The sequence below is a fragment of the Rhizobium herbae genome, assembly GCF_017873135.1.
Lineage (GTDB): Bacteria > Pseudomonadota > Alphaproteobacteria > Rhizobiales > Rhizobiaceae > Pararhizobium > Pararhizobium herbae.
In genome coordinates this window covers 387,577-502,919 of record NZ_JAGGJV010000004.1, presented here as the reverse complement: position 1 = coordinate 502,919, position 115,343 = coordinate 387,577, and the positions used below count along the sequence as shown (strand labels likewise).

Sequence of the window (115,343 nt, the reverse complement as noted above, 5' to 3'; positions counted from 1 at the left end):
GAAATTCTCCGTGCCGTTGTAGTTCCCCTCCTGGGTTGCGGTCAGAAGCGGGTGCAGCACCTTGATCGGCGCCTTGAACATTTCGACGAATTCGAGCAGCCCCTGCGTCGTGCGGTTCAATCCGCCGCTATAGGAATAGGCGTCGGGATCGGCTTGGCTGAAGTTTTCGAGCTGGCGGATATCGACCTTGCCCACCAGCGCCGAGACATCCTGGTTGTTTTCGTCACCCGGTTCTGTCTTGGCGATGCCGATCTGGCGCAGGCGCGACGGCATCAGCTTGACGACGCTGAATTTCGAGATGTCGCCGCCGACCTCGTCGAGCCGCTTGGTTGCCCAGGGCGATATCATGCCGGTAAGGCGCCGCCTGGCAATCCCGTACTTGTCTTCCAGAAGATCGGCCATGCGTTCGGGATGGAACAGGCCGAGAGGGGATTCGAAGACGGGGCTGATTTGGCCGCCGACCATCAGCGTATAGATCGGCCGTTGCTCCATCAGCTTCTTCAGCCGTTCGGCCAGAGACGATTTGCCCCCACCGACGGGTCCGAGCAGATAAAGGATCTGCTTGCGCTCCTCCAGGCCCTGGGCGGCATAGCGGAAATAGCCGACGATCCTCTCGATCGTATCTTCCATGCCGTAGAAATCGGCGAACGCCGGATAGATCTTGATGGTTCGGTTGGAGAAAATTCGGCCAAGGCGCTCGTCGGCATTCGTTTCGACGAAGTTGGGTTCTCCAATGGCGGCGACCATGCGCTCCTGCGCGGTGGCATACATGCTTTTATCATCGCGGCATGCGAGGAGATATTCCTGGAGACTAATCTCCTCTTGCGCTGTGCTGGTATAAATCTCCGAAAAGAGATCGAAGACATCGGACTGGGTCTTTTGCATCATGCTCTCCCGCGGCCGGTTCGTTGAGACGGGATCGCTGCCTGTCGGCTCGCTCAACGAGATTAACATTTATTGTCCCCAAAAGTTCCTTCAAATATTTGTCATTGCAGTGATAATTCAAACAGAGAGCGCCGCGTCGCTTGTGCGGTATCGGCGGATCCAAGATCCCGGTCGAACTGCGTGTGCCAAAGATTGCACAACCTCGCTCAGGCCCGAATCACCGCCTCTGGCGATCGCTCCATGCTCTTGAAACCTAGCGTAACACAATCCTGTCGAGGACAATGCCACCATCGAAAAGGTCCACAATTTCTGATGGGATGTGCGGCTTTTTTGCACAGCGCAGCGTGCCTGCGGAGCCTTGGAGACCATGGTTGGCGATGGAATTACTTTGCCGGATCACATTCGTGTGATGCGGCGTCTTAAGCGCGCCAGCGTCCGTCAGGAAGTTTTGACAACAGGGGCGTGGAGAAAACGCCGACGATCGTATCCGGCCAATGTTCACCCAACGCCGCCAACGGTTCCAGCCATCGGCGCGACTGCAGCATGGCAGCACCGACGGCCACGGGCTCGATGCCGGCAACAGCGAGGAGGGAAAGTCCGGCAACGATGGATGTACCGCTCGAAATCACGTCGTCGACGAGAACGACACGCCGGTTTTCCAGAAGCGGCAGCATACGCGGATCGATATAGAGCCGTTTCGTCTGATCCGGCGTGGTGATCGACGACATCGGCACCGACAGATCGGCTCGGTACCAGAATTTTTTCGACGTGCCGAGCGGAACATACCGGTCGTGGCCCATGGCGCGCGCAACGGCACTTGCAAGCGTCAGGCCAAGCGTTGGCATGCCGACGATCACATCGGGCTTGAAGGGAGCGAGCTTTTCGGCAAGCTGGGCAGCCAATGCGTCCTGCACGGCAAAGCTCGCCTGGTTGACGATCAACGACGCCAGCGCGTGTTCCCCGTCGGCCAGGGGCCGGATCGGTAGCCGCAACTGCCGAGCATCGCTCAATGTGGCGGGATAAAAATCCAGATGGCTTCCACGGCTATCGTATGTGCCTGCCGGATGGAGTTCCTGCCAGAAATCATGCGGCTGCATGGCGTCTTCCTCTTTCGGTCAGGCGGGAACGCCTTTGAGCTAAACGACGGAATAGTATTCGATTTTGTGTGGTTTTCCTCTATACCCGCAGAACGTCAAGGGAAAGCATGTCTGCCTTCGGGGCGGTTGGCACGTCCCTTTGGAGACAAGGAACGACTTGCCGATGCGCCTGCCCGCAATTCTCTTGGCCGACCTGCCTTTCCTCACCGCTCTGCGCCGTGACCTGCACGCCCATCCTGAACTCGGCTTCGAGGAAGAGCGCACCAGCGGCATCGTCGCAGACCTGCTGGAAGAGGCTGGAATTTCCGTGACGCGCGGACTGGCCGGTACCGGTCTGGTGGGCACATTGCAGGTCGGCGACGGCTTGCGCAGCATCGGCCTTCGCGCCGACATGGATGCGCTGGCGATGCCGGAAACGGCGGAGCGGCCCTACAAGTCCAGGATCGACGGCAAGATGCATGCCTGCGGCCATGACGGCCATGCGACCCTGCTGCTGGGCGCTGCACGGTATCTGGCCAGGACGCGCAACTTCTCCGGCACCGTGCACTTCATCTTCCAGCCGGCGGAAGAAGGACGCGGCGGCGCCAAACGCATGGTCGAGGAAGGTTTGTTCGAACGCTTTGCCTGCGATGCCGTCTATGGCCTGCACAACATGCCCGGCCTCGACACGGATGAAATGGCCGTCGTCGCGGGCCCACAGCTTGCCTCCTCCGACAGCTGGCGCGTTACATTTCGCGGTACCGGCACCCATGGCGCCAAGCCGCATCTGGGCAAGGATCCGATCACCGCGGCCGCAACCTTCCTCGCCTCGCTGCAGACCATCGTCGGGCGGGTGATTGATCCATTGCAACCGGCTGTGGTCAGCGCCTGTTCAGTGCAGGCTGGCAATCCGAAAGCCCTGAATGTCATCCCCGATATTGTCGAAATCGGCGGTACGGCGCGGGCCTATTCACCTGGCGTGCGCGATCAGCTGGAAACGGAAATCGGCCGTCTCGCGCAGGGCACGGCTGCGATGTACGGGATTTCCGTCGACTACGGTTTCGAGCGCCGCATTCCGCCAGTCGTCAATGATGCCGACGCGACCGCGCGTGCGTTGAAGGCCGCCAGTACGGTCTTTGGCAACAGGTTGCGTACCGTTTTTCCGCCATCCACGGCGGGCGATGATTTCGCCTTCTTCGCCGGCGAAGCACCGGGCTGCTATGTCTGGCTCGGCAACGGTCCCGCCGTCGATGGCGCGCTGCACCACAACACCGCCTATGATTTCAACGACGAGGCGATCGGCCCCGGTGTTGCCTTCTGGACGACGCTGGTGGAGCAGGAGCTGAAACCCGTCTGAGCCGTTTGGCGGACGATATCAGGCGCCGGACGGGATCGGGCTTTCCAGCAGCGTTCCGGTTTCGACATCTGCAATGCCTCTGTCCGTCTGGTGCGGCCCGGCATTGCAGGCAAGGGTTGCTCCGAAGCACGCCTTGAAGACGAGATAGGGCGGTTGCCATTCGACGATACGCTCCATGGCCACGCGAATGCCTGCGAAATCCCGCGTGATATCGTCCAACGACGCATCGGAGACCAGGCCAGAAAGGGGCAGTGGCAGGATTGCGTCGATCTCGCGGCCAGACGCAACCGCCATGCCGCCGCCGGCGGCGATCACCGCATTGGCGGCAATCGCCATGTCTTCCGGGTTGCTGCCGAACACTGTCAGGTTATGGCTATCATGGGAAACAGTGGTGGCAAAGGCGCCGTGCCAGTCACCCCAGCCCCGAAGAAACCCGACGCGCGGACGGCTGTCGCCGAGTCCATGACGATGCGCCACCGCGATCAGTGTGGTTTCTGCAGGTGGCACCACGAAGCCGTCCCGGACTTCTGCTGCCGCTTCGCCCCAGCGGGTAAAGCGTGGCTGATCGATCGTGGCGATCTGAACGGTCTTTTCAGCGGAAGCGACACGGAAATCATCGGCTGTCAGCGGTTCGATCTTCATCGAATGCCTGAGCGCAGATGTATCTGTGGGCGCGATCTCCTGCAGCATATGACCGTCCCCGGCCACCGGGACGCCGTTGGCTACGACGACGCGCGCCCGCAGGTCAGAAAGGCTATCGAACACGACAATATCCGCGCGCCGGCCGGCGGCAACCAGACCAAGATCCGACCGGCCCAACCGTTGCGCGGCATTGAGCGTTGCCGCCCGCAATGCCCATTCCGGCTTCAGCCCGTAACGCACAAGCCGCCGGACCACGTCGTCCAGGCCACCACCGGCAGCAAGATCGTCAGGAAAGACATCGTCGGTGCAGAGCGTCACCGTCTGAGGCAGATGGCCGAGCCGGTTCAGTTCGGCCACAAACTCCGGCAGCAGGTGGTCATGCGACCCGCGCAGCTCGATGGTCATGCCGGCGCGCAGCTTGGCCATCAGATCCTCGGCCGAGACAAGCTCGTGGTCGGAGGTCACGCCGGCAGCCATGAACGCCACGAGGTCGCCGTCCTTCAGGCCGCGCGCATGGCCGCAGACCAGCTTTTCCGAGGCAAGCCCCGCCTGGATGATGGCGCTCATGCGCGGATCGCGGTCGATCACGCCGCGCATGTTCATCACTTCGGCGACGCCGCCGATTTCCGGCCAGGACAGGAGATCGGCAATCACCTCGGCATCGAAATCGGCGCCGTTCAGTTCCAGGCCCGGCGCGGACGGCACGCAAGAAGGGGCAAGCAGGATGATGCGCAGCGGCAGCAGGCGGGCGGCATCGGCGGCAAACCGCACACCGGCGACGCCATGGACGTTGCCGAACTCGTGCGGATCCCAGACGATGGTCGTCACGCCGCGCGGCAACACGGCCTTGGCATAGTTGGCGGGCGTCACCATTGAACTCTCGACATGCATATGCGTGTCGATCAATCCCGGTGAGACAAAACCGCCGGAGGCATCGATGATCTCTGATGCATCGACTCTCTCCCCTGTGGGGTGAACGCTGGCGATCAACGGTCCGACAATGCCGATATCGGCGGCCCGCAGTTCGCCCGTCACCATGTCGACGAGCGTGCCGTTAACGATCAGAAGGTCGAAGGGGGCATCGCCCTTTGCCGCAGCAATTGCGCGGGTGCGCAGATTGACATTGTTGAGGTCGGTGGGTTCTCTTGTCGAAGGGTTCGTCATTTGCCCGCCTCCCAGCGCAGGGCATCCAGCACGATCGCCTTGATCGCCGAGGCGTCGCAATCGGCTGCGAATTCGGCATTGAAGGTGCCGTGGCTGGCACGGGTTTCCACCACCGTGCGGCCGCGTGTCAGGGAGCCGGCAAGCTCCATCTCGATCCTTGCTGGCTGGAAGGTGACGAGATCGGGGCGGACGAAGGCTGCGGCGGCCGATGGGTCGTAGATTGCCATCGCCGGCCGTCCGCGGCTGACGCCGATGTCGATGTAGCCGGCCAGCATATCGCCCAGCAACGCGGCGTTGGTTCCGCCTGCATGGCGGATCGGCCCGATATCCTCGGGCGCCGCCAGAACCTTGCGGCAGAAGTCGAGGTCGACCATGCGCAGCGGCAGGCCGTGGGACAGAACGATGGCAACGGCTTCCGGATCGGCAAGCGCGTTGAACTCGGCGGAGGCCGTGTGGTTGCCGCGCGACAGCCCGCCGCCCATCCAGGTCAGGTCATCGATCCGGGCGGCGAGATCTGGCCTTGCCAACGCGAGAGCCGCGATGTTGGTCAGCGGGCCGAGCGCCAGGATACGGCGCGGGGAGGGGCTGTTTTCCAGCCAGGCGCAAAGGGCCGAGAAGGCATCGTCGCTTGCCGGATCGTCCGCATCCGGTAGCCGCAACCCCGCCGTCGGAATGCCGGTCGCGCCGAGGATTGCCTGGGCGGTTGCCAGTGCGCCGAGGACGGGCTGGCTGCGCCCCGCATGCGTAGGGACAGTCCAGCCGAATGCCTTTGCCGCACCCGCCGCATTGCGGCGAACCTGGTCCATCGGCGTGTTGCCGAACACCAGCGATATGCCGTCGATGGCAATGCCCGCATGCATCACCACCAGAATGGCCGCGATGTCGTCAAATCCCATATCCGTATCGATCCAGACACCCATGGCGGCCTACCCGAACCGCTTGAGCGGTGCGGCGCTTCCGACCGGCAGGTCGAACGCGACATCGGTACCGAGGGCATGAGCCGGCAAGGCCGCGTCCACTTCGGCCTTGATGATACCCAGTGGCGTTTCCAGCACATATTCGCGCGTGCCGCCGGCAAAGGAAACGCCGCGCACGATCCCCTTCAAGGGGCCGGAGCCCAGAGAAATTGCGCGCGGGCGCCAGGCCAGTCCGGCTGCCTCGGGAAGTTTGCCCGAAAGAAAGACCTCGCCGGTGCCGGCAACAAGTTTGCCGTCGCGGATGGCGAAGATGTTTTCGAAGCCGACGAAATCGGCGACGAAGCTGGAGACCGGATGGTTGTAGATCTCCTCCGGCGTGCCGATCTGCTCGATGGCGCCGTTCTTCATCACGACGATCCGGTCAGCGAGCGCCAACGCCTCGACCTGATCGTGGGTGACGAAAATCATCGTCACGCCGCTTTCCTTCTGCACGCGCTGCAACTCCGTGCGCATTTCAAGCCGTAGGCGGGCATCGAGATTGGAGAGCGGTTCGTCGAGCAGAAGCACTTTGGGTTCCATCACCATGGAGCGGGCAAGCGCGACGCGCTGCTGCTGGCCGCCGGACAGTTCCGGCGTCTTGCGATCGGCGAAGGCTGCAAGGCCAACGGATTTGAGGCCTGATGCGACCTTTGCCTCCAGTTCCGCGCCGCGCATGCCCTTGAGCTTCAGGCCGAAGGCGACATTTTCGAACACCGTCAAATGCGGAAACAGCGCATAGGACTGGAACACCAGTCCGACCGCCCGCTTGTTGGCCGCGACGCGGGTGATGTCGGCGCCATCAAGGCGAATGCGTCCACCAACCGGCGTCATCAGGCCGGCAATCGAACGCATGGTCGTGGTCTTGCCGCAGCCGGAGGGGCCGAGCAGCGCCAGCAATTCGCCCTTGCGGATATCGAGATCGAGATCCTTGACGGCGACTGTATTGCCGTAGGCCAGCGAAAGTTTGTCGAGGGTGAGGAAGGATGTGTCAGACATAACGGGAGAACCCCAGAAAACGTTCGGCGGCAAAGACGATGCCGATGGACAGGAAAGCGAGCAGCGAAGACAGGGCGGCGATCGACGGATCGAAGACGATCTCCATGTAGCCGAGCATGTCGACCGGCAGGGTGCGCACGCCGGGCCCGGAGAGGAACAGCGAGACCGGCACCTGATTGAAGCTGGTGACGAAACCGAGAATGAAGGCCGACAGGATGCCGCCGCGAATATTGGGCAGCACCACCCGGAAGAAAGCCCCGAGCCGGGATGAGCCGAGCAGTACCGCCGCTTCCTCGATATCCGAGCGCAGGTTATTGAGGCTCGCCGAGACCACCCGCACCGCGTAGGGCAGCACCAGAGCCGTATGGGCGAGGAACAGCGCCAGCGTGATCGAAAGGCCGATGGGCACGACGAAATAGCGCAGCAGCGCCAGGCCGACGATGATGCCCGGCACGATGATCGGTGCGGAGACGATCGTGCGCACGGTTTCCGAAAACGGCAGCTTGTAGCGCGACATGGCATAGGCAGCGGGAATGCCGAGCAGAAGGGCCGCGAACGTGCCGCCGATCGCCAGGAACATAGACATGACGAAACTGTCGCGAAAGCTCTCGACGGTGAAGACCTTGAGGATCCATTTGAACGAGAAGCCCTGCGGCGGGAAGGCCAGCGTATCGCCGGCCGAAAACGAGGCGGCGACGATGATCAGGAACGGGCCGATCAGGAAGATCAACACCAGAAGCAAAGTGATCGGGGCAAACAGTCTCTGGGTCATCGCTTGTTCCTCGCCGTTGCGACCCGCTTCAGGAGAATATTGGCGGCGAAACTCATGACGATCAGGATGAAGGCGATGACGCTGGCCGACACGAAATTGTTGGCGACGGTGACTTGCTGGTAAAGCAGCGTCTCCAGCATCAGCACCTTCGATCCGCCAAGAATGGCCGGGGTGATATAGGCCGTCATCGAGCCGGTGAAGACCAGCGTTCCGCCGACCACCAGACCTTCACGGGTGAGTGGCAGAATGACCTTCCAGAACACCTGGAACCAGTTGGCGCCAAGGACGCGGGCGGCGGGCACGACATCCTTGGGCAGGTTTTCGAGCGCGCTTATGAGCGAGATCACCATCAGCGGCAGGAAGAGCTGCAGTAGGCCGATGAAGACGGCGGTTTCGCTGAACAGGATGCGGATAGGCTCGTCGCTGAGGCCAATCGCCATCAGCGCCTGGTTGACGATGCCGGTACGGCCGAGGATGACGATCCAGGCATAGGTGCGCGCCACCGGCGAAATCATCAGCGGCAGAACCACAAGTCCGATCATGCGTCCCTTGGCGCCCGGCGGCAGGCTGACGATGGCATAGGCCGTGGCATAGCCGATCACGGCCGCAGCGGCAGTCACGATCGCGCCGAGCTTCAGCGTCCGCAGGAAGACGGTCCGGTTCAGCGGCTGCGAAAAGAAGTCCGCATAGGCCGACAGGCTCCAGCTATCCGCCGAGCGAAACCCTTCCGACAGCAGCAGGATGACCGGCACGAGGAAGACCAGCCCGGCGAAAATCGCGGCCGGCAGGGCGAGCGCCAGTGCTTCTGCCCGGTTCTGGAACATGGTTGGTCGTCTCCAGCGGTGTTCAAATGTTTCAGTCGGGGCGCGGCAGCGAACAAAAATGGGCCGGCCGCGCCCCTTGCCTTGGGAGGCATTCGTATTGGCGGTTACTGGCCGACCTTGGCGTTCCACTCGGACAGCCAGGCATCGCGGTTATCCAGCGCGACCGCCGACGGAATCAGCTTGAGACTCTTGGCCGTCTCCTCGCCATAGGTGATGTTGCCGGCAACCGCGTCGGAAACCTTGGCTTCCTTGTTGGCCGGGCTGTCGACCAGCTTTTCGGCAAGCTTGGTCTGGATTTCGGTCGACAGCCAGAAGTCCATGAACTGGAGCGCCAGATCCTGGTTCTTCGATCCCTTGGTCAGGACCATGACGTTCATGCCGCCGGTCTGGCCTTCCTTCGGGGTCGCCCATCCGAGCGGCAGGTCGAGCTTGTTGAACGGCGCCCAGGAGAAGCGGCCGATCGGTGCCGCCCAGATTTCCTCCTGCTGCATCAGCTGAACGAGCTGCGAGGATTTGACGTAGAAGGTGACGATGTCGTCCTTCGCCGCACCGACCGCTTCGATCGCGCCCTTGAGGTCCGGTGTATCCTTGCCGAGCGCCTGGCCGAGCATGTAGAGCGCCGGCGGCCCCTGGTTGGTGGTGACATTCGGGAAGGCGACATGGCCGGCATATTCCGGCTTCATAAGATCGGCCCAGGACTCGATCTTCATCTTGTCGGTGCGGTAGACGATGGAGGTGGCATAGAAAGTGTAGCCGACGCTCATGCCGTCGCCGTTCGGGTCCTTGGCAATGTCGTAGAGCTTGTCGAAATTGGTGAGCTTGGACGTATCGATCTTCTCGATCAGACCGCTACGCGCAGCCGAAAGCGCGTCGGCCATGGAAACGACCGCCATGTCGATGACCGGATTGGCCTTGTTGGCCTCGATCTTGGCCAGACGCTCGACGCTGTTGCCGGTTTCCACCACCAGCTTGCAGCCGCATTTGGCTTCGAAGGGATCGTAGACGATCTCCTTGAACTCGTCCTGCGCGAAGGCATAGACGGAGATCGTCAGGGTCTTTTCCTGCGCATGGGCGGCACCCATGGTCAGCATCAGCGCGGCAGCCGATGAAAAGATCATTTTGTTCATATGCGTTCTCCTTCTGGGGGGGGGCTGGTGGTTTTCTTGATCATGCGCTGTCGATGGGTGCCGGTGGTCCCGATGTCTGCCGGACCACCAATTGCATGGGCACGCTGGATCGCTCGGCGGCGGCAACCGTGCCGGTCGCGGTCCGCGGTATGTCGGAACCGGATGCGGTATCGGCTTCAATGACGCGAACCAGCGCCGCGATGGCGATGTCGGCGATTTCAGCCATGTTCATCCGGACAGTGGTGAGGCTGGGGGTGATGACAGACGACCAGACGAGATCATCGAAACCGGTGACGCTGGCATCTTCGGGCACACCGATGCCGGCGCGTTGCAATTCGGTCAGCGCCCGAAGCGCGTGCAGATCGGAGACGGCTGCAAAGGCCGTAAAACCCTGGTCCAACTTTTGCTTTAGGCCGAGAAGACTTCCCTTGCCATGAACCTGCTCGTGCCTTTCAATCCACAGCACGTCCGCAATGCCGCCCTCGGGAAGCCGGGATTTCATGCCGCCGATGCGATCGTTCTGCACGTTCGACGCGGGGTTGTTGCCGATCAGCAGAAACTTGCGATGCCCAAGCGAGACCAGATGCTCGGCAATCGCCTGTCCGCCCTGCCAATGATCGGCGGAAACCGTATTGCCGGGGGTGGAGGGGCTGTCGATCACCGCGACCGGGCAACCGATATCCGCAATGCGGGTGCCAAGCCGCGGAACGATGACGATGCCGTCGACATTACGTTCGATCAGACGGTTGATGGCGTCGGTCTGGAGCGCAACATCGCCGCGCGAATCGGCGATCAGCACACCGTAACCGGCCTTGCTTGCCGCATGTTCGATCGCCTGGGCGATCTGCGGGAACAGCGGATTGGCGATGTCGGGGAGTACGAGGCCAAGAACGCCGGTACGGCCGGTGCGCAGCGCCCGCCCGGTTAGGCTTGGCGTATAGCCGAGTTCGGCGGCAGTCGCCCGGACCTTCTCGGCGAGCTCTGCCGAGACCCGGCCTTTTCCGGAAAGCGCATTGGAAACCGTCGCCGAAGACACGCCGAGGAGAGCGGCGATCTGGCTGAGATTCGATCCTGTGCGCGCTACGGCCATTCGATCCAACAGAGTTGATTAATCGATTAATCAACTCTGTTACCGCAATCTTATTGCGTTGTCGATACGGTTTCAGCGCTTTTCTGAAGCGGTGGATTGATCGGGAGGCTGGGTCTCAAACGTCCCAGACGGGGCACCAGTCGCCGTTCACCAGTCGCATGCCCTTTTCCAGACCTTCGATGCGTTTGATCTCGGCCGGTGTCAGCGCGATCTTGCGCGCCTCGAAATTCAGGATGATGCGATCCTTCCTGGACGAAGAAGGGATGACGATATGCCCCTTGGCCATCAGGAAGGCGAGTGCGATCTGCTCACCCGTCGCGCCATGCGCCTTGCCGATCTCTTCGAGAACCGGGTCGCCGACGACGGCGCCACGCGCCAGCGGGGAATAGGCGGTGACGGCGATGCCGAGCGTTTCGCAATGATCGATGATCGGCCGGTTCTGCATATAGACATGGCACTCCACCTGATTGGTGGTGATCGTGCGATCACCGAGCAGGCGGATGCTTTCGTCGATCAGCGCCCTGGTGAAATTCGAAACGCCGATCCGCTTGGCCAGGCCGATGTCGAAAGCCTCGGCGAACTGGCCGAGATAGTCCGCAAGCGGATATTTGTTGTGCGGCGATGGCCAGTGCAAAAGCAGCAGATCGACCTGATCCGTCTGCAGCTTTTCCAGGCTTTCCCGGACCGAAGGCATGATCGCGCCGGGTCCGTAGTTCTCTGGCTTCACCTTCGTGGTAATGAAGATGTCGCTGCGCGGCACGCCCGCATCCTTGATACCGCGGGCGACGCCCTCTTCATTGTTGTAGCCCTGGGCGGTGTCGATGTGCCGGCAGCCGGCCTCCAACGCCCAGATGACGCCCTGATAGGCTTCGTCCACGGAGCGGTTCCACGTGCCGTAACCCATCTGCGGGATGCCGGCGACCATTGGTTCTATCGTCATGTCGTCTTCCTTTTGAGATGGAGATCGCGGCCGTCCGCTACGGCTTCATGCCTCGCGGCTCGAACGCGCAATCAGATGCCGGACACGTATTTCCGCCAGTTGTGTTCTTCCTTGAAGCCGAGAACTTCCCGAATCTTCCGGTTCGAAAGAGGCGCTTCGAATTCGCCTAGCTCTCGGACGATTGGCGTGTTCGGAGCCCAGCGGCTGAGAAACTCGCGTGTCGGTTCGGTCGCGGTGATGGTGTCGTTGACGGCGTTGAAGACCTGGAAGCCAAGGCCATCTGTCTTAAGGCAAAGGTCGACGATCTGCCCGAGGTCGCGGGCATCGATGTAGCTCCAGGCGTTGCGCTTGCGCGATGCCGGATCGGCGAGGAAAGCCGGAAAACGGTCATACTCATGCGGTTCGATGACGTTGGCGATCCGCAAGGCGTAGATGTCGATCCCGCTGCGCATCGCAAACGCCCGCGCGGTCTTTTCGTTGACGACCTTGGACAGACCGTAGCTGTCCATTGGGTCGATATCGTAGTCCTCTTCCAACGGGAAGGAATGAAATTCCTTGTCGCCCTCGGCAAAGCAGACACCGTAGGTCGTTTCGCTGGATGCGATGATCACCTTGGGGATGCCAAGCTTCGCGGCGGCCTCGATGACGTTGTAGGTCGAGATCGCATTGACCGCGAAGGTCTGGTTGTCGGGCTTGAGGAAGAGGCTCGGAATTGCGGCGAAATGCACGACGGCGTCAACCTTAGCGGGTCCGCCTCCCGTCTGCAGATCCTCGCCGCCGAAATGCATCGACAAGGCATTGAAGGTCTGGCCACCATCGGTCAGATCCGTGATGAGCGTGCGGACGCCGGGGTAGTCCAGCGGCACGAGGTCAAGGTTCAGGACCTTGTGCCCCTTGTTCAGTAGATAGGGAACGGCGTGGCGGCCGGCCTTGCCGCTGCCGCCGGTAAAGATGACCCGTTTGCTCATTTGAATTCCGCTTCTTCTCGAACGACGCCCTGCTCCGGAGCGAGGGCCATGAAGGTTCGGAAGAAGCGGTACAATGCCGGGCAGCGATGAATCAATGGGTTGGAAATCACTGAACCGATGAACTCTGCTCATCGATCGGAGGTAAGCCCTAGAGTCCGTTGAGGTTTCGAATGATCTTGATCAGGGCCTCGACGCCGAAGGGAAGCTGACGTCGGCTGGAGTAATACATCGAAAGCGGCGGCCCCATCGACGCCCACTTCGGAAGAACCACTTCCAGGCGCCCAGCCGACAGGTAGGGGCTTGCAAGCCTTTCCAGGCAATAGGATATCCCGACACCTTCAAGTGCCGCATTGATGGCAAGGTCGGTTTCGCCAGAAATCAGCGCTCCGGGAACGTCGATCTCGCGCCGGTCGTCGCCGCGTTCGAACTCCCATTTGTAGATCTGTCCGCGGCCTGTACGGATGCGGATGCAGTGATGGGAATGCAGGTCCTCCGGCACCGCAGGGCGACCGTGGTTCTTGAGGTAGTCGGGTGCTGCGACCGCGACCCATTTCAAAGGATGCGTGAGAGGGATGGCGATCATGTCTTCCGGGATGGTGCCGCCGTACCGGATCCCGGCATCGAAGCCTTCCGCGGTGACATCGACAAACTGGTCGTCCACGGCGACCTCAAGCTCGACATTGGGGAAGCGCTGCTGGAAGATCGGAATGGCCGGCCTCAAAAGCAGAACGGCCGCATCCTTCAGAACATTGATGCGAATGCTGCCGGCTGCACCCTGATAGTGCCCGCTCAGGTCCTCCAAGCCGGAGTTTATGAGCTCGAGCCCTGCAGAAACCTTTTCGGCCAGCGCCGTTCCGGCGGCGGTTGGCGCAACGCTGCGGCTGGTTCGATTGAGCAGACGCACGCCCAGCCTTTGCTCAAGGGCTTTCATGCTGTGGCTGAGCGCCGAAGCCGTCACATCCAGATGATCCGCCGCCTTCCGGAAGCTGCGATACTGGACGATCGCGAGAAAGATCGACAGTTCATGAATTTCGTTGCGCTTGAACTGCATGTCGACCGCCCAGCCCTCAGTATTTTTTCTTCTGGCTGATCTTGTTGCCGCGCGGTCCCGTCTGCACCGGCGTGTTGCTGACGTTTTCGTCGAGCAGTTTGCGCCAGCGGGCCAGCCGGTCCGCGTCCAGGGTGCCGGCAGTCACCGCCGCCTGAACCGCGCAGCCCGGCTCATGGTCGTGGGTGCAATCGCGGAACCTGCAAAGAGGGGCAAGGTCGGTGATCTCGGAAAACAGGGTATCGATCCCATCCGATGCGTCGCTGACATGCAGTGTGCGCATCCCCGGCGTATCGATCACCCAGCCGCCGCCGGCGATGGCGTGCAGCGACCGTGACGTCGTGGTGTGGCGACCCTTGGCATCGCTTTCGCGGATCTCTCCGGTTTGCTGAGCGGCCTCGTGGCTGAGGCCCGCGAGCGTGTTTACCAGCGTCGACTTGCCGACGCCCGATGATCCGACCAGCGCCACCGTTTGCCCGGTGCCGCACCATGGGGTGAGCGCGCCTGCGGCATCGGCGGAGCGGCCATTCAGGGCCACGACCTCGAGGCCGCGCTGCAACCCCCGTGCTTCCTGCTCGAAGGCGCTGGCATCGTCGATCGTGTCGGCCTTGGTCAGCACGATCACCGGGTTCGTTCCGGCCTGATTGGCCAGCGCCAGATAGCGTTCCAGCCGGGCAGGGCTGAAATCGGCGTTGCAGGATGTGACGATGAACAGCGTATCGACATTGGCAGCGGCAAGCTGCTGGACGTGCCTGCCTTCGGTCCGGCGCTGCAACACAGTCCGGCGATCAAGGCGGCGGATGAGCAGATGGGTCCGGGGATCGGCAAGCACCCAGTCGCCGACCGCGAAGTCGGCGGTGTTTATCTTATGGGCAAGACCGAGCCTGACCGGGCCGGCAGCGGATATGCCGCTCAGGCGGGCGCGGTGAACCTCGGCAATGCGCCGTGGTATCAGGTCGGTTTCGTGCGGTTCGATCTGGGATGCAAAAAAATCGGACCATCCGAGGGACGCAAGAAACGCCGTGTCAGCGGATTCGGTCACACTGTCGCCCCGGGAAACGGCGTCGCATTCATTGACTGTCTCTTTCGCGTATTGAGCTGAAACGCTGATAGCAGAAGCATGCGGGTACTACCAAGCGAATCCGGGTGTTTTTGATTGCATCGGCTTCGCCATGGAATGATCGCTAGCACTCTAGGCCAGAGAGTGCTACTTATCATCGATGGGATGAGCCATCCGGCCGTGATCCCATCAAGGAATCCAAAACATGACAAGCACCAATTTTCGCCCGCTGCACGATCGTGTGGTCGTGCGCCGTATCGAGGCTGAAGCCAAGACCAAGGGCGGCATCATCATTCCGGATACCGCCAAGGAAAAGCCGCAGGAAGGCGAAATCGTCGCTGTCGGCACCGGTACCCGCGATGAGAGCGGCAAGATCATTGCGCTCGACGTCAAGTCTGGCGACCGCATCCTGTTCGGCAAATGGTCGGGCACCGAAGTCAAGCTCAACGGCGAAGACCTTCTGATCATGAAGGAAGCTGACATCATGGGCGTTATCGGCTGATAGCCGGTCGTTTCTTTCTATCCCTTTTGTGAAGACCATTGGGCGATGAGCCCGGGAGTTCTTTCTATGGCTGCCAAACAAATCAAATTCGGCCGCGATGCGCGCGAAAAGCTGCTGCGCGGCGTCGACATTCTCGCTGATGCCGTCAAGGTCACGCTCGGTCCAAAGGGCCGCAACGTCATCATCGACAAGTCCTATGGCGCACCGCGCATCACCAAGGACGGCGTGACTGTCGCCAAGGAAATCGAACTCGAAGACAAGTTCGAGAACATGGGCGCCCAGATGGTCCGCGAAGTCGCTTCGAAGACCAACGACATCGCCGGCGACGGCACGACCACTGCGACCGTTCTGGCCCAGGCGATCGTTCGCGAAGGTGCCAAGGCCGTTGCCGCCGGCATGAACCCCATGGACCTGAAGCGCGGCATCGATCTTGCCGTTGCCGAAGTCGTCAAGGACATCGTCGGCAAGGCCAAGAAGATCAGCACTTCGGATGAAGTGGCCCAGGTGGGCACGATCTCCGCCAACGGCGAAAAGGAAATCGGCCAGTACATCGCTGAAGCGATGCAGAAGGTCGGCAATGAAGGCGTCATCACGGTTGAAGAGGCCAAGACCGCCGACACCGAACTCGAAGTCGTCGAGGGCATGCAGTTCGACCGTGGATACCTCAGCCCCTATTTCGTGACCAACCCGGAAAAGATGGTTGCTGAACTCGAGGACGCCTATGTTCTCCTTCACGAGAAAAAGCTTTCCAATCTTCAGGCTCTTTTGCCTGTGCTGGAAGCCGTCGTTCAGACTGGCAAACCGATGCTGATCATCTCGGAAGACGTTGAAGGCGAAGCTCTTGCAACGCTCGTCGTCAACAAGCTGCGTGGCGGCCTGAAGATCGCTGCCGTCAAGGCGCCGGGCTTCGGCGATCGCCGCAAGGCCATGCTCGAAGACATCGCCATTTTGACGGCTGGCCAGGTCATTTCCGAAGATGTCGGAATCAAGCTGGAAAACGTCACGCTCGACATGCTCGGCCGCGTGAAAAAGGTGACGATCACCAAAGAGAACACCATCCTGGTTGATGGCGCCGGCAAGAAGGCCGAGATCGACGGCCGTGTGGCACAGATCAAGGCGCAGATCGAGGAAACCACGTCCGACTATGACAAGGAAAAGCTGCAGGAACGTCTTGCCAAGCTTTCCGGCGGCGTTGCCGTCATCCGCGTCGGCGGTGCAACCGAAATCGAAGTCAAGGAAAAGAAGGACCGTATCGACGACGCGCTCAACGCAACGCGCGCTGCTGTCGAAGAAGGCATCGTTCCCGGCGGCGGTACCGCGCTGCTGCGGGCCTCGATCGTTCTTGACATCAAGGGTGCCAACGACGACCAGACGGCCGGTATCAACATCGTCCGCAAGGCGCTTCAGTCGCTGGTTCGCCAGATTGCTGAAAACGCAGGCGACGAAGGCTCGATCGTGATCGGCAAGATCCTCGAGAGCAACACCGACAACTTCGGCTACAACGCCCAGACCGGCGAATATGGCGACATGATCGCCATGGGTATCGTCGATCCGGTCAAGGTTGTCCGGACGGCTCTCCAGAATGCGGCCTCCGTTGCCGGCCTGCTGGTCACCACCGAAGCCATGATTGCCGAACTGCCGAAGAAGGATGCCGCCGGCGGCGGTATGCCGGACATGGGCGGCATGATGTAGTCAGTTTCCATTCTGGAAACGTGTTAGACTTCATACAGTGAAGAGGGTTCCGCTCGATCGGAGCCCTCTTCACCACGCATTGGCGATATTCGCAAGTTCGTTAAACTTCGCACTGCTTGCCGATAGTTTTTTCTCCATTTCAGATCGATAGCCTATCCAAGGACAGAATATGATTAAGCTCGAACTCACACCGGTCCAGATCAGAGGGCTGAAGCTCGCCAAGGAAGGCAACCTTTTTCCGCAACCGGCGAAGAAATGGACCCACCTGAACGCGACGGTCACCTATGCAAAGACGGACAGATTTCAGGAACGGCCACAGAAAATCAGGTTCCTGACGACGGTGACCCTGAATGAACTCGAAGAGTTCGGGCTGCTGGGACGCAGCCACCTTGACGACGACGTATCGAACGATCCTCGCGAGATAACGATGGCTGGCAAGATGTGGCTGATGGCCAACAAATAGGTCCTGCGGATGCTATGGGCGCCGGCGATGACCTCGACCAAGTCCGCGTCAAAGGTCGGCTGCCCTTTCCGCCGCGCTATTTTCCAGCGAAATATGATCGAGTTTCCGGGCGGTCACCGTCTGGGCTCTCCTCCGGGAGCGTAAGCTGTCTTTTGCTCGAACCTGAATTTATGGCCGCACCGGCAACGGATCATGTGTTTGCTCGGATTGCTGGAGGCGAACTCGGTTTCGAAGCCGCTGGGCAGGTCGTCGATCTCAAATCCCCGTGTCTTGCGGCGGGGATCGTCGTCCTCGGACACCTCGGCGAAACCCGCGTGTCCGCATTGGCCGCATTCCAGCTTCCTTGAGTATCGGTCTCGCGCAGCCATTTTCACTCCTTCGAAAGAAGGAGGTCATATCAAAATTGCCGCTGGATGGAAGGGCTGTTGGGCCGTGTTTTGACCGCCGGCCCTTGCTTCGTCCTCGTCATGGCGTGCGCACGAACCCGCTCTGGATGGGTGGCGATGCATGAACGGAAGGGTGGCCTAACCCGCTACGGGGACGCGGCGAAGAAGGTCATGCGTGTCAAGGCAGTGTAGTTCGCCTCCGACATCATCAGTGCGACGAAAACCAGCACAAGGACCGGCGGCAGCAGCACGGCATAGACGAGCGCCAACCGTTCCCAGGCCATATGCATGAAGATCGCGATGATCAGCCCCGCCTTCAGGGCCATGAAAAGAAGGATGAGCGACCAGCGCAGATATCCCTGCAGGCCGGCATAATCGACGAAATAGGAGCAGGCGCTGAGGATGAAGAGAAAGCCCCAGACGACGAGATAGAGCTTGATCGGAGGCTGCTGGTGCTGCTCCTTCACCTGCATTTGGGCATGCGTTGCAACCTGTGTCATCACGTCACCTCACCACAGATAGAAAAATGCGAAGATGAAGACCCAGACCAGATCGACGAAGTGCCAGTAGAGGCCGGTGATCTCGACGACCTCGTAATTGCCTTTGCGGCTGGTGAAAAAGCCTCGCCTTTCGGTGTCGAAATCTCCGCGCCAGACCTTGCGCGCGACGATCAAAAGAAAGATCACGCCGATCGTCACATGGGTGCCGTGAAATCCGGTGATCATGAAAAAGGTCGAGCCGAACTGCGCCGCCCCCCAAGGGTTCTCCCAGGGGCGAACGCCTTCCGAAATCAGCTTCGACCATTCGAATGCCTGCATTCCGACGAAGGTTGCGCCAAGGACTGCCGTCAGGAGCATCATGATCGCCGTCGTGCGCCGGTCCCGGCGGTACCCGAAATTGACAGCCATCGCCATGGTGCCACTGCTTGAGATCAGGACGAAGGTCATGATGGCGATCAGGATCAACGGGATCTCATGCCCGCCGATGGTGAGCGCGAAAACCTCGCTGGGATTGGGCCAGGCGATGGTCGTCGACATGCGCGCCGTCATGTAGGCGACCAGAAAGCAGCCGAAGATGAAGGTGTCGCTGAGGAGGAAGATCCACATCATGGCCTTTCCCCAGGAGATGTTCTTGAACGCACGCTGATCGGAGGACAGGTCGGCTGCGACGCCGCGCAATCCCAAGGGGCGCTGGAGCGTTTCGCCGGTATGCGTCTCTATGGTTTGAGCCATCATCTCACTCCCTATGTGAGCAATTGCCGGCAAAGATCGGCGAAATCATTTGCCCAGCCGGCAAAGAGTGCAAACAGGATCAGCCAGACGATCAGCATGAAATGCCAATAGGTGGCGCAAAGGCCCACGCTCAGGCGCGTCCTGTCGGTCACCACGCCATTCCACGTTCTGGTCGTTGTCCGGCCAAGCGCGATCAGCCCTCCCACAATGTGGAGGCCGTGCATGCCGGTAATCACATAGAAGAAGCTGTTGGCCGGATTGTCGGCAAGCACATAGCCGGCCTGCGTCAGTTCCCGCCAGGCGAAGATTTGTCCGGTCAGGAAGAGTATCGCAGTTGCGAGTGCTGCAAGGAGACCGGTCCGCATGGTGGCGCCGTGGCCGCGTTGCGCTTCGGCCTTCGCCCATTGCATGGCGGCGCTGCTGACGATCAGCGATGCGGTGTTCAGCCAGAGCAGCCGTGGAATGGGTGTCGACCACCAGTCGGGCGTTCCGACGCGCATCATATAGGCGCTCACGAAGAGGCTGAACAGGGCACCGACGACCGCCAGAAAGACATAGAGGCCGATTCTCGCAGTCGGGATGGGAGAACGCTCGCCGCCGCCCGGATGTCCGACGTGTCCCACCTCCAGCCATGGCCTGGAGGTCAGCCGCTGCTGGCCCATCCACCAGATGACGATGGCGGCAATGCCGGCGAGGAATATCAGCATGACGCTCATGAGGCATGCTCCCGCGTTGGCATGCCGAGCCCCGGCTGGTTCTGGGGAATGAAGTCCTCGGCGGCACCCGGGACGCTGTAGTCATAGGCCCAGCGGTAGACGACCGGCAGTTCGTTGCCCCAGTTGCCATGGGCGGGCGGTGTCTGCGGCGTCTGCCATTCGAGCGTCGTCGCCCGCCAGGGATTGCCGCCGGAAGGCTTGCCCCTCTTCAGGCTCCAGGCGAGGTTGAAGAGAAAGAGGATCTGTGCGGCACCGACGATCAGCGCCATGACGGAGATGAACATGTTCAGCGTGTGGGCCGATTCCGGAATGAAGGCCGTTTCACCCAGTTCATGATAGCGGCGCGGTATGCCCAGCAGTCCGAGATAGTGCATCGGGAAGAAGATCAGGTAGGCGCCGAGGAACGTGACCCAGAAGTGGATCTGCCCCATCGCCTCGTTCAGCATGCGGCCGGTGATCTTCGGATACCAATGATAGATCGCGCCGAAAACGACCATGATGGGCGCCACGCCCATCACCATGTGGAAATGCGCGACGACGAACATCGTGTCGGACAGGGGAACATCGACCACGACATTGCCAAGGAACAGCCCGGTCAGCCCGCCATTGACGAAGGTGACGATGAAGGCAAGCGCAAAGAGCATCGGCAGCGTCAGGTGGATGTCGCCGCGCCACAGTGTCAGCACCCAGTTGTAGACCTTGATCGCGGTCGGAACCGCGATGATCAGCGTCGTGGTAGCGAAGAAAAACCCGAATTTCGGGTTCATGCCGCTGACATACATATGATGCGCCCAGACGACGAAGCTGAGCGCGCCGATGATGACGATCGCCCAGACCATCATGCGGTAGCCGAAGATGTTTTTTCGCGCATGGGTGCTGATCAGGTCGGACACGATGCCGAAGGCGGGAAGAGCGACGATGTAGACTTCCGGATGACCGAAGAACCAGAACAGGTGCTGGAACAGGATCGGACTGCCGCCGCTTTGCTGCAACTGTTGCCCCATCTCGACGATGGCGGGCATGAAGAAGCTGGTGCCGAGAAGCCTGTCGAACAGCATCATGACGCAGGCGACGAACAGGGCAGGGAAGGCGAGCAGCGCCATGACCGTTGCCGTAAAGATGCCCCAGATCGTCAGCGGCATGCGCATCAGCGTCATCCCGCGGGCGCGCGCCTGCAGCACGGTGACGACATAGTTCAGCCCGCCCATGGTGAAGCCGATGATGAACAGGATGAGCGAGAAAAGCATCACCAGGATGCCCCAGTCCTGGCCGCCCGGCGTGCCCGACAGGATGGCCTGCGGCGGATAGAGGGTCCAGCCGGCGCCCGTCGGACCGCCCGGCAGGAAGAAGCCGGAGACCAGGACGAGGACGGCAAGCAGGTAGAGCCAGTAGCTCAGCATGTTGGCATAGGGGAACACCATGTCCCGCGCGCCGATCATCAGGGGAATGAGGTAGTTGCCGAAGCCGCCGAGAAACAGCGCCGTCAGGAGATAGATCACCATGATCATGCCGTGCATGGTGATGAACTGGTAATAATGGTCGGCGTCGATGAAATCGAAGTAACCGGGAAAGCCGAGTTGCAGGCGCATCAGCCAGGAGAGCACCAGCGCCACCATGCCGATGGCGATCGCCGTCATCGAATACTGGATGGCGATGATCTTGGCATCCTGGCTGAAGACGTAGTGCGTCCACCAGCTTTTCGGATGATAGAGTTCGACGTCCTCGACTTCCGCCAGCGGAATGGCTTCGCTTGCGCCGGACCTGATATCGACCATCATTTCCCTCCCGGATCGTCTTTCGAGCGTCTCTTACTTTGTGGAGGAGGCGCTGGATGCAATTGCCGTCTGCTGCTGCTCTTTGCTTGCTGCGAGGAGTTGGGTGAAGGTCTGCTGTTCCTGCAGCCATGTCTGATAGTCCGCCTCGGTATCGACCACCACGGTGCCGCGCATTTGCGGGTGACCGGTGCCGCAGAGTTCGGCGCAGAGGACTTCGAAGCTTCCCGTTCGTGTCGGCGTAAACCAGAAATAGGTCACGCTGCCCGGAACCATGTCCATCTTTGCCCGGAATTCCGGGACGTAGAAATCGTGCAGCACGTCGATCGACCGCAACAGCATCTTGACGGGCTTGCCGACCGGCAGATGCAGTTCGCCGCCCTCTATGATGATATCGTCGAGGCCATTCGGATCGCTGGTGTTGACTCCCAGCGCGTTGCCGTCACCGATGGCCCGGCTCTCCGATGTGCCGAGCTTGGCATCGGCGCCTGGGAGCCGGAAGCTCCAGAGCCACTGCTGGCCGACGACCTCGACCTCGGTCGCGTCGGCGGGGACGGTGACGAACTGGTTCCACACGAAAAGGCCGGGGGCGAGCATGGCTGCGACGCCGACGGCCGTGACCGAGGCAAGCCACACTTCCAGTTTTTTGTTTTCCGGCTCATAGGCAGCCCGGTTTCCGGGGCGATGACGGAAGCGCAGCACGCAATAGGCAACGAACAAGACGACCGCGACGAAGACGAAACCGGTGATCCAGAACGTGATGGTGATGGTATTGTCGATATAGGACCAGTTGGACGCGATCGGCGTCCACCACCATGGGCTGAGCAGATGGAACACCACGGATCCGACTGCCAGAATAACGAGGATAAGCACTACAGCCATTTCCTGTCCCCTCCCTGCCTTGAACGGCTGTGGACATGAATGCGTAATCTGTAGAAAATGCCGGATCAGTATCTCACGAACAACAAATTCAGGCAATTAGCGCCGCGTGCAATATAATTGCGCGCATAAGGGTAGCTCTCACTGCGAGAATTGCTTCAGGTAGGCGATGAGATTGGTGATTTCGTCATCCTTCTTCATTCCGGCGAAGGCCATCTTCGTACCTTTCACTTTCGCCTTTGGATTGTGCAGATAGTCGCGCAATGCTGCCTCGTCCCAAACGAGTCCGCCTTCGCCGGCCTCCTTCATTGCCGATGAGTAGCTGAAGTCCGGATGCGTTCCGGCCTTTCTTCCAAACAGGTGGTTCAGGGAGGGTCCGACCTTGTTCTTGTCGGTGTCGGCCACATGGCAGATGGCGCACTTCTTGAATACGGTCGCGCCTGCCTCGGCATCGCCTTCCTGGGCAAGGGCTGCGAGCGGACAGAGAAGAGTGGCCAAAAAGCTGATCGTAAAAACGTGGTCTCGCATTGCAATCCTCCTCCAGGTTGCCCGAAACACCGGCCCGTGCGTCACGCTGCCGTGACGGTGTGGCCCGGATCGCCTATTCGCCCCCGGTGCAAGCGGAGGCCGATTGCGATCAGGAATAGGTATTCCTCCGTCCCGATAAGTCAATCGGTGCGAAAATTTAGCCCGGAACAGAAAACCGCTCTGCGGATGCCTCAGTCGGCTTCGAGCAAAAAGAAGGTCGTCGGACCGGAGATGGTGTCGTTGGAAATACGGAAACCGGCCGGCGATATCGTCTGGGCGGCGGTCACCGAGGCGACGCCATTGAGAGTGACCGGTGTCAATCGCCATCGAGCTTCCGCGAGCGTGAGCGACAGATCGACGTAACCCTTCCTGATGAGGACGGGAAGCCGGCCGAAATCGGCGATCACCTTTTCTTCGTCGTCGCTGAAGCGCATGCCCGTATTGTGCGCATCGGTCGCGTAAATGACGAGAAGTCTGCGGCTTTGCGCAATGGATGCGGCATTGTCCAGCACGGACACGGAGACCAATCCGTCGCCGTCCGAAGCCTCGACCTTCACCGTCCCCAGATTGACGGGCTCCCTGAGCGTGGAAAAAGCCACCGCCTCCGTCCGGGGAGTGGAGACGCGCAATTGCCCGCGCAGGCGATCGAGCAGCAGTTCGCCGGTGTCGCTTTCGTAGAGGCCTGTTCTCAGATCGGTCTGATTGTCCTTGGCCAGAGAACCGGCGGCCCTGGCGGCATCGAGGATGGTCTGCGGATCAACGGATGCTCGCGGCTGGCCAACAGTTAATCCGTCGTCGACCTCGCCTGCCTTTTCCATGCCGATCGCGCCGACAAGGGCAAGCTCGGTAAGCCGTTCCGGCTCGCGTGCCTGCATGTCGTCGTCAAGATCTTCGGTGCCCCGCACAAGGAATGGAATGGTCAGTTTCGAGGCCGAGACGTCGCCGCGGCGATAAAGAAGGGCCGCCAGTGTCTCGCCGGCGCGCGCGACCGGGTCGAGTGCAATGGCATAGGGCAGCATGGCCTTCTTGTGCGCATAGGGCTCGTTATATTTCAGGATGATAGGCCCGTGCCCGTGGCGGCACAGCACGTCCCATCCCTGCTGCGCGGCATAGGCCGGCATCACGAGCCCGGCCTCGTAGCGATAGCGGTTCCAGAAGAGATGGTCGTATTCGCTGACGACGAAAGGCTTGCCGAGCCAGCGGGCGGCGGCGATCAGGCGCATGTAGCCGGCGCCGTCGTCGATGGAGCTCTTTTGCGTCATCGTCGCGCCCGGCGCGTAGCTGCCAACCCAGTCCTGGTACGTGTTCATCGTGATCACCGGAAGGTCCTGCCGGCTGAGCGTCGTCTGGATCGTCGGCCAGTTGTTGAAGCTGCTGATCTCTCCCTTGTAGCCAAGTTCGCGCAGGGCTTTCGTCATCCGCGCCGCGGTGGTGGTTTCGACGGAAACGAAGAACGCCTGCAAGTCCTTGAGGCGCGGCGAATCCTCGTAGCGCGATTTCGGCAATTCGACGGATGCGTCTTCCAATCGTTCCCCGGCCGAGAGATCCGGCCATGCCTTGGAAAGCGCCGCCGTCGAGCCGTATTGCTTCTCAAGCCAGCGATTGAACGGCAGCTTCAAGCGCTCGTCGTAATGCGGCTTGCCCTCCCGCTCGCGGACGATGCTGTCGAACTCGATGTTGTTCTCATTGACGAGAATGACGAGTGCGAGCGCCTTGTCGTCGAGCGGGGCTGTGCCGGTGTAGGGATTGACCAATGTCAGGAAGCGGCGCTGGAACTCCAGCCAGTGGTCGAAGGCTTTGTCGTCGAAATAAAGGGCGAGCTTCAGATCGCTTGCCGGGTCCCAGCGGTCGTCATAACCGCCATAGGCGCCGCGCCAGGAAGAGAGGCCGTCCATGATCCAGTAGATGCCGTTGCGTTTCAGCGCGGCGAGCAGATAGTGGACACGGTCGAGGACTTCGGGGTCGAAATCGAAATCGCTGTTTCGGCCGAACATCAGGCTGGCATCGACAAAATGAAGCCGGGCGATGTTGTAGCCGTGTTTGGCAAGTTCGGCGGCATAGTGGTCGGCGTCGGCATGATCGGGATAGCCGCCGGAAGCCGGGCTCCAGGCGAGCGATGCGCACAGAAGCCGCACAGGTTTTTCCGGCTCATCGGCGCGGACAAGCCGGCCCTGTTTCCCAGTGACAAGCTGGCTACCGTCATCGATCGCAGGGTTGGGCAGGAAGGCCGAGAAGTCGAGGGGACTTGCCGTGCCAAGAACCATCGACGTTTCGCGCACCGGCAGCCATTCGTCCGCGGCCGCGACAGGCGACGGGACCGCCAGCAATGCGGCGAGACCCCATAGGATTGCTCGCCTCATTGCGCCGTTCCGACCGACCGGCTTTCGATCCAGGCATCGGGAGGCAGGCGGCGGCGGAAAAATCCGGCCGGCACGGCCGCCGCATGGAAACACCAGGCGACAACCGTGTAGAGGCCCATGGCAAGGCCGCCTTTCTTGACGCTGATCAGGAGAACGATCACGGCGGCAAGCGCGATCACCGCCGCGATACCCGAAACAATGCCGGGCGCCAGTAGCAGGATGGCGATGGACGCGGCCCACCAGCCATAGACGGCAGCCCAGAGTTTGAGTTCCGGCAGCTCGGCGATCAGCCGGCCGAAATAGGGTTTTCCGATCGATGCGCGCAGCAGTTCGCCGGTACCGAACAGATACATGCTGTTCCAGCGCCGGACCAGCAGCCTGTAGGAATTCGACGTATGCCCGAAGTGGCTGACGAAGCGCCGATCGAGGCGGTGAAGCTTCCAGCCGAGGCTTCGCAGCCGAACGCCCAGATCGAATTCCTCGTAGCCATGCAGATTGCGATCGGAGATATAGCCCGTCTTTTCGATGGCGCTGCGCCGGTAGAGGCCGCCGCCGTTCATCCGGTCGATGTCGCCCACGCGGTTCTCGGGCGCATTACGCTGTACCCGGCGGGCATATTCCAGATTGGAAGTCTGCATTTCCTCCACATGTCCCGTGACACCGGCGGCGTCCGGATTGTCGGCGAGGAAGCGTAGCGCATCGGACAGGAATTGCGGATCGAGGGTCATGTCGCCGTCAAGCAGGCAGATATGATCGAAGCTCGAATACTGGAAGCCGAGTTGCGGCCCGATGCCGCAACTGGCCTGAGCCGGTGGCGCGATTTGCACAACGATGACCGGATAGCCGGACGCGATCTCCACCGTGCGGTCCCTGGAGCCGCTGTCGGCGATGATGACTTCGCCGATGCCTCCGGGAAGTCCTGCAAGGGCACTTTCAATGGTTGCGGCTATGCGCTTTTCTTCATTCAAGGTCTTGATGATGATGGATACACCCAAAATGACCTCCTGGTTCGAATGAAGCATCGTCGGCGCGTTGTTGCACAGGGCTGTGACACCGCCCATGGTACTGCCCAATGACTTGAAATTTGGTTGATGAGACGGGATGGCCGGCACCTTCAGCGTTTCTGGCGCCGCAGAACGGATCGATAGACTTCCGCCGTGCGCTCGGTGATCTTCCTCCAGCTATATTCCGTCTGAATCTGCCGTATCAGCGCGTCCGTTCCGTTTTCGTGGAACGGAATGGAGAGCTTGCGTTCCAAAGCCGCCGCCAAGGCGTCGATATCTCCCATCGGGAAATAGTCGCTTGGGAGAAGCTTGAGTTCCCGATTGGCAACGATATCGCTTGCGAGAACCGGAAGACCGTAGCTGAGGGCTTCGAGGAGAGCGATCGGCATTCCTTCATGGCTCGAGGGGAGGACGAAGAGCGCCGCGTTGCTGTAGAGTTCCGCCAGCGAGGCGCCTGTCTGAAAACCGGTCATGACGACGGAGGGCGTTTCCGCCGCGAGAGCCTTCACGGAAGCCGAATATTCGGTCTCGTGATCGGCGCCGCCGACGAGGACCAGTTTTTCCGGCCGACCGGTTTTGGCGAAGGCGAGGATCAGGTCGTGCTGGCGTTTTTCCGGAACAAGCCGCGCCATCATGACGATATATTGGCGAGGCGTCAGCCCGAAGGCCTCGAGGGTCTCCGTTGAGGTGGTCTTCGGCTGCACCGAAACACCATTCGGCACGAAATCGACGGCGATATGATACTCTTCCCGCATCGCGCTGACGATTTCCTGCGAAATCGCGATACGCCCGTTGGACGTGTACATTCCGAATGCTTCACCCAGCTTGAGCATGCGCTTGGCAAACCGCCCCCATTTCTGGCGCTCGTAGTCATAGCCATGGTGGGTGACGATCACCTTGAGGCCGAAAAGGCGTGCCAGGGGAGCAACCAGTGCGGGCCCTACGGCGTGAATATGCAGGATATCGGGTCTGTGGCGTGCTGCGAACAGAACGCCGACGACACTATGTCCGATGGCTTCGAGGATCATTGTCTTCGGCGCCCAAAGCGGGATCACGCGAATGCCGTTCCAGGTGTTTTGCAAAGGATTTGCCAGATACCGGCGCCTCCCGATGACCTCCACGTCCCACCCCATATTAACCAGCTCGGTGCCGATCATCTCGATATGCTTCTCGACGCCACCCTGGACATTCGGGATGCCTCTGGTTCCAAGCATCATGACCCTCGGGCGAGCAAATCTTCTCTCGACGGTTGTATTCGACTCAAAAAGGGAGGTTTCGCTCAGCGGAGGAACCGGCACAACCGTGATGCGCCGTTTCTCGGACCCGTTTAAGACGTCAGCAGTCGTGTCAAAAGCTGCCGACGATGTCTCTACCGGTACACCCGCCGGTATGCCAGAATCCGTGATGAACACGCCTTCGCCGCTCTTTCGGGCGATGTTCTGAACGTCTGCCTGCCCATTTTGGGGCTGAAAGATTGCCGTCTTGGAAACGTGCGGCTTCTTGCTCATCATTCCACATCCCTGTTCCTCGGGATGTGTTTTAGATGCGAGCGGCTGAAATCAGGGAAAGATAACCGTTAAAATTGTATCGAACGGCCGAAATTGTGGGTTGTGCGGTCTAATTGTGTATCAATTTGATTGCGTCAGCTGCTGCGTGGAAACCGGCAGCGATGTGCCGAGACTGGAATAGAGTTCCGTCGTTCGCCGCAGATAGGCGGATGATGAGAACTCAACCGAAATCCATGCCCGCGCCTTGCTGCCCATGTCGCGCCTCGCTTGCGGGGAAAGCGCATCCATCGCGGCAAGGGCGGCGGCCAGCCCCTGCGCATCTCCGGGTGCTGCCATCAAACCGGTCTCTTCTTCAAGAATCATCTCCGGAATCCCGCCGATCCTTGCGCCTATAACCGGAGTTTCGAGAGCATAGGCTTCCAGAACGCTGATGGGTGCGTTCTCGTACCACTCGGATGGCAGGACGAGGGCTTTCGCCTCGCCGATCAGGCGATGCAGCGCTTTTCCGGAAAGATAGCCGGCAAAAACGACGTCCGCACCAAGCGTCTGCGCGAGCTCTTTCAACGCGGCTTCTTCCGGCCCTGTGCCTGCAATCACCAGCTTCTGTTTTGCGAGGGTCGCGGCCCGTATCAGCGTATCGATCCCCTTTTCAGGCGCAAGCCGGCCCGCGAAAGCGAAATAGTCCCCTTCGGTCCAGCCTGTATCGAACGCATGAACATCGACGAAATTCGGGATGTAGACCATCTTTTCGCGCGGCCAGCCCCACTCGGTGAGCTTGTCGATATAGAAGCGGCTGGGCACGACAAGCCGGTCGAGATTGTTGCGGTATAGCCCCAGGCTTCGGTGCAATGCGGTCTCGGCCAGGACGACCGCGCTCAGAACTGTGGAACCCTTGATGCAGCGGTGAACAAGGACATTGTGAATGTGACCACCCTTGCACGCCTCGCAGACCTTGGCATCGCGCAGCATCTTGTAGGAGGGACAGGCAAGCTTGAGGTCGTGGACTGTCATGACAGTCGGAATTCCGGCCGATTTCAACGTCGAGAAGATCGCCGGCGAGAGATGATGATAGACATTGTGCGCATGCGCGATCGTCGGGTTGATCCGTTCGATCAGCCGCTTGAGATTGCGCTGGGCCTCGAAGGAATAGATGATCTTCGCCACTTGTCTGATCTTGTTCAGCGTACCCGTCTCGTGGCCATATTCGATCTCGGAGACGAAATAGTCGGACCATGGGGAGGGCGGGTTCAGTTCGTGCTGCATGGCGAAGGGCACGACGTCCCATCCCGCCTGTTCAAACATGGCGATGTGGTCGAGAAACACCGCTTCTGCGCCGCCTCTCCGATAGAAATAGTTGTTGATCTTCAACAGCCTCGGCTTGGCGATTGTCTGGTCGATGACGGTCAAGGGCGTGCCTCCTGCCAGCCGAACCTGTCCAGCGCCTCGCAGACAGGCAGAATATCGCATTGGCGCTCAGTGGCATGTGAAACGAGCCGTTCGAGGGTTTCCGGCCGGCAGCCGTAGGGCGTCGGTGTGGAGCTGACGTCGTGGGTAAAGAAGATCAGCCAGCCGGGATTGATCGCCACATCGTCGATCCACCGCGTCAGGCCAAGCGCGCGATCCTCCGGCTGGTGGATTTCCACGGCTTTCAGCATGAATGGATCGACCGATCCCCGGTTGATCGCTTCGCCGGAGGCCCGGCATGTCGTGTAGCGTTTTTGAAGGACGTGCCGAAGCCGGGGCGATGCTGCATTGTAGGGGAAGGCGAAATTGGTGGCCCGGCGGGAAATGCCGGTGTCCGCCAGAAAGGTTTCATTTCGATCGAGATCACCGGCAAAGGCTCGGCTGGTCAGGCTGCCGATCTTGTGGTGGGAAAAGGTATGGCAACCGATTTCGTGCCCGCGTGCGAAAAGGTCACGGCAACCTTCCGCCGAAATCAGCCGGCGATCCGGTTCCACGCGGCTCTCCAGGCCGCCGGCGATATAGAAAGTGCCGCGCGCGCCGTATTTTTCCAGAATGGCTGCCCCATTTGTCCAGGCCGTATCCGGAACGTCGTCGAAGGTGAACGAGACGATCGGCCGTTCCGTCGGGATTGGCCGTCTTGTCCTGGCAAACCGCCATATCAGACGATTGTTCAGCCGGTCGGCGATATCGGTGACCTTGTCGAGAATGTCAGACATGGATTGCCGGCCTTTCAGCGGAAGCGGTGCTTTCCTCGGTCAGCGTCGCCGAGGACTGGAAGCGCAGGCCATAAAGACAATAGAGAAATGTGAACCAGAGCAGATTGCCACCTTCGAAGAAGAGGCTTTCGAGGCCGGCATTGAAAATGAGGTAAAGCCAGACGCGGATGAAAAGCCTGGTGAGGTGGGAGTGTTCAACTGCTGGTGGTAAGCGGGAGATGTCGCGCAACGGCAGAACCAGAACCCAGAGAAGCGTCATTGCCAGGCCGGGGATACCCGCCATCAAAGCGATGTCGAGATAGGAATTGTGCCCGTTGGCAGCCGTAACTGCCCAGGTTTCGACGCTGCCGCCGCTATAGACGAGTTCCTGGGTTTGCCAGAATGCCTTCATGCCGTATCCGGTGATCGGACTTTCCGCCAGTGCAGTGAACGCGAAGCGCCAGATGTCGGCGCGGTTGGTGAAGGTGGCGTCGATGCCCAACGACGTAACGAAATCGCCAAGGGGGCGAAAGACTGCCGAGCCGACGGCGAAGAGATTGAACAGGCCGACGCCGCCGATCACGATGGGGATGCGCAAAAACCTGACGCGTTCGAAAATCCAGGCAAGGATCAGGATGGCGGGCAGCATGGCGCTTGAGGTCTTGCCGCCGGTGTGCATCAGAAACACGACGGAGAGCACGATGATCGTAGTCCCGGCCAGACGCGACCAGACGCTCATCACGAAAAGACCGAAGAAAGCTGCAACCACCATTGCAGCGGCGGCGCTGTTCTTGTGCGGGAAATGGCCGCGCCACATTCCGGCATTCATCGGTTCGCGCAATTCCGACAGCTGGTGGATCGAAAGTTCGGGCTTGAACACGATGCCGTAATAGGCGGTCGCCAGCATGATCAGCGTGCCGATCGCCAGCATCTTGGCGAACTGCTTTTCCGAGGACGGCATCAGCAGATAGATGCTTGCATTGATGGTCGCCATGACCGTCAGGATGACGGCCTTGATCCCGAGCATCGGATGGCTGGAAATAAGCGAGACGAAGAGGAACCAGCCGAACATCGGAAGCAGCAGCGCCCGCGGCTGGAGAATGGTTCCGCGCAACGGATGGAGAATGCCGTAGCAAAGCGTGCCGGCGAAGAGGCTGAGGGACACGATCTGGTTCAGGCGGTTCGAATTGCCGGCCGAAGGATCGAGAGTGGCTTCGCCGGTGAGATCGACGAATGGCGTCAACGAAATCCAGAAAAACAGGAAAATCGCCATAAACAGGATGGCACCGGCACTGATGCCGCCGATCCCGATACTGCCGAAGTCCGGCAGTGTGCGACTTTCCGGCGACGCGGTTTTCATGGTCAGCCCGCGTGAGGCTGGTTTTGGCGCAGGACGCGAAGCGCGCCAAGGAGGAGGGCAAGCCCGACGCCGATTGCAATGCCTGCAAAGGCTCCCGCCATCAGTAGCAGCAGGGTTCGCGGTGGCCAGCTGCGCGACTTCGGCGGCATCGCACGCGAAATCACCCGGATGTTCGAGGTGTTGATCTGCTGCTGTTCGGTGATCTGCTGGGCGCGGGTCAGATGCGTTTCGTAAAGCGCTGCCTTGGCGCGTGCGTCGCGCTCCAGGTCACGCAGCTGGACCTGTGAATCATTGTCCATATAGACGGTCGACTGCTGCTCGGTCGCCTTGCCCTGCAGCGCGTCGAGCGTGGACTTGGCTTGTTTCATATCGCCTTGCGCCGTATCGGCGATGCGCTTGGCCTCGTTGGTGATCGATGCTTTCAGTGTTGAAAGGTCGGAATTGGCAGCCGTGATCCGCGGGTGGCGGGTGCCGTAGGTCAGTGTGAGGGAATTCAGCAGCAGGACGGCTGCGTCGTAATCCTGCCTGAGCGTCGTCATGACCGGGGAGGCGAAAACGGACGCGGAGCTGGCGCGTCCGGTCGAGATGGCCTCCTGCATCTGCTTGTATCGTGTTTCCAGCTCGATATAGCGCTGCTGGGCGGCCAGGACCTGCGTATTCAGTTCGGCCGCAAGCTGCGTGCTGACCAGTTCGCCGTTGTTCGACTGAAGCCCTTTTTGCCGCTTGAATTCCTCGACCTTTGCTTCCGCGTCGGTGACGTTGCGGCGAAGCTCTTCAAGACGCTGGTTGAGCGTCGTCGCGACCCTGCCGGCACTCTGCGCGGCGGATTCAAAGATTTCCGTCTCGAAAGCACTGACGATTGCGTCGGACAAGGTCACGGATTTCTCCGGATTGTCGGTATAGACGCCAAGGGCGACGACGAAAGAGCGCTCTTCGCGCCGCGCCTCGACGCGCTCTGCGAGAGCACGGATCGCGCTGAGCATCTTTCCCTGTTCCGATTCATCTTCGGTTGCACTCGAGAAGAGTTGCTTGATGCCATCCAGAATATCCGGTTTTACGAATTCCGGATCCTCGGTCAGTTTCATGCTGTCGATGACGCGGGTCAGCACATTGCGCGACGTGAGGATCCGCAGCTTGCTTTCAACTTCCAGCAATTGCGAATCGCGCAGTGGACTGGAGCCGAACACGTCATCGTTGACGACCTGAAGATTGGACGGATCGATCACGAGGTCGGTATAGACGGTGTAGCGCGGCTGGGCGACCATCGCATAGATAAAGGCGGCGGCCAGACACAGGACCGTAGCACCGACGATCCAGAGCAAACCATCCTTGAGCCACTGGAAAACGTCATCCGGCCCGATCGCACGGAGCGCTGCGGCATATCCCATCAATTGCCCCTTGACGGGAGTGGGCGTGGAACGTGTGTTGATTTGCTCGGCTATCACTTCCTGTTGCCGGCCCGGCGAAAATGCCGTGCGTGCAGTGTCGTCAGGCATTCGTGCCTGCTCCGACCGATGGAGGCTCTGATCGTCATCGTCGGATACGAGATCCAGCAGGGAGCCGCCACGCGGACGGGAGCGCAACGCCGTTTCCGGGCGCTTTATCGCTTGCCGCAGATCCGGCTCCTTCGGCGTATACATCCGTTCTGTCTCCGCGGCGTGCGCCAGTCCGTCAAGACTATCGCCGTCCTTTAGATGAACACCACGAATAGCCGATTATGGTAAACCGGGCGTTAAAATGCCCCAATACCGAGGTTCGGTGCCAAAGACAGAGCGTCAAAAATCGTGGAGAAGCCGGCTCCAGCTTTCCGATGCCAGGCCACCGGCATAAAACCCTTCGCCGATGGAAGCGTTCTTCAGATCGTCATGTCGCGTCACAAGGCAGAAATAGCCGGTGTGCTTGTGGACCAGGTGGCGCTGGTGCAGCACGGCGTGCATCAGGAAAGGCTGCGCCATTCCCTGTGCGCTGGCAAATCCGAGCGCGTCGAGATCGGCAAAAACCTGTGCGACAACGGCCGCTTCCCGGCGTTCTTGGCAGAGGATATTCAACACCACGGCGTTGCGGCCCTCTGCACCGAAATACAGGTAACAGCCGATGACCTTGCCCTGAGCATCGGCAATACTCCGGCACTTGAGTTCCCCAAGCGAGGTATTCAGCTTCGCCGCGGCGACCAGCCAATCGAATTCCGTCTTGGAAAATACCGGGTGAACCGAGAAGCGTTCCATCATGCCTTGAGCCTGTTCCATGAACTGGTTCAAGGAAATCGGCGAACTTGCAACCCCATCCTGCGGCGCGGCCGCGAAGGATGTTTTCATGCGGCGCACGAAGCGGTCCAAGGTTCGCGCTAGGCCTCGAAGCGGTAGCTTTGCGAGGAACCGAACTTTGCGACTTGCCACGTCGAGACAGGCCGCAGCCGGGCGGAAGGTCCGGTGCCACTCCAGGCTCTGGACAGGCAGGACAAGTCCGCCGCCCGCAACCCAATGGTCGGCGCTGACCGGCGATGCGTTGTCGGTGAAGCAGAAATCCTGTCGGGCAGCACGCAGCATTCGTGCGAGACGGGCCGCCCCGGCTGCCCCGGACTTCCCTTCGGCCATGAATGCGCAGAGAATCCGGGCAGTGACCGGACGGCCGTGAACCATGAATTCGAGTGGCATTGCCAGGATGGCGCTATCGATTGTTGATGTCTCGTTAAGGTGGACGAGGCTGCCAACTTCCGGCGAATAGAGTGGACTGCCGAAGAAAACCGTTTCAAGGTAGCCGGCGAGCTCGCTGTCGGTGTGCCGGTTTTGCTTGCGGAACGTTCGCGTGAAAAGGTCGGCGATAGCCGGCAGGTCGGACCGCTCCATCGCGCGGACCACGCCGGTGCTGGGCCGCGATCGGCTGCCCTCGACAGGCGTGCCCTCGACGGGCGGGCTGGAGAGCTCGGTCGGTTGTTTCAATACGCTTTCGGCAGCAGGTGTCATGGCACACTCTTCGTGTCCGGCTTTGTCACGCCAGTTCATCTACAGGTATCGTGCAGCATTGTCTAAACAACTTAATAACGTGTTTATGTATTCACGGCTTTAGTGGCATCGACTTCCTCGTCCTTTTTCGCGTATTGGAAGAATACGATCCAGGCGGCGGCGACCATTGCAGTCTCGATGATGTAAAAGGAAACGACCGTACCCATCGGCGGGGCATACCACGTTGCCCATGCGGCGAGTGCCGCGCCTAGAATACTTCCGAGACCCATGACGGTGGCGCGCGCAGCATGGTATCCGGCGGCGCCGAGTGCTTCGACGGCAATCGACCACATGCCGAGCGGCACTACCACCCAGCAGAGTTTTCTGACGAAGGAGACGAGCGTCAGATATTCGTGGCCAAAAAGGTAGGGGAGCAATGGGGCGAGTACGAATACGGTCGTGGCGGCCGCAAGGCTTATTCCGGTTGCGGCAAAAAGCACCTTGCGGATACGGTCCATGGCCTTGTGAAGGCCATTTGCCGCAGCCCGTGCCGAACCCGGATACATGAGCCGGTTCAAAGCCTCGACGGAGAGATAACTGCTTTCCAGAATCCGGCGCGCGACACTGTAGCTTGCGACGATTTCAGCTGTTGTGACGAGGCTCAGCGTCAGAAGGTCGGCATTCTGGCGGACGGCTCTCAAGATGAAGGGGATGCTGAAATACATCCCGAGCGGCAGTTCTTCCCGGACGATCTCGAATTTCGGCCGGCCCAGTTTTGCCAATGCCCGGATGCAGACGGCGGCGACCAGCACATGGCAGGCAAATTGCCAGATGGCCCATTCCGCAACTGTCGAGACGCCGAACGCGAGACAGGCAAGTGCGGCGGCAACGGTGCGCGCAATCGCAAAGCCGACCACCGTCATATTGGCCGACACGAAATTCGAATGACCAATGAAAATCTGTTCAGTCAGTACAATCAGACGCACGAAAATGATGTTGGTGATCAGCAGCAGCGTCATCTCGATGAGATTGAGCGACGGATCGGGCGAAAGCGCGAAGAAGACGGGAAGGATGGCCACTCCAAGCAGGACGAGCGCCACGCCGCTGACGGCCGTGAGAATGATGTTATGTCCCAGCATGACCGGATACATCGAGGGATCGCGCGCGACGCGCCGGACCAGGCATTCCATGGCGCCCACCCCGCAGAGATGGACGGCAATGCTGCAGACCGCCGTCACGGCGACGAAGACGCTGAATTCGTTGACGCCGAGCGACCGGGCCAGAATTGCGAATGTCAGCAGCTGGGCAGCGGAACTCATGATGAGGCTGCCGCCGGAGGCCATGTAGGACATGACCATCGGCAGAAGCGATCTTGATTTGGCCGCGTGAAAAGCGTCCGCTGTCACCTTCGGTTCTCTCCTCTTGCAAACAGTAAGGTCCCCCTCTTGAACGTACAGCCTTGGCTGTCGCGGCAAGAATTGGCGGTGACCTCATGGTTGCAGGCGCATATGTCTCATTTCTTTGCTGGGACCGGCTTCGACAATACTTTGTTTCACATCAAAGGTCGTTAATTTCGCTGCGAATCTGCTACCGGTGCGGCAAGGAATTCATATTGAGGTTAACGCTTGCCGCTGTAGGCCGATTTCAGTTTATGTTTACCTCGCTAGGGTATTGATTGCGGAAGATTTTGAAGATTGCAGGTTGGGGTTGCGTTCGCGATGGACAAGGCACGCGTTGAAGACCGGAACGGAGCACCGAAGGAACCGCTGCTGCACCGTTTCATGGAGGTCGATCTCGAACTGGCTCCCGGCGTGCTCGTTCCGAGAGAGGAAACCGAGATTCTCGGCCGTACCGCCATCGGGTTGATCAAGGATCAGGTCGAAAATCCACTGGTCATCGACATGTGCTGCGGCTCCGGCAATCTCGCGCTCGCCATTGCAACGCATCTTTCCTCGGCCCGGCTTTGGGCCTGCGATCTCACGGATGAGACGGTCGCGCTTGCCAGAAGGAATGCCGGACGCTGTGGCTTTTCCGATCGCGTCCACGTGATGCAAGGCGACCTGTTCGGTGGCCTTGCAGGCGAGGGCCTTGAGGGCCGGATCGATCTGGTCGTCTGCAATCCTCCCTATATCTCGACGCAACGTCTCGACAGCGACAGCGCGCATCTGCTCGACAACGAACCGCGCGAGGCGTTCGATGGCGGGCCCTATGGCATTTCCATCCATCAGCGTCTCGTCCGCGATGCGCTCGCCTATCTGAAGCCGGGTGGCTGGCTTGCCTTCGAATTCGGTGAGGGGCAGCACCGGCAGGCAGCGGCGCTGCTCGCACGGGCGCGCGGCTACGAGCCTGCGGCCTTCGCCGAGGACGCCGCCGGCTTGCCGCGGGTTGCGTTCGTACAGAAACGGCCCGATGCATGACGCATCTGCGCGGAATGCCACATTCAGAAATTCACTGCCGGAACTTGAAAAGCTGATGAGTGAAATCCGCGCGTTGCAAAGCTCCGATATCCCGGCTCTGGCGGGGATGTTCCAACGTGTCTTCCGTGATCCCAGGGCTCCGGCAAGCAAAAGCCTGGCCGGCTATCTCCAACATTTCTACCTCGACGCTCCCGGTCAGAACATCGGCATTGCATCACTCGTGCATCTCAACGATGGCGGCGAGATGACAGGATTTGTCGGCGCCACAGGGTTGCCGATGATGTTCGAGGGCCGGCAGTTGCGCGCCGCGATTTGCGGTTCGCTGATGGTCGAAGGGCGCGAAGCCGATCCGCTCGCCGGTGCCCGCCTGCTCAAGGCGTTTCTCGCCGGACCGCAGGACCTGTCCTTCAGCGAAACCGCCAGTGAAGTCTCCGCGTCGATGTGGATGAAGCTGCGAGGCGTGGCGCTGCCGCAATATAGTCTCGACTGGCTTCGCATCATCCGGCCTGCAGGCTTTTTCGTCGAACTTGGCAGGAGCCGTATCGGCGCAGCGCGGTTCCTGCGCCCCTTGGCGCGCAAGACCGACGATGTTCTGTGCCGGCGCATGGGTGCTGACGAGTTGCGATGGTCAGGCATCCCGTCGTCCTGGAACGGGCAAGGGAGCTTCAAGACAATCGAAGTATCCGCCGAGGCGTTTGCGGACCTCTTTGTCCGGCTGACAGCGAGATTTAAACTCCGGCCGGATTTTCCGGACGATCAGCTTGCTTACATCCTGCAAGACGCAAAACAGGCAAGGGCGGAAGGCGAGGCGGTTTTCTGCAAGGTCGAGGCGCGGTCCGGTGCCGTCGTCGGCGCATTCGTCTATCACGGTGATGCCGGGCGCATCGGCCGGGTCCTCCAGATCCTGGCGATCCCCGGCCAGGAGCGACAGGTCATCGATTGCCTGATCGCCCATGCCGCAGCGCGGAGCGTTGTCGCGTTGCGCGGACGGACCCAGCCGGCTCTTCTCGAAGCCATGCTCGGCCGGCGCATCGCTTTTACCCATATCGCCTCAAGCGTTATCCACGCCAAGGACCCGGATATCCTGCAGGCCTTTCAGAATGGCGACGGGTTCTTCAACGGGCTGGCCGGCGAACACTGGAGTCGGCTTGCAGCGGGCGATATCGGCTGACACGCCCGTCGCTGTTTGCCGGCCCTTATCCTACTTTGGTGCGATCTCAGTGATCGGTTCGACGAATTGCGGCGCAAGATGCAGGTAGCGTGTTGCCTTGCGCTTGGCGGCGATATCGGCCCAGACGCGCGACATCTGATCCGCAGTCAGGCCGGCGGCCGTGGCTACGACATCGGCAGGCAGATTGTTGTTGAGGCCGTAGAGGCAGAGATCCATCCGGTCGTAGGGCAGCGAGAAGTAGAACTCCTCCTGCGTCTGCTGCAGCGAATAGGTATCCGTCGTCGGCGGACGCTTGCAGATCTCTTCCGGCACGCCGAGATAGGCGGCAAGCTGATAGACCTGGGTCTTGTAGAGATGGGCGATCGGCTTGACGTCGGCAGCGCCGTCGCCGTTCTTGACGAAGAAGCCCTGATCGTATTCCAGCCGGTTCGGCGTGCCGATGACGGCATAGTTCAGCCGGTCGGCGTGGAAATATTCGAGCTGCTTGCGGGTGCGCTGCTTCATGTTCGTTGCAGCGACGATGCCGAGATAGACGGAGGGCGTCATGCGGTACCTCGTCTGCCTGCCGTCCGGGTCCTGCACGACGAGGTAGGAGATGTTGTAGCCATCGCCTTCGAGTGCGCTGGAAATGACGATCTTCGAGGCCCACGCGCTGGTATATGCGGGAACGAGCTCGCGGATGAACGCATCGCGGCGATCGTAGCAGCCCATGGCCTGCAGCGACGGGCCGATGTCCTCGACGACACTGTCGATGCCAAAGGTCTCGGCGATGGTGCGTCCGAGGCGCAGGCTCTCGGGATCGGAATCGTTTTCCGGCATGAAGAGCGCGTAGACGTTCTTTGCGCCGACTGCGCGGGCGGCAAGGGCGGCGCAGACGCTGCTATCGATGCCGCCCGAAAGGCCGAGAACAAGCCCGCGTTTGCGCAAGGGGCCGCGCAGCTGCTCGCGCAGCGCTGCGACGATCTTGTCGGTTTCCTTGGCCGGGTCGAGCGCAAGTGTCGCTGCCGAGAATGCGACGGTGGTATCGGCTTTGTGCATGTTCATTCGGCAGCCTCCAGTGTTTCAGCGGCAAGTCTGCGGCTCACCTTGCCGGTATCCGTCTTCGGTAGCTCGTCGCGAAACTCGATGAGGCGCGGCACCATGAAATCTTCCAGATGGGCCGCGCAATGCCTGATGATGTCCCGTTCCGTCAGCGCCGGATCGGAGAGAACGACAAGCGCAACGATCGCCTGGCCAAGGACAGGGTCGGGCAGGCCGATGACGACAGCCTCGGCAATGCCGGGATGGGCGTGCAATACGGTCTCGACTTCCTTTGGCGCAACCTTCTCGCCACGGGTCTTGATGATGTCGTCCTTGCGGCCGACGAAATAGAGAAAGCCTTCCTCGTCCGTGCGGAAGAGGTCGCCCGTATAGAGCACCTTTTCCCAGGGGTTGGGGCCGGGACGAAGCATCTTGTTGGTCGCCTCGTCGTTGCGCCAGTAGCCCTGCATCACATGCGGGCCGCGGATGACCAGTTCACCGGAAACGCCGGGCGGCACACGCTGGCCGTCGTCATCGACCACGAAGGCTTCGGTATTCGGGATGGCGATGCCGACCGAACCCGGACGGCGGTCCAGTTCAGCCGGTGGCAGGTAGGTGCAACGCTTGCATTCCGTCAGCCCGTACATCGAATAGACCGTTGCGCGCGGGAAAAGCTCGCGGAGCCTGGCGATATGGGCCGGCGGCAGGGCGGCGGCGGTGTTGGTGATGTAGCGAAGGCTCGGCAGGAAATCCGGCTCGAGATCGCGCATCTGCAGGATCATGGCCGCCATGGTCGGCACCAGCGGAAAACCGGTGACGCCTTCTTCGCGGATGCGGTCGAAGATTGCCTGGGGGAAGGCAAAGGATGCTTCGAGAACGATGGTTGCGCCGAGCTTGACTGCCATCAGCAGTTGATAGAGGCCGTAGTCGAAGGCAAGCGGCAGGACGTTCAGGATGATGTCGTCGACTGTGTTTTCCAGATAGGTGGTGATCGAGGTCGCGGCGGCCTCGACATTCCGATGCGTCATCATCACGCCCTTCGGACGACCTGTCGAGCCGGAGGTGTAGATCAGCAGCGCCAGATCGACGTCGATGCCGCAATGATTGATGTGGGTTTCCGCGCCGGCAAGGCACGCCTCGAAATCGGCGATGCCTTCGCCGAGGGCCGTGCCCCGGAAAGTGGTGGATGCGATGAAGAGTTTGCGGGGTTCGATGTTTCGCGCTTCAGAGACCACGGGCAGCAGCTTGCCCTGCGTGAGGATACCGGCTGCCTCGCAATTGCCGATCATATAGGCGAGCTTGTCGGCCTTGGTCGACGGGTTGACCGGCACGGCGGTGGCGCCGGCTTTCAGGATGGCAAAGAGCGCGACCGCCGCTTCCCAGCAATTGTTCATGAAGACGAGGACGCGGTCGTTGCGCACGATGCCACCCGCGGCAAGTGACGAGGCCAGCCGTCCGGCTGCCGCGTCGAACTGCGCATAGCTTAAACGCTTGTCACCAGCTACCAGGGCTGTCTTGGTGCCGTGTAAGCGGGCGCTGTTTTCCAGAAACTGTTCGACGCGCATCGTCTGTCTCCCGTCGCCCGATCTATTCAGGCCGACATCTTGTTGAGCGCCGGTGCTTCGGCGTGTTTTGCGACAAAGGCCGTTATCCGTGCCACGGAATCGAGATTGGCCGGTACGATGTCAGCGTCAGCCATCACGAAACCGAACTGGTCCTCGATAAAGGCGACGAGTTCGAGAACGCCGGTGGAATCGATGACTTCGTTTTCGATCAGCGATGCGTCGTCCTGCAGGTCGTAGGATGTGTCGCCGAACAGAAAGTTCTCGATGATGAAAGCCTTGATGCTGTCTTTGATTGTCTGGGTCATATGTTTCTCCTGGGATGAAGCTCAGGCCGCCCGCGCGCCGAGTGCCTTTGCTGCCGAAAATGTCTGTTGCCAGAGCTGGGTTGATAGGATGCCGACGAAGGCGACATTATCGCGATAGCCGGAGACCGGCTTCTCGCTGCATTTCTGGTAAAGTTTCGAAACGGCCTTGGGATTGAAGAGGCCGGATTTGGTTATTTCGTGTTCGCTGAAAGCCTCGCGCACATAGTCCCGTTCGTTCTTGCCGACGAAGGACTGGCTGTCGGGCGCCCGGTATGGCTGCTTGGTCCGGCGGCCGATGGATTCCGGAAGAAGGTCTTTCGTCGCTTCCCGCAGGATGTGTTTTTCGACGAGCCCCTTCAGTTTCATTTCGGGCGGCAGGCGGGTTGCGAACTCGACGAGACGATGATCGAGGAAGGGGAAGCGACCTTCGATGCCATGCGCCATGGCCATGCGGTCGCCCTGGCTTGACAGGATATAGCCCGGCAGCAGGAAGCGGCTTTCGAGGTATTGCGCCTGATGCAGGGGGTGCCAGCGGCCAAAGTCTTGCGGCAGCCGCGCGGCGAGCTCGGCGGTTGCATCGTATCCTGTCAGCGTCTGGCGAAGATCGCCGGAGAAGAACAGCTTGGCGGCAGCGGTGCCCCGCAGGCGGGGCCGGTGCGAGAACAGCGGATCGTCCAGCCGGTCATCGCCGGCGCCGAAGAACGCAGCCAGATATTCGGCGGATTGCTGCTTCAGGCCGGGCAGATAGGCATAGAGCTTGCGAAACAGATGCGGCCTGATCTGCGAGCCGGGCTGGCGAGCGCAGAAACGGCGAACGCGGGATTCCTTAAAGATATCGTAGCCGGCAAAGACTTCGTCTGCGCCTTCGCCGGTCAGCACGACTTTCAGACCTTTTTGACGAACGAGACCGGACAGCTGGTAAAGCGGCGCCGGTGCCGTGCGCAGGACTGGGCGTTCGGTAAAGCGGATCACGTCGGGAAAGGAAGCGGCAATATCGCCGTCACCGCAAGCAACCGCGTGGTGCTGCGTGCCGAGAGCCTTGGCCATCTGCAGCTGGAAAGCGCTTTCGTCATGTTCCTCGCTGCCGAAGGTCACCGAAAACGTCGAGAGACCATCCGGCGCCATCGGGGCGGCGAGGGCCGATACGATGGATGAATCCAGCCCGCCGGAAAGGTAGGAACCGACCGGCACATCGGCGCGCATCCGGATGCGTGTCGCGTCGGTCAAGAGGGTGCGCAATTCTTCGGCTGCTACGCGCTCGTCCGGATAGCCGGCGGGTTCGCCGATGTCCGGATATTGCAGCGTCCAGTAGGGCTTGATCGACATCCCGTTTCTATCGGCAGTGAGGATATGGGCCGGTTCGAGCTCGAAGATGTCGCGGAAGGCAGTGCGGGGAGCGATCGGCGCCCAGAGCGTGAAGATCTGATCGAGCGCCAGCGGGTCCATTTCAGCGTGGACACCCGGAACCTGCAGCAACGCCTTGACCTCGGAGGCGAAATAGAGGGTCTTGCCGACCGTCGTATGGAACAGCGGACGCACGCCCATCCGGTCGCGTGCGATGACCATGCGCTGCCGGGGCGCATCCCAGATCGCAAAGGCGAAATCGCCGTTAAGCAAGGAGACGCAATCGGGACCCATACGCTCATAGAGATGCAGGATCACCTCGGTGTCGCTGCCGGTGCGAAAGACGTGACCCTGGGCTTTGAGCGTTTCTCTCAACTCGACATAATTGAAAATCTCGCCATTGAAGGCGATGGTGAAATTGCCGCTGGAGTGGGTCATCGGCTGCTGGCCGTCGCCCAGGCCGACAATAGACAGGCGTGCATGCCCGAGCCCGACGGCGGAGCCGGCGAAAACGCCCTGCTCATCCGGCCCCCGGTGTGCGATCGCGGCAACCATGCGATGCAGCAGCGGCTGCGCATCATGGGGCGCGACGCCATCTCCGAAGTAACCGCCAAATCCACACATGCAGCAAAATCCCCGACTTGCTTTCGAGGCGGGATCATGCCTGAAAAGCATCCGTGATGTGTTAATCTGGATCAGGATTTAAGAACAATTTCCGGTATTTGGTCTGACGGTTAAGATGTATTTATCGAAAATCGGAGGTTTTTATTCAAATTCCAGGCAATGAAGCAGGACTAAGTGTCTTCTTCTGAAATACCCTTACAGCTTGTCTCGGCGCCATTGCCTTCGGGCAATCACAGGCTTTCTGCGGAAAAGGTCGGTCTTAAGTCTATGCAATCTCGGGTGGATATCTTCGGTGACCGGCAGCGCTGGTGGATCGTGGTGATATCCGAAGGCAGTGGTTAACGAATTCTCAATGGACGGCGATGGGTGGGAATTCGCTCATTCAGAAGGATGGATCGCGGACCTGGGTCGCGTAGCAACCGCCGGGTCAACAAACACGAATTTTGACTTGGATGAGCTGGCTGCGAACTTGTAGATGAACACGGCTGTCAGCAGGGGCCAAAAGAGACAGAACACCAAGCCCGCAATACGTTGGATCGACCAATGGCCGCCACTTCCCTTACCCTCAACATAGGTGGGCGTGAGGTAGAGCAGGGCTGTAGCGCCGTAAACCAGCGCCGCAATCTGCAGGTTCGTCATGACGCCTCGCTCCTTGTTGGTCTCAAGTGTCCGTTTATCGGGCCATGATGCAATCTACACGAAAGTCGGTGGTAAATCACTGTCGCAATAGGTGAAAATTAAGGATTTCTTAACTTAAGGTAAATTTACGTCCTCCCCACGAATCATTGCTGGCGGCGCGGGTCGTTTCAGATTCCCCATAATCTGCATTTTTTGATTTCGCCGACTTCATCGCACGGCCAAAACAGCCTGTTGACAGGCATTCAATTCTCACCCTAGATTAAGTCAAATTACTTGACTTAATCGTTCGATCAACGAAATCTGAGGGGGGATGAAGCTCTGCATTTTCTCGCTGCTTGCCGAGATCAAGCGGGAGTGCAATCAATCGTCCTTTCGTGCCGGGTGAAAGTGCCCGGTTTTTGAGTCATGCGGAGGAGGTCCGGCGGTCGAGCCGACCGGTCTCCGAGGCCGTCGATCAGATCGGCAGGAACCATTTCGTTCGCGTCCTCGGCGTATCTCAAACGTAGTCACACGGGGTTCAACATGGATTATCTGGTCAATCTCTCGCTGGTCGCGGCGGTGCCCGAACTCGATGCACGCATGGAAAAAGCCGGCGTCGCTATCCGCCGGGCACTTGCACCGGAATTTGAACTGGTCACCGGCTGGGTGCGGGAAAAATTTAGTTCGGGATGGGCGAGCGAGACGGCCGTTGCCTTTGCGCGCCAGCCGCCGACCTGTTTCCTTGCGACCCGAGCGGAAAAGCTGATCGGCTTTGCCTGCCATGAATCGATCGCCCGTGGCTTTTTCGGGCCAACGGGCGTCGACGAGGCGGCGCGTGGCGAGGGCATCGGCCATGCATTGCTTCTGGCCTGCCTGCTGGATTTGAAGACGATGGGCTACGGCTACGCCATCATCGGCGATGTCGGGCCGTCTGCCTTTTACGAACGGACGGTGGGCGCGACGCCAATCCCGAATTCCGCGCCCGGCGTTTATGCAGGCCTGCTCAACACCAACGAGTGACTTTTCCTGGAGCGAGATGATGACGATAGCGACCAAGACCAAATACCAGCTGGAAACATTCTGGGTGCCGGGGGGGCAGGACGAGAATCCTGCTTATGCGCTGAGCCTGACCAACAACACCGACCAGCCGCTTGAAGGCTTTACGCTCTGCGTCTCTGGCCCGGCGCGCATAGACCCGGAAGCGACGGTGGAAGGCGGCAGGCTGCTGACGCGGCTGTCGAACCACGCCGAATTCGCACCGCCGGAAGGTTTCGTTCTGAAGCCGGGCGAAACCTGGACGGTGAAGGCGCTTGGGATGAGCTATCATCCGAAGCATTGGACCGATGGCGCCAACGCCGGTTATGTCGTGCTCGCCGACAACAATACGGTGCCGGTGAGCGTCGCGCCGACGCGGGCGAAGGGCGACAATGCTGCGCTCACCCGCGGCTCTGTCGTCTATCCGGTGCCGAAGGTCGCGCCGGTGTCCGTTTCCGTCGTGCCGTGGCCAAGTGCAGTGTCTGTCTCCGGTCGGTTGGCGCCTCCTGTTGGCCTCGATCTCCAGTCCGAAGGCGCCGAGGCGGATGCGGCGGTGCAATCGTTCAAGTCTCTCACGGGAGGGCTATTTCCTGTCGAAGGAATCGTCCGGCCGGCGGCCGAGGGCGGGTTTCCGGTGTTGCTGACGTTGGCCGACGGTCTTGCGGCCGAGGCATACAGTGTCCGGTTTTCCACGTCCCGCGTGACGGTTTCAGCCAGTGCCAGCACCGGCTTTCTCTATGGCCTGATCACGCTTGCGCAGATCCTGCGCGGCGCGCGGCTGCATCCTGAAACCTTTCTGTTCCCGGCCTCGGGTGAGATCACCGACGAGCCGGCGCTCGGCTGGCGCGGCGTGCATCTCGATGTTGCCCGGCAGTTTTACGGCACGGCGGAAATCGAGCAGTTCCTGCGGATCATGGCATGGAACAAGCTGAACCGCTTCCACTGGCATCTCTCCGACGACGAGGCATGGCGTGTCGAGATCGACGCTTATCCGGCGCTGACGGAGATTGGCGCTTGGCGTGGTCATGGCCTGAAAATTCCGCCGCTTCTGGGTTCCGGTCCGCAGGTGACCGGCGGTTACTACAGCAAGGCGGCGATCCGGCAAATCGTGGCGCTGGCGGGAAATCTCGGCATCGAAGTGGTGCCGGAAATTGACGTGCCCGGTCATTGCTACGCCATGTTGCAGGCCATCCCGGAACTGCGTGATCCGGCCGAATCCGGTAGCTATTTCTCCGTTCAGGGTTTCCCGGACAATTGCATCAACCCGGCGCGCGAAGAGACCTACCGCGTTCTCGAAACCATTTTCGATGAACTGATCGAATTGTTTCCGTCGAAGATCATCCACATCGGTGCCGACGAGGTGCCGCTCGGCGCCTGGTCAGGCTCGCCGGAAGCTTTGGCGCGGCTGCGCGATGTCAGTGGCGAAGCCATGGCGACGGCTCACGCCGCGCGACTGAATGTCATCACCAATACCCACGGTGCCGATGAGATCGACGGATCGGGAGCCGCAGTGCTGCAGGCGGAATTCCTGGCACGCATTCAGAACTTTCTTGCTTCGCGGGGCTGTGTCACGGGTGGCTGGCAGGAGGCTGCGCATGGCAACGTCATCGACAAAAGCAAGTCCCTGCTGTTCGGCTGGCGGACGGTCGAGGCGTCGGCGGCGCTGGCCGGCGAGGGCTATGACATGGTCGTCTGCCCCGGGCAGGTCTATTATCTCGATATGGCCAACAGTCAGGCCTGGTCTGAGCCGGGAGCCAGCTGGGCCGGCTGGTCGGATCCGGAAAAGCTCTACGCCTTCGATCCTGTCGAAGGCTGGAGCGAGGCGCAGAAGAAACATCTGCTCGGCGTGCAATGCTGCATCTGGTCCGAACCGATGACCGACCGTGGCGTCTTCGACCGGCTGGTTTTCCCCCGTCTGTCGGCACTTGCGGAAACCGGCTGGTCGCTGCCGGAGCGCAAGTCCTTCGCTCGCTTCGAGGCGCTGGTCGGGTTGATGCCGATCCTTTACGGCGTCTACGCGGAGAAATAGTGCGAACCAAAACCCGACCGGGTGGGGGATACTTTCCTCACCTGCGGAACCCCCTGATCCTTCGGGGGAGACCGTGCGAAGGAAGGGCTTGGGAAAGGGGCACGACCTTTCCCAAGACGCGCAGCGGATGAGCTTTGACGGATGCGTGCCGAGTTACCCTGATTCCACATTTAGGTTGGCGGCCTTTGCTTCTCTCTACAGAAATATAAACTCGTCCGGATCGAAACATGACGAAAAAGAGAAGCAATTATAAGGTGTATTTTCTCTCAGTTGTGGAAAAAACTAACAGCACATGAAATTTTAAAATTTTGCTCGAGATTTTGCCCGAGAATGGGCAAGTGAAGATAAAAATCATATATATTTGCCACTTTTTCCTATTAATCGTACTAATTCGGTATAATTTAAGCCTATGAACGGTGGTTTTAGCGAATTTTCGCTTTTGCGAATATTGGTGCCGGAAATTGTCGTAATCATTAATTGTTCCTTCAGAAATAATACCAATAGTTGTAGTCATGCAGCCGGGCAGTCACCCGGGCATGATGCGGATGCATAGGCCGGCGAATATCCGGCATGTCATTTTTCAGAAGGCCTGATCGTCTCGCGGGTGGTCCCCGTACGGGCGGCGATCGCTACGGTCAGGCTCCACGGCCATAAGAGAAAACAACAGAGAAACACCGACATTCGGGGCTCTGACTGGCCGACGCATGCGCCTATTGCTGCGCCCAAACGGCGCAAGGAAACCGATCAAATGCCGAAGGAGGCGTTTCATGAGCAAGCTTTTCCCGTTTTTTGGTGGCGATACCGCCGCTGTCATGGCTGCGATGCATAAGTCCCAGGCAATCATCGAATTCGATCTCAACGGCAATATCCTCAATGCCAACCCGAATTTCTGCGCTGCGCTGGGCTATGAGCTGTCCGAGATCAAAGGCAAGCATCACCGGATTTTCGTTGATCCGGGGGAAGCGGCGAGCACCGACTACCGCGAATTCTGGGCGCGGCTTGCTCGTGGCGAATATGACAAGCGCCAGTACAAGCGCATCACCAAGAGCGGCCGGGAAATCTGGATCGAGGGGTCCTACAATCCGGTCTATCGCGGCGGCAAACCCTACAAGGTGGTGAAGTTCGCGACCGACATCACCGCTGCCAAACAGCAGGCGACGGAGGACGCCGGCAAGCTGAACGCCGTCTCGCGTTCGCAGGCCGTGATCGAATTCACGCCAACCGGCGAAATCCTGACCGCCAACGCGAATTTTTGCGGTGCTCTGGGCTATCAGCTATCGGAAATCCAGGGCAAGCATCATCGTATGTTCTGCGATCCGGCCTATGTGCAGACTGAAGAATACCGGCAGTTCTGGGAGAAGTTGGGACGCGGCGAGTTTACGGCCAACGAGTTCCTGCGCTTCGGCAAGGGCGGCAAGGAAATCTGGATCCAGGCGGCCTACAATCCCATCGTTGATGACAAGGGCAAGGTCTTCAAGGTCGTCAAATACGCAACAGATGTGACCGAGCGCATGGGGGCGGTCGCAACACTGGCCACAGCTCTGAAAAACCTGTCTGAGGGCGACCTGACGCAAAGCCTCGACAAGCCCTTCGTGCCAACGATGGAAAAAGTCCGTCACGATTTCAACGATGCGGTGGCAAAGCTGCGCTCGGCGATGCAGTCGGTCGGCGCCAATGCCCAGGCCATCGCGGCGGGTTCGACGGAAATCCGGTCGGCTGCGGACGATCTGTCCAAGCGGACAGAGCAGCAGGCGGCTTCCGTGGAGGAAACGGCCGCGGCTCTCGAGGAAATCACCACGACTGTTGCCGATTCCAGCCGCAGGGCGGAAGAAGCAGGCAACCTCGTCGCCGCAACCCGTGAAAATGCCGAGCGATCCGGAGCAGTGGTCCGCAATGCCATTACGGCGATGGGGCAGATCGAGCACTCATCGCGCGAAATCTCCAACATCATCGGCGTCATCGACGACATCGCCTTCCAGACCAATCTTCTGGCGCTCAATGCCGGGGTCGAAGCGGCCCGTGCGGGGGATGCCGGCAAGGGGTTTGCGGTCGTCGCACAGGAAGTCCGTGAACTTGCCCAGCGTTCGGCAAAGGCAGCAAAGGAGATCAAGGCGCTGATCAATGCCTCCGGCGAACAGGTCAAGAGCGGCGTCTCGCTGGTTGGAGAAACCGGCAAGGCACTGGAGCAGATCGTCAAGCAGGTCCAGGAAATCAACACCAACGTTGTCGCCATCGTGGAAGGTGCCAGGGAACAGGCGACGGGTTTGAAGGAGATCAACCAGTCGGTGAACACCATGGACAAGGGTACGCAGCAGAACGCGGCGATGGTGGAGCAGTCCACGGCCGCCAGCCACAGCCTGGCCCGCGAGGCGGAGGCGCTCTTTGCTCTTCTCGGCCAGTTCAGGGTCGGGCAGCGGACTTCGTCACCTCGAGCGGTGGACGCCGGTCATCATCCCCGGCCGGTGGCATCTCCTGCCCGCAAGGTGGCGGGACAGGTGATCCGGGCATTCTCCGGAAGTGCTGCTCCGGCGCAGGACAGCTGGGAAGAGTTTTAGGCCGACGGCCTTGCTTGCAACGAGAAACGGCGCCGCTTGATCGCGACGCCGTTTCTCGTTGGATGGATGAGTGGCGGGCAGACCCGCCTATTCGGCTGCTTCAAGCCCGGGCAACGATGGCTGCGTATGCAACTGCGTTACCGAAGCCGGCTCGGCGACCGGATGAGCCCCGCTTTTCTTCAGCGGTCTGTTTCCAGTAAGAGCGCGGACCAGGATGTAGAAAACCGGCGTCAGAAATAGGCCGAACAGGGTCACGCCAATCATGCCCGAGAACACGGCCACACCCATGGCATGGCGCATTTCGGCGCCGGCACCCGTGGAGGTGACCAGTGGCACCACGCCCATGATGAAGGCCATCGAGGTCATCAGGATCGGGCGCAGGCGCAGACGGCTGGCCTTGATGACCGCGTTAAACGGCGTCGCCCCCTCGAATTCGAGCTCGCGGGCGAACTCCACGATCAGGATGGCGTTCTTGGCCGACAATCCCACCAGCACGATCAGACCGATCTGCGTGAAGACGTTGTTGTCGCCACCCGTAAGCCAGACCCCGCCAAGCGCTGCCAGCAGCGCCATCGGGATGATCATGATGATCGATAGCGGCAAGGTCAGGCTTTCGTACTGCGCCGCCAGAACCAGGAAGACGAGCAGGATCGACAGCGGGAAGATCAGCACGCCGGTATTGCCGGCAATGATCTCCTGGTAGGTCAGCTCGGTCCATTCGAAGCTGACACCCGCAGGCAGGGTTTCCGCGGCGATGCGTTCGACGGCTGCGCGGGCCTGGCCGGAGGAGAAGCCCGGTGCCGTGTTGCCGTTGATATCGGCCGAGAGGAAGCCGTTGTAGCGCATCGCCCGTTCCGGGCCGGCGCTGGAGGTGACGTTGAGCACTGCCGACAGCGGGATCATCTCACCGGAGTTCGAGCGGACTTCCAGCTTGCCGATATCTTCGGCCTGGGCGCGGTAGTTGGCATCGGCCTGGACGCGCACGGAGTAGGTCCGTCCGAACTTGTTGAAGTCGTTGACATAGACCGAGCCGAGATAGATCTGCAGCGTGTTGAAGATTTCCGTCAGCGGAACATTCAGCTGGCGGGCCTTGGCGCGGTCGACGTCGGCATAGAGTTGCGGAACGTTGACCTGGTAACTCGAGAACATGCCAACCAGTTCGGGCGTCGTATAGGCCTTGGCCATGAAGCCCTTCACGGCCGCATCGAGCGCTTCGTATCCCAGACCGGCCTTGTCTTCCAGCTGCAGCTTGAAGCCGCCAATGGCGCCGAGACCCTGAACGGGCGGCGGCGGGAAGATCGCGCTGAAGGATTCCTGGATGACGCTGAGTTCCTGGTTCAGCCGTCCGGCGATCGCACCGGCGGAAAGATCCGGCGTCGTGCGCTCCTCGAAGGGTTTCAGCGACAGGAAGACGATGCCGGCATTGGAGGAGTTGGTGAAGCCGTTGATCGAGAGGCCGGGGAAGGCAATGGCGCTTTCGACGCCTGGAACCTTGAGCGAGATATCGCTGATCCGGCGGATGACTTCTTCTGTCCGGTCAAGTGAAGCGCCATCAGGCAACTGTGTGAAGCCGACCAGATATTGCTTGTCCTGCGGCGGCACGAAACCGCCGGGCACGGCCTTGAAGAAGAACACGGTTGCGCCGATGAGCAGGAGATAGACGCCCATCATCAGCGTCTTGCGCGAAATCACGCCCTTGACGCCGCTGCTGTAGGCCCGCGATCCGCGGGAAAAGACAGCGTTGAAACCGCGGAAGAACCAGCCGAACAGGACGTCCATAATCCGGGTCAGGCGATCCTTCGGCGCGTCATGGCCGCGCAGCAGCAGGGCGGCCAAGGCCGGTGACAGGGTGAGCGAGTTGAAGGCGGAGATGACGGTCGAAATGGCGATCGTCAGGGCGAACTGCTTGTAGAACTGGCCGGTGAGGCCGGAGATGAAGGCAAGCGGCACGAAGACGGCGACAAGCACCAGTGCGATCGCGATGATCGGGCCGGAGACTTCGGTCATCGCCTTGTAGGTCGCCTCGCGTGGAGGCAGGCCATCCTCGATGTTTCGTTCGACGTTTTCGACAACCACGATCGCGTCATCGACGACGATGCCGATCGCAAGCACCAGTCCGAACAGGCTGAGCGCATTGATCGAGAAGCCGAGCATCTGCATGACGGCGAAGGTACCGACGATCGAGACGGGAACGGCAATCAGCGGAATGATCGAGGCACGCCAAGTCTGCAGGAAGATGATGACGACGATGACGACGAGGGCGATGGCTTCGAGCAACGTTTCGATGACGGCCTCGATCGAGGCGCGGACGAATTGCGTGGTGTCATAGACGATCTCGTAGTCGACGTCCTGCGGCATCGATGCCTTGATCTCCTGCATGGTGGCGCGGACCTGATCGGCGATTTCGATCGCGTTCGAACCGGGCGCCTGGAAGACGGGGATGGCAACGGCCTGCTTGTTGTTGAGCAGCGAACGCAGCGAATATTCGGCCGAGCCGAGCTCGATGCGGGAGACATCACGCAGGCGCGTGATCGCACCGGTCGGGCTCGTCTTGATGATGATCTCGCCGAACTCCTCCTCGCTCTGCAGCCGCCCTTGGGCATTGACGGAAAGCTGCAGATCGACCCCTTGCTGGTTGGGTGAAGAGCCGATGACGCCGGCGGCGGCCTGGATGTTCTGAGCACGGATTTCATTGACGATATCGGAGGCGGACAGGCCCAGCTGGGCCATTTTCTGCGGATCGAGCCAGATGCGCATCGAATAGTCGCCGGAACCGAACAGCTGCACCTGGCCGACGCCGTCGATGCGGGCAAGCCTGTCCTTGACGTTGATCAGCGCATAGTTGCGCAGATAGGTCATGTCGTAGCGGCCTTCGGGCGAGGTCAAATGCACGACCATCATCAGGTCCGGGGAGCTTTTGATCGTGGTGACGCCAAGGCGGCGCACCTCTTCCGGCAGGCGTGGTTCCGCCTGGCCGACGCGGTTCTGGACGAGCTGCTGAGCCTGATCCGGATCGGTGCCGAGCTTGAAGGTCACGGTCAGCGTCATCAGGCCATCGGTGGTCGCCTGGCTGCTCATATAGAGCATGTCCTCGACGCCATTGATCGATTCCTCCAGCGGCGTCGCCACCGTCTCGGCGATGACTTTCGGGTTGGCACCGGGATAGTTGGCACGGACGACGATCTGGGGCGGCACCACGTCGGGATATTCCGAGATCGGCAGGATCGTCATCGCGATCAGGCCGCCAAGGAAGATGATGAAGGACAGAACGCCCGCGAAAACCGGGCGATCGATGAAAAATCTCGAAATATTCATGGCGTGATCCGCCCTTGTTCTGAAGTGCCGGAAAAAGGCTTAATTGGTAATCGAGGCTTGCTGCTCGGGATTGGCAGCCGGGTTCATGGAGACCATTTCAGGTGCCACGAGCGCGCCGGGACGGATACGCTGCAGGCCGTTGACGACGATGCGCTCCTTGGCTTTGAGCCCCGCCGTTACCACCCGGAGGCCATCGGATTTCATGCCGACGGTGATCTCGCGATATTCGGTGGTGTTGTCCGGCTTGACGACCATCACATATTTCTTGTTCTGGTCGGTACCGATCGCCCGCTCGTGCACGAGCACTGCATCTTCGGACTTGGCCTGGCCCATGCTCAGCCGGGCAAACTGTCCCGGCATCAAGGCACCATTGGCATTGTCGAATACGGCTCGTACACGGATTGTGCCGCTTTCCGGATCGACGCTGTTGTCGACGAGCTGAAGCTTGCCCTTGACGTCCGGCAGTCCGGCGACGTCCATCCGGACCGGAACGCGGTCGAGGAAGTTGCGGGCGTTCACGCCTTCCGGCAGTTCGGCCAGGATGCCGGTGACGATGCGTTCGTCGGCCTCGAAGCTGGCATAGATCGGGCTCAGCGACACAAGCCGGGTGAGGATCGGTGAGGAAGGACCCGCGGCGATCAGGTTGCCCGCGGTAATTTCGATCTTGCCGACGCGGCCGGTGATCGGGGCGCGGATTTCGGTATAGCCAAGGTTGAGGGCTGCCGATTGCAGTCCGGCGCGTGCCGCTTCCACATCGGCCTCGGCGCTTGCCAAGCCGTTCATGCGTTGATCGACTTCGCTCTGCGATACGGCGTTGGACGCAAGCAACTGCTGGCCGCGCTTGAGCTCGATCCGGGCGAGAGAGGCTCGCGCTTCGGCAGCCGTGACGTTCGCCTGGGCACGGGCCACTTCCGCCTGGTAGGGGGCGGGGTCGATCGTGACGAGCAGATCGCCCTTCTCAACGATCGCGCCTTCCTGGAAATGGACCGACTGGATGGCGCCGGCGACGCGCGAGCGCAGTTCGACGTGATCGACGGCCTCAAGACGTCCGGAGAATTCGCTCCATTGCGTCACCGGCTTGGCCTCGACGACCGCGACGGAGACCGGAACAGCAACGGGTGCCGCGGTGGATGCGTCAGCCGCATTGCCGCTGCCGGACGGGCTTCCTTGCAGATCAAAATAGATTGTCGGCGCAATGGTGGCGGCTGCAAGGACGAAGCCAGTGGTGAGAAGCCTGGTTCTGAAAGTTCCGAATGACATGGCGGCTATCCTGAATTTCTGCCCCGGGAGGAGGGCCGCCCGTCGGTCCTTCGTGGGAGGCGAGGGATTTGGGCGAGGGTTGCATTGACGTTCAATACCGTTCGGTATAGAAATAGTTTCTTGAACCGATCGCGTCAATCGAATTATATACCGATCGGTATAAAAAAATTCGGGAGGGCCACCCTATGGGACGGCCAAGAGAGTTCGATGTCGATGATGCCCTTGAAACGGCGATGGAGCTGTTTTGGCGGAAAGGCTATGAGGGCACGTCGCTCTCTGACCTGACGGAAGGCATGGGCATTACCAAGCCGAGCCTCTATGGCGTCTTCGGCAACAAGGAAGGCCTCTTTCTTAAGGCGCTGGAGCGCTACGAGCGCACCAAGATGAATTTCTTCCATGAGGCGCTGAAGGAGCCAAGGGCTCGCGACGTTGCCGAGAAGATTCTGCGGGGCTTTGCCGACAGTCAGACGGCTGAAACCGGCCCGAGCGGCTGCATGGGTATCAATGGCGCGCTTGCCTGCAGCGAAGCTGCCGCGGAAATCCAGAAATGTCTGATCGAAAATCGCCATCGCGGCGAGCGGGATCTCGCAGAGCGGTTTGAGCGTGCGGCGAAGGAGGGTGACTTGCCTGCGGGGCAGGAGCCTTACGACCTCGCTCGCTATATCATGACCATCTCGCAGGGGACGGCTATCCAGGCGGCGTCCGGCGCGGACCGCCCGGCGCTGTACCGCGTCATCGACATGGCCCTGCAGTTCTGGCCAGTGTCGGCCGTTCGAAACGGCTGATTATATTAGCCATTTAAGTTCCATATACAACATGGCAGGTGTTTCACCGAAAGATCAATCGTCGGACATCTTTCCGTTACGTGATTCCAGCCGATATCGGTTGCCGGGATAGACGAGCCGGGCAAAGGAAACGACGCGCTTGGACGACCATGTGCGCCGCCGGATAAGCAGGCATGGCTCCGTGCGCAGGATGACCAGAAGCTTGCATTCCCATGGCTGCGGCATGGCCGCCTCGACGATATGTTCGGACCCGCTCAACGGCGCTTCGGCGGTCAGGTAGGCGTTCGGTGTCAGCGTTGTAAAATCCTGCTCGAGATAGCCGGGGGCGGCTTCCGGGTTGACGAAACGATCCTCTATCTGGACGGGAACGCCGTTTTCGCTGTGCACGATCAGCGAATGAAACACCGGTGCGCCGATCGGAAGGCCGAGTGCATCCGCCACGTCGGGTGCTGCCGTTTCCTGTGCCAGAACGATGACGGAGGCCTGGTGCGTATGGCCGCGCTCGTCGATCTCCTCGGCGATGTTGCGCACTTCGAAGAGCTCGGAATAACCCTTTCGTTCGGCAACGAAAGAGCCGACGCCCTGAATGCGGACCAGTTCGCCCTCGCTTGCGAGTTCGCGCAGCGCCCGGTTGGCTGTCATCTTGCTGACGCCCAGTTCGGCGACCAGTTCGTTCTCTGAAGGGACGCGATGTTTCGGGGGCCATTCGCCGCTCTGGATGCGGTCGAGGATCATCTGCTTGACCCCCGCATAGAGCGGCGAGTTGTCGCCTTCAACCGTTTCCCATCTCAGGAGGGCGTTCTGCTCGGTGCTGCGCTTCATATGCTCATTCCTTGGGCGAAATTAAATTTGCATCCAAATGCGGCCAGCCTCTTGCATACCACAAAAATTCGCATATGGTACCATATACAACATGGATGCACAGGATCATTTTTCGAGCCTCGCCATCCGTCAATGAATTTGTAAAGCCGGCGCAAGATCGGCGGACGTTGTTGAAGATAAATCCTCAGAGGAACCTGAACATGAACCTGACCAAACTTTTGATGGCTGGCGCCATCGCATGTGCAACCCTTGCTGCTCCAATGGCGCAGGCCAAGGACTGGAAGACCGTCACCATCACGCTCGAAGGCGCCTATGCGCCGTGGAACCTGACCAACCCGGACGGCACGCTCGGCGGTTTCGAGCCGGAGCTGGCCAAATATCTCTGCGACCATATGAAGGTCGAGTGCACGCTCGTCGCCTCCGATTGGGACGGCATGATCCCGGCGCTCAACGCCGGCAAGTTCGATGTGATCATGGATGCCCTGTCGATCACCGAAGAGCGCAAGAAGATCATCGACTTCACCATCCCATATGCCCATACGCACGCCGCTTTCGCGACGCTCAAGGATGGCCCGCTGGCCAATGCTGCCGGCACCGGCACTGTCGTCAAACTCGATCCGGGTGCGACCGGCGTCAAGGAAGTCGACGCGATGAAGGCAGCCTTCGCCGGCAAAACCATCGGCATCCAGGCGGCTACCGTCTATTCGAAGTTCATCTATGACAACTTCGGCGATGTTGCGACCGTGCGCGAATACAAGACCGGCGCCGAGCGCGACCTCGATCTCGAAACCGGCCGTATCGATCTCGTCTTCGACGATGCCGTCTACCTGATCTCCGCCTTTGAAAAGTCCAACGGAACTCTCGGCTTCACCGGCCCTGAAATCGGCGGCACGATCTTCGGCAGCGGCGAAGGCCTTGGCATCCGTCAGGCCGATACCGACCTGCGCGACATGTTCAACAAGGCTATCGAGGCCGCTCTCGCCGACGGCACGATCAAGACCCTGTCGATGAAGTGGTTCAAGACCGACGTTACTCCCTAATCTCTAGGTCGCCCGCCGCTTGCTATTTTGCGAACGGCGGGCACACTTGTGATGACGGACCGCTCTTCATCGGTGCGGCCTGCCATATCCATCTGAGGTTCGGGAAGCCGGCTTGGCCGGAAACGACGGGGCGCCTGCGGCATGGCATTACTTCAAATGATCGGATTTGGCCCCACCGGCTGGGGCGGGCTGCTTCTGGTGGCAGCATTGATGACGCTCTGCGTTACCGCCGTGGCACTCCTGATCGGCGCCATTCTCGGCTCGCTGGTCGCCTGGGCGAAGCTGTCGGGCAGCAGGATATTGAGGACGATCGGCGGCACTTACACGACCGTCTTCCGCGGCGTTCCTGAACTGCTGATCATATATCTCGTCTATTTCGGCGGATCGAGCGCGGTCACCGCCATCGGCACGGCGATGGGCTATGAGGGCTTTCTCGGCCTTCCGTCCTTTGCCGCCGGCGCCCTTGCGGTTGGCATCATCTCCGGCGCCTATCAGGCCGAAGTGTTTCGTGGCGCCTACCTTGCCATCCCCAAGGGCGAACTGGAAGCGGCACAGGCGATCGGCATGAACCGGAGCCTGCGCTTCCGCCGCATCATCGGGCCGCAGGTGTTTCGTTTCGCCATTCCCGGCATCGGCAATGTCTGGCAGCTCAGCCTCAAGGATTCGGCGTTGGTTTCGGTAACAGGGCTTGCCGACCTGATGCGCACCAGCCAGGTCGCCGCCGGTTCGACGCGTCAGCACTTCCTGTTCTTCATCGTTGGCGGATGCCTCTACCTGATCCTGACCAGCTTCTCGGACCGCATTTTCACCAGCGCCGAAAAACGCGCCAATCGCAGCATGCCGACCAGTCTCGGCCAGGCCTAGGAGACGCACGATGGACATCGATTTCATGATCTCGACCATGAAGACGTTGCTGGCAGCCTTGCCGATGACGCTGGCACTTTTTGCCCTTTCTGTCTTCTTCGGCGGCATACTGGCGCTCGTCATCGTCTGGATGCGCGTCAGCGGCAATGCCGCCGCCCGCAATTTTGCCAAGGGCTACATCTTCATCTTCCGTGGCTCGCCATTGCTGATCCAGATGTTCCTGATCTTCTACGGCCTCGGGCAATTCGGCTTTATTCGCTACAGCTTCCTGTGGCCGGCGCTGCGCGAACCTTTCGTCTGCGCAGTGCTGTCGCTGGCGCTCTGCACGGCCGGTTATTCCGCCGAAATCTTCCGCTTCGGCCTGCGGGCCATCCCCGCCAAAGAAATCGAGGCCGCGCGGTCGATCGGCATGTCCGGCTTCCTGTTGACGCGCCGCATCCTTGCCCCTATCGCCTTCCGCCATGCGCTTCCGGCCTATTCGACGGAAGTGGTGATGATGGTGAAATCGACGGCGCTTGCCAGCCTGGTGACGGTCTGGGAAGTGACCGGCGTCGCCCAGCGGCTGATCGCCCAGACCTATCGCACGATGGAAGTCTTCCTCTGTGCCGCCATCATCTACTTGCTTCTGAATTTCCTGATCCTGCAGGCCATGTCCCTGCTCGAATACAAGTTGACTCCACACCGCCGCGCCGCGCCTCTCTTTCCGGTGCCGCAGCGATGAACCCGACGCCCCTCAACCAGACTGGAACGACCATGGCAGGTACAACCCGGCTTTCCGTCCGCAACATCCGCAAAAGTTTCGGCACGCATGAGGTCTTGCGCGGCATTTCGCTTGAGGCGCGCGACGGCGATGTCATTTCGCTGCTCGGCGCCAGCGGCTCGGGAAAATCGACCTTCCTGCGCTGTATCAACCTTCTGGAAATCGCCGACCACGGCGAGATTTCCGTCGATGGCGAACTCATTCAGATGCAGCAACGCGGTGGAAAGAACGTCCCGTCCAATCGCCGCCAGGTGGATCGTATCCGCTCGGAACTCGGCATGGTCTTCCAGTCCTTCAATCTCTGGTCCCACATGACGATCCTCGAAAACGTCATTGAAGGTCCGGTGCATGTGCTGAAGCGTGCCCGCGCCGAATGCATTGCCGAGGCGGAAGCGCTGCTGGAAAAAGTCGGTATCGCGGAAAAACGCCATGCCTATCCGGCGCATCTGTCCGGCGGCCAGCAACAGCGCGCAGCGATTGCCCGTTCGCTGGCGATGAAGCCGAAGGTGATGTTGTTCGATGAGCCGACATCCGCGCTCGACCCGGAACTTGTCGGCGAAGTGCTGCGCGTCATGCGCTCGCTTGCCGAAGAGGGCATGACGATGCTGGTCGTCACTCACGAGATGAGCTTTGCCCGCAATGTGTCCAACCGGGTGATTTTCATGAAGTCCGGCGAAATCGACAGCGACGGTACGCCGGATGATCTGTTCGGCCAGGGCGGATCGGCCAGTTTCCGCCAATTCATCGGCAATTTCGGAGGCTGACACGTGCAGGATATCACGCTCGAAGCGGCGCTCGACTGGCGCGCCGCGGCGGCGGTTGCCGAAGGTGCAAATCTTTTGTTATCCGCTGAAGCGTCTCACCGGGTCGAGACGGCCAGCCGCATCGTCTCGGCGATTGTCGAAAGCGGCGTTCGCGCCTATGGCATCAATACTGGCGTCGGTGCGCTGGCCGATACGGTCGTCGATCGACCCTCGCAAAACCGCCTGTCGCGCAACATCATCCTCAGCCATGCCTGCGGTGTCGGTCCGTTGCTGGACCGCCGGGAGGTTCGCGCTATCATTGCGGCGCAGATCGCCAATTTCTCGCACGGGCACTCCGGCGTCCGTCCGGCCATCGTCGAGACTTTGCAGGCGTTCCTTCGCGAGGATTGCATTCCCGAGGTGCCATCCAAGGGCTCGGCCGGCTATCTCATCCACAACGCCCATATCGCGCTGGTGTTGATCGGTGAGGGCAGGGCGCGGCTGAAGGGAAAGTCGTTCACCGGCGCAGAGGCTTTGAAGACACTCGGCATAAAACCGCTGGTGCTGCAGGCCAAGGAAGGCCTCAGCCTCGTCAACGGCACGGCCTGCTCCACGGGGCTCGGCGTGGTGGCCTTGGTGAGGGTCGAGCGGTTGCTGGACTGGGCCGATGCCATCGTGGCGCTGACCATCGAAGCGCTTGGCGGCCAGATGACGGCCTTCGATGCACCGGTGCTTGCTCTGCGCAAGTCAAAAGGAATTGAGAGGGTCGGTAAGACGCTGCGTGAGCGCCTTGCGGGAAGCGGTCTGATCGAGGCTGCCAAGGGAGCCCGGACGCAGGATGCTTTAAGTCTTCGTTCGGTTCCCCATGCGCATGGCGCGGGCTGGGATGTGTTCGAATTCGCCGGCTCGATTGTCGATCAGGAATTGGCTTCCGTGACCGACAACCCGGCAGTCTCCGGCACGCCGGAAGCGCCAATCGTCTCGTCGGAGGCGCACGCCGTTGCACCTGCTCTCGGACAAGCGCTCGATAGCCTTGCCATCTCCATTGCCCAGATTTCGGCGATGAGCGAGCGTCGCATAGACCGATTGGTCAATCCGCTGGTGAGCGGGCTTCCGCCTTTCCTGGCGGTTGATCCGGGCGCGGGGTCCGGCTTCATGATCGCGCAATATACGGCTGCGGCCCTTGCCGCGGAAAACCGACGGCTTGGCGCACCGGCAAGCCTTGATGGCGGTATCACATCGGCACTGCAGGAGGATTTCCTCGGGCATCCGACGGCCGCGGCCAACAAGTTGCTGGCGGTCATCGGCAATGCCGAACAGATTCTGGGCATCGAATTTGCCGCCGCGGCGCAGGCGCTGGATTTCAAAGCCAGTGTCGCGCCACGGGCAAAGGGTACCAATGTACTCTATCACCATATCCGCGCCGCCGTGCCAACCTATGCCGACGACCGGCCGCTCGGCTGGGATCTGGAAAAGGCATGCGAACTGCTGCGCGCATCGCCGCCACCCCGCATCTGAAATTTCCGAGAGGATATGACCATGACTGCCCATTTCGACGTTGCTGTTGTCGGCCTCGGCGCCATGGGCAGTGCTGCCATCGCGCATCTGGCTGCGCGGGGCGTCAAGACGATCGGTATCGACGCCTACTACCCCGCCCATGCGCTCAGTTCCTCGCATGGCGACAGCCGGCTGATCCGGCTCGGTTATTTCGAGGATCCCTCCTATGTGCCGCTGCTGCAGCGCGCCTACGCCAACTGGCGGACGCTCGAAGCACGGCTGCGTGAGGAGGTGCTGACGATCACCGGGGTTCTCCAGATCGGCAAGCCGGACAGCAAGATCGTCAGCGGCACGAAGAAAAGTTGCGCGCTGCACAATCTGCCGCTGGAGACCTTGAGCCCGGACGAGATGCGCTGCCGTTTTCCGGTGTTTTCGCTGGATGACGACGAAGTCGCCTTGCTCGATCCGCAGGGCGGCTATCTGCGCCCCGAAGTAGCGGTCATGGGCCATCTCAAGCTTGCCGCTGCCGATGGTGCAGCGCTGCATTTCGGCGAAAAGGTCACGGCGATAGAGCCGGGCGATGATGGCGTCATCATCGTTTCCGATACCGGGCGTTACAGCGCCAGCAAGATTATCGTCGCGACCGGTTCCTGGATCGGTGAACTGGTGCCTGCGCTGCGCGATCATGCGGTGCCGATCAAGCAGGTCGTTGCATGGTACCAGCCGACCGATGGTTTCCTCACCATGCCGCAGCGCATGCCGGTGTTCATCCGCGACGAAGGCGAGAACGGCTCCTTTTTCGGTTTTCCAGCCATCGGCGTCGATGGGGTCAAGGTCGGCCGTCACGCGCATTTTCGCGAGCCGATCGACCCGAACCAGCTCAATCCGCCGGTCAATGACCGCGATACCGATCTGCTCGACAGTTTTATCCAGCGCCGTCTTCCGGCCGCCGCCGGGCTTCGCGTCCGGTCCACGACCTGTCGCTATACGATGCTGCCGAGCGAGGATTTCCTTATCGACCTGCTGCCCGGCGACAAGCGCATCGTCGTGGCGTCTCCCTGTTCCGGGCATGGCTTCAAGTTCACCAGCGTTGTCGGCGAGATTCTGGCTGATCTGGCGCTGGATGGTGGCACGGATTTGCCGATTGGTGCCTTCTCGTTTGACGCCATGGGCCGGTTTTTGGTCGCGCGGGCGGCTTGAACATGACCGACAAGCTTGTGCCCGCGCCAGAAACCTTCTTTGACCTGCCAGCCGCGAGCGAAGCCCACGCGGGTTCCGTCGCGATTTTTGGTGCCGTACACGGAACGGCATATCCCGGCAGCATTCACGACATGTCCGGTGTATCTGCGCCGGGCGCAGTTCGCCGCGCAATCACCGCTGCCTCCGTGCATCTCGACCATTGGGATTTCGATTTTGATGGTCCTTTGTTGAACGACGGCGCCTTGGAAGTGGTCGATCTCGGCGATGTCGTGACGAAACCGGATGACAATGCTGGCAATCGTGCGGCGGTTGAAACGGTCACGCGAGACATCCGAGCGACGGGAGCAATCCCGGTTCTCATCGGCGGTGACGATTCGGCCGCCATCCCCTTCGTGCGCGGACTTGCCGATGTCGATGCTCTGCACATCCTCCAGATAGACGCCCATATCGATTGGCGCGATCGTATCGGCGACGAGACGCTCGGTTATTCCAGCACGATGCGGCGAGCCTCGGAGCTTCCTTTCGTCCGGTCCATGACCCAGGTCGGCATCCGCGCTGTCGGTAGCGCGCGGCGGGAAGAGGTGGAGGCGGCGAGGGCCTGGGGGGCACGGCTGGTCACGGTGCGGCAAGTGCGGGCAGGCGGCATGGCGGCAATCGCAGATGTTATTCCACGCGATGGTGCGCTGCTCATCCATATCGACGTCGATGCGCTTGATCCGTCGATCTGCCCGGGCGTCAATGCGCTGTCGCCCGGTGGTCTATGGCTGGATGAAGTGACGGAGCTGATTGCTTCGGCCATGGCCGGTCGCACGCTTGCCGGTTTTTCGATTGTCGAGTTCCAGCCGAAGAACGATATCAACAATATGACCGCGACCGTCGTCGGTCGTCTGATCTGCCATGTGCTTGGCCATCTGGCCCGCAGGGCGTAGGTCTCAGCTCGCGGCGATGCGGATAAGGTAAGCTTCTGTCGGCATGTCGGAGGTGATCAGGACAACGCCGTCGAGGATCGCGCAATCGAGCCGGCCGAGTTCTTCGGCATGATCTCCGGTCTCTATCCGCAGATTGCCAAGCGACAGAAGCATCGTGACGCCGCCCTCGGCATCCAGATGGTGCTGCCCCTCGAATGTCCGCCGCTCGACCTGATGCGTCCATTGTCCACGCCGGGTCATGACGTTCAGATCGACGATAGTGCCCGATACCAACCGGGCGGACGTCGATGCATCGGCCGGAAAGGCGAGCGGTCGTGATGCCTGCGTCAGTACGACCGGTGTCCTTCCTTCAATATCCAGTTCCATGCCTTCTCCCTGGAGGATGGACAGGGTGCGGTCTATCCCGGCGAATACGGAAAACGGGCCGTCAGTCGCCACCGTTGCCATGCTGACGCGCCATCCGAAACCGGCAAGGTCGGCCTGCTGTGGAAACACCGCGATCTCCACGGTTTCACCACCGCCATTTTTCCAGGGCATTCGCCGATGGCTGTCGGCTTTTAAAACCAGCGGACGGTTGTGGTTGGGTTGCCGCGTGTCGGACATTGTAAACCTCGATGAAGTAAACTAAGTTTAATGGACTAAGTCCGATGGAGGGCGATGATGGAAACCGTCAATATACACGAAGCGAAGACACATCTCTCACGCCTGATGGAGAAGGTGTCGAAAGGCGAATCCTTCATCATTGCCAAGGCCGGAAAGCCGATCGGGAAGCTGGTGCCGCTGGAAGAAGCCGACACGCCGAAAAAACGGCGGATCGGTTTCATGAAAGGCGAAATCATCATACCGGATGATTTCGATACGATGATGGCTGATGAAATCGAAGAGATGTTCTACGGCAACCCCGACAAATCCAAAGACTGATGAGACTTCTGCTCGATACACACATCCTGATCTGGGCTGCGGGCGATATCGATCTGCTCCCCAGCGGTATCAGGCGTCTTATCGAAGATGCTGCTAATGAGCTTCTGTTCAGCCCCGCCAGTATCTGGGAAACGGCGATAAAGCACGGGCTCGGTCGTGACGATTTTCGGACCGATCCTTTTGTTCTGCGCTATCGCCTCCTCGAAAATGGATACATTGAACTGCCGATCAACAGCGAGCACGCAATCGCCATTGCAGGTTTACCGTTGCTCCACAAAGACCCCTTCGATCGAATCCTGATTGCTCAGTCAATTATCGAAGGGGTCCCGTTGATCACTGTAGACGATGTCGTTCTTCGATATCCTGGTCTCCCAAAATATCCGCCGGTCTAAGCCTCAGTTCCCGAGAATTCCCGGCAGCCGCAGACCCTTTTCCTTGGCGCAATCGACGGCAATCTCGTAACCCGCATCGGCGTGGCGCATGACGCCGGTTGCGGGGTCGTTCCAAAGGACGCGCTCCAGGCGGCGGGCAGCATCGTCGGTACCATCGGCGCAGATGACCACGCCCGAATGCTGCGAGAAGCCCATGCCGACGCCGCCGCCATGGTGCAGCGATACCCAGGTGGCGCCCGATGCGGTGTTGAGCAGCGCGTTGAGCAATGGCCAGTCGGACACGGCGTCCGAGCCGTCCTTCATCGCTTCGGTCTCGCGGTTCGGCGAGGCCACGGAACCTGAGTCGAGGTGGTCGCGGCCGATGACGACCGGGGCGGAGAGTTCGCCGGTCCTGACCATCTCGTTGAAGGCGAGGCCGAGGCGGTGACGGTCACCGAGACCAACCCAGCAGATGCGTGCGGGCAGGCCCTGGAAGGCGATGCGCTCGGCGGCCATGTCGAGCCAGTTGTGCAGGTGCTTGTTGCCGGGGGTTAGTTCCTTGACCTTTGCATCCGTCTTGCGGATATCTTCCGGATCGCCGGAGAGCGCTGCCCAGCGGAACGGGCCGATGCCGCGGCAGAACAGCGGGCGGATATAGGCCGGGACGAAACCCGGGAAGGCGAAGGCGTTTTCAAGGCCCTCTTCCTTGGCAACCTGCCGGATGTTGTTGCCGTAGTCGAAGGTCGGGATGCCCATGTCCTGGAAGGCGATCATCGCCTCGACATGTTCGCGCATCGAGGCGCGCGCGGCCTTTTCGACGGCCTTCGGATCGCTTTCGCGCTTTTCCTTCCACTCTCCCATCGTCCAGCCCTTCGGCAGGTAGCCGTTGATCGGGTCGTGGGCCGAGGTCTGATCGGTCACCATGTCCGGGCGGATGCCGCGGCGAACCATTTCCGGCAGGATGTCGGCGCAGTTGCCGAGCAGGCCGACGGACTTCGCCTCGCCGGCAGCAGTCCAGCGCTCGATCATTTCCATCGCTTCATCGAGCGTTTCGGCACGGGCATCGACGTAGCGGGTGCGCAGGCGGAAATCGATCGAGTCGGGATTGCATTCGACGGCGAGGCAGCAGGCTCCGGCCATGACGGCGGCGAGCGGCTGGGCGCCGCCCATGCCGCCGAGACCGCCGGTCAGAACCCACTTGCCCTTGAGGTCGCCGTTGTAGTGCTGGCGGCCGGCTTCGACGAAGGTTTCGTAGGTGCCCTGCACGATGCCCTGCGAGCCGATATAGATCCACGAACCGGCGGTCATCTGGCCGTACATGGCGAGACCCTTTTTATCCAGCTCGTTGAAATGATCCCAGGTCGCCCAGTGCGGCACGAGGTTGGAGTTGGCGATCAGAACGCGCGGCGCATCCTTGTGGGTGCGGAAGACGCCAACCGGCTTGCCGGATTGCACCATCAGCGTTTCGTCTTCATTGAGGTCGCGCAGCGTCGCGACGATCTTGTCGAAGTCGGCCCAGGTGCGGGCAGCGCGGCCGATGCCGCCATAGACGACCAGTTCGTGCGGGTTCTCGGCCACTTCCGGATCGAGATTGTTCATCAGCATGCGAAGCGGCGCTTCGGTCATCCAGGATTTCGCGGTCAGTTCGGTGCCGCGGGCGGCGCGGACGTCGCGGATATTGTGACGAGGATTAGTCATTTGGTTCCCCTTTTCGTGTGTGCCAATGTCAGCGCTGCTGTTTCGATGCGCGTAAGAATGTTTTTCAGGTGAATGCGAAGCTTGACCGCCTTGGCTTCGTCATAGGCGAAGGGCGGTGTCTCGGTGGTGAGATGGGTGGATTGCGCCAGCTCCATCTGGATTGCGTGCGCGCCGGTTTCCGGCCTGCCATAGTGACGCGTCGTCCAGCCGCCCTTGAAGCGGCCGTTGAGAATGCTGGTGTAGCCCTCCGCGTTCAAAACGATATCGACGGTTGCGTCCTGGATAGTTTGATCGCAGGTCTTGCCGCTATCGGTGCCGATGTTGAAATCGGGCAATGTGCCCTCAAACAGGAACGGAATGTCCGACCGGATCGAATGGCAGTCGTAGAGTACGGCGACGCCATGGATTGCTTTTACACGCTCGATCTCGGCTGCAAGTGCGGCGTGATAGGGTGCGTGAAAGTCGGCAAGCCGTGCGGCGATATCGGCTTCAGTCGGCTCTTCGCCATCCTTCCAGATCGGGACGCCGTCGAAATCGGTGCCCGGAATGAGCCCGGTTGTGTTCTGGCCGGGATAGAGGCTGACGCCTTCCGGGTCGCGGTTAGCGTCGATGACGTAGCGATGGAACGTGGCGCGGACCGTTGTCACCTCCGGCAGCAAACCATCATAGAGATGATGGATATGCCAGTCGGTGTCGGCGAGAATGCGGCCGTTGTCGTTGAGCCGCTCCCAGATCGCCGGCGGAACGTCGGTGCCGGTGTGAGGAAAGCCGAGAATGACGGGTGATGAGCCCTGCTTGACTTCAAAAATGCTCATTCAAGCCTCCAGAACGGGAAGAATGGCGGTGGAAACTGCGGCGTTCAGGGCGCCGGTGGCGACGAGGTCGCTTGCCGCCTTGAGATCGTCAGCCATATAGCGGTCGACTTCCAATGTCGGGACGACGGAGCGGATAGCGGCGATAGCGTTGCGCAGTTCCGGGCTGGTGGTCAGCGGGCTGCGGAAGTCGATGCCCTGCGCCGCCGTCAGCGCCTCGATGCCGATGATGGAAAAGAGGTTGTCGGTCATCTGCAGAAGGCGGCGGGCGCCGTGGCAGGCCATGGAAACATGGTCTTCCTGGTTGGCGGAGGTCGGGGTGGAATCTACGGAGGCCGGGTGCGACATCTGCTTGTTTTCCGACATCAGCGCTGCCGAGGTGACTTCGGCGATCATCAGGCCGGAGTTGAGGCCCGGCTTCTTGGCCAGGAATGCCGGCAGGCCGTAGGAGAGGGCCGGATCGACCAGAAGCGCGATCCGGCGTTGCGAGATGGCGCCGATTTCGCAGACGGCAAGCGCGATCTGGTCGGCGGCAAAAGCGACGGGTTCAGCATGGAAATTGCCGCCGGAGACGACGGAATTATCAGACAGCACCAGCGGATTGTCGGTGACGGCATTGGCTTCGATTTCGAGCGTGCGGGCAACCGAGCGCAGCAGATCGAGGCAAGCGCCATCGACCTGCGGCTGGCAGCGGATGCAATAGGGATCCTGAACCCGTTCGTCACCTTCGATATGGCTTTCGCGGATGACCGAGCCCTTGAGCAGGCCGCGCAGGGCAGCGGCGGCGTCGATCTGGCCCTTATGGCCGCGCAGCGTATGGATATCCGGATGGAACGGTGCCGAGGAACCCATGGCGGCGTCGGTCGAGAGCGCGCCGGTGATCAGGGCGGACTGGGCAGCACGGTGAGCGCGGAAGAGACCGGCCAGCGCCAGGGCCGTCGAGACCTGCGTGCCGTTGATCAGCGCCAAACCCTCCTTGGCGGCCAGCACGACCGGCGTCAGGCCAGCGCGCTCCAAAGCGGTGCGGCCGGCAAGCTGTTCGCCGTTGTAGAAGGCTTCGCCTTCGCCCATCATCACCGCTGCCATATGGGCCAGTGGCGCAAGATCGCCGGAGGCGCCGACGGAGCCCTTTTCCGGGATGACCGGGATGACGCCCTTGTCGAGCATGCCCTCGATCAGGCGGACGAGCTCGATCCGCGTGCCGGATGCGCCGCGACCGAGCGAGACCAGCTTCAGCGCCATGATCAGGCGGACGATGTTCTCAGCGAGCGGCTGGCCGACGCCGCAGCAATGGGAGAGGATCAGGTTGCGCTGGAGGGTGGCAACGTCGGCGGCGTCGATCTTGATGCTCGCCAGCTTGCCGAAGCCGGTGTTGATGCCGTAGACCGGCGCATTGCCGGCGGCGATCTCGGCGATGCGGGCTGCGGCCTTCTCTATGCCCTTGTCGAACGAGGGATCTAGCCGTGCTGGCTCACCGGTCCAGTAGATGGTTTCGAGGGTCGAAAGCGGCACGGAGCCCGGCTGAAGAATAAGAGTCATAAGTCAGTCCTCACCAATGCGCGGAGCCAGGCTCACGCGTCTTAAAATTTCAATGTCCGTTGCGGACGCGCGCATGCAGCGGGTTGAAGCCCATGCGGTAGACGAGTTCAGCAGGCCGCTCGATATTCCAGATGGCGAAATCGGCCCATTTTCCGGGTTCGAGCGTCCCCACTTCGTCGACGAGGCCCAATGCGCGCGCCGCCTCCCGCGTCACGCCGGCAATACATTCGGTGACCGTCATGTCGAACAGCGTCGCCGCCATGTTCATGGTCAGAAGCAGCGAAGTCAGCGGCGAAGTGCCCGGATTGTTGTCGGTGGCGATCGCCATCGCAACGCCAGCATTGCGGAACAGATCGATCGGCGGCTTCTTCGTCTCGCGGATGAAATAGAAGGCGCCCGGCAAGATGACGGCGACGGTGCCGCTCCTTGCCATCGCCGCGGCGCCGACCTCGTCGGTATATTCCAGGTGATCGGCAGACAATGCGCCATATTCGGCGGCAAGGGCTGCGCCGTGCAGATTGGAGAGCTGATCGGCGTGCAGTTTGACGGGCAGGCCATTCGCCTTCGCCACGTCGAAAACCAGTCGCATTTCGTCAGTCGAAAAGGCAATACCCTCGCAGAAACCATCGACCGCATCGGCCAATCCTTGCGCCGCGATGGCGGGCAGCATCTCGCTGACGACCTTGGCGATATAGCCGGTCTTGTCGCCCTTGAATTCCGGCGGCAGCGCATGGGCACCGAGGAACGTGGTGCGAACAGCCACGTCGCGCTCTTCGCCGAGACGGCGCGCGGCGCGCAGGGCCTTCGCTTCGTTTTCGAGATCGAGGCCATAGCCGGACTTGACTTCGACTGTGGTCACGCCCTCGGCCATCAGGGCGTCAAGCCGGGGAAGGGTCTGCCTCACAAGCTCGTCTTCACTGGCTTCGCGCAGGGACCGGACAGAAGAGACAATGCCACCGCCGGCGCGTGCTACCTCTTCATAGGTGGCTCCTGCCAGCCGCATCTCGAATTCGTTGGCGCGGTCTCCGGCATGGACCAGATGCGTGTGGCAGTCGATCAGGCCCGGCGTGATCCAGCGGCCTTCACAGTCGATAATTTCTCCGGCATCGTCGATGGAAAAGGGCAATCCGGCTTCGCCGCCGGCATAAAGGATGCGCCCGTCCTGCACGGCGATCACACCGTCTTCGACAAGGCCGAGGCCCGGTAGCGCAGGGTTCAGCGTCGCAAGCCGCGCGTTCCGCCAGAGGCGATCGCAGGCGGTTGGCCGGGCGCTGTCGGGTTTCGATTTTATGGAAGACATCGATTTCTCGCCTTTCCTTTTCGTGCTATTATGTATAGACATAAAGAAAATGAGCGCAAGTGATTTTTTTGGCGTGACGACAGTCAGGAAGGGATGAGGCCTTGACCAGCATTCATGTGAAATCGGCTCTGACGCCGGCGGGATGGCAGAAGGATGTGCGGCTGACGATCAAGGGCGGCCAAATCGCCTCCGTCGAAACGGGTGTCACGGCACAGGCAGGCGACGAGCGTCATGATATCGTTGTGCCGGGCATGCCGAACCTGCACAGCCACGCCTTTCAGCGCGGCATGGCGGGCCTTGCCGAAGTGCGCGGCCCCGGTGCTGACAGCTTCTGGAGCTGGCGCAATGTGATGTATCGCTTCGCGCTTTCGATGACGCCGGATCATGTCGAGGCCGTGGCCAGCCAACTCTATATGGAAATGCTGGAAGCCGGATTTTCCCGCGTCGGCGAATTCCACTATCTCCATCATGACATCGACGGCAGCCCCTATGCCGATATTTCCGAGATGGCCCAGCGTATTGCAGCAGCTGCCTCGCAGACGGGCATCGGCCTGACACTGCTTCCGGTCTTCTACGCGCATTCGACCTTCGGCGGCGCAGCCCCGAACGAGGGACAGCGCCGGTTCATCAACACGACGGACAGTTTCGAACGCCTGCTCGATGGGTGCCGCATAGCGGTCAAGGAGCTTGCGGGCGGAAAGGTCGGCGTGGCGCCGCACAGCTTGCGGGCGGTGACGCCGGACGAGCTTGCCGCCGTCGTCGCGATGGCGAAGGACGGCCCGATCCATATCCATGTGGCCGAGCAGGTCAAGGAAGTGGAGGACTGCATAGCCTGGTCCGGCGCGCGGCCTGTCGAGTGGTTGCTCGACAATGCCGGGCTCGATGGCCGCTGGTGCCTGATCCATGCGACGCACATGACGGATGACGAAACCCGTCGTATGGCCGAGAGCAAGGCCGTGGCCGGTCTCTGCCCGATAACGGAAGCCAATCTCGGTGACGGAACGTTCAGCGCGGTCGTCTTCGGTGAAGCGGGCGGCAAGTTCGGCATCGGTTCGGATTCCAACGTCCTCATCGGCATTCCGGATGAGTTGCGCCAACTCGAATATTCGCAGCGCCTGGCGCATCGCTCGCGCAATGTGCTGGCTGCGGCGGGCCAGTCGACCGGACGTGCCTTGTTCGACGGTGCAATTGAAGGCGGCGGCATTGCCTTGGCTTCGAAGATCGGGCTTGCCGTCGGCAATCCGGCGGATTTCGTCAGCCTTGCGGTGCCTGAGATCGGGGGGCAGGCCGATGACGTCATTCTGGATTCCTGGCTTTTCGCCAACGGCACCAAGCCGGATTGTGTTTGGGTCGCGGGGCGCAAGCAGGTCGCGGGCGGCCGTCATGCCAAACGCGAAGCGATATCGGCCCGGTTCCGGGCGGCCATGAACGACCTGCTGGCGTGATCGGTCCAATCCGGCGCCGCTCCTATTGTGGGCAAGCGGCTGCGCCTGAATTCTGCTAGGACCGGGTTATCGTCCTTTGAAAGTGAGAGAATGGTGAAATCGCAGGGTGAATCGGCGTCGGATGCCGGCACGGGGCTTGTCGAGACGACAAACGACCTGTCGCTGCATCAGCGCATCCTCGGCGATATCGAGGACCGCATCCTTTCCGGCGAATGGCAGCCCGGCTTTCGCATCCCGTTCGAAGTCGATCTTGCCGAGCAGTACAAATGCTCGCGGATGACCGTGAACAAGGCGCTGACCCAGCTGGCGAAGACCGGCCTGATCGAGCGCCGGCGCAAATCCGGCAGCTACGTCACCCAGCCGCGGGCCCAGTCTGCGGTGCTGGAAATCCGCGATATCAAGCTGGAAGTGCAGTCGCTGGGGCTGGTCTATGGCTACAGCCTCACGAGCAAAACCAAACGCCGGAGCAATGCCGACGATCGAGTACGGCTTGGTCTTACGTCTCCGGTTTCGATCCTCGACGTGACCTGCCGGCATTTTGCCGGGCGCCGGCCTTTTTGCCTCGAGGAGCGGTTGATCAATCTGAATGCCGTGCCGGAAGCGGAAGCGGAGAGTTTCGAGGAAACGGCGCCGGGGCCCTGGTTGTTGAACCGGGTCCCGTGGAGCGCTGCCGAGCATACGATCCGGGCGGCATCAGCCGGTGGCGATATCGCGGAGGCCCTCGGTATTGCGATTGGAACTGCCTGTCTGACAGTCGAGCGGCGCACCTGGAGCAATGGGGCCTATATCACCCACGTGCGGCTGATCTATCCCGGCGAACGGCATGCGCTCGTCGCCAACTTCACGCCCTCGCAGCCGAAATAAAAAAGCCGGCGCTTTCCGTGCCGGCTTCCGTATCGCGCGAACGTAGCGTTCAGCCTTTCGGCTTGCCGGCGGGCTTCGATGTTTCCGCCTGCTTGACCAGCGAACCGAACGGTGTCGCTGCCTTTGCGGCGACCTTGTCCTTCTTCGGCTTCCTGACTTCCTTGTTGCTCTTCGCTTGTCCCTTGGCCATGGTGATGTCCTTCCTCTGTCGATTTATGGGAACGTGGCCGCTTGCGGCTCTATCCCTTGGCGTCTTCGAGATTGTCTTCCGTCGTTACCCGTTCGTAGGTCTCGCCTTCGGTGCGAATCCGATATTGCGGCGAACCATCCCGAATGGGCAATGTCGCGAGAATGCGAAAAATTGTTTCGTCGCGCAACGACAAACCGACGGTACTTCTCATCCGCACCTTCTGGCCGATGGAAAACCGGTGAAGGCGGGATTTAGGCTGGCCCCTGGGAGGGGAGGAGTGTGTAGGCATGGCCGTTCTCCTTGCATGGTAAGCGGGGAATAAAAAGCGGAGCCTGGCCCCGTTTTGGTCATATCCGCTTTTTTCAAGGAGCGTCTGCCGGGTCGGGAGCTGCCAGTCCATCCGTGGTCAATTCCTGCCGAGTGCCGGCCGGAAATGTTCATATCGCGTACAATAGACGTCCCTGATCCCCATGGCGATACCAGGGGCGAGACAATCGAAAATTTGGATTGAGATTGGCGGGCCAGGATCACCCAGCACCGCGAGTAGCCAAGCTTTGGCCAAAGAACGATTGTAAACAGCGTTGGCGTCAATTGAGGCTTAATTGAGGCCGCGCAGCATGCGGTCGAAAGGGCTTAATGGTTCACCGTTGCATCGACACCGAATTCGAGGCTCATCTGAATGAGCTCATCCCAGAGGCTTTCAGCAAAGCCGCGCAGAACGAGGATCTCGAAGCCATTCTCCCCGGTACGGGTTACAAGCGCGGAGATATGACCGATCAGGGTCATGGCCGTATGACCCACCGGAAATTTCGCCCGATGGAGATCGACGGCTGTGCCCTTGGCGAGGACGGTTTCGACGGCTGTGCCGCTGATACCTATTCTGACGCGACCGTGGCTCTGGTCGGCGATGGAGGCCTTGCCCGAGAGCAGGGCCGCCTTGCCGGAAATGTCCGCCGGGGAAAGGGCTGCGTCGCCAACGACGAACCACTGTCCGGGACTATAGGCACGCACGGCGTTTGGGTTGCCGCCGCCGATTTGCCGGATCAGGTCCTCAAGGCCGGCGCTTCCCTTCGAGCCAAGCACCTGTAGCACGTGACCTTCCGGCAGGGCCGCAAGCATGATCCGGTTGCCAGTTGCAGGCGCGCCGAATGAACCGGATTTGGCATCGGCAAGGGCAGGGCGGTGAGGGAGAGTAAAATCAACCATGGAGCTTTTCGTTTTCCGGATCAAAGAAGACCGGGCTGCACAGCACGGCCCTGGTGTATTCGTTTTTCAGGTCATTCCAGACCGTGACATGCTCGCCGTGGCGCTTCGGGCCACGCTTGACGAGAGCCAGACCAATGGTCGAACCGACGTTCGGCGAGTAGCAGCTGGAGGAGACATAGCCCTGATCGTTGTCCAGCGAGGGGACAGCGCCCTCCGCGAGAATGTGTGAGCCTGTCTTGAACGTGGTCGCCGGATCGAGCGGCTTGACGCCGACGAGGGAGAGCCGGTCATCGGCCGTCAACCCTTCGCGCGACAGCATCGCCTTGCCGATGAAGTCCGGTTTGGCCGTTGATACCATCTTGGCAAAGCCGAGATCGGAGGGGATCACGGTGCCGTTGATCTCGGAATGCGTGACATGGCCCTTTTCGATGCGCATGACGCCCAGCGCTTCGACGCCATAGGGGCAGATGCCATGCGGCTTGCCGGCTTCCATGATCGCATCGGCAACCGCCTCGCCATAACCCGCTGGAACCGCCAATTCATAGGCCAGTTCGCCGGAGAAGGAGATGCGGAACAGCCGGCCAGTCAGCTTGCCGCCGCAAAGCGAGACTTCCTTGGCGCCGAGGAACGGGAAGGCTGCGTCTGAAATGTCTTCATCAACCATCGTTTGAAGAATGTCACGCGACTTCGGTCCGGCAACGGCGATCTGGGCCCATTGGTCCGTCGAGGAGGCGAACTGGACGTCAAGATCGGGCCAGAGCGCCTGCGCGCAGAATTCCAGATGGTTCATCACGCCGGCGGCATAGGCCGTGGTCGTTGTCATGAAGAAGTGATTTTCGCTGAGACGGCTTGTCGTGCCGTCGTCATAGACCATGCCGTCTTCGCGTAGCATCAGGCCGTAGCGCGCCTTGCCTACCGGCAGTTTCAGGAAGGCGTTGCAGTAGATGCGGTTGAGGAATTCGGCGGCGTCCTTGCCGTAGATCTCGATCTTGCCGAGGGTGGAGACATCGCAGATGCCGGCATTCTTGCGCACGTTCAGCACTTCGCGATCGACGCTTTCGCGCCAACTCGTTTCGCCCGCTTGCGGGAACCAGGAGGAGCGATACCAGAGGCCGGTTTCGACAAAGACTGCGCCGTGTTTCTTCGCCCAATCATGCAGCGGCGATTTGCGCACCGGCTGGAAATGCTTGCCCTTCGAGGCGCCAGTCAGCGCACCGAAGGAGAGCGGCGTATAGAAGGGGCGGAAGGTCGTCGTGCCGACATCGGCCGGCGAGACCTTTCGTGCTTCGGCGAGAATGCCGATGGCGTTGATGTTCGACAGCTTGCCCTGGTCGGTCGCCATGCCGTTGGTGGTGTAGCGCTTGGCCAGCTCGACATGGCCATAGCCTTCGCTGACGGCGAGGCCGAGATCCTTCAGGTGCACGTCGTTCTGGTAATCGACGAAGGCCTTGCCTTTCGATCCGCGGACGCGCCAGAGGGGCCTGGAAACGATTGTCTTGTCGGCCGCCGGGGCAAAGGCGGCGGATGTGTTGGAAAATCCGAGTGCTCGCAGAACCGATAGCGCTTTTCCCGCGCCATCCGCAAGGCAGGCTTCAAGGCCTCCGAGACCGGCAGCCGAGCCGGCGATGGTCAGTCCTTCCTGCGTTTCGGGCGCGAGGAAGGCTGCCTTGGCGTCCGACCAGACCGGTTTGGCACCGCGATGGCAGGCAAGATGGATGATCGGGCTCCAGCCACCGGACATGGCAAGCGCGTCCGCGGCTATGGTCTCCGGGCGGCCGTTGTTGAGGACGGTGACACCCTTGACGTTCTTGCCGCCATTGGCATCCAGAACGACCGAATTGGCCAGCACCCGCGCCTTGCCTGACCAGAGGCGCGATGCATCCGGACGACTGTCGATGATCGCGGTCACGTCGAGACCGGCGGCCTCGAGATCGGCGGCAGTCGCATAACCGGAGGCATCGTTGGCGAAGATGACGGTATTCTTTCCGGGGGCGATCGCCTGCCGGTTGAGATAGGAGCGCATCGCGCCCGCCATCATGACACCGGGAATGTCGTTGCCGCCAAAAACCAGCGGCCGTTCTTCGGCGCCGGAGGCTAGGATCGCGTGTTTGGCGGCGATGCGCCAGATGCGTTCGATCGGGCGGTTCGGATCGACCGTCGCTGTATTTTTCTGGACGCTTTCGACAGCGCCGAAGATATTGCCGTCATACCAGCCGAAGACGGTGGTGCGGGAGAAAATCCGGACGTTGGGCAGGCTGGTCAGTTCGGCAAGCGTTTGTGTCAGCAGATCGGCGGCGCTCTGCTCGCCGATGGGCGCCGTTTCCGACAGCAAGGAGCCTCCGGGTTCGAAGCCTTCGTCGGCGAGGATGATACGGGCGCCAGCGCGGCCCGCGGTCAGCGCAGCGGCAAGACCTGCCGGGCCGGAGCCTATCACCAGCAGATCGCAATGCGCCCAGCATTTTTCATAACTGTCCGGATCCGGCTCGTAGGTTGCGCGGCCGAGGCCTGCCGCCTTGCGGATGATGGGTTCGTAGACCTTTTCCCAGAAGGCCGCCGGCCACATGAAGGTCTTGTAGTAGAAACCGGCGCCGAGGAACGGCGAAAGCAGGCTGTTGACGGCACCGAGGTCGAAATCGACCGAGGGCCAGCGGTTCTGGCTTTTTGCCGTGAGGCCGCTGTAAAGCTCGACCAGCGTGGCGCGGGTATTGGCTTCCGTGCGGCCGCCTTCGCCGACCGTCACCAGCGCGTTCGGCTCGGCGGCACCCGCGGTCAGGATGCCGCGCGGGCGATGATACTTGAAGCTGCGGCCGACAAGCTGGCGGCCGTTGGCCAAAAGAGCGGAGGCGAGTGTGTCACCGGCAAAACCCTGCATCGGCTTGCCGTCGAAGGTGAAATCGAGCGGGTTGGCGCGATCGATACGGCCGCCCGTGGAGAGACGAAAGGAACTCATGCGGTCTCTCCCGGTGCGCTGGCATCCGACACGGCATAGATTGCGTGGGTCATCGTGTCGCGCTCGACCACGAGCCAGCGGCGGCAGCCTGATGTATGGTGCCAATGTTCCTTGTGGCGTCCGCGCGGGTTGTCGCGCAGGTAGACGTAAGCGTACCAGGCGTCTTCACCGGCATCGGGTGTCGGGCGGGTTATGCCCGCGTCGCCGCGAATGGTGAATTCTTCCTTGGGGCGCGGCCCGCAATGGGGGCAGGCGATCAGGCTGGCCATGTCAGGTCCTCAATGCAGATTGGGTTGGGCGCCGACGCCCTTTTCATCGATCATCCGGCCGCGCGCGAAGCGGTCGAGCCGGAAGGCCCGGCCCGTCTCATGCGGTTCGTTCTTCGCGATCAGATGAGCGTAGCAGAAGCCGGAAGCGGGGGTGGCCTTGAAGCCGCCGTAGCACCAGCCGGCGTTCAGGTAGAGATTGTCGATATGGGTGCGGTCGATGATCGGCGAGCCGTCCATGCTCATGTCCATGACGCCGCCCCAGGAGCGCAGAACCCGGACGCGCGACAGGGCCGGGATCATGGCGACACCGGCTTCGGCAACATGCTCGACCGTCGCCAGATTGCCGCGCTGCGCATAGGAATTGTAGCCATCGATATCGCCGCCGAAGACGAGGCCGCCCTTGTCGGACTGCGAAACATAGAAGTGCCCGGCGCCGAAGGTGACGACATTGTCGATGAAGGGTTTCAGTCCCTCCGAGACAAAGGCTTGCAGCACATGGCTTTCGATCGGCAGTTTCATATCGACCATATCGGTAACAGTGGTGGAATTGCCGGCCGCCGCCAGTGCCAGCTTGCCGCAGCCGATGAAACCCTGGCTGGTCTCGACGCCGGTAACGACGCCGTTTTCGCGGCGGATGCCTTTAACCTCGCAATTCTGGATGATGTCGACGCCGCGCATATCGGCGCCGCGGGCATAGCCCCAGGCAACCGCGTCATGCCGCACGGTTCCGCCGCGTTTCTGCATCAGCGCTCCTTGAATCGGGAAGCGGGCATTGTCGAAATCGAGGAAGGGCAGCATCTGGCGGACAGTGTTGCGATCGAGCAGGTCGGCATCGACGCCGTGCAGGCGCATCGCGTTGCCGCGGCGCGTATAGGCGTCGCGCTGGGCGTCGGAATGATAGAGGTTCAGCACGCCGCGCTGCGAGACCATGGCGTTGAAGTTGAAGTCCTGCTCCAGCCCCTCCCAGAGCTTCATCGACAGTTCGTAGAACGGGTTGTTGCCCTGCAAGAGATAGTTGGAGCGGATGATCGTCGTGTTGCGGCCGACATTGCCGGAGCCGATATAGCCCTTTTCCAGCACGGCGACATTGATGATGCCGAATTCCTTGGCGAGGTAGTAGGCCGTAGCAAGTCCATGCCCGCCGCCACCGACGATGATGACGTCATAATGGTTTTTCGGGACTGGGCTTCGCCAGGCCGGTTTCCAACCCTTGTTGCCGCGCAGGGCATTGAGAAAAACGGAAAAGGCGGAGTAGCGCATGGCGATATGATCCCGGGTGACTGGCACCGATCATGACAGGATTGTTTTTCGCCACTTGCAGAAAAGAGACGGAATAAGTCATAATTGGGCTATGGTGACGGATGATCGAAAAAACGTGCAGAAGATCGGCTTTATCCTGATCCCGGGATTTGCCCTGATGTCCTATGCCTCGGCGGTAGAGCCGCTGCGGGCTGCCAATCTTCTGGCGGGTAAAGACATATACGCTTTGTCCTCCCATGCAGCCGAAGGCGATGAGGTTGAGACGTCTTCGGGAATTCCCGTTCCTTCGTCGCCGTTGCCCGGACGAAGTACGGGCCTTCACACCGTTTTCGTCTGCGCAGGCGGCACGCCGGTCGATTGGAATGTCCCCACTGTTCTGGCCTGCCTGCGCCAGCTTGCCCGCGAAGGGGTGCGCATCGGCGGTATTTCCGGTGGCCCTTATCTTATGGCTGCGGCGGGCTTGCTTGAGGATCGCGACTTCACCATTCATTGGGAACACGCCCCGGCGCTGATGGAGGCCTTTCCGGGGCTTGCTCCACGTCAGGCGCGTTATGTCCTCGACGGCAACCGCATCACCTGCGGCGGCGGCGTGGCGCCGCTCGACATGATGCACGCGCTGATCTCCGAGCGGATGGGGTCGGATTTCGCCCGCCGGGTCAGCGACTGGTATCTTCATACCCATGTGGAAAGCTCAGGTGCGCCGCAGCGGGCATCGCTTGCCGAGCGCTACGGCGTCAATCATCCTGGTCTGCTGACGGTGCTTGAGACAATGGAGGCGACGATCGAGGCGCCGCTCGACCGCCAGGCCATGGCGGCACTAGCGGGGGTTTCCCCACGACATCTCGACCGGCTGTTTGCCGGCCTCATGCAATCCTCTTTCCTTCTCGAATACCGCAAGATCAGGCTCGACCATGCCCGCCGTCTTTTGCAGCAAAGCCCGCTTTCCATCTCGGAAATCGCTTTTGCCACCGGCTTTTCCAGCGCCGGGCATTTTTCGCGCAGCTATCGCGCCGCCTTTGGTGAGCCGCCCCGCAGCGGCCGGCAGGGGAAAGCATTTAGCCAACGTGTATAATTTCTTGTCGGTTGAGAAAATTTCACTCTCAGGATAGGCTTTTGTGGGTTGAATATCAGAGAGGGCGCGGCTGGCATGGCGAAAAGCAAGGCGAAAGAGATCGACATCGGCCGTACGACCGACGATGAGCGGCCGGCCCTGAAGGCAGCATTCCTGCAGGACCCGCATGCCCTGCGCGAACCGAAGGAAAATAATCTCGAAATCGCCATCGGCCACGAGGTGCGAGCTTTCCGCAAGAAACTCGGTATCACGGTCACCGACCTTGCCACGGCAACCGGAATTTCCCTCGGCATGCTGTCGAAAATCGAGAACGGTAATATCTCGCCGTCGCTGACCACTCTGCAGTCGCTGTCGCGCGCACTCGGCGTGCCGGTCACGGCGTTTTTCCGCCGCTACGAGGAGCCCCGCAACGCAGTCTTCGTCAAGGCGGGCGAGGGGGTGGAATTGGAGCGCCGTGGAACGCGGGCGGGACATCAATACAATCTGCTGGGCCATATCGATAACAATACGGCCGGTGTCGTCGTCGAGCCCTATCTTATCACGCTCAGCGCCAACTCCGATACGTTTCCGGCGTTTCAGCATGAGGGCATGGAGTTTCTCTATATGCTGGAGGGCGAAGTCGTGTACCGCCATGGCGATCGGCTCTTCACCATGCAACCTGGCGACAGCCTGTTCTTTGACGCCGATGCCCGCCATGGGCCGGAGGAGCTGGTGAAACTGCCGATCCGCTATCTCTCGATCATTTCCTATCCGCAAAAACAGGGGATGTAGGGGAGGTGATCGTCCTGCGTGTCGCGAGCCTGCATTGTCGGTCCGAGCGCTGCCGAGATTGGCGCCACCTGTGCATAAAAATCTTGCTTTAAAAGAAAATAACTTTCTTCTCAGTTGAAATTCGAAACGGCAGCTGTTATCCATCTTTTCAGCAACGAAACGAAGGATTGTCCCCATGTGCGGAATTGTCGGATTGTTTTTGAAGGACAAGAGCCTGGAGCCGCAATTGGGCGCCATGCTGTCGGATATGCTTGTGATCATGACGGATCGCGGACCCGACAGCGCAGGCATCGCCATTTATGGCGCACCCTCCGACGGTCGCGCGAAACTCACGGTTCAATCGGCCAAGCCGGCGGCAGATTTTGCCGGGCTGGAAGCGCTGCTGAAGCCGGTTGACGCCAGCGTGTCGGTGGAGCTGAAAAGCACGCATGCCGTCATCGAGACCGATGCCGCCCAGGCTGCTGCCGTGCGCGAACTGCTAGCGCAGGAGCGGCCGGACATTCGCGTCATGGGATCGGGTGATAGTGTCGAAATCTACAAGGAAGTCGGTCTGCCGAAGGATGTGGTTTCCCGCTTCGGCATCCGCGCGATGGGCGGTACGCATGGCATCGGCCATACCCGCATGGCGACGGAATCCGCCGTCACCACGCTTGGTGCGCATCCGTTCTCGACCGGTGCCGATCAGTGCCTGGTGCACAACGGTTCGCTGTCCAACCACAACAATCTGCGCCGGGAACTGGTGCGCGAAGGCATGACCTTCGAGACGCAGAACGATTCGGAAGTCGCCGCCGCCTATCTGACGGCCGAGATGGCCAAGGGTAAGGATCTCGGGCAGGCGCTGACCAGCGCGCTCGACGATCTCGACGGCTTTTTCACCTTTGTGGTCGGGACGAAGTCCGGCTTCGGCGTGGTGCGCGATCCCATCGCCTGCAAGCCTGCCGTGATGGCCGAGACCGATCAGTACATTGCTTTCGGCTCCGAATATCGCGCGCTCGTCAACCTGCCGGGCATCGAGGACGCCCGCGTCTGGGAGCCGGAGCCTGCGACCGTCTATTTCTGGGATCATGAGAAGGCTGCCTAAAGTGGATGTCAGCGTAAAACGAGAAAGTCTGGAAGCGATGCGCGTATTCGACCTTGCCACCGTGCCGCTGCGCGAACTGAACAGCGCGCTGCACACGATTGCCCCTGGCACCAATGATACGAGCTTCGAGGTCGTCAATCCGCGCGGCAGCCATTCCGTCGCCGTCGGCATCGACCAGCCGGTCACCGTCGAAGTGCGCGGCAGCGTCGGCTATTATTGCGCCGGCATGAACGACGGCGGCGCCGTCACCGTCCATGGCTCCGCCGGCCCGGGCGTCGCGGAAAACATGATGTCCGGAACGGTCGTCATCGAGGGCGATGCCAGCCAGTACGCGGGTGCGACTGGCCGGGGTGGTCTCTTGGTCATCAAGGGCAATGCCGCCTCGCGCTGCGGTATCTCGATGAAGGGCATCGACATCGTCGTGCATGGCAATATCGGCCATATGTCGGCGTTCATGGGCCAGTCCGGCCATCTGGTGGTGCTTGGCAACGCCGGCGATGCGCTCGGGGATTCGCTCTACGAGGCCAAGCTGTTCGTGCGCGGCGAGGTCAAGAGCCTCGGCGCCGATTGCATCCAGAAGGAAATGAAGCCGAAGCACCTGAAGCTGCTCGCCGAACTTTTGGAGAAGGCCGGCGTTACCGACGTCAGGCCGGAAGAGTTCAAGCGCTACGGTTCGGCCCGCACGCTCTACAACTTCAACATCGATAACGCTGACGCGTACTAAGGCAGGGAACCGGACATGAGCTATCACAACCCCTATACCCCGCCGCGCAAGTCAGCGACCTTCGACGATTATACGCTTGCCGAAATCCGCCGGGCAGCAGCGACCGGCATCTATGATATCCGCGGCGCCGGCACCAAACGCAAGGTTCCGCATTTCGACGATCTCCTGTTTTTGGGCGCCTCGATCTCGCGTTACCCGCTGGAAGGCTACCGCGAGAAATGCGACACATCCGTTGTTCTCGGCGCGCGCCATGCCAAGAAGCCGATCATCCTCAAGACACCGATCACCATTGCCGGCATGAGCTTCGGCGCCCTGTCGGGCAATGCCAAGGAGGCGCTCGGGCGCGGCGCGACGATCGCCGGAACCTCGACCACTACCGGCGACGGCGGCATGACGGATGAAGAGCGCGGCCACAGCCAGACGCTGGTCTACCAGTACCTGCCGTCGCGTTACGGCATGAACCCGAAGGACCTGCGTCGCGCCGATGCGATCGAGATCGTCGTCGGCCAGGGCGCCAAGCCCGGCGGCGGCGGCATGCTGCTCGGCCAGAAGATCTCCGACCGCGTCGCCAACATGCGCAACCTGCCCAAGGGCATCGACCAGCGTTCGGCCTGCCGCCATCCCGACTGGACCGGCCCGGACGATCTGGAAATCAAGATCCTCGAACTGCGCGAGATCACCGATTGGGAAAAGCCGATCTATGTGAAGGTCGGCGGCGCGCGGCCCTATTACGACACGGCGCTTGCGGTGAAGGCCGGCGCCGACGTGGTCGTGCTCGACGGCATGCAGGGCGGCACGGCGGCAACGCAGGATGTCTTCATCGAGAATGTCGGCATGCCGACGCTTGCCTGTATCCGCCCGGCCGTTCAGGCGCTGCAGGATCTCGGCATGCACCGCAAGGTGCAGCTGATCATCTCCGGCGGTATCCGCTCGGGCGCCGATGTGGCGAAGGCTCTCGCGCTCGGCGCCGATGCTGTTGCCATCGGCACGGCAGCGCTTGTTGCCATCGGCGACAACGATCCGCATTGGGAAGAGGAATACCAGAAGCTCGGAACAACGGCCGGCGCCTATGACGACTGGCATGAAGGCAGGGATCCGGCCGGCATCACCACGCAGGACCCGGAGCTTTCCAAGCGTCTCGATCCGGTCGCTGCCGGTCGCCGTCTTGCCAACTATCTCAAGGTGATGACGCTCGAAGCCCAGACCATCGCCCGTGCCTGCGGCAAGAACCACCTGCACAATCTGGAGCCGGAAGACCTCGTCGCACTGACGATTGAGGCCTCCGCCATGGCGCAGGTGCCGCTTGCCGGGACCAGCTGGATCCCGGGCAAGGGAGGCTTCTGACCAACCACAATCCGGCCGTTGCCTGATCTCCCAAGCCAGGCGGCGGCCTTTCCACGAAAAAGTGTCTGAATAATCCAAAGGGGAACACAGTGACACTCGATCTTGCTACCTTTGCCAAGGACCGTGGCATCAAATATTTCATGATCAGCTATACTGACCTGTTCGGCGGCCAGCGGGCAAAGCTCGTTCCGGCCGAGGCGATCGCCGACATGCAGAAGGACGGCGCGGGTTTTGCGGGCTTTGCCACCTGGCTCGACCTCACGCCCGCCCATCCCGACCTCTTTGCACTGCCGGATGCGTCCTCCGTTATCCAGCTTCCCTGGAAGAAGGATGTCGCCTGGGTCGCGGCCGACTGCGTCATGGAAGACAAGCCGGTCGAACAGGCGCCGCGCGTCATGCTGAAGAGGCTGATTGCGGAAGCCGCCAAGGAGGGGCTCCGCGTCAAGACCGGCGTCGAGCCGGAATTCTTCCTGATCTCGCCGGATGGCTCGAAAATCTCCGACGAGTTCGATACGGCCGAGAAACCCTGCTATGACCAGCAGGCCGTGATGCGCCGCTACGACGTCATTGCCGAAATCTGCGACTACATGCTCGAACTCGGCTGGAAGCCCTACCAGAACGACCATGAGGATGCGAACGGTCAGTTCGAGATGAACTGGGAATATGACGACGCGCTGCAGACGGCCGACAAGCACTCCTTCTTCAAGTTCATGGTGAAGTCGGTCGCCGAGAAGCACGGCCTTCGCGCCACCTTCATGCCGAAGCCTTTCAAGGGCCTCACCGGCAATGGTTGCCACGCCCATATCTCCGTCTGGGATCTGGAAGGCAAGACCAATGCCTTTGCCGACAAGGAGATGCCGTTCGGCCTTTCGGCCAAGGGCAAGACCTTCCTCGGCGGCATCATGAAGCATGCGTCCGCGCTTGCTGCCGTCACCAACCCGACGGTCAATTCCTACAAGCGCATCAACGCGCCGCGGACCATTTCCGGTGCGACCTGGGCGCCCAACACGGTCACGTGGACGGGCAACAACCGCACCCACATGGTGCGCGTGCCAGGCCCCGGCCGGTTCGAATTGCGTTTGCCGGATGGCGCGGTCAATCCATACCTCCTGCAGGCAATCATCATTGCAGCAGGTCTCAACGGTATCCGGCACAACGCCGATCCGGGCCGTCACTACGACATCGACATGTACAAGGAAGGCCACACCGTCACCGACGCGCCGCGCCTGCCGCTCAATCTGCTCGATGCGCTTCGGGAATACGAAAAAGATACCGAGCTTCAGGCAGCCCTGGGAACCGAATTTTCCGCGGCCTATCTCAAGCTCAAACATGGCGAGTGGAATACCTACTGCTCCCACTTTACCGAATGGGAACGGCAGACGACGCTCGACATCTGAGCATCGGCACGCGTTCCAGGACCAGAAGAGACGACATGGCCTGTTCCTGCTATCCGATGTCGCGAAACGGATGGACGGGCGGGCCGGCGTCGCGCTAGCTTCCGTTCCACGATGCTGGGCCGGGAGGGCCAGCCTAGACCCACAACGAAAGACTGAAGACCATGAAGAGCTATGTGCTGACTGTTTCGTGCAAATCCACCCGCGGCATCGTCGCGGCGATCACCGGTTATCTGGCGGATGAGGGCTGCTACATCACCGACAGTTCGCAGTTCGACGATCTGGAGACGGGCCTGTTCTTCATGCGCCTGACCTTCATCAGCCAGGAGGGTGCGACACTCGACAAGCTGACGGCCGGTTTCGAAGCGGTGAAGACCCGTTTCGGCATGGTGGCGGATATCCTCGATTCAGAACACCGCATGAAGGTTCTTCTGATGGTGTCCCGCTTCGGCCATTGCCTGAACGACCTGCTCTACCGCTGGAAGATCGGTGCGCTGCCGATCGAGATCGTCGGCGTCGTCTCCAACCATTTCGACTACCAGAAGGTCGTCGTCAACCACGACATCCCCTTTCACCATATTCCGGTCACCAAGGCCAACAAGGCGCAAGCAGAAGCCCGGATCATGGACGTGGTCGAACAGACCGGCACCGAGCTGATCGTGCTCGCCCGTTACATGCAGATCCTGTCGGATTCGATGTGCCAGAAGATGTCGGGCAGGATCATCAATATCCACCACTCGTTCCTGCCGTCGTTCAAGGGCGCCAACCCCTACAAGCAGGCCTATGAGCGCGGCGTGAAGCTGATCGGCGCGACGGCGCACTATGTCACGGCCGATCTCGACGAAGGTCCGATCATCGAGCAGGACATTGCCCGCATCACCCATGCGCAGTCGGCCGAGGACTATGTCTCGATCGGCCGCGATGTCGAAAGCCAGGTTCTGGCCCGCGCCGTGCATGCCCATATCCATCACCGCACCTTCATCAACGGCAACCGCACCGTTGTCTTCCCCGCCAGCCCGGGGTCGTATGCGTCGGAACGCATGGGCTGATTCCAGGCGCTCCGCAGCATTCCCAATGACTGTTACTCACATCCCCGAAAGCCCGGCGCTTTCGGGGATGTTTTGTTTTGCACGGTCTTTTGATGGGTGATCGGGCTGAACACTTTGTTTAGTCAAATATAAATCTCACTCACCCAGATCCAGGCCCTTTAGGATGCGGTGCAGCGGTTGCAATGCAGCAACGATTGTCTCTTGTCATGTTGAGTAAATTGGATATCACTAAACATATTGCTCAACACGGCGGAGTGAGGCCGGGCGGGCGAAGGGCGGGGAGCCCAGTAAAATTCAAGTTTGATGTGGTCCCCGACAGGTGACGATGGCGCCGGTGTATGTCTCCGTTGGTGGAGACGCACAGCCCGCGCGAAGGCAGTCGGAATTCCCGAAGACGGCGTGGTGCCGGCTTCTGTATCTGGGAGGAATACATGCGGAAAATCACCAAGGCCCTTTTGGGGGCAACAACGGCTTTGACGATCTCGGCGGCCCTGCCGTCCGTGTCGCAGGCTGCGGAACTGACCTTGTGCTGGGCGGCCTGGGATCCGGCCAATGCGCTGGTCGAGCTGTCCAAGGATTTCACGGCCCAGACGGGCACGGAGATGAAATTCGAATTCGTGCCGTGGCCGAATTTCGCCGATCGCATTCTCAATGAATTGAATTCCGGTGGCAAGCTCTGCGATCTTCTGATCGGCGACAGCCAGTGGCTCGGCGGCTCCGCCGAGAACGGCTACTACGTCAAGCTCAACGATTTCTTCGACAAGGAAGGGATCAAGATGAGCGACTTCGCCGAAGCCGCCGTCAACGCCTATGCCACCTGGCCGAAGGGCACGCCGAATTACTGGGCGCTGCCGGCGATGGGCGATGCCAATGCCTGGTTCTATCGCAAGGACTGGTTCGCCAAACCGGAAATCCAGGCCGAATTCAAGACTGCCACCGGCCGTGACCTGACCGTGCCGGCAACCTGGGCCGAACTGATCGAAACGGCGAAGTTCTTCAACGGCAAGGAGATCGACGGCAATAAGGTCTACGGTGCGGCGATCTTCACCGAGCGTGCATCTGAAGGCATTACCATGGGGATTACCCAGGCACTTTACGCCAATGGCTTCAAGTATGAAGCGACGCCCGGCAAATACGACATGGAAGGCGCTGTCAATTCTCCCGACGCCATCAAGGGCCTTGAGGAATACAAGGAGCTCTACAAGTGCTGCACGCCTCCCGGCTATACCGACGCCTATATGGGTGAGACGCTCGACGCGTTCAAATCCGGCCAGGCGGCGATGGCGATGAACTGGTTCGCCTTTTTCCCCGGTCTCTACAAGGATGAAAATGTCGGCGGTGACAAGATCGGCTTCTTCGTCAATCCGAAGGGAACGACGGCCGCATCGACGCTCGGCGGGCAGGGGATTTCGGTTGTCGCCAATACCGACAACATGGACGGCGCGCTCGCCTATATCAAATGGTTCGCGCAGCCGGACGTGCAGAAGAAATGGTGGTCGCTCGGTGGCTACGCCGTGCACAACGCCGTGCTGAATGATCCAAGCTTCAAGGACAGCCAGCCGTTCGCGGCAGACTTCCTCGTTGCCATGAATCAGGTGCAGGACTTCTGGCAGGAGCCATCCTACGCCATCCTTCTGCAGGCAATGCAAAAGCGCATGCACGACTATGTCGTGGCAGACAAGGGCACGGCCAAGGAAGCGCTCGACGGCCTGGTTTCCGACTGGACGGAAGTCTTCAAGGACGACGGCAAACTTTGATTTCCTCCCGGCATGACCGTCCGGTTCCGGCTCTCGGGCCGGGCGGTCAGCGACCATAGCCTGCCGTTTCTCGATACCAGGTGATGCCCGTGACTGATACCGATACCTCTCTACTGGACAAGGCGGCAGAAAAGGCCGTTCGCGCGACCCCGGCGCCACTCGCCTTCCGCGTCCGCGGTCTGTCCGACCGCGCCATCGCCTGGCTGTTCATTACGCCGACGATCGTGCTGCTTCTGGCGATCAATATCTTTCCGCTGATCTGGGCAGTACATCTGTCGTTCACCAATTTCCGCGCCAATCGGCCGAATGCGGCGATCGATGGCGTCGGTCTCAGCAACTACCAGCGCGTGCTCAATGATCCCGATATCTGGCAGGCGATGCAGACGACGGCACATTTCGTCTTCTGGACGATCCTGCTGCAGATGCTGATCGGCTTCACGCTCGCCCACCTGATCGACCGGAAATTCCGCGGCCATGCCTTCTGGACGACCGTCATCCTCATCCCGATGATGCTGTCGCCGGCGGTGGTCGGCAATTTCTGGCGGTTTCTCTACCAGCCGCAGATCGGCCTTTTCAACTACATCTATTCCTTCTTCACCGGCGTCGATCCCTCTTCCTTCGAGATGCTCGGATCCGTGGCATTGTCCCCCTGGGCGATCATCATCGTCGATACATGGATGTGGACGCCCTATGTGATGCTCATCTGCCTTGCCGGCCTGCGCTCGATCCCGGACTATATCTACGAGGCGGCCGAGGTGGACCGGGCGTCGGCCTGGCGGCAGTTCTGGTCGATCACCGTACCGATGGCGCTGCCCTTCATCATGCTGGCCGTGCTTTTCCGCGCCATCGAGAATTTCAAAATGTTCGACATGGTGGTGCTGCTCACCGGCGGCGGACCCGGCTCGACCACGGAGGTGGCGTCGATCACGCTCAAACGCGAAGCTTTCGAAAGCTGGCGGACCGGCCGGGCCTCGGCCTTCGCCATCATCCTTTTCGTCGCCGTCTTCGGTCTTGCCAACATCTATGTCAAAGCGCTGAACAGGGTGAAACAACGATGAGCACCGCCAATTCAGCCCATTCCGTGGTCGAGCCGAGCAGCACGACCAAGCGCATCGCCGGCGCCATCGTCATTCTCTACGCGATCGTGACCATGGTGCCGCTCGCCTGGATTTTCCTGACGAGTTTCAAGTCGCCGCCGGATTCGATCAGCTATCCGCCGAAGATCGTCTTCCAGCCGACCCTTGAGGGCTACTGCAACCTGTTCACGACGCGGACCCGCCAGACGCCAGACTATATCCAGTCGCTTGGCGCGCCGACGTCGACGTGCGACGAGATCACCCGCAACCGCAACATGGTGATCGCCGGACCTTCGAACTACTGGCCGCGCTTCCAGAATTCGCTGATCATCGCCTTCGGCTCGACCTTCCTCGCCGTCTCGCTCGGAACGCTCGCAGCCTACGGTTTCTCGCGCTTCAAGGTGCCGCTAGCCGACGACCTGCTGTTCTTCATCCTGTCGACGCGGATGATGCCGCCGATCGCGGTCGCTATCCCGATTTACCTGATGTACCGGCAGCTCGGCCTGTCCGATACGGCGCTCGGCATGATCCTGCTCTATACGGCGGTCAATGTGTCGCTCGCCGTCTGGCTGCTGAAGGGCTTCATCGACGAAATCCCGCGCGAATACGAGGAAGCGGCGATGATCGACGGCTATACCCGGCTGCAGGCCTTCCGCAAGGTCGTGCTGCCGCAGGCGACCACGGGTATCGCTGCAACTGCGATCTTCTGCCTGATCTTTGCCTGGAACGAATATGCCTTCGCGGTGCTGCTGACCTCCGGCTCGGCGCAGACCGCGCCGCCCTTTATCCCGACGATCATCGGCGAGGGCGGGCAGGATTGGCCGGCTGTTGCCGCAGGAACAACGATCTTCCTGGTGCCGATCCTCGTCTTCACCATCCTGCTGCGCAAACAGCTGCTGCGTGGCATCACATTCGGGGCGGTAAGGAAATGACCATGGAGAACACGACCCCCCACAAGAAGCGCCCCTTCTTCCTTCGGCGCGGCCCGATGGAAAATGTCGCGACAGCGCTGATCGCCATCGGCTTCCTGATGCTGTTCCAGCCGTTCGCACTTGTGCTCTACACCTATTCGCTGGTGACGCTTCTGGCCGGCACCGTCATGTTCATCATCGTCTCGAAATTTCCGGAGTGACCCATGGCTGAGATCCGGATCGAAAACCTGCGCAAGCAATTCGCCGAGTTCGTTGCCGTCGAGGATTCGAGCTTCACCGTTGCTGACGGCGAATTCCTGGCTCTGCTCGGACCGTCCGGCTGCGGCAAGACGACGACGCTGCGGATGATTGCGGGCCTGGAATTGCCGACCAGCGGCAAGATTTTTCTTGATGGCGAGGACGTCACCTTCAACCGCGCCAGCGCCCGCGACATCGCCTTCGTCTTCCAGCTCTTCGCGCTCTATCCGCACATGAACGTGCGCAAAAACATCGGCTTTCCGCTGCTGTCCCAGGGTGTGCCGAAGGCGGAGATCAAGGCGCGTGTGGAGGAGACGGCCAGGCTTCTGCAGATCAGCCATATCCTCGACCGCTCGGTGTTCGGATTGGCGGGCGGCGATCGGCAGCGCGTTGCACTCGGGCGGGCCATTGTCCGGCGGCCGAAGTGCTTCCTGATGGACGAGCCGCTGGGCACGCTCGATGCCGAGTTTCGCGAAGTCATGGTGCATGAGCTGCGTGAACTGCATAACCGTATCCATGCCACAACGGTCTACGTCACCCATGATCAGCACGAAGCCATGGCGATGGCCGACAAGATCGCGGTCATGAACCACGGCATTATCGAGCAGTTCGGGACACCGCAGGAAATCTATCGGCGCCCGGCCTCCATGTATGTTGCCGACTTCATCGGCTCGCCGCCGATGAACTTTTTAAGGTTTACCTCGGGGCTGCGGAAGGGCGCGCGTTCGGTATCCGTGGAAGGCGTTGAAGTCGCACTTCCAGAGGTGCATCAGGAAATGGGCATCGGCGAGCTGGCGCTCGGTGTACGGCCGGAGCATATCCGTTTCAACGACAGCTCGGCGCTGCGCGGTTCGGTCTATGGCGCGGAATATCTCGGCACCAACCAGATCGTCGCGGTCGAGACCGGCAAGGGGCTGCTGAAGGCACGCGTCTCGGCCGACCGGACCTTCAGGATCGGCGAGACTGTCGGGCTCGAACTCGACAGCGAAAAGCTCTCGCTGTTCGACTGCGCTTCCGGTCGCGCGGTCAAATCGTCCCTTTATACGGAGGCCCGTCATGGCTGAGGTATCGCTCCAGAACATCTCGAAGTCCTTCGGCGAATCCAAGGCAGTGCGCAATCTGACGCTGACCATCCGCGACGGGGAGTTCGTCGTGCTGCTCGGCCCGACCGGCGCTGGCAAGACCACGACGCTGCGGCTGATTGCCGGGCTGGAAAAGCCGGACAAGGGGCGGGTGACGATCGGCGGGCAGGACATGGCGGGTGCAGCGCCGGCAGGCCGGGATGTAGCCTTCGTCTTCCAGCAATATTCGCTCTATCCGCATCTGACGGTTTACGAGAATCTGGCCTTTCCGCTGCGTTCACCTGCCCGTCGTCTGGGCGCGGACGAGATCGACCGGCGTGTCCGCGACGTTGCCAAGATGGTGCGGATCGATCACAAACTGGAAAACCGATCGACACGTTTGTCTGGTGGCGAGATGCAGCGTGTCGCCATCGGCCGGGCGCTGGTGCGCAAGCCGTCGATCTACCTGATGGACGAGCCGCTGTCGTCGCTCGACGCCAAGCTGCGGGGAGAATTGCGGCTGGAGTTGAAGCGCATCCAGAGCGAACTCGGCTCGACGTTGCTCTACGTCACCCATGACCAGATCGAGGCGATGACCATGGCCGACCGGATCGGCATTCTCAATGATGGCGAGTTGATCCAGCTTGGAACGCCACGCGAGATCTACAGCAACCCGGTCAACCTGCATGTGGCGGCACGGCTTGGCCAGCCGCATATCAATCTCATTCCGGAAGGACTCGTTCCCGGCGGGCAACCGCCGAAGGGGACGAAGACGATCGGCGCGCGGACCGAGCATCTGGAAATCCATGCGGGCAACGGCAATGCCAATGCGGAAATCGACTGGATCGAGCATCTGGGCGACCAGAGCCATCTGCATATGCGCATTGCCGGGCATAAACTGGTGACGCTTGCCAATCCCTATGTGCCGGTGATGCCCGGCGACAAGATCACCTTGATGTTGAAGGATCCGCTCTATTTCGGATCGGACGGACAACGGCTTGTATAGCCAAAAACAGCAGGTTGCATCGCTTGCGCCATGGCGAAAGGATGCGGAACGAAAAACGGACTGGATGAGTGCCATGAAACATTTCTTCAACCGCAGGGAAAATATCGTTACCGAGGCCCTGGACGGCCTGCTGCGCACCTCCGTATCCGGAACGCTCGCCCGTCTTGACAGCTATCCCGATATCAAGGTGATCGTCCGTGCCGATTGGGATAAGTCCCGCGTGGCGGTGATTTCCGGCGGTGGGGCAGGGCATGAGCCCTCCCATGCCGGTTTCGTCGGCAGGGGTATGCTGACGGCGGCCGTGTCCGGAGAAATTTTTGCGTCTCCCAGTGTCGATGCTGTGCTGACCGCGATCCGCGCCGTGACCGGCAAGCCGGGCTGCCTGCTCGTCGTCAAGAACTATACCGGCGACCGGCTGAATTTCGGCCTGGCGGCGGAAAAAGCGCGTGCCGAAGGCTTCGATGTCGAGATGGTGATTGTCGCCGACGATATCGCGCTGCCGGATATCAATCAGCCGCGCGGGGTCGCCGGCACGCTCTTTGTCCACAAGATCGCCGGACATCTGGCCGAAAGCGGCGAAAGCCTGGCCTCCGTTGCCGCCGCGGCCAAGGCCGTTGCCGCTGATATCGTTTCGCTCGGTGTCTCCTATTCGTCCTGCTCCATTCCCGGCCAACCCTATCAGGACCGTCTGGGGGAAAATCAGGGAGAATTGGGTCTCGGTATCCACGGCGAGCCCGGTGTCGAAAAGATAACCGTCCAGGCGGCCGACAGCCTCGTTTCAATCATGACCGAGCGGCTGTGCGCAGCAATGAAGCCGGATGGACGCTACGCGTTGCTTATTAACAATCTCGGTGCCGTGCCGCCGGTGGAAATGTCGCTGATTGCCAACGCGGTCTTGGCCTCTCCATTTGCTGCGCGTGTCGCGCTGACGATCGGGCCGGGGCCGATGATGACGGCGCTGAACATGAACGGATTTTCGCTGTCGCTGGTCCGGCTCGACGCCGAGCGCGAAAAGGCGCTGCTCTCCGTCGTCGCGCCGCATGCATGGCTGCCGGCGGTTGTGCCTCATGCCGTTGCCATCCTGCCTGTCCCGAACGTCCCCGTTACGACCACAGCCGCCGCCGCGAGCCGCGATGCAGGCGCAGAGCGCGTGCTTGCCGCCATCTGCGAACGGTTGATCGCGCTGGAGCCGGAGTTGAACCGGCTTGACGCCAAGGCCGGCGACGGCGATACCGGCTCGACGGTCGCGACTGGCGCCCGCAGCATCCAGGCGCTGACAAGCAACCTTCCCTTTGCCGACAGGGCCGCTCTTTTCTCCGTCATCGGCGATACGCTGGCCACGGCAATGGGCGGTTCAAGCGGCGTTCTCCTGTCGATCTTCTTTACTGCGGCGGGCAAGGCGAGCGGGGACGGGGCGAGCCTTGCGGCGTCCTTGCTCGCCGGGCTCGACCGCATGACCTTCTATGGTGGCGCCCATCCGGGTGATCGGACGATGGTCGATGCGCTGTCTCCCGCACTGCATGCAATGTCGATCACCGGGGTCCGCGCCGCCGCGGACGAGGCGCGCAAGGGGGCGGAGGCAACCAGGGCGATGCGCAAGGCGAAGGCCGGGCGGTCCGCCTATATCGGAGAGAGCGATCTTGACGGCGTCATGGATCCCGGCGCGCATGCCGTGGCCGAGGCTTTCGCAGCCGTTGCCGGTGTCCTGGAGCCCGCATGATCGTTGTCCGCGACCCCAGACCTGCCCTTAATCCCTCAGCCTTGATGGGCCGTGTGATCGTAGCGTGCCGGGATGCAATTGTCGCACAGGAAGCCTATCTCAGCGATCTCGACCGCGCGATCGGTGACGGCGACCACGGCATCAATATGCGGCGCGGGCTGGACGCACTGGCGGCGGAACAGCATCGTCTGGCCGGAATGCCGTTGTCGGAAGCGATGAGTGCCGCTGGCACCATCCTGGTAATGAGCATCGGCGGGGCGGCAGGCCCGCTTTACGGAACGCTGCTGCTGGAGATCGGCAAAGGGCTTGCAGCCAATCCTTCCGCAGGAATTGCCGAGGTCTTTCAGCAAGCGGTCGTCGCCGTGGCGCGTCGCGGAAAATCGGCTCCCGGTGAGAAAACTCTGCTGGATGTTCTCTACCCTATCAGCGACGAACTGATGAACAACACGCGTCTTCCTCTCCTCGCCGGGAAAATTCAGGGTTTTGCCGATATGACGATCGATATGAAGGCCATGCGGGGGCGTGCCTCATTCCTCGGAGCCCGTTCGGTGGGGCATATGGATCCGGGGGCGGCGAGCTGCGCGCTTCTTTGCGCAGCGATATGCCGCGAACTGGCGGAAGCGGATGTAGCATGACGGAAGAACGGGAAAATGTCGGCATCGTCATCGTCTCCCATTCGCCGCTCGTGGCGAAAGGGGCGGCCGACATGGTACGCCAGATGGTCGGCGACAGCGTGCCGCTGGCCTGGTGCGGCGGAAATCCCGCGGGCGGGCTCGGCACCGATACGGGTGCAATCCTGAAGGCGATCGAGGAGGCCTGGTCGGAGGCAGGCGTCGCCGTATTCGTCGATCTTGGCGGAGCGGAGACCAATAGTGAAATGGCGATCGAAATGATCGGCAAGGGGCGGGCGGCGCGCATCATAATCTGCAACGCGCCGATCGTCGAGGGCGCGGTCATCGCGGCGGCGGAGGCGTCCGGCGGAGCATCGCTGGCAAAGGTGGTGGCAACGGCACAGGAGCTGTCTCCGTCATGACCGAGAAGCGGCACGGCGTCTTTGGGGGAGCGAGTTCGGCCCGCGGCAATGCGTCCGTCGAGTTGTTGATCACCCATGGCGTCGGCCTGCATGCGCGTCCGTCCGTGGTTTTCACGCGGCTGGCAAAATCCTTTCCCTGCACCATCGAGATCGAGGTCAACCGTTCCGGGCTGTGGCTCAATGCAAAAAGCATCGTCAAGGTCATGGGTGCACGCATCCGCAAGGGATCGACGCTGAAGATCAGGGCGCATGGCCTGCGAGCGGAAGAGGCGATTTCCGTACTGGAAGCGCTGTTCGTCAATGACTTTGCCGAGGAAAGACCGCATGTCAGGGGTGCTTAGGCTTCAAGGCCAGGGCAATGGCTGCGGTTACGCCGCCGGGCCGGCTTATGTGTCGTCGGAACCGCTGAGCCCCCGTGGAGATCCGGTTTCCCCTTCGCTGGAGTTCGAGAACCTCGATCGGGCCATCGCTGCTTCCGTTGCCGCCCTGGAATCCCTGATAGCGCGAACCGATCCGGCCAGCGCCGATATTCTCGAATTCCAGATTGAAATGCTGCGTGATCCGGTGATCGCCGAGATGGCTGCGGAGCAGATCGGCAAGGGGCAGAACGCCGCCTTTTCGTGGGTTGCGGCACTTGAAGAATACATCGCCGGCTTCGAACAATCGGAGGACGACGACATAAGGGCGAGGGCGGTCGATATGATCGACATTCGCGACCGTGTCCTTCGTGCACTGGAAGGCATGCCGGCCGCCGATTTCCCAAAGGGATCGATCTTCATCGGCAAAGACATGGCCCCAAGTCTTTTTCTCGCGCATGACTGGACGGACGGCGGCGGGATCGTGCTTGAAGCTGGAAGTACCGCCAGCCACGTGGCGTTGCTTTCGCGCGCCAAAGGCGTGCCTATGGTCGTGGGTATCGGTGGTCTTTCTGTAGAGGCCGAAACCCCGGTGCTTGCCGATGGCAGCAGCGGCCTTGTCGTGGTGCATCCCAGCGGCGCGGACATCGCAGCGGTCGCCGGGGCTGAAAAAGCGGTGCTGCCTGTCGTGCCCGGATTGGAAGCAGGGGCCTTCCGGATCGTGTCGGGGGGTACCGTCGAGCTCTTGGTCAATATCAGCGATATCGCCGAGCTTCGCAGCCTTGATCCCGGCGCTTGCGATGGCATCGGCCTTCTGCGGACGGAATTCCTTCTGTCTTCGGCCTCGGATCTGGCCAATGAGGAAAAGCAATTCCAGTTATACTGCGAGATGTTGAAATGGGCTGACGGCAAGCCGGTCACCATCCGTCTTCTCGATCTCGGCGGGGACAAGCCGCTCGGCGGTTTCGGTGCCGAGGAACGCAATCCCTTTCTCGGTCTGCGCGGCATTCGCTTGCTACTCTCCATGCCGGTCATGCTGAGAATCCAGGCGCGGGCGCTTTTGCGGGCCGGAGCGTTCGGACCCCTCAAGGTCTTGCTGCCGATGGTCACCTTCCCCAACGAGGTTGCAGATACCAGGCGAATATTCGAAGAAGAGGCGGCAAGTCTCGCCAAAAGGCATATCGCAATCAGCATGCCTGCCATCGGCATGATGGTGGAGGTGCCCGTGGCGGCCATCATGCTCGACACGTTCACGGATGCCGATTTCTTTTCGCTCGGAACCAATGATCTGACGCAGTATCTAACCGCAACAGCTCGCGACAACCCTTCGGTCGTAGATCTCTATCGGCAGGCTACCCCGGCCTTGTTGCGGTTAGTCTCGCAGACGGTGGCCGTTGCGCATGAGATGGGCAAGCCGATCGGAATCTGTGGCGATCTGGCTGGCGATCCGGAACGTCTTTCATCGCTGATTGCCAGCGGCATAAGGCAGATTTCCGTTGCTCCCGCGCAGCTTGCAGCCGTAAAGACGGCGATGGCGCAGGCAGGGATGGACGGCTGAGATGGCACGCGACGCAAATGAAGATGCCATCGTGGCCTATAAGGCAATCCTTGCCTCGATCATCGACAACCGGCCGTCCGGCACGCGCCAGCGTCTCGCCGTGGCGCTGGGTAAACATCGCAGCTTCGTTACCCAGATCACCAGCCCTGGTTATGCGACGCCGCTACCGGCCCGGCATCTGGCGACGATTTTCCAGGTCTGCCATGTCAGCAAAGCCGAGCAGGACCGTTTCCTGGATGCCTATCAGCTGGCGCACCCGGGCAAACTGCCGGATCTCGGAAATGCCGGAGGTCTCAGGCAATTGACGGTGATGGTCGCCGATTTCGGCGATGAACGGAAGAACCGGCTGCTCGACGAGGCCATCCAGGATTTCATTCAGAAAATCGTGCTGATTTCCGGCGAGGGAGACTGACATGGCCTTCCTGGCCCTCTCGCTCGTCACGGCACTGGAAAATTCATCCTGCTCGGATACCATGGCCTCTGGGAGCAGGAGATGAAGAAATTCATGAACAGCGCCGGGACCTTGGCGCAGGACTGTCTGGAGGGCTTCGTTGCCGCGCATGGCGATCTCGTCGTGTTCGGGGAAGGGCGAAAACACGTCCGGCGGCGGGTGCTGAGCCCGGCCAAAGTCGCGATCATTTCCGGTGGCGGCGCTGGCCACGAGCCGATGCACACCGGCTTCGTCGGGCATGGCATGCTGGATGCTGCCTGCACCGGCCATGTCTTCACCTCGCCGACACCCGACCAAATCCTTGCCGCCATCCGCGAAACGGACAGCGGCGCCGGGACCCTGCTGATCGTCAAGAACTACGATGGCGATGTGATGAACTTCGAGATGGCGGCCGAAATGGCGATGGCCGACGGAATGCACCGCATCGAGACCGTCATCGTCAACGACGATATCGCTGTCGAGCGTTCGGCGCGGGGAACCGGCCGGCGTGGCGTGGCGGGCACGCTCGTGGTCGAGAAGATTGTTGGGGCGGCGGCGCAGGCCGGTGTCGCGCTGGAAGAATTGAAGATTTTGGGAGATACGGTCGTCGCGGCGACCCGAACGATGGGCGTGGCGTTGAAGGGGACGACGGTGCCGCAGACGACGCGCGAGACATTCGTACTCGGACCGAACGAGATGGAGGTCGGCGTCGGCATCCACGGGGAGCCGGGCCGCTCGCGCGACGCGGTGGCCGATGCATCGTCAATCGTCGCTCTGATCTGCGGCCACATTCTGGATGACTTCGGTTCGCTGGACGGGCAACAGGTCTTGCTGTTCGTCAACGGTCTTGGCGGAACGCCGCTGTCGGAGCTCTATCTCGTCTTCGGCCTGGCGCGGACGTTTCTCGAGGGGCGTGGCGTGGTTATCGCCCGTAGCTTTGTCGGCACCTATGTCACGTCACTCGATATGGCCGGTGTTTCCATCACCGTCACAGTATTGGACGAGCACCTGGAAAATCTTTGGGATGCCCCGGTTCTGACCGCGTCGCTGCGCTGGTAGTCAAACCGGCGGTGCGATTTCGATCGGCGTTCCATCGGAAAAACGGGTGAAGCGGAAGGGAGCCGGATTGACGATTGGCGTGTTGCCCATGACCAGATCGGCGGCAAGATGCCCTGCACCCGGGCCGATGCCGAAGCCATGACCTGAAAAGCCCGTGGCGATGACGAGGCCAGGTACAGTGTCGAGCGTGGAGATCACCGGTACCGCATCGGGGGTCACATCGATCAGACCGGCCCAGAATTGCCGCACCTGCGTCTCGCGCAGTACCGGCAAGGCATCTGAGGCTGCCCTGAAGGCTTTCAAGGCGGATCTGGCATCGGGTTTCGGATCGAGAATCCGGTGGCGTTCGAACGCGCCGGGCCGGTCGAGCGGCACCGCGGATATTTCGAACAGCTCCTGCCAGCTTCGAGCGCTGAGACCGAGCTGCACCGCTTCGCCCTCGGCCTTCCTCGCCGGCTGGAAATCGCGGAAGAAGGCAAAGCTATCCGGCACCAGCGCATGCATGTTGATGCCGCCATTGGCAATCGTGTAGCCGCCGTCGAGACGTTTGCGATAGGCATAGGTCGCGGTGGCACCGGCCCCTTCGGGGCCTCCCGCCACGGGGCTGGTACGCAGCACCGAGTTGCGCACTTTAAGTTGCGGCAGACGGACATCGAGCCCCTTGCAGAAGAGGCGCGACCAAGCGCCGCCGGCAAGCACGACAGCGGAGGTCTCGATGCGGCCCTTCTCGGTGATAACGGCGCTGATGCGGCCGGCGCTTTTTTCGATGCCGCGCACGGCGCAGCCTGTCAGGATGCGGGCGCCGGCCCGGCGTGCGCCCGTCGCAATTGCCGGCACTGCCTTTTGCGGTTCGGCGCGGGCATCGCTTGGTGTGTAAAGCGCTCCATTGTATCGCCGTCCGGAGCCCAGCATCACGGACGCTGTCTCGTCAGTGCCGATCTGACGGGTATCAAGCCCATGCGCCTGAGCGAGCTTCAGCCAGGCCGCATGGTTTGCAGTGTCCGTCTCCGATTCCGCGATATAGAGGATGCCGGATCGGCGAAAGCCGGTATCGCCGCCGACGCGCGCATCCAGTCCGTCCCAGATTTTCAAGGCTTCGATTGCCAGCGGAATTTCGCGCCGGTCGCGCCCCATGACCCGGACCCAACCCCAGTTGCGGCTGGACTGCTCGCCGCCGAGAACGCCCTTTTCGCACAGCACGACATCGACGCCGCGTTCGGCGAGAAACAGCGCCGTGCTGACCCCGATGATGCCTCCGCCGATGACGACGACATCGGCTTTGCCCGGAAGGATTTGATCGGTTTGAGTTGGGTCGAGTGTCGGTCCGGGCATCGGCGCTGGGTTTCCAGTATCAGAGGAGATCCGCTCTGATTTGCCTTGTATATTGTCGGCTTTCAAGTCCTAAAGGTAGGCCGCGACCGACCCGACCCAAAGTGTCGAGATCAATCAACCATGCGATAATGTGAACGCATCGCTCTCGCCTTCGACAAGATCTTCCGGCCAAATCTTCCTGAGTTCCGCATCCGGATAAAAATGACGGAAAGCCGGCATCGTGGCGAGCAGCGCCTCGGCCAGAGCGATCCCCAGATCGCGCCGCGACAGCGTGAAGCCTGTCAGGCTTGGCGACAGGAAATGCGATTGCGGGCTATGGCGCCCGACGACGGCGATATCGCGTCCCGGCTTCAGGCCGGCTTCGTTCAGGCCACGGTAGAGGCCGATGGCGATGGTCTCGTTGACCAGCAGAATTGCAGTTGGCCGGTCCTTCTTGGCGATGAGTTGCTGGGCAACGTGATAGCCGCCCGCCTCATTCGGCTTCGAACTGAAGATGAGATCGGGATCGAGCGTCAGTCCGTGCGCAGCAAGGGCCTTGGCGCTTTGATCGACGAAGAGATAGCCCAGGTTGATATCATCATGCGGCCTTGTCACTGCAATCCGCCGATGGCCTTTTGCCACCAGCCGGTCGATCGAGGTCTGCGCCATGCCTTCGAAATCGAGGTCGAGCCATGGCTGGCCGACATCGGTCAGGCTGCGCCCCAGCGTGACGAACGGGATTTTGCGCTTGGCAAGAAACTCGAAACGCGGATCGTGCCGCTGCGTTGCCGAAAGGATAAGGCCATCGGCAAAGCCGCGAGCGACGACACGCCGGAGATAGTCGTCCGGGTCTTCTTCCGAGGAGCAGAGCAAGGCGACGAGATCGAGATGATGGCGGGCAAAGACGGTCTGGACGCCATCGAAGACGCTCATGAAGAAGGTATCGCCCTGGCCAGTGATCTCGCTGCCGGTCTGCATCATGAAGCCGATGATATTTGTGGTGCCCTGGCGCAGGCTGCGGCCCGACTGGTTGGGCACGTAGCCGAGTTCGGCTGCCGCTTCAAGAACCTTTCGGCGCGTTTCCTCGTTGACATCGGGACGGCCGTTCAGCGCCCGCGACACCGTTCCAATAGAAATATCCAGATGTTGCGCAAGCCTGCGTATGCCCGTCATTCCGACCGTTTCCAAGGTGTGATTTCGGTTTCCCGATGCTCATCTCTTGACACGTTTCAAAATTCGATCATAGTACCGTAAACGTTTACGGTGATCGAAAAGGAGCGAAAACCGTAGATTTGAGGAGGAGATTTCCATTTTGCGTACAGTTTTGTGCGGGTGCGGAGCCATGGCCAAGGGCTGGCTCAAGGCGATCGCGGATACCCCTGAAATTCGATCGACCGTGACCGTGGTCGGACTCGTCGATGTCAATCCGGCGGCAGCGAAAGCGCTTGCCGAAGAGTTCGGATTGGCCGAGGTGATCATCGGCGCCGACTTGGCCGACGTCCTGTCGAAAACGTCCGCAGACGTGGTCTTCGATGTCGTTATCCCATCCGCCCGCCACTATGTGGTTTCCACCGCATTGGCGCATGGATGCCATGTGCTGAGCGAGAAGCCGATGGCGTCCTCGATCGAGGAAGGCCGGTCGTTGATCACTCAGGCATCCGCCGCCGGAAAAGTCCATGCGATCGTCCAGAACCGCCGCTTTATCTCGGGCATTCGCCGCATCCGCCGACTGGTCGAAAGCGATGTATTGGGCGAGCTGACGGCCATTCATTGCGATTTCTTCATCGGTGCGCATTTCGGCGGTTTTCGCGAGCAGATGGACAATGTGCTGCTGCTCGACATGGCGATCCACACGTTCGACGCCGCCCGCTTCGTGGCGGACAAGATGCCTGTCGCCGTTTATTGCCACGAAAGCAATCCGCGCGGCTCCTGGTATGCGCATGGCGCGGCCGCCAATGCGATCTTCGAATTTTCCGACGACGTGACCTTCACCTATCGCGGTTCCTGGTGCGCGGAAGGCGCCAATACCAGCTGGGAAAGCCAGTGGCGGATCATCGGCACCAAGGGCACGCTGCTCTGGGACGGGGCGGACAATTTCAAGGCACACAAGGTTGCGGGAGCAGAGGGCTTTTTTCGACCGCTGGATGTCGTCCCGGTGCCAGAGCCCGTCGACGAAGCGCAGACCCACGGTCATGCCAGCGTAATCGCAGATTTCCTCACGGCCATCAAAACCGGCGCCAAGCCGGAGACGGTCAGCAACGACAATATCAACAGCCTTGCCATGGTGTTCGCTGCGATCGAAAGCGCCCGCACCAGGCAGCGCGTGACCCTATGAAGAACAGGACAGTTTCATGAGCAATCCGGCAAAAGCCATCCGTATCGGCACCATGATCAGTGCATCCGCAGGCAAGGCCGCCGAGCGTATCGGCAAAGTCGCCGACATGGGGTTCGAGAGCTTCGAGCCTTTCTTCTGGCAGACGACCAACGGGCAGAATCTCAAGGAGCTTGGCCAACGCTGCGTCGAGGCGATCGGCGACCGCGATATCACCATTTCGACGCTCGGCATGTTCGGCAATCCATTGGAAACAACCGATATCGACCGCGATACGCTGCAAGGCTGGAAGGACTGCATCGACAACGCCCATCATTTCGGCGCCACATGCGTTGCCGGCTTTACAGGCCGCATCCGCAACAAGCCGCTGACCGACAGCCTGCCGCGCTATAAGGAAGTCTGGAGCGAGCTTGCCAAGCGCGCCGCCGACAAGGGCGTGAAGATCGCGTTCGAGAATTGCGCCATGGACGGCAACTGGGCGACCGGCGACTGGAACATCGCGCATAATCCGGATGCCTGGGAACTGATCTTCAACGAGACGCCGGATGACAATATCGGGCTCGAATGGGAGCCTTGCCACCAGATGGTCTATCTCATCGACCCGCTGCCGCAGATCCGCAAATGGGCCTCGAAGATATTCCACGTGCATGGCAAGGACGCGACGATCCGCTGGGACGTCATCCGCGAACACGGTATCTTCGGCAAGGAGAAGTTCGTCTTCATGCGCACGCCGGGCTTCGGCGACACCAACTGGACGGATGTGATTTCCGAACTGCGGCTTGCCGGCTGGTCGGGCTCGATCGATATCGAGGGCTGGCATGACCCGGTCTATCGCGATGCGCTGGAAATGACCGGCCAGGTTCATGGCCTCAACTATCTGAAGACTTGCCGGGGCGGCGATTTCATCGTCGATCCCGCCTGATCAATCAGGCAGGCCTGACCAGCCAGACTCGCCTGGCTGGACTGAAATGGACTGAGGAAGGCCGGCATGGAGGATGACGGCCACAAAGGATAACCAACAGGAGGAAACTATGGGTATCCGCAAATACGCACTCATCGGTGCGCTGGCGCTTGCAGGCGTTTCGATGTTCGGTCTTTCCGCGAAGGCGGAAGACGTGAAGCTCACCGTCTGGTCGCTTGACCGTGACATTCAGCCGGCGCCGCATCTGGTGGCTGATTTCAACAAGCTCAACAATGGCATCCAGATCGAGTATCGCCAGATCCAGTTCGACGATGTGGTGAGCGAGGCGATGCGCGCCTACTCAACCGGTCAAGCGCCGGATATCATCGCCATCGACAATCCGGAACACGCGCTGTTTTCGTCGCGCGGCGCGTTCCTCGATCTTACCGACATGATCTCGAAATCGACCGTGATCAAGCCGGAAAACTATTTCCCAGGCCCGCTGAAATCAGTCGAATGGGACGGCAAATATTACGGTGTGCCGAAGGCGACGAACACTATCGCGCTCTACTACAACAAGGACATGTTCAAGGCGAAGGGTCTCGACCCCAACAAGCCGCCGCAGACCTGGGACGAACTTGTCGAGGACGCCCGCAAGCTGACCGACCCGGCCGCCAACGTCTATGGCCTCGCTTTCTCGGCAAAGGCCAACGAGGAAGGCACCTTCCAGTTCCTGCCCTGGGCGCAGATGGGCGGCGGCAGTTACGAGAACATCAATTCCGAAGGCGCCGTAAAAGCGCTCGAGGTCTGGAAGACGATCATGGACGAGAAGCTCGCCTCGCCCGATACGCTGACGCGCGGCCAGTGGGATTCGACCGGCACCTTCAATTCCGGCAATGCCGCCATGGCGATCTCCGGTCCGTGGGAACTCGACCGGATGTCACAGGAGGCGAAATTCGACTGGGGTGTGACGCTGCTGCCGGTTCCGAAGGAAGGCGCCGAACGCTCCTCGGCCATGGGTGACTTCAACTGGGCGATCTTCGCCTCGACCAAGCATCCGGCGGAAGCCTTCAAGGCCCTCGAATATTTCGCCTCGCAGGACGACAAGATGTTCAAGAACTACGGCCAGCTTCCGGCCCGTTCCGACATCTCTATCCCGGAAACCGGTCACGCCCTCAAGGATGCCGCTCTCAAGGTGTTCCTCGAACAGCTGAAATATGCCAAGCCGCGCGGCCCGCATCCAGACTGGCCGAAGATCTCCAAGGCGATCCAGGATGCTATCCAGGCGGCTCTGACGGGTCAGTCGAGTGCAAAGGATGCGCTTGATCAGGCGGCCGAGAAGATCAAGGCTGTGTTGGGCTAATCTCCCGTGCCACCGGATGGCTGTCCGTCAGCCATCCATCATTTCCTCCCGGAAGGGGTTGTCTCGCGCAGATGCGCCAGGCAGCCCCGTTCGGAGCATCGGAGGCCCCATGAAGAGGCTGCTTTCAAGTGTCCGGGACGGCCGCGGTTTCGATATCGTGCTTGTTGCCTTCCCGCTCGGCTTTCTGTTCCTGATGGCGGGCCTGCCGCTGCTCTACAACGTCCTGATGAGTTTTCAGGAGGTCGACATGTTCAGTCTCGGCACGTTCCTGCGGCCCTTTGTCGGCTTCAAGAACTACACCGATCTGTTCGCCCAGCCCGAGACGTGGCCGATCCTGGGCAACACCGCGATCTTCGTCATCGGCTCGATCGCCGGCCAATTCCTGATCGGCTTCGGGCTGGCGCTGTTCTTCTGGGTGAATTTTCCGGGCGCCTCATGGTTGCGCGGCTTGTTCCTGGTGTCCTGGGTGATGCCCGGCCTCGTCGTCGGTGCCATCTGGAACTGGATTCTGTCCGGCGATTTCGGCGTGCTGAATTTCATCCTGAAGGAAAGCGGCATCATCTCCGGCAATATCTTCTGGCGTTCCGATCCGAATTATTCGCTCTATGCCGTCATCATGGCCAATGTCTGGCTGGGAACGGCCTTCAACATGATCCTCCTGTCCGTCGGTCTGGCGAGCATCCCCGGCGATCTCTATGAGGCCGCCGAACTGGACGGAGCAAACGCCTGGCAGCGTTTCTGGACGATCACCCTACCGATGATGCGCTCGACCATCGGCGCGATCATCGCGCTCGGCCTGATCTTTACCCTGCAGCAGTTCGACCTTTTTGCCGCGATCACCTCCGGCGGGCCAAACAATTCGTCCAACGTCACGCAGTACTGGGCCTGGGACCTGTCCTTCCGGCAATATGATTTCGCCAAGGGCGCGACGATCTCCGTCATCATGATTGTCTTCGTCATGTTCGCCGCGATCGTTTACGTCCGCTCGACACGTCATGAGGTGCGCGGATGAGCGAAACCAACCGCAATCGCCTGATGCTGGTGATCGCCATCATCATGGCGGCGATCTATCTGTTCCCGCTTTACTGGATGTATATTACCGCGCTCAAAAGCGGCTCGGAGATGTTTGCGACGCCGCCGAGCTTCTGGCCGTCGGAGCCGCAGTGGGCCACGTACGGCTTCGTCTGGGAAAGCCGCAACATGGCGCGCTATCTCTGGAATTCGCTCATTATCGCGTCCGGGGCCGTGGTGCTGATCACCGTGCTCGGCGTTGGCTGTGCCTACGTTTTGGCGCGCTACCGCAACGTCTGGGTCGATATCGGTCTTTTCCTGATCCTGATGTTGCAGGTCCTGCCGGCCTCTTTGATGATCACCCCGATCTTCGTCGGCTTCTCGCAACTCGGCATGCTGAACTATCCGCGTCTGGCGGTCATCATTGCGATAGCGGCCAAGAGCATGCCGTTCTTCGTCGTGCTGGTGCGGGCCACCTTCATGGCGGTTCCGCAGGAACTGGAGGAGGCGGCGCTGGTCGACGGCAATTCGCGCATCGGCGCCTTCTTCAACATCGTGCTGCCGCTTGCCCGAAACGGCATTCTTGTCAGCGCTATCCTCATCTTCATGCAGGCCTTCGGCGAGTTCGTCTATTCGAAGTCGATCATCCAGGCGGTCGAGCTTCAGCCCGCCAGTGTCGGCCTCAACTCCTTCATGGGGCCGAACACCAATGAATGGAACAACATCATGGCTTATGCCACGATCTACGTGACGCCCATTCTCGCCATCTTCGTGCTGTTGCAGCGGCGCATCGTCTCCGGCCTTACCTCGGGAGCCATCAAATGACCAAGCAGATCGAACTCTCGGGCGTCAACAAATATTACGGTGCCTTCCATGCGCTGAAGAACATCGAGCTCAGCATCGAGAAGGGAACGTTCGTCGCCTTGGTCGGACCGTCCGGCTGCGGCAAGTCCACGCTGCTGCGCTCGCTGGCAGGCTTGGAAACGATCTCCAGCGGCGACCTGAAGATTGCCGGCGAACTGATGAACAACGTGCCGCCCCGCAAGCGCGACATCGCCATGGTGTTCCAGTCCTACGCGCTCTATCCGCACATGACAGTCGAGCAGAACCTCACCTACAGCCTGCGCATTCGAGGGGTTCCGAAAGCGGAAGCGAAGAAGGCGGCGGAAGAGGTGGCGGCCACGACCGGGCTTTCGCAGCTTCTCGGCCGTTATCCGCGCGAGCTTTCCGGCGGTCAGCGCCAGCGTGTCGCCATGAGCCGGGCGATCATCCGTCACCCGAAGGCATTCCTGTTCGATGAGCCGTTGTCCAACCTTGATGCGGCGTTGCGCGTTCATATGCGCAAGGAGATCCGTGCCCTGCACGACCGGCTTGGCGCCACTTCCGTCTATGTCACGCATGACCAGATCGAGGCGATGACGATGGCTGACCATGTCGTGGTCATGAAAGACGGCGTCATCGAGCAGCAGGGTGCCCCGCTGGAGCTTTACGACCGGCCGGCCAACAAATTCGTGGCGGGTTTCATCGGCTCGCCGGCCATGAATTTCGTGCCGGCAACGGTTGGAGAAGACGGCCGGTCGTTGGCCGTCGATGTCGGGGAAAAGCAGACGATCCTGCTGGATCGCCAGTTGGAGCCCGGTCGTGCGGTGATTGCGGGCTTGAGGCCGGAACATCTGCATTTTGTCGAACCCGGCCAGGGCGTGTTCCGGCTTCCCGTCGGTGTCGTCGAGACGACCGGTTCGGCGACCTACATCACGACGTCGACCGCGGCGGAAGTGACGATCGTCGAAATCTCGCGGAGGGCGGTGAAGACAGGCGATATTATCGACGTCTCCGTCCGCCCGGCGGATGTCCATATCTTCGATGAGAAAACCGGGTTGAGAATCTGAGGCCGTCACCCGATTTCGTTTTTTCTGTATAAAAATACGTTTCTGATGCTTGACAAGCGAGGAGCCGCCGATATTCCTTGTCCGGAAAATGGAAGCGGCCGATGGCTGCGACAGGGAGGAATGACATGGGTGGACTTCTGGCCGGCAAGCGCGCGGTGATCACGGCGGCGGCGCAGGGTATCGGCCGCGCGGCAGCCGAAGCCTTCCAGCGGGAAGGCGCCATCGTGACGGCCACGGATATCAACGAGGAAAAGCTCGCGGAACTCTCGGCCCTTGGGATGAAGGTTGCGAAGCTCGACGTCATGAGCGCGGACGCCATCGCGGCCTTTGCCGCTGAGACCGGAACCGTCGACGTGCTGTTCAATTGCGCCGGCGTTGTGCATGGCGGAACGATCCTCGAAGCCAGCGGGCGGGACTACGATCTGGCCTTCGATCTCAACGTCAAGTCGATGTTCCGGCTGATCCGCACCTTCCTGCCCGGCATGATCGAAAACGGCGGTGGCTCGATCATCAACATGTCGTCGGTCGCTGGCGTTCCCGCCGGCGTGCCCAACCGCTTTGCCTATTCGGCCAGCAAGGCGGCCGTCATCGGTCTCACCAAGTCTGTCGCCATCGACTTCATCAAGCAGGGCATTCGCTGCAACGCGATAGCGCCCGGCACGGTGCAGTCGCCGTCGCTCGAGGAGCGGATGAAGGCGCAAGGGAATTACGAAGAGGCCCGCGCCGCCTTCATCGCGCGCCAACCGATGGGCCGCATCGGCCTGCCGGAAGAAATCGCCGCACTTGCCGTCTACCTCGGCAGCGATGTTTCCGCCTACACGACAGGACATGTCCATGTGATTGATGGCGGCATGAGCCTGTAGCCTTTAGAAATGGCGACATCGCACGACGACCGGTTTGATATGGCAAGAGAACCGGTCGACGCTATACACCGGCCGATGCGCGCTATAGTCTTTTCGAAATTGGAAAAGGCACGAACAAACCGCATGAGCAAGGCGAATACCACCGGCTTGACCCCGGTTCTGAGGATCGATTTCCCCCATGCCGAGCGGCTGGGTCGGGGCAAGATCATGCTACTCGAACATATCCGCGAAACCGGATCGATTTCCGCGGCCGGACGCGCCATGGACATGTCCTACCGGCGGGCGTGGCTGCTGGTCAGCGCCTTGAACCGGATGTTCATGCAGGATGCGGTCGAATCCCAGCGCGGCGGCAAGCAGGGCGGGGGCGCGGTCGTGACGCCTTTCGGCGAGGAACTGATCCGCCGTTTCAGGGTGATGGAGGAAAACGCAGAGGCAGCGCTCGCGACGGAGCTGGCCTGGCTGGAAGAAAACCGCAATCCCATCGCGAAGCCGATCACAGATCCAGAGCGACACTCTTGATAATGGCGTGAACCGGCTTACCGACATGCAGCTTGAGCATGTCGCGTGACAGGGTCGTGACGCGCGAAACGATCGTCACGCCGCCGCAGTCCAGCCGGATATCCACCATCCCCTGCGCAGCGCCGCCGATTTCAATGATCGTCGCGGGGAGAATGTTGAGCGCGCTCAGGCCCTCCGGTTTGCTGGTTGCCAGCATGACGTCACGGGCCGCGATCTGGAGACGAACTGTTTTTCCAATACCGGCATCCAGATGCGGCACGCGAATCTCGGCGTTGCCGGCGCGGATGAGCGTGATCTGGTGCTCGGCATCCGTCGCCTCGACGATGCCGTCGATGACGGTACCCACTTCGCGGCGGCTGACAGCTGATGAGGGCAGGCTGAGAATGGTCGCTGCGTCTCCGGAGGCACTGATGCGGCCATGTTCCAGAACGATGACTTTGTTGGCCAGCCGCGCGACCTCGCTCACGGAATGGCTGACATAGACGATCGGGATTTTCGTCTCGTCGCGCAGGCGCTCGAGGTAGGGCAGGATTTCCGCCTTGCGCTCTTCGTCGAGTGCTGCCAGCGGTTCGTCCATCAAAAGCAGGCGCGGATTGGACAGCAGCGCGCGGCCGATGGCGATGCGCTGTTTTTCACCGCCAGAGAGGTTCGCCGGTACCCGGCCAAGGAGAGTTTCGACACCGAGCAGATCGACAATCCGGTCGAAGCTCGGGCCATCTCCAGCCTTGCCCTTGAACCAGCGCCCATAGGTCAGGTTCCGCCTGACACTGAGATGCGGAAAGAGGCGTGCTTCCTGGAAGACGTAGCCAAAGCGGCGTCTGTGCGGGGGCACAAAAATCCGATTGTCGCTGTCGACCAGGACGTCGCCGTTGAACACGATCCGCCCGCTGCCGGGCCGCAGCAGTCCGGCAATGATGTTGATCAGCGATGTCTTGCCCGAGCCGGAGCGTCCGAAGAGAGCGGTCACGCCCCTGTCCGAGGAAAAGGCCGCCTCGACGGAAAACGTGCCCAGCCGGTGCCGGATTTCGACGACAAGGCTCATGCCGCATCCACCCTTTTCGCGGCCATGTGCGCCAGCACCTCCGATACCATCAGGGCTGCCATGGAAATGACGATGGAAATGAGGGTGAGGCGAAATGCGCCGGCATCGCCGCCGGGTACCTGGGTAAAGGTGTAGATCGCCGAGGACAGCGTCTGGGTCTCGCCGGGGATATTGGAGACGAAGGTGATCGTCGCGCCGAATTCGCCCATTGCCTTGGCAAAGGCGAGGATCATGCCGGCGATGATGCCCGGCAGGACGAGCGGCAGTGTCACCGTCAGGAAAACCCAAACAGGTCCGGCGCCGAGTGTCGCTGCCGCCTGTTCAAGCCTGCGATCGACCGCCTCTATCGACAGCCGGATGCTGCGCACCATCAGTGGAAAGGCCATGACGGCGCAGGCAAGGGCGGCGCCAGTCCAGCGGAAGGAGAAGACGACACCGGTATATTCGGCGAGAAAGGCGCCGATCGGACCGCGTTTGCCGAAGAGGATGAGGAGGAGAAAACCGGTGACCACCGGCGGCATGACCAGAGGCAGGTGAACGATACCGTTGAGGATAGACTTCCCCCAGAAACGGCCTCGCGCCAAAATCATGGCAACGGCGATCGCGAAGGGCAGGCTGGCCAGCATGGCGACCAGCGAAACGCGCAGGCTGAGGCGGATCGCCGTCCACTCCGCGTCGCTCAAAACCAGCCAGTCCAAATGTTTTGCTCCGTCTTTGACGGCCAGACGATATGCGCTCCGTCCATTCGCGGATAGAGCGCATCGCGGTCTTATTTCAGGATGGTAAAGCCCTGCGCTTCGAAGAGGGCCGCGGCCTTGGGCGATTTGACGAAATCGACATAGGCGGCGGCATCCGGGTTCTTGCTGTCGGCGGTAATGGCGATCGGGTAGACGATCGGCGGGTGGCTGTCTTCCGGGAAGGTGCCGGCAACCTTGACGCCTTTGTCGGCGGCGGCGTCCGTCTGGTAGACGATGCCATATGGTGCTTCGCCCTTGGAAACCAGCAGCAGCGCGGCACGGACGTTTTCAGCGCCCGCGACATTCTTCTCGACGGATGACCACACGCCGAGCTTTTCGAGAGCTGCCTTGCCATATTTGCCGGCCGGAACGGAATCGACTGCGCCCATTGCGAGCTTCTCGTCGCCGAGCAGGCCCTTCAGGTCGAAGCCCTGCTTGATATCGACCGGTGCAGCATCTTGACTGCTGGTCACCAGCACGATGCGGTTGCCGAGCAGGTTGGAGCGCGTATCGTCCTTGATCAGCTTCTTTTCTGCGACGTAGTCCATCCAGGCGAGGTCGGCGGAGATGAAGACATCGGCCGGTGCACCGGATTCGATCTGCTTGGCGAGCGCCGAACTTGCTGCATAGGAGACCGTCGTTTCCTTGCCGGCTTCCTTCTGCCAGTCGGCATTGATGGCATCGAGCGCGTTCTTCAGGCTGGCTGCGGCAAAGACGGTGACCTTTTCGGCCGCTGCTGCCGGCTGGACCAGCGGCATTGCGCCGACCCAGAGCGCTGCGATCGTGGCTCCAAAAGTTTTCAGCAAGGTTCGGCGTTCAGCGCGCATGCGGTCCCCCATCGGTTTCGAGATATATGCCTAGATATAACGGTACAATCGGAATGGCCAGCGTTATATTGATCAAAATATATTGAAATTCATTCGCCGCCGCGTCGGGATTGGCGCTTGCCATCGACAAGCTCGGCGTTAAATTCGGCGGCTCCGAAGAATGGGGAAATGGAAAGGCCGCAGGCGCCATGGAATCGAATGTGAAGATCGAGCAAAGCTGGAAAGCAGCTTTGGCCGCGGAATTCTCCAGCCCGTACATGGCCGCTCTCAAGAAGTTTCTGGTTGAGGAGAAGAGCAGCGGCAAGCAGATTTTTCCCAAGGGACCGGAATATTTCCGCGCCCTGGATTTGACGCCGCTCGACAAGGTGCGTGTCGTCATTCTCGGGCAGGATCCCTATCATGGCGAGGGGCAGGCGCACGGCCTTTCTTTCAGCGTCAAGCCCGGTGTGCGGTCTCCGCCGTCGCTGGTCAATATCTACAAGGAACTGCAAAGCGATCTGGGCATTCCGCCCGCCCGCCACGGTTTTCTCGAAAGCTGGGCGAAACAGGGCGTGCTGCTGCTCAACAGCGTGCTGACGGTCGAGCGCGCGATGGCAGCGTCGCATCAGGGCAAGGGCTGGGAGAAGTTCACCGATGCGATCATCCGCGCCACCAACGAGCAGGAACATCCCGTCGTGTTCATTCTCTGGGGATCCTATGCACAGAAGAAGGCGGCCTTCGTCGATCAGTCCCGCCATCTCGTGATCCGGTCGCCGCATCCGTCGCCGCTGTCGGCGCATAACGGCTTCTTCGGCAGCAAGCCTTTCTCCAAGGCCAACGACTTTCTCGTGTCGAAAGGACGCAAGCCGATCGACTGGGCGCTGCCCGCCGATCCGGAGGCGCAGGTTCAGGTCAGCGTCTGAGAGGATGGTGGCCCGGGCTGCCTGGCATTGCGCCGGGCAACGACACTTTCGCGCCAGACGGTGAATATGCCCGCGCAGACGACGATCGCCGAGCCAAAGATCATGTTCAGGTTCAGCGTCTCGCCGAAAATGGAGACGCCGATGACCGAGGCGAAGACCAGTTGGAGATAGGTCAGCGGCTGGACTTCCGAGGCGTCGAGCAGTTCGTAGGCCTTGATCAGGAAAAAATGGCTGGTGGTTCCGGTGATGCAGAGCATCAGCATCCAGGCCCAGTCCTGCGGCGCCAGCGTTGTCCAGTAGAACGGCCCGATGATGGTAATCGCCACGGCGCCGGCGACACCGGTGTAGAAAAAGCTGGTGATCGAGCTATCGTCCCGGCTGACCAGTCGCGTCGAGATGACATAGATTGCAAAGATCAGGGCGGACGATATCGGGATCAGGAACCTGATGTCGAACGAACTGTCGTCCGGCTTCAGGATCAGCAGAACGCCGAGCAATCCGATGATGATCGCCGTCCACCGCCGCCAGCCGACCCGCTCGCCGAGCAGCGGCATCGAAAGAAGGGCCACGAAAAGCGGCCCGGAGGAGAATATTGCTTGCGAATGGGCGAGGCCGACCTTCGAGAATGAGATGATGACGATGACGATTTGCCCCACGAGCAGGATGCCACGCAGAATCTGAAGCAGCGGTCGCTTGGTCTTCGCTACTACGGAAAGGCCGCCACGCGATCGTGCTGCCAGTGCGATTGCGAAGGCGGCAAAGGCCCAGTACCGGATCATGGTGATGAAAACCGGAGGATAAAGACTGCCAAGATGCTTCGAGATTGCGTCCTGTATCGAGAAAATCACGAGGGCAAGCAGGACGAAGATGTAGCCGGTTCGCTTCGAGGTCATGGGAGTGTCCATACACCGGCTGCGCCGCGAGCTGCCATGGGATTTTTGCAGGGCAGCAATGTTTGTTTCCGGCCGGCGCTTTCCGGCAACACGCGCAGCGCCCTGCGCTGCGCGTGTTTTGATTGGTTCGGATCAATCCTCGCGGAAAGTATGCTGGATCTGTTCCGTCAGCGGCTTGGCGAGATAGGAGATGACCGTGCGGTCGGCGATCTTGATGAAGACTTCCGCCGGCATGCCGGGATAGAGCGACAGGCCCTTCAGACCCGCAAGGCTTTCCGGCTTCGGTTTGATGCGCAGCGGATAGTAGGTCATGCCGGTGCGCTGGTCGGTGACGAGGTCGGGAGCGATGGTCACGACTTCCGCCTCGACGATCGGGGTGGTGCGCTGGTTGAAGGCGCTGAAGCGGATTTCCACCGGTTGGCCGAGACGGATCTGGTCGATGTCGTGGGTCGCGATTTTCGCCTCGACGGTCAGGCTGTCGGCCCCCGGGACGACGAGCATCAGCACTTCGCCCGGATTGATGACGCCGTTCACCGTGTGCACCGCCAGCTGATAGATCCGGCCATCCAGCGGCGCGCGAATGTCGATGCGCTTCAGCTGGTCCATGGCGGCGATCCGGCGGTCTTCGTATTCGGCGATCTTGCCTTCGACGTCCGTCAGTTCCTTGGCGTTTTCGGTGCGGCGGTCCTCGTCGAGCTGCAGGATCTGCAGGTCGATTTCGCTCGACTTGCCGGCAGCCTGGGCGCGCGCAGCGATACGGGCACCGCGGTCGCCTTCAAGCTGGGCGCGGTCACGCTTCAACTCGGTCAGCCGCTGCATGGAGACCAGGCCCTGGCCGTAGAGCTTGTCGAGACCGGTGAGTTCCTCGCCGATCAGCTTCAGCGCATCCTCGATGGCGTTCAGCTGAACCGTCAGGCCCTTGGTCTCGTCGACAAGCTGGTCCTTGCGCGACGCAAGCTGGCTTTTCATTCCGACGAGCGCGTTCTTGCGGCTGATGAACAGCTTGCGCTCGCTCTGCTCGAGAACGGAGGCGGGTGTACTCGATGTCAGTTCTTCCAGGTTTTCCGGAATCTTGAAGTCGTCGGATCCGATCTGCTCGGCGAGAAGCCGCGCGCGCCGGGCGTAAAGCTGGGCAAGGGTGTTCTGCACGATCGACAGGTTGGCGCGAACCGTCGTGCCGTCGAGCTTGATCAGGATCTGGCCCGCCTTGACGGTATCGCCTTCCTTTACCAGCACTTCGCCGACGATCCCGCCGGTCAGGTGCTGGATCTTCTTGACGTTGTTCTCGACCACGACGGTGCCGCCGGCGACAATGGCGCTCGATAGTTCGGTTGTTGCCGCCCAGCCACCAACGCCGACGACAAGTGCAAGAGCGAGGATCGATACGGCGGTGATGTGCCGGCCAAGCGAACGCTGCGAACTGACGGGCTTTGTTTCGGTATGGGTCACGATGCGGACTCCTGTCCTTCACCCACGACTTTCAGCGATGCGGGGCTTGCGATTTGCGGCTGGCGGTTTTCCTTGCGCAGGATCTGCGCGAGTACCTCGTCCTTCGGCCCGAATGCCTGCATACGTCCCTCGTTCATCATCAGCACCATGTCCACGGCAGCGAGCGCGCTTGGCCGGTGGGCGATGACGATGACGATGCCGCTGCGTGCCCGCACGCTCATGATCGCCTCGCTGAGCGCCTGTTCGCCCTCTGCGTCGAGATTGGAGTTCGGCTCGTCGAGGACAACGAGGAAGGGGTCGCCGAAAAGAGCGCGGGCGAGAGCCACACGCTGGCGCTGACCGGCCGAAAGTGCGGCCCCGCCTTCGCCGATCTCGGTTTCATAGCCATTCGGCAGCTTGAGGATAAGGTCGTGGACGCGCGCTGCACGGGCAGCGGAAACGATAGCATCCGATGACGCATTTTCGGTAAAGCGTGCGATATTCTGGGCAACGGTGCCGGCAAAAAGCTCGACGTCCTGCGGCAGGTAGCCGATGCTGCGGCCGAGCCTGTCGCCATCCCATTGGTCGAGCGCTGCGCCGTCGAGGCGAACAGAGCCACGAAATGCCGGCCAGATGCCGATCAGGGCACGCGCAAGGGAGGATTTGCCCGATGCACTGGGCCCGATGACGCCGAGCGCGCTGCCGGCTTTCACGGCGAAATTGACTTCGGCGAAGGTTAGACGCTGCGCACCGGGAGGGCCGCCTGCGAGACCTTCCGCACTCAGCTTTTCCTTGGGCACGGGCAGTTCCAAGGGTGCGTCGCGTTCCGGCAGAGCCTTCAAAAGCTCCTTCAAACGCTGCCAGCTCTGGCGGCAGGCAACGTAGCCGCGCCAGTTGCCGATTGCCAGCTCCACCGGCGCCAGGGCACGGGCGGTCAGGATGGAGCCTGCGATGATGATGCCCGGCGATGCCAGCCCCTCGATGACGAGGACCGCGCCGGTTGCCAGAACGGCGGATTGCAATGCCATTCGGAACACTTTGGACAGGGCGCCATAACCGTTGCCGACGTCGGACGTCTCGCGGTTCTGTTCCCGGTAGTTGTTGTTCCGCAGATCCCAAAGCTGCGACATGCGGCCCATCATGCCCATGGCCTGCATGACTTCGGCGTTGCGATGCGAAGCCTGCGCGAAGGCATTGCGATGGTTGCCCGCCTCGGATGCCTTCTTCGACGGGCCTTGTGTTCCACGGTTCGTCAGGAAGGTGAGGGCGATGAGGATGATCGAACCGACGATCGCGACGATGCCGATCAGCGGATGGAACAGGAAGCAGATGCCGATGTAGAACGGAAGCCAGGGCAGATCGAAGAAGGCGGCCGGACCGGTGCCCGAAAGGAACGAGCGAACTTGGTCGAAATCCCGCAATGCCTGCAGGCCATCGCCCTGGGTGCGCAGTTTCAGCGGCGCCTGGACCACGGCGCGATAGATCCGCGCGCTCATCGCTTCGTCGAGGGCTCCGGCAATGCGCACGAGCATGCGGCCGCGCACCATTTCGAAGGCACCCTGGAAGGCGTAGAGCAGCAGAGCGAGCAGGCACAGAGCGATCAGCGTTGGGATGCTTCTGCTTGGCAGTACCCGGTCATATACTTCCAGCATGAAGAAGGAGCCGGTCAGATAGAGAATGTTGACAAGCGCGCTGGCGAGAAAGATGCCGATGAAGCCTGCCTTGCAGTTCCACAGGGCTTCGCCCGGGTCGGACGCGTTCACTTTGCTTCTCGAATTGTTATTCACTGTAGAGGGCCCTCGCGAGACGCTAGCGGTCTCAAATAGAATGCACCAATGTGCCACAATTTTTCTAAAGTCACATTACCTGGGGGTCTGTCACCTGGGGAACCTGCTATTGCGCGTCCGTTTCCGGCTTTTTTGTGCTAAATGTATGAATTTTTCGCGGTCTTAATGGATCTGTCTGAATATTGCCATGATTTCTCTCGTGTTTCTTTAAAAATATTTGTCGTGCTTAACCGGATACTTGGCTGCATAGACCAGCCGCTTATATCGGTCACTTCGCCGTTCTTCCGGCAATCGTAGTCTTGCGTTCAATCGTTCAATCGGCCAAAGACGCGGAAACGTCGCGTGGCAAAGGCTTGGACATGAAAAACGTTCTGATCGTGGGCATCGGTACCGGCAATCCCGAGCATATGACCGTGCAGGCGATCAACGCTCTCAACGCCGCGAATACCCTGTTCATCCCCACGAAAGGCGAGGCAAAAGCGCAGCTTGCCGGCATCCGCCGTGACATCGTTTCGCGTTACGTCACCCGGCCGGACAGCCGGGTGGTGGAATTCGCGATTCCCGTCCGCCAGACAGCGGATCGTTCCTATCACCAGAGTGTCGATCAATGGCACGCGGCGATCGCTACGGCTTACGAACGCCTGCTGCTCGAAGAGCTCGGCGAGGGGCAGACCGGTGCCTTTCTCGTCTGGGGCGATCCGATGCTCTATGACAGCACGATCCGCATCATCGAGCGTGTCCGGGCAT

Annotated in this window: 106 protein-coding genes (2 of these 106 only partly in view); 51 read left to right on the top strand and 55 right to left on the bottom strand. The window is 60.8% G+C overall.

Annotated features, from left to right (window positions below):
* A protein-coding gene (locus J2Z75_RS14020) for a PrkA family serine protein kinase (protein ID WP_209853312.1) crosses the window boundary here: on the bottom strand, positions 1–885 show its start. Its footprint begins 1,065 nt before the window's first position; 885 of the gene's 1,950 nt are visible here — the first part of the coding sequence; the start codon lies at positions 883–885; its stop codon lies beyond the left edge, outside the window.
* Between the two features lie 419 nt (positions 886–1,304).
* Positions 1,305–1,982, bottom strand: coding sequence for a phosphoribosyltransferase (locus J2Z75_RS14015; protein ID WP_209853310.1), 678 nt, complete (start codon positions 1,980–1,982; stop codon positions 1,305–1,307).
* 163 nt (positions 1,983–2,145) lie between these two features.
* Here J2Z75_RS14015 and J2Z75_RS14010 point away from each other — a divergent pair, with 163 nt between their 5' ends.
* Complete coding sequence (locus J2Z75_RS14010; RefSeq protein WP_209853309.1) at positions 2,146–3,318, top strand: M20 aminoacylase family protein; 1,173 nt, start codon at positions 2,146–2,148, stop codon at positions 3,316–3,318.
* A gap of 18 nt (positions 3,319–3,336) precedes the next feature.
* On the opposite strand, the gene J2Z75_RS14005 is transcribed toward J2Z75_RS14010, so the two are convergent.
* The 11 genes from J2Z75_RS14005 to rsgA form a co-directional block, all read right to left on the bottom strand.
* The gene (locus tag J2Z75_RS14005; RefSeq protein ID WP_209853308.1) at positions 3,337–5,124 is read right to left on the bottom strand and encodes an adenine deaminase; all 1,788 of its coding nucleotides are present in this window, start codon (positions 5,122–5,124) and stop codon (positions 3,337–3,339) included.
* Positions 5,121–6,044, bottom strand: a complete 924-nt coding sequence (locus tag J2Z75_RS14000) for a nucleoside hydrolase (protein ID WP_209853307.1) — start codon at positions 6,042–6,044, stop codon at positions 5,121–5,123. The genes J2Z75_RS14005 and J2Z75_RS14000 overlap by 4 nt, the downstream gene beginning before the upstream one ends.
* 6 nt (positions 6,045–6,050) lie before the next feature.
* Positions 6,051–7,076 carry an ABC transporter ATP-binding protein gene (locus J2Z75_RS13995; protein WP_209853306.1) on the bottom strand — a complete coding sequence of 342 codons (1,026 nt, stop codon included), beginning with the start codon at positions 7,074–7,076 and terminating at the stop codon, positions 6,051–6,053.
* A complete protein-coding gene (locus J2Z75_RS13990; RefSeq protein ID WP_209853305.1) occupies positions 7,069–7,848 on the bottom strand; it encodes an ABC transporter permease in 780 nt (259 codons plus the stop codon). The genes J2Z75_RS13995 and J2Z75_RS13990 overlap by 8 nt, the downstream gene beginning before the upstream one ends.
* Positions 7,845–8,672 (bottom strand): ABC transporter permease, encoded by an 828-nt coding sequence (locus J2Z75_RS13985; protein ID WP_209853304.1) that lies wholly within the window; start codon positions 8,670–8,672, stop codon positions 7,845–7,847. Before J2Z75_RS13985 ends, J2Z75_RS13990 begins: the two co-directional genes overlap by 4 nt.
* Before the next feature lie 104 nt (positions 8,673–8,776).
* The gene (locus J2Z75_RS13980) at positions 8,777–9,799 is read right to left on the bottom strand and encodes an ABC transporter substrate-binding protein (RefSeq protein ID WP_209853303.1); all 1,023 of its coding nucleotides are present in this window, start codon (positions 9,797–9,799) and stop codon (positions 8,777–8,779) included.
* Between the two features lie 40 nt (positions 9,800–9,839).
* On the bottom strand, positions 9,840–10,889 hold the full coding sequence (locus J2Z75_RS13975) for a LacI family DNA-binding transcriptional regulator (RefSeq protein ID WP_209853302.1): 1,050 nt from the start codon (positions 10,887–10,889) through the stop codon (positions 9,840–9,842).
* A gap of 115 nt (positions 10,890–11,004) precedes the next feature.
* A complete protein-coding gene (locus J2Z75_RS13970) occupies positions 11,005–11,829 on the bottom strand; it encodes an aldo/keto reductase (RefSeq protein ID WP_209853301.1) in 825 nt (274 codons plus the stop codon).
* 71 nt (positions 11,830–11,900) lie between these two features.
* Positions 11,901–12,797 carry an NAD-dependent epimerase/dehydratase family protein gene (locus J2Z75_RS13965; protein WP_209853300.1) on the bottom strand — a complete coding sequence of 299 codons (897 nt, stop codon included), beginning with the start codon at positions 12,795–12,797 and terminating at the stop codon, positions 11,901–11,903.
* A gap of 148 nt (positions 12,798–12,945) precedes the next feature.
* Positions 12,946–13,848 carry a LysR family transcriptional regulator gene (locus J2Z75_RS13960; protein ID WP_209853299.1) on the bottom strand — a complete coding sequence of 301 codons (903 nt, stop codon included), beginning with the start codon at positions 13,846–13,848 and terminating at the stop codon, positions 12,946–12,948.
* Positions 13,849–13,864: 16 nt separating this feature from the next.
* Entirely contained in the window at positions 13,865–14,887 is a 1,023-nt protein-coding gene (rsgA, locus tag J2Z75_RS13955; RefSeq protein WP_209853298.1) for a ribosome small subunit-dependent GTPase A, read from the bottom strand.
* 223 nt (positions 14,888–15,110) lie between these two features.
* On the opposite strand from rsgA, the gene groES reads away from it, so the two are divergent.
* From groES to J2Z75_RS13940, 3 genes are all read left to right on the top strand, one after another.
* Complete coding sequence (groES, locus tag J2Z75_RS13950; protein ID WP_209853297.1) at positions 15,111–15,407, top strand: co-chaperone GroES; 297 nt, start codon at positions 15,111–15,113, stop codon at positions 15,405–15,407.
* Positions 15,408–15,473: 66 nt separating this feature from the next.
* Positions 15,474–17,099 carry a chaperonin GroEL gene (gene groL / locus J2Z75_RS13945; RefSeq protein ID WP_209853296.1) on the top strand — a complete coding sequence of 542 codons (1,626 nt, stop codon included), beginning with the start codon at positions 15,474–15,476 and terminating at the stop codon, positions 17,097–17,099.
* A 169-nt stretch (positions 17,100–17,268) separates the two neighbouring features.
* Positions 17,269–17,562, top strand: coding sequence for a hypothetical protein (locus J2Z75_RS13940; protein ID WP_209853294.1), 294 nt, complete (start codon positions 17,269–17,271; stop codon positions 17,560–17,562).
* A 532-nt stretch (positions 17,563–18,094) separates the two neighbouring features.
* Here J2Z75_RS13940 and J2Z75_RS13935 read toward each other — a convergent pair.
* From J2Z75_RS13935 to J2Z75_RS13865, 15 genes are all read right to left on the bottom strand, one after another.
* A complete protein-coding gene (locus J2Z75_RS13935) occupies positions 18,095–18,448 on the bottom strand; it encodes a cytochrome C oxidase subunit IV family protein (RefSeq protein WP_209853292.1) in 354 nt (117 codons plus the stop codon).
* A 9-nt stretch (positions 18,449–18,457) separates the two neighbouring features.
* Positions 18,458–19,180: a heme-copper oxidase subunit III family protein gene (locus J2Z75_RS13930; RefSeq protein ID WP_209853290.1), complete on the bottom strand. Its 723-nt coding sequence runs from the start codon at positions 19,178–19,180 to the stop codon at positions 18,458–18,460.
* Positions 19,181–19,191: 11 nt separating this feature from the next.
* On the bottom strand, positions 19,192–19,896 hold the full coding sequence (locus J2Z75_RS13925; RefSeq protein ID WP_209853288.1) for a cytochrome c oxidase subunit 3: 705 nt from the start codon (positions 19,894–19,896) through the stop codon (positions 19,192–19,194).
* Positions 19,893–21,671, bottom strand: a complete 1,779-nt coding sequence (gene ctaD / locus J2Z75_RS13920) for a cytochrome c oxidase subunit I (protein ID WP_209853286.1) — start codon at positions 21,669–21,671, stop codon at positions 19,893–19,895. Before ctaD ends, J2Z75_RS13925 begins: the two co-directional genes overlap by 4 nt.
* Before the next feature lie 33 nt (positions 21,672–21,704).
* Complete coding sequence (locus J2Z75_RS13915; RefSeq protein WP_209853284.1) at positions 21,705–22,550, bottom strand: cytochrome c oxidase subunit II; 846 nt, start codon at positions 22,548–22,550, stop codon at positions 21,705–21,707.
* 138 nt (positions 22,551–22,688) lie between these two features.
* Complete coding sequence (locus J2Z75_RS13910; RefSeq protein ID WP_209853282.1) at positions 22,689–23,075, bottom strand: c-type cytochrome; 387 nt, start codon at positions 23,073–23,075, stop codon at positions 22,689–22,691.
* 191 nt (positions 23,076–23,266) lie between these two features.
* Positions 23,267–25,435: a glycoside hydrolase gene (locus J2Z75_RS13905; RefSeq protein WP_209853280.1), complete on the bottom strand. Its 2,169-nt coding sequence runs from the start codon at positions 25,433–25,435 to the stop codon at positions 23,267–23,269.
* Positions 25,432–26,430 carry a glycosyltransferase family 2 protein gene (locus J2Z75_RS13900; protein ID WP_209853278.1) on the bottom strand — a complete coding sequence of 333 codons (999 nt, stop codon included), beginning with the start codon at positions 26,428–26,430 and terminating at the stop codon, positions 25,432–25,434. Before J2Z75_RS13900 ends, J2Z75_RS13905 begins: the two co-directional genes overlap by 4 nt.
* Before the next feature lie 119 nt (positions 26,431–26,549).
* A complete protein-coding gene (locus J2Z75_RS13895) occupies positions 26,550–27,653 on the bottom strand; it encodes a glycosyltransferase family 4 protein (RefSeq protein WP_209853276.1) in 1,104 nt (367 codons plus the stop codon).
* Positions 27,654–28,067: 414 nt separating this feature from the next.
* Entirely contained in the window at positions 28,068–29,333 is a 1,266-nt protein-coding gene (locus tag J2Z75_RS13890) for a glycosyltransferase family 4 protein (RefSeq protein ID WP_209853401.1), read from the bottom strand.
* Between the two features lie 17 nt (positions 29,334–29,350).
* Positions 29,351–30,127, bottom strand: a complete 777-nt coding sequence (locus J2Z75_RS13885; protein ID WP_209853274.1) for a polysaccharide deacetylase family protein — start codon at positions 30,125–30,127, stop codon at positions 29,351–29,353.
* The gene (locus J2Z75_RS13880; RefSeq protein ID WP_209853272.1) at positions 30,120–31,466 is read right to left on the bottom strand and encodes an O-antigen ligase family protein; all 1,347 of its coding nucleotides are present in this window, start codon (positions 31,464–31,466) and stop codon (positions 30,120–30,122) included. The genes J2Z75_RS13885 and J2Z75_RS13880 overlap by 8 nt, the downstream gene beginning before the upstream one ends.
* A 2-nt stretch (positions 31,467–31,468) precedes the next feature.
* Positions 31,469–33,106: a GumC family protein gene (locus J2Z75_RS13875; RefSeq protein ID WP_209853270.1), complete on the bottom strand. Its 1,638-nt coding sequence runs from the start codon at positions 33,104–33,106 to the stop codon at positions 31,469–31,471.
* A 135-nt stretch (positions 33,107–33,241) separates the two neighbouring features.
* Positions 33,242–34,429 carry a GNAT family N-acetyltransferase gene (locus J2Z75_RS13870; RefSeq protein ID WP_234937326.1) on the bottom strand — a complete coding sequence of 396 codons (1,188 nt, stop codon included), beginning with the start codon at positions 34,427–34,429 and terminating at the stop codon, positions 33,242–33,244.
* Positions 34,430–34,512: 83 nt separating this feature from the next.
* Entirely contained in the window at positions 34,513–35,766 is a 1,254-nt protein-coding gene (locus tag J2Z75_RS13865) for a lipopolysaccharide biosynthesis protein (RefSeq protein ID WP_209853397.1), read from the bottom strand.
* A gap of 360 nt (positions 35,767–36,126) precedes the next feature.
* Here J2Z75_RS13865 and J2Z75_RS13860 point away from each other — a divergent pair, with 360 nt between their 5' ends.
* Both J2Z75_RS13860 and J2Z75_RS13855 read left to right on the top strand, forming a co-directional pair.
* Entirely contained in the window at positions 36,127–36,825 is a 699-nt protein-coding gene (locus tag J2Z75_RS13860) for a N5-glutamine methyltransferase family protein (RefSeq protein WP_209853268.1), read from the top strand.
* A gap of 55 nt (positions 36,826–36,880) precedes the next feature.
* Positions 36,881–37,996 (top strand): hypothetical protein, encoded by a 1,116-nt coding sequence (locus J2Z75_RS13855; RefSeq protein WP_209853266.1) that lies wholly within the window; start codon positions 36,881–36,883, stop codon positions 37,994–37,996.
* A gap of 30 nt (positions 37,997–38,026) precedes the next feature.
* Here the strand turns inward: J2Z75_RS13855 and nadE are convergent, their stop codons facing one another.
* From nadE to J2Z75_RS13830, 5 genes are all read right to left on the bottom strand, one after another.
* Positions 38,027–39,040: an NAD(+) synthase gene (gene nadE, locus J2Z75_RS13850; RefSeq protein WP_209853264.1), complete on the bottom strand. Its 1,014-nt coding sequence runs from the start codon at positions 39,038–39,040 to the stop codon at positions 38,027–38,029.
* Entirely contained in the window at positions 39,037–40,581 is a 1,545-nt protein-coding gene (locus tag J2Z75_RS13845) for a class I adenylate-forming enzyme family protein (RefSeq protein ID WP_209853262.1), read from the bottom strand. The genes nadE and J2Z75_RS13845 overlap by 4 nt, the downstream gene beginning before the upstream one ends.
* Positions 40,582–40,607: 26 nt before the next feature.
* Positions 40,608–40,886: an acyl carrier protein gene (locus tag J2Z75_RS13840; RefSeq protein WP_209853260.1), complete on the bottom strand. Its 279-nt coding sequence runs from the start codon at positions 40,884–40,886 to the stop codon at positions 40,608–40,610.
* Between the two features lie 21 nt (positions 40,887–40,907).
* Positions 40,908–42,854, bottom strand: coding sequence for an asparagine synthase (glutamine-hydrolyzing) (asnB, locus tag J2Z75_RS13835; protein ID WP_209853258.1), 1,947 nt, complete (start codon positions 42,852–42,854; stop codon positions 40,908–40,910).
* 378 nt (positions 42,855–43,232) lie between these two features.
* Positions 43,233–43,493 carry a hypothetical protein gene (locus J2Z75_RS13830; RefSeq protein ID WP_209853256.1) on the bottom strand — a complete coding sequence of 87 codons (261 nt, stop codon included), beginning with the start codon at positions 43,491–43,493 and terminating at the stop codon, positions 43,233–43,235.
* A 522-nt stretch (positions 43,494–44,015) separates the two neighbouring features.
* On the opposite strand from J2Z75_RS13830, the gene J2Z75_RS13825 reads away from it, so the two are divergent.
* From J2Z75_RS13825 to J2Z75_RS13815, 3 genes are all read left to right on the top strand, one after another.
* Positions 44,016–44,492, top strand: a complete 477-nt coding sequence (locus tag J2Z75_RS13825; protein ID WP_209853255.1) for a GNAT family N-acetyltransferase — start codon at positions 44,016–44,018, stop codon at positions 44,490–44,492.
* A gap of 19 nt (positions 44,493–44,511) precedes the next feature.
* Positions 44,512–46,536, top strand: coding sequence for a beta-N-acetylhexosaminidase (locus J2Z75_RS13820; RefSeq protein WP_209853253.1), 2,025 nt, complete (start codon positions 44,512–44,514; stop codon positions 46,534–46,536).
* A 767-nt stretch (positions 46,537–47,303) separates the two neighbouring features.
* Positions 47,304–49,091, top strand: coding sequence for a methyl-accepting chemotaxis protein (locus tag J2Z75_RS13815; RefSeq protein WP_209853252.1), 1,788 nt, complete (start codon positions 47,304–47,306; stop codon positions 49,089–49,091).
* A gap of 87 nt (positions 49,092–49,178) precedes the next feature.
* Here the strand turns inward: J2Z75_RS13815 and J2Z75_RS13810 are convergent, their stop codons facing one another.
* Together J2Z75_RS13810 and J2Z75_RS13805 are read right to left on the bottom strand one after the other, a co-directional pair.
* Entirely contained in the window at positions 49,179–52,406 is a 3,228-nt protein-coding gene (locus J2Z75_RS13810; protein ID WP_209853250.1) for an efflux RND transporter permease subunit, read from the bottom strand.
* 39 nt (positions 52,407–52,445) lie between these two features.
* Complete coding sequence (locus tag J2Z75_RS13805; RefSeq protein WP_209853248.1) at positions 52,446–53,666, bottom strand: efflux RND transporter periplasmic adaptor subunit; 1,221 nt, start codon at positions 53,664–53,666, stop codon at positions 52,446–52,448.
* 185 nt (positions 53,667–53,851) lie between these two features.
* On the opposite strand from J2Z75_RS13805, the gene J2Z75_RS13800 reads away from it, so the two are divergent.
* A complete protein-coding gene (locus J2Z75_RS13800; protein WP_209853247.1) occupies positions 53,852–54,451 on the top strand; it encodes a TetR/AcrR family transcriptional regulator in 600 nt (199 codons plus the stop codon).
* Between the two features lie 54 nt (positions 54,452–54,505).
* Here J2Z75_RS13800 and hutC (J2Z75_RS13795) read toward each other — a convergent pair whose 3' ends face one another.
* A complete protein-coding gene (hutC, locus tag J2Z75_RS13795) occupies positions 54,506–55,273 on the bottom strand; it encodes a histidine utilization repressor (protein WP_209853245.1) in 768 nt (255 codons plus the stop codon).
* A gap of 200 nt (positions 55,274–55,473) precedes the next feature.
* Here hutC (J2Z75_RS13795) and J2Z75_RS13790 point away from each other — a divergent pair, with 200 nt between their 5' ends.
* From J2Z75_RS13790 to J2Z75_RS13760, 7 genes are all read left to right on the top strand, one after another.
* Positions 55,474–56,313 (top strand): transporter substrate-binding domain-containing protein, encoded by an 840-nt coding sequence (locus J2Z75_RS13790; protein WP_209853243.1) that lies wholly within the window; start codon positions 55,474–55,476, stop codon positions 56,311–56,313.
* Positions 56,314–56,454: 141 nt separating this feature from the next.
* On the top strand, positions 56,455–57,177 hold the full coding sequence (locus J2Z75_RS13785) for an ABC transporter permease (protein WP_209853235.1): 723 nt from the start codon (positions 56,455–56,457) through the stop codon (positions 57,175–57,177).
* Between the two features lie 10 nt (positions 57,178–57,187).
* On the top strand, positions 57,188–57,898 hold the full coding sequence (locus J2Z75_RS13780) for an ABC transporter permease (protein WP_209853233.1): 711 nt from the start codon (positions 57,188–57,190) through the stop codon (positions 57,896–57,898).
* A gap of 32 nt (positions 57,899–57,930) precedes the next feature.
* Positions 57,931–58,701 carry an ABC transporter ATP-binding protein gene (locus J2Z75_RS13775; protein WP_209853231.1) on the top strand — a complete coding sequence of 257 codons (771 nt, stop codon included), beginning with the start codon at positions 57,931–57,933 and terminating at the stop codon, positions 58,699–58,701.
* Positions 58,702–58,704: 3 nt separating this feature from the next.
* Positions 58,705–60,198, top strand: coding sequence for an HAL/PAL/TAL family ammonia-lyase (locus J2Z75_RS13770; protein WP_209853229.1), 1,494 nt, complete (start codon positions 58,705–58,707; stop codon positions 60,196–60,198).
* Between the two features lie 21 nt (positions 60,199–60,219).
* Entirely contained in the window at positions 60,220–61,377 is a 1,158-nt protein-coding gene (solA, locus tag J2Z75_RS13765) for an N-methyl-L-tryptophan oxidase (RefSeq protein ID WP_209853228.1), read from the top strand.
* A gap of 2 nt (positions 61,378–61,379) precedes the next feature.
* Entirely contained in the window at positions 61,380–62,306 is a 927-nt protein-coding gene (locus tag J2Z75_RS13760) for an arginase family protein (protein WP_209853225.1), read from the top strand.
* A gap of 3 nt (positions 62,307–62,309) precedes the next feature.
* Here J2Z75_RS13760 and J2Z75_RS13755 read toward each other — a convergent pair whose 3' ends face one another.
* Positions 62,310–62,909, bottom strand: coding sequence for a HutD/Ves family protein (locus J2Z75_RS13755; protein WP_234937325.1), 600 nt, complete (start codon positions 62,907–62,909; stop codon positions 62,310–62,312).
* A 57-nt stretch (positions 62,910–62,966) separates the two neighbouring features.
* Between J2Z75_RS13755 and J2Z75_RS13750 the strand changes: the two genes are divergently transcribed.
* Together J2Z75_RS13750 and J2Z75_RS13745 are read left to right on the top strand one after the other, a co-directional pair.
* Entirely contained in the window at positions 62,967–63,227 is a 261-nt protein-coding gene (locus J2Z75_RS13750) for a type II toxin-antitoxin system Phd/YefM family antitoxin (RefSeq protein WP_209853223.1), read from the top strand.
* The gene (locus J2Z75_RS13745) at positions 63,227–63,619 is read left to right on the top strand and encodes a type II toxin-antitoxin system VapC family toxin (protein WP_209853221.1); all 393 of its coding nucleotides are present in this window, start codon (positions 63,227–63,229) and stop codon (positions 63,617–63,619) included. Before J2Z75_RS13750 ends, J2Z75_RS13745 begins: the two co-directional genes overlap by 1 nt.
* Positions 63,620–63,622: 3 nt before the next feature.
* Here J2Z75_RS13745 and hutU read toward each other — a convergent pair whose 3' ends face one another.
* The 4 genes from hutU to hutI are packed head-to-tail and all read right to left on the bottom strand — an operon-like array spanning position 63,623 to position 68,947.
* Positions 63,623–65,296 (bottom strand): urocanate hydratase, encoded by a 1,674-nt coding sequence (hutU, locus tag J2Z75_RS13740; RefSeq protein ID WP_209853219.1) that lies wholly within the window; start codon positions 65,294–65,296, stop codon positions 63,623–63,625.
* On the bottom strand, positions 65,293–66,111 hold the full coding sequence (gene hutG / locus J2Z75_RS13735; protein ID WP_209853217.1) for an N-formylglutamate deformylase: 819 nt from the start codon (positions 66,109–66,111) through the stop codon (positions 65,293–65,295). The genes hutU and hutG overlap by 4 nt, the downstream gene beginning before the upstream one ends.
* Positions 66,112–67,647 (bottom strand): histidine ammonia-lyase, encoded by a 1,536-nt coding sequence (hutH, locus tag J2Z75_RS13730; RefSeq protein WP_209853215.1) that lies wholly within the window; start codon positions 67,645–67,647, stop codon positions 66,112–66,114. It lies immediately after the preceding gene.
* 49 nt (positions 67,648–67,696) lie between these two features.
* Positions 67,697–68,947, bottom strand: coding sequence for an imidazolonepropionase (gene hutI, locus J2Z75_RS13725; RefSeq protein ID WP_209853213.1), 1,251 nt, complete (start codon positions 68,945–68,947; stop codon positions 67,697–67,699).
* 101 nt (positions 68,948–69,048) lie between these two features.
* Between hutI and J2Z75_RS13720 the strand changes: the two genes are divergently transcribed.
* Positions 69,049–70,392 (top strand): formimidoylglutamate deiminase, encoded by a 1,344-nt coding sequence (locus tag J2Z75_RS13720; protein ID WP_209853211.1) that lies wholly within the window; start codon positions 69,049–69,051, stop codon positions 70,390–70,392.
* Between the two features lie 90 nt (positions 70,393–70,482).
* Positions 70,483–71,256, top strand: a complete 774-nt coding sequence (gene hutC / locus J2Z75_RS13715; RefSeq protein ID WP_209853209.1) for a histidine utilization repressor — start codon at positions 70,483–70,485, stop codon at positions 71,254–71,256.
* A gap of 49 nt (positions 71,257–71,305) precedes the next feature.
* Here hutC (J2Z75_RS13715) and J2Z75_RS13710 read toward each other — a convergent pair whose 3' ends face one another.
* The 6 genes from J2Z75_RS13710 to J2Z75_RS13685 form a co-directional block, all read right to left on the bottom strand.
* Positions 71,306–71,446, bottom strand: coding sequence for a hypothetical protein (locus J2Z75_RS13710; RefSeq protein WP_209853207.1), 141 nt, complete (start codon positions 71,444–71,446; stop codon positions 71,306–71,308).
* Between the two features lie 49 nt (positions 71,447–71,495).
* Positions 71,496–71,735: a hypothetical protein gene (locus J2Z75_RS13705; protein ID WP_209853205.1), complete on the bottom strand. Its 240-nt coding sequence runs from the start codon at positions 71,733–71,735 to the stop codon at positions 71,496–71,498.
* A 344-nt stretch (positions 71,736–72,079) separates the two neighbouring features.
* A complete protein-coding gene (locus J2Z75_RS13700) occupies positions 72,080–72,652 on the bottom strand; it encodes a sarcosine oxidase subunit gamma family protein (RefSeq protein WP_209853203.1) in 573 nt (190 codons plus the stop codon).
* A complete protein-coding gene (locus tag J2Z75_RS13695; RefSeq protein ID WP_209853201.1) occupies positions 72,645–75,602 on the bottom strand; it encodes a sarcosine oxidase subunit alpha in 2,958 nt (985 codons plus the stop codon). Before J2Z75_RS13695 ends, J2Z75_RS13700 begins: the two co-directional genes overlap by 8 nt.
* Positions 75,599–75,871 carry a sarcosine oxidase subunit delta gene (locus J2Z75_RS13690; RefSeq protein WP_209853199.1) on the bottom strand — a complete coding sequence of 91 codons (273 nt, stop codon included), beginning with the start codon at positions 75,869–75,871 and terminating at the stop codon, positions 75,599–75,601. Before J2Z75_RS13690 ends, J2Z75_RS13695 begins: the two co-directional genes overlap by 4 nt.
* Positions 75,872–75,880: 9 nt before the next feature.
* Positions 75,881–77,131 (bottom strand): sarcosine oxidase subunit beta family protein, encoded by a 1,251-nt coding sequence (locus tag J2Z75_RS13685; protein ID WP_209853197.1) that lies wholly within the window; start codon positions 77,129–77,131, stop codon positions 75,881–75,883.
* Positions 77,132–77,222: 91 nt separating this feature from the next.
* Here J2Z75_RS13685 and J2Z75_RS13680 point away from each other — a divergent pair, with 91 nt between their 5' ends.
* The 20 genes from J2Z75_RS13680 (at position 77,223) to dhaK (ending at position 96,791) form a co-directional block, all read left to right on the top strand.
* Positions 77,223–78,203, top strand: a complete 981-nt coding sequence (locus J2Z75_RS13680) for a GlxA family transcriptional regulator (RefSeq protein WP_209853195.1) — start codon at positions 77,223–77,225, stop codon at positions 78,201–78,203.
* A 75-nt stretch (positions 78,204–78,278) separates the two neighbouring features.
* The gene (locus tag J2Z75_RS13675) at positions 78,279–78,974 is read left to right on the top strand and encodes a helix-turn-helix domain-containing protein (RefSeq protein ID WP_234937324.1); all 696 of its coding nucleotides are present in this window, start codon (positions 78,279–78,281) and stop codon (positions 78,972–78,974) included.
* 175 nt (positions 78,975–79,149) lie between these two features.
* Complete coding sequence (locus J2Z75_RS13670) at positions 79,150–80,055, top strand: class II glutamine amidotransferase (protein WP_209853193.1); 906 nt, start codon at positions 79,150–79,152, stop codon at positions 80,053–80,055.
* Between the two features lie 37 nt (positions 80,056–80,092).
* On the top strand, positions 80,093–80,779 hold the full coding sequence (locus J2Z75_RS13665; protein WP_209853191.1) for a GltB/FmdC/FwdC-like GXGXG domain-containing protein: 687 nt from the start codon (positions 80,093–80,095) through the stop codon (positions 80,777–80,779).
* A gap of 15 nt (positions 80,780–80,794) precedes the next feature.
* A complete protein-coding gene (locus J2Z75_RS13660) occupies positions 80,795–82,123 on the top strand; it encodes an FMN-binding glutamate synthase family protein (RefSeq protein WP_209853189.1) in 1,329 nt (442 codons plus the stop codon).
* Between the two features lie 89 nt (positions 82,124–82,212).
* Positions 82,213–83,520, top strand: a complete 1,308-nt coding sequence (glnT, locus tag J2Z75_RS13655) for a type III glutamate--ammonia ligase (RefSeq protein WP_209853187.1) — start codon at positions 82,213–82,215, stop codon at positions 83,518–83,520.
* A 161-nt stretch (positions 83,521–83,681) separates the two neighbouring features.
* On the top strand, positions 83,682–84,566 hold the full coding sequence (gene purU / locus J2Z75_RS13650) for a formyltetrahydrofolate deformylase (protein WP_209853185.1): 885 nt from the start codon (positions 83,682–83,684) through the stop codon (positions 84,564–84,566).
* Positions 84,567–84,997: 431 nt separating this feature from the next.
* Entirely contained in the window at positions 84,998–86,323 is a 1,326-nt protein-coding gene (locus J2Z75_RS13645) for an ABC transporter substrate-binding protein (protein WP_209853183.1), read from the top strand.
* 89 nt (positions 86,324–86,412) lie between these two features.
* Positions 86,413–87,381, top strand: a complete 969-nt coding sequence (locus J2Z75_RS13640; protein WP_209853181.1) for a carbohydrate ABC transporter permease — start codon at positions 86,413–86,415, stop codon at positions 87,379–87,381.
* On the top strand, positions 87,378–88,331 hold the full coding sequence (locus tag J2Z75_RS13635) for a carbohydrate ABC transporter permease (RefSeq protein WP_209853179.1): 954 nt from the start codon (positions 87,378–87,380) through the stop codon (positions 88,329–88,331). Before J2Z75_RS13640 ends, J2Z75_RS13635 begins: the two co-directional genes overlap by 4 nt.
* A 2-nt stretch (positions 88,332–88,333) precedes the next feature.
* Positions 88,334–88,531 (top strand): hypothetical protein, encoded by a 198-nt coding sequence (locus J2Z75_RS13630; protein ID WP_407692761.1) that lies wholly within the window; start codon positions 88,334–88,336, stop codon positions 88,529–88,531.
* A 3-nt stretch (positions 88,532–88,534) separates the two neighbouring features.
* Positions 88,535–89,632, top strand: a complete 1,098-nt coding sequence (locus J2Z75_RS13625) for an ABC transporter ATP-binding protein (RefSeq protein WP_209853175.1) — start codon at positions 88,535–88,537, stop codon at positions 89,630–89,632.
* Positions 89,625–90,635 (top strand): ABC transporter ATP-binding protein, encoded by a 1,011-nt coding sequence (locus tag J2Z75_RS13620; protein ID WP_209853173.1) that lies wholly within the window; start codon positions 89,625–89,627, stop codon positions 90,633–90,635. Before J2Z75_RS13625 ends, J2Z75_RS13620 begins: the two co-directional genes overlap by 8 nt.
* A 73-nt stretch (positions 90,636–90,708) precedes the next feature.
* Complete coding sequence (locus J2Z75_RS13615; RefSeq protein WP_209853171.1) at positions 90,709–92,355, top strand: dihydroxyacetone kinase subunit DhaK; 1,647 nt, start codon at positions 90,709–90,711, stop codon at positions 92,353–92,355.
* Positions 92,352–92,990, top strand: a complete 639-nt coding sequence (gene dhaL / locus J2Z75_RS13610; RefSeq protein WP_209853169.1) for a dihydroxyacetone kinase subunit DhaL — start codon at positions 92,352–92,354, stop codon at positions 92,988–92,990. The genes J2Z75_RS13615 and dhaL overlap by 4 nt, the downstream gene beginning before the upstream one ends.
* Positions 92,987–93,388 carry a dihydroxyacetone kinase phosphoryl donor subunit DhaM gene (gene dhaM / locus J2Z75_RS13605; RefSeq protein WP_209853167.1) on the top strand — a complete coding sequence of 134 codons (402 nt, stop codon included), beginning with the start codon at positions 92,987–92,989 and terminating at the stop codon, positions 93,386–93,388. The genes dhaL and dhaM overlap by 4 nt, the downstream gene beginning before the upstream one ends.
* Complete coding sequence (locus J2Z75_RS13600; protein WP_209853165.1) at positions 93,385–93,729, top strand: HPr family phosphocarrier protein; 345 nt, start codon at positions 93,385–93,387, stop codon at positions 93,727–93,729. Before dhaM ends, J2Z75_RS13600 begins: the two co-directional genes overlap by 4 nt.
* The gene (locus J2Z75_RS13595; protein WP_209853163.1) at positions 93,713–95,302 is read left to right on the top strand and encodes a putative PEP-binding protein; all 1,590 of its coding nucleotides are present in this window, start codon (positions 93,713–93,715) and stop codon (positions 95,300–95,302) included. Before J2Z75_RS13600 ends, J2Z75_RS13595 begins: the two co-directional genes overlap by 17 nt.
* A gap of 1 nt (position 95,303) precedes the next feature.
* The gene (locus J2Z75_RS13590) at positions 95,304–95,714 is read left to right on the top strand and encodes a hypothetical protein (RefSeq protein ID WP_209853161.1); all 411 of its coding nucleotides are present in this window, start codon (positions 95,304–95,306) and stop codon (positions 95,712–95,714) included.
* A gap of 81 nt (positions 95,715–95,795) precedes the next feature.
* Positions 95,796–96,791, top strand: a complete 996-nt coding sequence (gene dhaK / locus J2Z75_RS13585) for a dihydroxyacetone kinase subunit DhaK (RefSeq protein ID WP_209853159.1) — start codon at positions 95,796–95,798, stop codon at positions 96,789–96,791.
* On the opposite strand, the gene J2Z75_RS13580 is transcribed toward dhaK, so the two are convergent.
* Positions 96,792–98,123, bottom strand: a complete 1,332-nt coding sequence (locus J2Z75_RS13580; RefSeq protein WP_209853157.1) for an NAD(P)/FAD-dependent oxidoreductase — start codon at positions 98,121–98,123, stop codon at positions 96,792–96,794. It abuts the gene before it with no gap.
* Between the two features lie 114 nt (positions 98,124–98,237).
* Complete coding sequence (locus J2Z75_RS13575) at positions 98,238–99,275, bottom strand: LacI family DNA-binding transcriptional regulator (protein WP_209853155.1); 1,038 nt, start codon at positions 99,273–99,275, stop codon at positions 98,238–98,240.
* Between the two features lie 130 nt (positions 99,276–99,405).
* Here J2Z75_RS13575 and J2Z75_RS13570 point away from each other — a divergent pair, with 130 nt between their 5' ends.
* The 8 genes from J2Z75_RS13570 (at position 99,406) to J2Z75_RS13535 (ending at position 106,980) form a co-directional block, all read left to right on the top strand.
* Positions 99,406–100,437 (top strand): Gfo/Idh/MocA family protein, encoded by a 1,032-nt coding sequence (locus tag J2Z75_RS13570; RefSeq protein ID WP_209853391.1) that lies wholly within the window; start codon positions 99,406–99,408, stop codon positions 100,435–100,437.
* Positions 100,438–100,453: 16 nt separating this feature from the next.
* Positions 100,454–101,356, top strand: a complete 903-nt coding sequence (locus tag J2Z75_RS13565; protein ID WP_209853153.1) for a sugar phosphate isomerase/epimerase family protein — start codon at positions 100,454–100,456, stop codon at positions 101,354–101,356.
* Positions 101,357–101,465: 109 nt separating this feature from the next.
* Positions 101,466–102,698 (top strand): ABC transporter substrate-binding protein, encoded by a 1,233-nt coding sequence (locus J2Z75_RS13560; RefSeq protein WP_209853151.1) that lies wholly within the window; start codon positions 101,466–101,468, stop codon positions 102,696–102,698.
* Positions 102,699–102,807: 109 nt separating this feature from the next.
* Positions 102,808–103,710, top strand: coding sequence for a carbohydrate ABC transporter permease (locus J2Z75_RS13555; RefSeq protein ID WP_209853150.1), 903 nt, complete (start codon positions 102,808–102,810; stop codon positions 103,708–103,710).
* Positions 103,707–104,534 carry a carbohydrate ABC transporter permease gene (locus J2Z75_RS13550; protein ID WP_209853149.1) on the top strand — a complete coding sequence of 276 codons (828 nt, stop codon included), beginning with the start codon at positions 103,707–103,709 and terminating at the stop codon, positions 104,532–104,534. Before J2Z75_RS13555 ends, J2Z75_RS13550 begins: the two co-directional genes overlap by 4 nt.
* The gene (locus J2Z75_RS13545) at positions 104,531–105,598 is read left to right on the top strand and encodes an ABC transporter ATP-binding protein (protein WP_209853148.1); all 1,068 of its coding nucleotides are present in this window, start codon (positions 104,531–104,533) and stop codon (positions 105,596–105,598) included. Before J2Z75_RS13550 ends, J2Z75_RS13545 begins: the two co-directional genes overlap by 4 nt.
* A gap of 125 nt (positions 105,599–105,723) precedes the next feature.
* Positions 105,724–106,461, top strand: coding sequence for an SDR family oxidoreductase (locus J2Z75_RS13540; RefSeq protein ID WP_209853147.1), 738 nt, complete (start codon positions 105,724–105,726; stop codon positions 106,459–106,461).
* Between the two features lie 123 nt (positions 106,462–106,584).
* A complete protein-coding gene (locus tag J2Z75_RS13535) occupies positions 106,585–106,980 on the top strand; it encodes a winged helix-turn-helix domain-containing protein (protein ID WP_209853145.1) in 396 nt (131 codons plus the stop codon).
* Here J2Z75_RS13535 and modC read toward each other — a convergent pair.
* From modC to modA, 3 genes are all read right to left on the bottom strand, one after another.
* Positions 106,955–108,022 (bottom strand): molybdenum ABC transporter ATP-binding protein, encoded by a 1,068-nt coding sequence (gene modC / locus J2Z75_RS13530; RefSeq protein WP_209853143.1) that lies wholly within the window; start codon positions 108,020–108,022, stop codon positions 106,955–106,957. The genes J2Z75_RS13535 and modC overlap by 26 nt on opposite strands.
* The gene (gene modB / locus J2Z75_RS13525; protein WP_209853141.1) at positions 108,019–108,720 is read right to left on the bottom strand and encodes a molybdate ABC transporter permease subunit; all 702 of its coding nucleotides are present in this window, start codon (positions 108,718–108,720) and stop codon (positions 108,019–108,021) included. Before modB ends, modC begins: the two co-directional genes overlap by 4 nt.
* 71 nt (positions 108,721–108,791) lie before the next feature.
* Complete coding sequence (modA, locus tag J2Z75_RS13520) at positions 108,792–109,586, bottom strand: molybdate ABC transporter substrate-binding protein (RefSeq protein ID WP_209853139.1); 795 nt, start codon at positions 109,584–109,586, stop codon at positions 108,792–108,794.
* Between the two features lie 188 nt (positions 109,587–109,774).
* On the opposite strand from modA, the gene ung reads away from it, so the two are divergent.
* Complete coding sequence (ung, locus tag J2Z75_RS13515) at positions 109,775–110,488, top strand: uracil-DNA glycosylase (protein WP_209853389.1); 714 nt, start codon at positions 109,775–109,777, stop codon at positions 110,486–110,488.
* Here the strand turns inward: ung and J2Z75_RS13510 are convergent.
* The 3 genes from J2Z75_RS13510 to J2Z75_RS13500 form a co-directional block, all read right to left on the bottom strand.
* Complete coding sequence (locus J2Z75_RS13510; RefSeq protein ID WP_209853137.1) at positions 110,473–111,381, bottom strand: DMT family transporter; 909 nt, start codon at positions 111,379–111,381, stop codon at positions 110,473–110,475. The genes ung and J2Z75_RS13510 overlap by 16 nt on opposite strands.
* A 132-nt stretch (positions 111,382–111,513) precedes the next feature.
* Positions 111,514–112,830, bottom strand: coding sequence for an HlyD family type I secretion periplasmic adaptor subunit (locus J2Z75_RS13505; protein WP_209853135.1), 1,317 nt, complete (start codon positions 112,828–112,830; stop codon positions 111,514–111,516).
* On the bottom strand, positions 112,827–114,572 hold the full coding sequence (locus tag J2Z75_RS13500; protein ID WP_407692760.1) for a type I secretion system permease/ATPase: 1,746 nt from the start codon (positions 114,570–114,572) through the stop codon (positions 112,827–112,829). The genes J2Z75_RS13505 and J2Z75_RS13500 overlap by 4 nt, the downstream gene beginning before the upstream one ends.
* Before the next feature lie 383 nt (positions 114,573–114,955).
* On the opposite strand from J2Z75_RS13500, the gene cobF reads away from it, so the two are divergent.
* Positions 114,956–115,343 carry the 5' portion of a precorrin-6A synthase (deacetylating) gene (cobF, locus tag J2Z75_RS13495; RefSeq protein WP_209853131.1) on the top strand. The gene runs 383 nt beyond the window's last position, so only the first 388 of its 771 coding nucleotides appear in the window; its start codon is at positions 114,956–114,958; its stop codon lies beyond the right edge, outside the window.

Coding starts and splice junctions, on each gene's coding strand:
- J2Z75_RS14015 (WP_209853310.1), bottom strand. CDS start 1,982: ATGCAGCCGCATGATTTCTGGCAGGAACTCCATCCGGCAGGCACATAC.
- J2Z75_RS14010 (WP_209853309.1), top strand. CDS start 2,146: ATGCGCCTGCCCGCAATTCTCTTGGCCGACCTGCCTTTCCTCACCGCT.
- J2Z75_RS14005 (WP_209853308.1), bottom strand. CDS start 5,124: ATGACGAACCCTTCGACAAGAGAACCCACCGACCTCAACAATGTCAAT.
- J2Z75_RS14000 (WP_209853307.1), bottom strand. CDS start 6,044: ATGGGTGTCTGGATCGATACGGATATGGGATTTGACGACATCGCGGCC.
- J2Z75_RS13995 (WP_209853306.1), bottom strand. CDS start 7,076: ATGTCTGACACATCCTTCCTCACCCTCGACAAACTTTCGCTGGCCTAC.
- J2Z75_RS13990 (WP_209853305.1), bottom strand. CDS start 7,848: ATGACCCAGAGACTGTTTGCCCCGATCACTTTGCTTCTGGTGTTGATC.
- J2Z75_RS13985 (WP_209853304.1), bottom strand. CDS start 8,672: ATGTTCCAGAACCGGGCAGAAGCACTGGCGCTCGCCCTGCCGGCCGCG.
- J2Z75_RS13980 (WP_209853303.1), bottom strand. CDS start 9,799: ATGAACAAAATGATCTTTTCATCGGCTGCCGCGCTGATGCTGACCATG.
- J2Z75_RS13975 (WP_209853302.1), bottom strand. CDS start 10,889: ATGGCCGTAGCGCGCACAGGATCGAATCTCAGCCAGATCGCCGCTCTC.
- J2Z75_RS13970 (WP_209853301.1), bottom strand. CDS start 11,829: ATGACGATAGAACCAATGGTCGCCGGCATCCCGCAGATGGGTTACGGC.
- J2Z75_RS13965 (WP_209853300.1), bottom strand. CDS start 12,797: ATGAGCAAACGGGTCATCTTTACCGGCGGCAGCGGCAAGGCCGGCCGC.
- J2Z75_RS13960 (WP_209853299.1), bottom strand. CDS start 13,848: ATGCAGTTCAAGCGCAACGAAATTCATGAACTGTCGATCTTTCTCGCG.
- groES (WP_209853297.1), top strand. CDS start 15,111: ATGACAAGCACCAATTTTCGCCCGCTGCACGATCGTGTGGTCGTGCGC.
- groL (WP_209853296.1), top strand. CDS start 15,474: ATGGCTGCCAAACAAATCAAATTCGGCCGCGATGCGCGCGAAAAGCTG.
- J2Z75_RS13940 (WP_209853294.1), top strand. CDS start 17,269: ATGATTAAGCTCGAACTCACACCGGTCCAGATCAGAGGGCTGAAGCTC.
- J2Z75_RS13935 (WP_209853292.1), bottom strand. CDS start 18,448: ATGACACAGGTTGCAACGCATGCCCAAATGCAGGTGAAGGAGCAGCAC.
- J2Z75_RS13930 (WP_209853290.1), bottom strand. CDS start 19,180: ATGGCTCAAACCATAGAGACGCATACCGGCGAAACGCTCCAGCGCCCC.
- J2Z75_RS13925 (WP_209853288.1), bottom strand. CDS start 19,896: ATGAGCGTCATGCTGATATTCCTCGCCGGCATTGCCGCCATCGTCATC.
- ctaD (WP_209853286.1), bottom strand. CDS start 21,671: ATGGTCGATATCAGGTCCGGCGCAAGCGAAGCCATTCCGCTGGCGGAA.
- J2Z75_RS13915 (WP_209853284.1), bottom strand. CDS start 22,550: ATGGCTGTAGTGCTTATCCTCGTTATTCTGGCAGTCGGATCCGTGGTG.
- J2Z75_RS13910 (WP_209853282.1), bottom strand. CDS start 23,075: ATGCGAGACCACGTTTTTACGATCAGCTTTTTGGCCACTCTTCTCTGT.
- J2Z75_RS13905 (WP_209853280.1), bottom strand. CDS start 25,435: ATGAGGCGAGCAATCCTATGGGGTCTCGCCGCATTGCTGGCGGTCCCG.
- J2Z75_RS13895 (WP_209853276.1), bottom strand. CDS start 27,653: ATGCTTGGAACCAGAGGCATCCCGAATGTCCAGGGTGGCGTCGAGAAG.
- J2Z75_RS13885 (WP_209853274.1), bottom strand. CDS start 30,127: ATGTCTGACATTCTCGACAAGGTCACCGATATCGCCGACCGGCTGAAC.
- J2Z75_RS13880 (WP_209853272.1), bottom strand. CDS start 31,466: ATGAAAACCGCGTCGCCGGAAAGTCGCACACTGCCGGACTTCGGCAGT.
- J2Z75_RS13875 (WP_209853270.1), bottom strand. CDS start 33,106: ATGTATACGCCGAAGGAGCCGGATCTGCGGCAAGCGATAAAGCGCCCG.
- J2Z75_RS13870 (WP_234937326.1), bottom strand. CDS start 34,429: ATGACACCTGCTGCCGAAAGCGTATTGAAACAACCGACCGAGCTCTCC.
- J2Z75_RS13865 (WP_209853397.1), bottom strand. CDS start 35,766: ATGGTCATGTCCTACATGGCCTCCGGCGGCAGCCTCATCATGAGTTCC.
- J2Z75_RS13860 (WP_209853268.1), top strand. CDS start 36,127: ATGGACAAGGCACGCGTTGAAGACCGGAACGGAGCACCGAAGGAACCG.
- J2Z75_RS13855 (WP_209853266.1), top strand. CDS start 36,881: ATGAGTGAAATCCGCGCGTTGCAAAGCTCCGATATCCCGGCTCTGGCG.
- nadE (WP_209853264.1), bottom strand. CDS start 39,040: ATGAACATGCACAAAGCCGATACCACCGTCGCATTCTCGGCAGCGACA.
- J2Z75_RS13845 (WP_209853262.1), bottom strand. CDS start 40,581: ATGCGCGTCGAACAGTTTCTGGAAAACAGCGCCCGCTTACACGGCACC.
- J2Z75_RS13840 (WP_209853260.1), bottom strand. CDS start 40,886: ATGACCCAGACAATCAAAGACAGCATCAAGGCTTTCATCATCGAGAAC.
- asnB (WP_209853258.1), bottom strand. CDS start 42,854: ATGTGTGGATTTGGCGGTTACTTCGGAGATGGCGTCGCGCCCCATGAT.
- J2Z75_RS13830 (WP_209853256.1), bottom strand. CDS start 43,493: ATGACGAACCTGCAGATTGCGGCGCTGGTTTACGGCGCTACAGCCCTG.
- J2Z75_RS13825 (WP_209853255.1), top strand. CDS start 44,016: ATGGATTATCTGGTCAATCTCTCGCTGGTCGCGGCGGTGCCCGAACTC.
- J2Z75_RS13820 (WP_209853253.1), top strand. CDS start 44,512: ATGACGATAGCGACCAAGACCAAATACCAGCTGGAAACATTCTGGGTG.
- J2Z75_RS13815 (WP_209853252.1), top strand. CDS start 47,304: ATGAGCAAGCTTTTCCCGTTTTTTGGTGGCGATACCGCCGCTGTCATG.
- J2Z75_RS13810 (WP_209853250.1), bottom strand. CDS start 52,406: ATGAATATTTCGAGATTTTTCATCGATCGCCCGGTTTTCGCGGGCGTT.
- J2Z75_RS13805 (WP_209853248.1), bottom strand. CDS start 53,666: ATGTCATTCGGAACTTTCAGAACCAGGCTTCTCACCACTGGCTTCGTC.
- J2Z75_RS13800 (WP_209853247.1), top strand. CDS start 53,852: ATGGGACGGCCAAGAGAGTTCGATGTCGATGATGCCCTTGAAACGGCG.
- hutC (WP_209853245.1), bottom strand. CDS start 55,273: ATGAAGCGCAGCACCGAGCAGAACGCCCTCCTGAGATGGGAAACGGTT.
- J2Z75_RS13790 (WP_209853243.1), top strand. CDS start 55,474: ATGAACCTGACCAAACTTTTGATGGCTGGCGCCATCGCATGTGCAACC.
- J2Z75_RS13785 (WP_209853235.1), top strand. CDS start 56,455: ATGGCATTACTTCAAATGATCGGATTTGGCCCCACCGGCTGGGGCGGG.
- J2Z75_RS13780 (WP_209853233.1), top strand. CDS start 57,188: ATGGACATCGATTTCATGATCTCGACCATGAAGACGTTGCTGGCAGCC.
- J2Z75_RS13775 (WP_209853231.1), top strand. CDS start 57,931: ATGGCAGGTACAACCCGGCTTTCCGTCCGCAACATCCGCAAAAGTTTC.
- solA (WP_209853228.1), top strand. CDS start 60,220: ATGACTGCCCATTTCGACGTTGCTGTTGTCGGCCTCGGCGCCATGGGC.
- J2Z75_RS13760 (WP_209853225.1), top strand. CDS start 61,380: ATGACCGACAAGCTTGTGCCCGCGCCAGAAACCTTCTTTGACCTGCCA.
- J2Z75_RS13755 (WP_234937325.1), bottom strand. CDS start 62,909: ATGTCCGACACGCGGCAACCCAACCACAACCGTCCGCTGGTTTTAAAA.
- J2Z75_RS13750 (WP_209853223.1), top strand. CDS start 62,967: ATGGAAACCGTCAATATACACGAAGCGAAGACACATCTCTCACGCCTG.
- J2Z75_RS13745 (WP_209853221.1), top strand. CDS start 63,227: ATGAGACTTCTGCTCGATACACACATCCTGATCTGGGCTGCGGGCGAT.
- hutU (WP_209853219.1), bottom strand. CDS start 65,296: ATGACTAATCCTCGTCACAATATCCGCGACGTCCGCGCCGCCCGCGGC.
- hutG (WP_209853217.1), bottom strand. CDS start 66,111: ATGAGCATTTTTGAAGTCAAGCAGGGCTCATCACCCGTCATTCTCGGC.
- hutH (WP_209853215.1), bottom strand. CDS start 67,647: ATGACTCTTATTCTTCAGCCGGGCTCCGTGCCGCTTTCGACCCTCGAA.
- hutI (WP_209853213.1), bottom strand. CDS start 68,947: ATGTCTTCCATAAAATCGAAACCCGACAGCGCCCGGCCAACCGCCTGC.
- hutC (WP_209853209.1), top strand. CDS start 70,483: ATGGTGAAATCGCAGGGTGAATCGGCGTCGGATGCCGGCACGGGGCTT.
- J2Z75_RS13710 (WP_209853207.1), bottom strand. CDS start 71,446: ATGGCCAAGGGACAAGCGAAGAGCAACAAGGAAGTCAGGAAGCCGAAG.
- J2Z75_RS13705 (WP_209853205.1), bottom strand. CDS start 71,735: ATGCCTACACACTCCTCCCCTCCCAGGGGCCAGCCTAAATCCCGCCTT.
- J2Z75_RS13700 (WP_209853203.1), bottom strand. CDS start 72,652: ATGGTTGATTTTACTCTCCCTCACCGCCCTGCCCTTGCCGATGCCAAA.
- J2Z75_RS13695 (WP_209853201.1), bottom strand. CDS start 75,602: ATGAGTTCCTTTCGTCTCTCCACGGGCGGCCGTATCGATCGCGCCAAC.
- J2Z75_RS13690 (WP_209853199.1), bottom strand. CDS start 75,871: ATGGCCAGCCTGATCGCCTGCCCCCATTGCGGGCCGCGCCCCAAGGAA.
- J2Z75_RS13685 (WP_209853197.1), bottom strand. CDS start 77,131: ATGCGCTACTCCGCCTTTTCCGTTTTTCTCAATGCCCTGCGCGGCAAC.
- J2Z75_RS13680 (WP_209853195.1), top strand. CDS start 77,223: ATGGTGACGGATGATCGAAAAAACGTGCAGAAGATCGGCTTTATCCTG.
- J2Z75_RS13675 (WP_234937324.1), top strand. CDS start 78,279: ATGGCGAAAAGCAAGGCGAAAGAGATCGACATCGGCCGTACGACCGAC.
- J2Z75_RS13670 (WP_209853193.1), top strand. CDS start 79,150: ATGTGCGGAATTGTCGGATTGTTTTTGAAGGACAAGAGCCTGGAGCCG.
- J2Z75_RS13665 (WP_209853191.1), top strand. CDS start 80,093: ATGCGCGTATTCGACCTTGCCACCGTGCCGCTGCGCGAACTGAACAGC.
- J2Z75_RS13660 (WP_209853189.1), top strand. CDS start 80,795: ATGAGCTATCACAACCCCTATACCCCGCCGCGCAAGTCAGCGACCTTC.
- purU (WP_209853185.1), top strand. CDS start 83,682: ATGAAGAGCTATGTGCTGACTGTTTCGTGCAAATCCACCCGCGGCATC.
- J2Z75_RS13645 (WP_209853183.1), top strand. CDS start 84,998: ATGCGGAAAATCACCAAGGCCCTTTTGGGGGCAACAACGGCTTTGACG.
- J2Z75_RS13635 (WP_209853179.1), top strand. CDS start 87,378: ATGAGCACCGCCAATTCAGCCCATTCCGTGGTCGAGCCGAGCAGCACG.
- J2Z75_RS13630 (WP_407692761.1), top strand. CDS start 88,334: ATGGAGAACACGACCCCCCACAAGAAGCGCCCCTTCTTCCTTCGGCGC.
- J2Z75_RS13625 (WP_209853175.1), top strand. CDS start 88,535: ATGGCTGAGATCCGGATCGAAAACCTGCGCAAGCAATTCGCCGAGTTC.
- J2Z75_RS13620 (WP_209853173.1), top strand. CDS start 89,625: ATGGCTGAGGTATCGCTCCAGAACATCTCGAAGTCCTTCGGCGAATCC.
- J2Z75_RS13615 (WP_209853171.1), top strand. CDS start 90,709: ATGAAACATTTCTTCAACCGCAGGGAAAATATCGTTACCGAGGCCCTG.
- dhaL (WP_209853169.1), top strand. CDS start 92,352: ATGATCGTTGTCCGCGACCCCAGACCTGCCCTTAATCCCTCAGCCTTG.
- dhaM (WP_209853167.1), top strand. CDS start 92,987: ATGACGGAAGAACGGGAAAATGTCGGCATCGTCATCGTCTCCCATTCG.
- J2Z75_RS13600 (WP_209853165.1), top strand. CDS start 93,385: ATGACCGAGAAGCGGCACGGCGTCTTTGGGGGAGCGAGTTCGGCCCGC.
- J2Z75_RS13595 (WP_209853163.1), top strand. CDS start 93,713: ATGTCAGGGGTGCTTAGGCTTCAAGGCCAGGGCAATGGCTGCGGTTAC.
- J2Z75_RS13590 (WP_209853161.1), top strand. CDS start 95,304: ATGGCACGCGACGCAAATGAAGATGCCATCGTGGCCTATAAGGCAATC.
- dhaK (WP_209853159.1), top strand. CDS start 95,796: ATGAAGAAATTCATGAACAGCGCCGGGACCTTGGCGCAGGACTGTCTG.
- J2Z75_RS13580 (WP_209853157.1), bottom strand. CDS start 98,123: ATGCCCGGACCGACACTCGACCCAACTCAAACCGATCAAATCCTTCCG.
- J2Z75_RS13575 (WP_209853155.1), bottom strand. CDS start 99,275: ATGACGGGCATACGCAGGCTTGCGCAACATCTGGATATTTCTATTGGA.
- J2Z75_RS13565 (WP_209853153.1), top strand. CDS start 100,454: ATGAGCAATCCGGCAAAAGCCATCCGTATCGGCACCATGATCAGTGCA.
- J2Z75_RS13560 (WP_209853151.1), top strand. CDS start 101,466: ATGGGTATCCGCAAATACGCACTCATCGGTGCGCTGGCGCTTGCAGGC.
- J2Z75_RS13555 (WP_209853150.1), top strand. CDS start 102,808: ATGAAGAGGCTGCTTTCAAGTGTCCGGGACGGCCGCGGTTTCGATATC.
- J2Z75_RS13550 (WP_209853149.1), top strand. CDS start 103,707: ATGAGCGAAACCAACCGCAATCGCCTGATGCTGGTGATCGCCATCATC.
- J2Z75_RS13545 (WP_209853148.1), top strand. CDS start 104,531: ATGACCAAGCAGATCGAACTCTCGGGCGTCAACAAATATTACGGTGCC.
- J2Z75_RS13540 (WP_209853147.1), top strand. CDS start 105,724: ATGGGTGGACTTCTGGCCGGCAAGCGCGCGGTGATCACGGCGGCGGCG.
- J2Z75_RS13535 (WP_209853145.1), top strand. CDS start 106,585: ATGAGCAAGGCGAATACCACCGGCTTGACCCCGGTTCTGAGGATCGAT.
- modC (WP_209853143.1), bottom strand. CDS start 108,022: ATGAGCCTTGTCGTCGAAATCCGGCACCGGCTGGGCACGTTTTCCGTC.
- modA (WP_209853139.1), bottom strand. CDS start 109,586: ATGCGCGCTGAACGCCGAACCTTGCTGAAAACTTTTGGAGCCACGATC.
- ung (WP_209853389.1), top strand. CDS start 109,775: ATGGAATCGAATGTGAAGATCGAGCAAAGCTGGAAAGCAGCTTTGGCC.
- J2Z75_RS13510 (WP_209853137.1), bottom strand. CDS start 111,381: ATGACCTCGAAGCGAACCGGCTACATCTTCGTCCTGCTTGCCCTCGTG.